The following is a 115,343-nucleotide window of genomic DNA, read 5'->3' as shown; positions in this document are numbered from 1 at the left end:
GGACTTCGTGCCGATGGACGAGGTCAAGGGCCGCATTGCGGCCACGCTCGCCCTGATCTATCCGCCGGGCATTGGCATCGTCATACCGGGCGAGCGCTACGACGACCGCGCCCAGCCGATGATCGACTACTTCCTGGCCTTCGAGGAAAGCTGCAACCGGTTCCCGGGCTTTTCCTATGAAGTGCAGGGTGTCTACCAGGTGCCCGAAGGTGGCAGGGTGAGGTTCTATACCTACGTGGTCAAGGAAGGCGAAACCTGAGGCAGGGTTCGGAGTTTGCGGCGTAGATAAATGGCCCAAGCGATGCCGGGGTAGAGATGGCAACCGGTTGCAAGGCAAACATTGGGCGCCGCAGCTATCGCTAATTCCGGGGTGCATTGAAATTCGCCAGCCCAGAGCCGCATGGACGGCTCTCAAAGGAGCTGGTAGCTTCTCGCGAGCGCAAGTAATTGCGGATCGGCTCGACCGGATTGCGTCGATCCGCATGGCGGCCAGACGCTGTGGGGACAGCTTCCTGGTGGCAAGGAAGGCAACAGGGGATTGCGAATGAAGCGTACGTTTGCCCTCGCCGTGATGAGACGAGTTCTTTTCGCCGTGCTCTTCGTCGGGTTCTCGGGATTTGTTGGCGCCGGCCAAGCACCACTCGTCCACGCTCGACTCTCGGTGTCGTGCTCAACGTGCAAACGGGGCGAGCCCATCGAACTGCTCGCCGGCATAGAGAACTCATCCAACGATGTCGTCCGTGTGTATGGCGATCTTGGTTGGGGAGAGCTTGCCGGTTTCGTTCTGCACATCGAAGACGCGAACGGCAGGAGCGTAGAAGCTGCTTCCTACGACGACGACATGATCGTGCCGTCCACTCTGGACGATCCCTCCTATTACGCATCTTTACGCGAGGGGCACAGCCTCTGGATGCGTCGGGTTGCGGTAGGGAAAGCGTTGTTCCCGGCTCGTGGGACCTACACGATCTGGGTGAGTTACAGGAGCCCCGTTCCGGTGGCGCTCGCCGCCGATCGAACGCATTTCGTCTCCAGGGAAATGGGCTATGCCGAGTCCAGGAAGGTAAAGATCGTCGTCGTGGATTGAGGAAGCCATGACGCAGGGGTTGTTCTCGCCGGGAAGAAATTCCTGCAGACCCGACGAGATTGCAATGGCGCACTCAGATGTGGTTTGCCAATTTCGCCGTGAAGCATCGACTTGACTCGAAACGTCTGGAGAAGAGGCTTTCCAAATGAGCGCGAAGGGTTTCCTGAAATGGTCGAGCGCCGTATTGGCTGGCGTGATCATTGGACATGTGGGCAGTATTTTGTGAGGAAGGCGATGTATTACGTGCCCTCGCCACCGGAGAGAGTGGCTGCCGTTCCACCCCACGCCCGTTGGGCGGGTGGCGCTGATGGCGGCGCGTGGATTGCATGCAAGCCCAACGGGCGGCGCCTTTGGTGCGAGGTTTACAACGAGGACGGTGTCGCCTTTGAAAAGGGCAACTTTCTCGCGAAGTTCGACTCGGCCACGCCATCGCGCTATTCCGGCGGATCTATCGTCTTTTCGGAATTACCCCTGGAACGTGAAGCAAGATGAAGCCCGCCTAGGATAGGCAAGCGATGCGCCGCCTGCGGGCAGGCTTGGTCGGAAAATGTGCCGGGGATCTGCCATGAAACACCTTTCCATCCTGCTTGCGATGACACTTGTTCTCTGCGTAGGCTGCGCGTCGACCGGCAATGCCGACTCACGCGCCACATCACCTTTATTGGGTGTTTTCGATAGTCAACGGCAATGCTATGACGCATGGGCAACCATTCTCGATGAATGGATCAAGCAGACCGGCGGATTGCGACCGGGTCTGGAAGCCTCGCGCCGGATGATTGCCGAAGACAACCGCACGGAACTGTCGCGCCTCATACGAGCCACCTGGAAAAAGTTGGGTAGCCCCAATAACGTCTCTGCCCGCGATATTTCCGTGGCATTTACGGAGATTCTCGGGGATGAAGTGCCGTATGACTGTCGAACGATCATCTGGCTCCGGCCGTTGCTCACCGAGACGCCTGAAACCTTTGCTGCCGGAGCGAAGCAGGCTCTGCTCAACGAGGCACCCGTCGCCGATCGCATCGACAACTATACGTTCTCCGGTTGGCGCATCATCGGATTGCTTGCCCCGCAGAATCAGCTGGGCAACGTCCGTTAGGCGTCAACGCAGAATGCCTCTGATGATGGTCACGTATACCGCGCCACGATTCGCAGCTATCGACGCGACCATCCGAAGCCTTGGAACGATACGTCGACACGCATGATCCCGCCATCTCTCCCGATAGATTCGAGCAGGCGCTCTCAACGCGGTGCGGAGCCAGGCATCTGCGTACTGAGAGCGCTCTGATCAAGCGCGGGCCCATTTGATCTACCCGGCCCCGCGTGGCACGCTCGCACTCCATACCCCCGGACGGCCAGCCGTCCGAAACCCATGGAGAGATCATGCGCCGCACGTTCCTCGCTTTCGCGCTAGCCGCGAGTCTGACCACCGTCGCTTCGGCAGCGGTTCCCGCCCCCGAGCAACCGGGCCTCGCGCAGATTCGCCAGGGCGACCTGCGCGCGGACATCACCTTCCTGGCCTCGGATGCACTGCAGGGGCGTCTGTCGTTGCAGCCGGGCGATGAGGCCTCGGTGCAATGGATCGCATCGGAGTTCGCCAAGGCGGGTCTGAAGCCGGCAGCGACCGATGCGCAGGGACAGCCCAGCTTCCTGCAGGCCGTGCCGCTGGTCGAGTACCGGCCCGATGCGAAGGCCACGCTGCTAACGCTCAAGCGCGGCGGCAAGAACACCGACTGGAAGGATCCGGAAGTGTCCGGTTCGTTCCCCACCGATCAGGATGTGTCGGCTCCCGTGGTCTTCGCCGGCTACGGCATCACGGCGCCGGAGCTTGGCTACGACGACTACGCCGGCCTCGACGTGAAGGGCAAGATCGTCGTGGTGTTCGATCACGAGCCGCAGGAGAAGGACCCCAAGTCCATCTTCAACGGTACCGGCAACACGCGTGACGCCACCGGCTACGTGAAGGTGTTGAACGCGCAGGAACACGGCGCGGTGGCGGTGCTGATGGCGCCGGAGCCGTCGCACAACCACCCCTCCGCGCAGGAGGTGCGCAAGCGCATCGGTCATCAGGCCGAGCATGCGGCCAACCCGATTCCCGCACAGGTATTGGCAGACAGCCCGCTGCACATCCCCAGCATGATCATTTCCGCTGATGTGTCGAACGCGCTGTTCAGTACCAGCGGCAGCACCCCGGCAGCGTTGCAGTCGGCGATCGATGGCGACCTCAAGTCACATTCGCAGGCACTGCCGGATACCTCGATCAGCCTGCATCTGAAGAACAGCTCGCGCCGTGAAGCTACCACCTGGAATGCGGTCGGCCTGGTCGAAGGGAGCGATCCGAAGCTGGCACCCGAGACCATCATCATCAGCGCGCATCACGATCACGACGGCCAGGCCGGCGACAAGATCTGGCACGGCGCCGACGACAACGCCTCGGGCACGGTGGGTGTGGTCACGCTGGCGCGCGCATTCGGCGCCAATCCCACCAAGCCGAAGCGCTCGATCCTGTTTGCCGTGTTTGCCGGTGAAGAGCGTGGCCTGCTGGGCGCGTACTATCTCGCCGCGCATCCGCTGCGTCCGCTCGACACCACGCGCGCCATGATCAACTTCGACATGATCGGCCGCGACGAGAAGCCGAGCCCGCAGACCGATGGCCTGATCGACATCCCGGCCGATACCAGCAACCGCCTCAACCTGATCGGTGCCGCGTACAGCCCGGACTATCAGAAGACCGTGGCCAAGGCGAACGGCGACGTGGGCCTGGTGCTCGACGACCGCTTCGACCACGAGTACGCCTTGAACGTGTTCTTCCGCTCCGACCAGTTCCCGTTCGTGTTGCACAACGTGCCGGCGTTCTGGTGGTTCACCGGCTTCCATCCGGATTACCACCACCCGAGCGATACGGCCGAGAAGATCGACTATCCGAAGATGGCCAAGATCCTCAAGCTGGCCTACCTCAGCACCTGGCAGTTCGCCAACGAGGCAACGCCGCCGCGCTTCGTCTCGCATCCGGGCAGCCAGTCGGCGCCCTAAGCGGTCGTTGCGGTGATCACGAAACGCCCCGGCATGCCGGGGCGTTTTCGTTCACGGGTTGAACGGCACGCGCTGAAGAGTGGACAAAACACCATGGTTTGTACCCTTTGCACAAACTATGGTGTTCTAGATCAAACGGAAGCCGTTACAGACTATGGCGCTTTTGCGCTAGACAAAAACAACACGCACAGACACTTGTTTACATAGGCCCGCCCTCTCGGAGCAGCACGAGTTCCGGAGCTTGAACTTTTCATCTGTTGGCCTTGAGTGGCCGGTTTGGGTCGGAAGAGGACCTTACTGGCATGCGAATGCGTGAGCTATCGCACAAGTAGCGCCCACGTCCAGTAGACCGCGATCGCAAGCTGCACGAAGAAAAAGAAGAAGCGAATGTTGACCGCGAAGACACTCAGGGAAACGAGATGAGTGATTGATTGGCTTATGCGAGCAAGCAGGAGCCACGGAGCCAACGAGTCAGTAAGCCCGGTACGTCCGGTCGCAATGGCTGTAAGCAAGAGGCCGCCAAAGACGGGAAGCCCTTCAATGCAATTGGCATGCGCGCGCGCGAGCCGTTGCAGGAACGGAGAGAGGTTGGCGTTGTCCGGCCTGAATTCATTGGATTTGGTGCGTCCGGAGAGAACAAGATAGGAGCGAACGACCTCCATGAGCACGAGTAGGACGAGTGTCCAAGCTATGAAGAGGGTCAGTACCAAAGCAGATGTACTCATCGACAAACTCTCCCATGTGGTTGAATGGATGGCGGTAGGTATAGGCCTGCTTCGGTCGAAAGAGGACATTCCGTATTCGTTGAACCATTGCACTGCGTGGGCCTAACGCCTGACGATTATGGGTTTTCTGGAACCCATTTGCGCTGTCCACTGCGGCGCTTGGATGCCCCGGCGTGGTTTGAAGCGTAGCGCCTCCCTTTCCACGAGGCGCCATGAAGCGGCCGCAAGTGCGAGTGTCACGGGAATCCGAGAGACGGGATACCTGCGTATCCCGTCATTGTCCCGTCAAAAGTGACGGGATTCTCGGCGATTGCGTCAATGTCGAGAGGGCAACGGCCACCTGGGTGGGAACCACCCATCCGTAGCGGCTACCGACGAGTGATGGTGTCCCGGCGGAAGCGACTGGTAATCGTCGCTGCAGCCCATTCCCTATCGCTGATAATGGCTCGCGCTTCCCTGCTTTTTTCGACAAGACGCCCCCGCGACCAGCCGTGACTCGGCGACCACAACTCATGACATATGGCATTGCTGCGGCCCGCGACTACGATCCTGGAAGGCCGTCGGTGTGCTTCGCCGCCAGCCATGCTCACTTCCCAATACCGAGTTCGCCATGCGTCGAGCCCTTGCCTTTGGCCTGTTATTGGCCCTTGCCTCCTCCCCGGTGGTGGCCGAGACGCAGTGGACGCCGTTCCAGCTGCGTGAGGTGTCTGGCATCCGTCCCTTTGTGGAGGTGCGCATCAACCAGGTGCCGTTTTCCTTCATGGTGCATGCCAATGCGGGGTTCTACGCCATGACCACCCATGCCAATGCGGAGCAGGCCGGGGTCGGGCCGCTGCAGTCCAGTGGGCATTACGGCATTACCGCGCCCGGCCAGGTCAGCGACCTGGGTGTGGCCACGACTACGGTAAAGACGCTGCAGGTGGGCGATGACGTGGTGAAGGACGCGCCGCTCAAGGTGTTTGAGGTGCCGCAGAAGCAGACCATGCAGGGCATGTTGGGCATGGGCTGGTTGCGTGCGCGGCGGGTGCTGGTGGATTTTGATCAGCACCGCATCGGCATTCCGCATTCGTCGGCAGACACCTCGCAGGAACGCCGGCGCTTGCTGGCTGCGGGCTATGCCGCGCACGCCATGCAGTGGAACGCCGCCACCAACGAATACGAGGTGCAGGTGGCGCTCAACGATGCGAGCGCCAATTTTGTGGTCTCCACGGTGGCCAAATTCTTGATCGATGACCACACGGCCAAGCGCGCCAACATCACCCTTGGCAAGGTAGTGGATACCTATGGCGGGCCCAGCGGCACCACCGGCAAGGCATACGCAGCGGCCAGTGCGCTATCGCTGAGCATCGAAGGTCAGGCGGTGAAAGTGCCCGACAACACCCGGGTGCTGGATCTGTATGGCTACGAAGCCACTACGCGACCAGCGTCGCCAGCGGAGCAGATCGGCGGTTTTCTGGGGGCCGATGTGATGCTGGCGAATCATGCGGTGATCGATTTTGGGGATGGGGTGTTGTATTTGAAGCCGTGATTGGGGTTGGTTTGGTTGGCAACGCCGCCGGGCTTATTCAACCCGGATGGGTTGCGAGCTTATCGGCAATCTTGCGGGGCTTGGTTTTGTCCGGTGACTGAGGCTGGAGCCGAAAGTCACTGGATCACTTGCTGCTCTCGCCCCTTCGGGGCCGCTCTTTGGGGCGTTCTGCGCGCTTCGCGCTTGCCCCGCCTTTGCCCCTTTTCGGCGAACCTGAAATCTACTGCGCCACCCTGTTTTTGTACTCATAGTCTGTGTCGGGGGTTCAGTAAACCCACAAACGATGAGGTTCTAAAAGGTGCGAACGATGATGTTCCGTTCAAGAGCGCGCTCGATCAGCGCCTTCTCGATGGCTGGCCAGCGGTCGTGTGGCGTGCCCTTCTCGCGGAGCTGCGCCGCGGTGAGGCCGGTGGGTGCGAGATCCTCGCCGTAGATCACCATCACTTCCTTGCGCTGCTCGGCATCGGGCAGATGGACCAGGCGCACGTACATGCCGTTGGCGGGCCGCTGGTAGCCCTTGGCGGCGAGCAAACGTCGCTGGTGGTCGCCATCGGAGTCCTTCTCGGTCGGCTCATCGGCGCTCTGTACCCAGGTGTCCAGATGAAACTCCAGGCCGTTGATGGTGATGCGACGCGATGCGGAGTAATCGTGATGCAGCTCGGGGCGTTCGGGGATGTATGCCTCGAACTGCACCCAGTAGAGACGCTGGATGCGTTTGTCAGCATCGGCATCGACGAACAGATGCATCTCGCAATCGTCGAAGCCCAGCAGCAGCCAGCGATCCGCGCCAACGTACTTCGCCGTGGACGGCAGGTCGATGCGCATGCGCGGATCGTGCGTGGAGGTGACGGAGGTGCCACTCACTGTCCGCTCCGGCTCCATGGCGAACGCGGGCAGTGCACAGGCCAGTGCCAGCGCCAGCATGGCGATTGTTTTCCACATGACGTACCTCATCGTTCTGTGTCGGGATGGGTGCAGCGCGGCGATATCCGCATTGCCGCAAGATCATGAGGCAACAGGCGTGCCACGTGCCTGGCGTCCGACAACGGCGCAGCATGGGCCTTGCGGCGCGTGGCCCGCGGGATTCACGTTGTCCGCGGACACCCGGCGGACGTCCGCTTCCGCACGAGATCAGTTCTTGCTGGCGCCCGCCTGCTTCGCCACCTGCGCGCAGTTGTTGCCATAGGTGCGCAGGTCCTTGCGCACCGCATCGAGCGACATCCAGAAGCCGTAACGCACAGCCCCGCCCCGATCGGCGAGCCATGCCGCCATCAGGTTCGCCGACAGCAGCTGGTTGAGCTGGGTCACGGGCAGCGGCTGGCTGAACACCACCGCCTGGTCCATCGCCGAGGCGTTGACGCGCTCGCTGCCGTTGATGGGCTGGTCGTTGATCTCGAAGTACGAACGCGTGGCGCGCGCCACCATCTGCCGGGCGCGCTCCGCGCCGATGGCGTAGTAGGCGGTGAGGGTGAGGCCATCGGGGCGGCACTGCAGGGTGATGCGATGCTCACCCTCGCGCGTCATCTGCGTGATCGAGATCGAAGCGACGTTGCTGATCGGCATGTTGACGGCGGTGGGCAGCAGGCGTCCGTTGTTGGAGAAGCCATTGGCCAGCATCTGATCCGCGTTGAGCCACGTCACCTCGCCGCTGGCCGCGCTGCCGAACACCTGCGGGTTCACGCCCATGTCTTTCAGATAGGCGGCGACATCGGTAGTGGGCGTCACCGTGGTGGACAGCGGTTGCGCGCCGAAACGATCGCTGCCGGTTGGCGCCCAGCGAAACATGCCGCCCGCATAAGCATAGGCACAGGCGTTCACGCACTGCGAGGACTTGGGCACGATGGGCTGGCGCGCGGTCTTGCGCGGCGAACCCAGGTGGGTGGTCATGTTGCCGGCGCGGAACAGGCGGCCGAGGGCGATGCCTGCGGCGACATCGCCGCCGGGCGAGTTGAGATAGATATCGCTGTTCGGCGGAATCCTGCGCGACTGGATCATCGACTGCACGCGCTGCGCGGCACCCGCATCGATGGTCCCATACAGATAGACCTGCGGTACCTTGGCTACCGAGATCGTCATGCGGTCGTCGTTGACCTGGATGGCGAGCTGGTCGCTTCCCGTATTCTGGGTACTGCGTGAGGGGCTTTCGCCATGCGCGTTCAGTGCTGCAAAGCCAGCGACCAGCATGCTGGCCAGCAGGAACGAACGGCGAAACCGGGACCGGAGATGACGCTGGACATGAACGACGGGCACGCGGCTGATCCTGCAACAGAAGGCGGCAAGTGTGCGTCAAGCAGGATGTCCCGTGAGTGAAGAGGTCGTAAGAGGGCGTTCCCGCGTGCGGACAATGCGGACGTCCGCCAGGTTGTCCGCGGACGCATCACGGGTGCCGCACTTGCCCGCAAGTGCCTGATATGACGTATCCGAGCTGCCCAGCGTGGGCTGGCATGCCGCTTGCTCTGGTGGAGGCAAGGGCCATGCACGAGGTGCTGGCCGTCCCTGTTGCTATCGTGGAAGCGAAGGCTCCGCGTATCGCCCAACCATCCGCCTGGAGAGCTGATTTGAATATCTTGCGTGCATCCCTGTTCGTCACGTTGTTGCTTGCGATCGGTGCCCCTGTCGATCGCGTTCGCGCCGATGAGGCACCGGCCAAGCCAGCCGCCGCCGCTACGCCGGACAAGTCGATGATCTCGCGCGACGAAGTGCGCCGCATCCTCGACAGCAATCGCATGATCGTGACCCCGCAGGGTGTCGACGAGAAGATCAAGTTGCACATCAACGGCATCGACCAGTGGATTTCGGTGCGCGGCAAGGATCGCCGCAACCCCATCCTGCTGTTCCTGCACGGCGGTCCGGCCTCGCCGGCGATGCCCGAGGGCTACACCTTCCAGACGCCGTGGGAGGATTACTTCACCGTGGTGCAGTGGGACCAGCGCGGTTCGGGCAAGACCTATCGCGCCAACACCGAAGCGGCGATGGCGCCGGGCATGACGGTGGACGGCATGACCGACGATGCCGCCCAGGTGACCCAGTACCTGCGCGAGCACTACAACAAGAAGAAGATCTTCCTGCTCGGCCATTCCTGGGGCACGGTGCTCGGCGTGCATCTGGCGCAGTTGCATCCGGACTGGTTCTACGCATACATCTCGGTGGGCCAGGTGGTGAACGGCCGCCGCAACGAAGCCATCGGCTACAACTACGCGCTAAGCCGCGCCAAGGCCGAAAACAACACCAAGGCGATCGCCGAACTGGAAGCCATCGGCCCGTATCCGGGCGACACCAAGCTCACCATCGAACGCATCGGCGTGCGCAGCACCTGGGAGATGTACTACGGCGGCCTGGCCTGGGGCCGCAAGGATTTCCAGTTCGATAGCGATGCCGAGGAACTCTCGCCTGACTACAACCACGACGATCTGGTGGCCATCGACAAGGGCAGCCTGTTCTCGCTGAACCACCTGCTCGATCCGCTGCTGGACGTGGACTTCGATCACGTCACGAACTTCAAGCTGCCGGTGATCGTGTTCGCTGGCGCCCACGACTACACCACGCCCCACGAAACCGCCGAGAAATGGTTCGGCGATCTGCAGGCGCCGTCCAAGCGCCTGGTGATCTTCGCCGATTCGGCCCACATGATGATGCAGGAACAGCCCGGCCGCTTCCTGCTGCACCTTGTGAACGATGCGTTGCCGCTGGCGCAGCAGGCGGGTGACGCGGCGCCGGCGGAAGTGACGCGCGACAAGTAAGCCGCCAGCGTGTGGCTTCGCTGCGGAACCTTCCTGGAGTTGGCGACAAGCGAGGCGGACTGAAACGATGGGCTTCATGCGGCGATAGCCGATTCCCGGGCGAAGCAAACGAATGTTGCAGAACAAAATCACACTGCACGCCGGCGGCGTGCGGTGTCTTAATGTTCGGCAAGCGCGTCACTTGGGCTCGCACCCAGCAAGCGACTCGCTACTCACCCCAGGTACGGCCGCTCCACCGAAAAGAGCGAGCGATAGGCGAAGTCTCGCCATTCGCGAGGCGCCTTCTCTCCCATCAGATAGATGCCTGCCACGTAGGCATGTCCGCGCAGCTCCAGCGGCACGCCATCGAGCTGTGCCTGGGCAGCGCGGGCATCGCCATGGCGCGCGAGCTCGATGAAGCTCTTCATTTTCGCCACGGCATCGGGTGAATCGTAATAGCGTTGAATCTTGCTCAGCTCTTCGGCGATCGCGGCGCTATCAGCGCTGGAGTTCGCTGCCAGGGCCAGCCACAGGGTGTCGCGGTCGATGCCGGCGCCAGGTGGAAGCGACGCAACGCGAAGGCGAAGATAGGGCGATGCGCCGATCGACGCGGCGGCCATGCGCAACACATGCCCGGCCATCGGCGTGCCGGCAGCCGCCCGGACGGCTTCGTCGATCTGACCGTTGGACAGCATCGCTATCGCGCGGTAGTTCCCCTGCCGCACCGTCGTGCCGCGTTCGAACGTCAGTATGTTGCCGAGTGCGGTCGACTCGCGAACGTATTCGGCGGCCTTTTTCTGCGCGTTGCCGGGGTCGATCAAGCGAGTCAGCCGCAAGGCTTCCACCGCGGTGCCCTGACGCAACGACAAACTGTGGGGCATCGCTTGCTCGTAGGTCTGCAATGCTTCCTCGTAGCGGCCGTGCTCGCTTGCCACCGATGCAGCGGCATTGGCGAACCACGGCGAATCGGGCCAGCGGCGATGCCCTTCCTCGAAGCCGGTATCGCGTTCCTTGCCCGCGGGCAGGCAGCGGACCGCCAGATACGCGGCATCGGCCTGCGTGGGCTCGGCCGCCGATTGCGCCCGGCTGCGTGCGCAGACCGCATCGGAACCTGCCTCGTGGGCGAGATCCTCTTCCAGGCGCCGCGAAATCATGTCGTGCGGAAAATGTTCCAGGCGTGCAGCAAAGGCCTGCTGGAAGCCAGCCGTATCCTTGGCCGCATACAACCAGTTGATCAGCTCCGGCGACTCGGGCGCATCGAAGCGCACATGCGCCAGCAACATGGCATTCGCTGCCGACTTGTCGCTGATCTGATCGGCCAGGATGTCCGGTGAAACGTGTTCCGGCGCATCGAGCACCGTCAACATGGCGCTGCCGGTCTTGCTTTGCACGCGGTCCGGCGGCTGGCTGAAAAGATATTGCGCACTGGCTGTTTGCCAACGCTGCGGTGTCGACAGCGTGGGTTCCGGCGCTCGCGCGTTGCCATAGACCGCGGTCCAATGGCGCAGCGGACTGGCGGCGGCGACGGTATAGATCAACTGCGTGGCGCCGCGATCCACCGTTGCCTTGAACGCTTCTACCGGTTCGCCGTCCAGTGTCTGGGTCACCACGGAAACGTCGCCGCCCTGCACCGTGACATCGGTATGTGCGCCCGGCTGTAGCTCGACGCGATGACCATCGATGGTGGTCACCACCGCGCGCGCCAGTCCGTTGTACACGATGACGTTGGCGCGACTGATGGTCCAGCCCAGCAGCAGGACCGAACCCACGATGGCGACGGCCACCAGGCCGCGGGCGAGGCCGGGAAAGAAGCCGCTGGCGGTGCGGAAGCGTTCCCAGAATCCGGGCTTCTCGGCGTGTTGGCCGCGCTCGGCTCCCACCAGGAGGGTCTGGTATTCGACCGGCACCGAGGGCATCTCCGCAGGTGCATCGGGAGGGGCCGTGCCCTGGGTCGCCGATGCAACGATGGCTTCGGCGTGGAGCAGCTCGTCGAGGGCGGCGCGCCGAAGCGCTGACAACCAGCCGGCCGTGTGGTCGACCCACTGGTCGACGATGCGCAGCCAGTCGTTGATGTTGGCGCGCACCGGCTGATTCAAGCCGAATTTGCCCAGGGCCTCCCTCCAGTCCTCGCAGTGCATTTGCGCCAACACCTTCGCGCCGGGGCGGACCTGCGAAGCACCGTCGTAGACAACGCCGAGCGAACGGTGGACGTCACTGGCAGCAGCGAGGATATGGCGCACTCCCTGCTCATTGATGGCGCCGGCAGCGGTGGCACGCTGCCACCAGCGTGCCAGGCTGGCGCGTGCATCGCGCACGTTCACCTCGTTGTGTTCGGCGTAGTGAACCAACGCAAGCAAGCCCCGTAGATAGGCATGCCACTCGGGCGATAGCTTCGCGGCGGCCGCCAGATGCAGGCTGCGCACCCGCTTGAGGCTACCCTCCAGGCTGGCGCGCATGGCCGAGCGTTCCTGGTGCACGGTGCCGATGGCCGTGGCCAGTTCGTTGCGCTTGATGATCTTCCCGCGATGGCGGATGACCCCGTCGGGTGCGTCGTAGACCCGGTCGCGCAGCGAGCAAAGCAAGGCGTGCTCGCGTTCCAAGGAACGAAGCTGCGAGAGTTCCTCGCTCAATCGCGCGGGATAGAGATCGTCGAGGTGCAGCGGCTGCGTGACTGGAGCGTGCCCGTGCAACTCGTCGATCCGCCGGGCGTGCCTGGTCGCCGGAAGCCCCAGGTAGATGCCGCGATAGGCCGAGCGAAGATGCTCCCTGCCGAATTGCTCGTCCAGGCGCTGCAAGGTGATGTCTTCGCCGACGGTCGCATGTTCGGTCGCGCCTTCGATGTCGCGCGTCATGCGTTCACGTACGCCGTCGGCATCGTCGAAGGCCAGCCATGCCGGCCGCTGATCGGCATCGGCGAACAGGTAGCGGCGCTTGGCGTTCTGTTCGCGCTCATGGTTCATCGGATGGGTGGACCACATCCGTGGCGGCTGCGCCAGCTCGCCGGAGAAGACCCGGAAGGACGCATCGCCGCCCGCGGGCACCTGGATGCGTTCGACGTAGCGCGCGTCGTTGTAGATCGTTCCCAGCCGCTCCGCGATGGCTTGCTGCACCTGGAACACATCGCGCGGCGGTTTGCCGGCGCCCACTTCCCCGCGCACGAAATTGATCGTGCGGTCCCATGCATCGTCGGCGAGCTGCAGGCGATGCAACGCATGGACAATCGCATCGCTGCCGGCGAGCGACACGGCGACCAGATCCGCCTGCATCTCCATCTCGCGCGACAGTGCCCGCTGCGCAATCACCACCAGCCGGAACACGGCGTCGACCACCGCCCGCAATGCCCAGATGATCACCGAGAGCAGCCAGCCGACCCACGCGATGCGGATGTCCACCCGCGACAGCTGGCGCAGGAATTGATCCAGTGCGTCCCGTCGGCCCACGATGTGCGCAGCGATCTGCTGGGTGGTGTAGACCCATCGTCCCACCGCCATGGAGCGCTGCCCGAAGTGGCCGAACTCGTGCGCAAGCACGGCCTTCAGCTCGCTCAGGTTGAGCATGTTCACCAGCCCGAGACCGATTTCCAGGTTCTTTCGCGAGGGGAACAGCAGGTTGAGCAACGAGAGATCGTAGTACACGGCGGCGTTCACGCGGGGCGTGACAAACACCTTGTGCGGGCGCGGCGCGCCGGCTTCATCGGCAATGCGATCGAGAAAGGCGAACAGGCGCGGTTGCTCGTTCCGCTTGAGTTGGATGCCACCGCCGCTGGCGCCCTTCTTGATGAAGAACAGCGCCTTGATCATGAAGACCGCCAGGAACAGGCTCGATATGCCGGCGATGAACTGGAGCAGGCCGTTGCCCGAGCCGATCTTCGCCAGCTCGCCGAGACCGGTGACGATGAACCACGCCGTCAGCGCGAAATAGATGGCGATGAACAGCAGCAGGCTGCCAACCGCGATCCAGGCCTGGCGTTTGTACGAGGCGCTCGGACGCGTGTAGTTGGCCGGTACATCGGCGGGGCCCGCCGGATAAAGGGTTTCCATGGCATTCGTTCCTGACCCGGCCATCCGGTGGGTCGCTTGGGTATCGATCAGCGCAACGGGAGGTTACCGACGTCGCGCGCGGTGAGTGATCACTTCGCGAGTGCGGCCGCGATGCGCGAAGGCTTGAGGATGCGACCGATCTTCAGGCGCCTCGCCTTCAGATCATTCAGCACGAAGGCGATCTCCGCCTCGCTCGGTCGCAGGGGCTGCAGCGTGCGGGCTATCCAGGGCGTGAGCTTGCGACGGCCATAGCGATGCGCGGCGGTGTTGAGGCCCCACAACAGCACGCCCATGCCAGCGATGCCCCCCGCGATAGCCAAAGCGGTGCCGTAGGGTTCCGGCAGGCGCTCCACCTGGGTGAATACAAGCATGGCCAATGCGGGGCCGGCGAACAGGCAGGCCAGGCCGACCAGATCCACATGTATATGGCGGAACCTGGCATCGACCACCGGCGACAGCACGAGGAACGGCTGCTGGATCAGCGCGCGGCGCACACTGATCGGTACCGTGTCCGGCGCCAGGCGCAGTGCATCCTCGATCTTCATGCGCTCGCCGTACACTTCGTCGAACGAGGGAAAACTGCGAGCGAGGATGTCGCGCACATGCGCGGGCTTTTTCGCCGTCGCCACATACTGCCTGGGTGCGCCGCCTTGCAACAGCTTGCAGCCCTGGCATACGCGCTCATAGCCCTCCAGCGTATTCGCACTGGTCGGGATGTAATAGATGTGCGAGTAGCTGCGCACCTCGCGCAGCAGGAACGTTTGGGCTTCGCGGCACATCGGGCAGAAGTCGGCCACGTAGCCCATCTTCTTGCGCGATACGCGCCTGCCCCAGAATATCAACATGGTCGTCTCCCTGATGGCTTACCGCAAAACCCGCGCGTGGCGCGAGCGATCCCTTTTCTTCGCCGCTAAGGGCGTGCGAGGCCTGGACGAGCCTGGTATGGCGATGCGAAATGGATTCCCTGGATCATTGTCTCCCCCAAGACAACGGGCGGCTGGATGTGTCATGTGGACGGCCGCCCGAGGCATCCACCGGCCATGGGCCGCGGGGTAGCTTGCACGCATGCCGGACGCTCGGCAACTGGCCCGAGGTTATAGCGAGGGGCTCGCCAAAGGCGTCAGCGCGCCGAGCCCGCAAACAAAAAAAGCGCCGTGCAGCGTGTGCACGGCGCCTTGCCGACCTGGCCGACTCAGGAGCCGGCGTGCTTGGCGGCTTGCTCGATCAACGCCGCCACTTCCTTCGGGTGCGATTCGTACACCGAGTGGCTGGCACCCTTGATCTCGATCGTGTGGCTGCCGGCGCGCTTGGCGTACATGCGTTCCAGGTCCGGGTTGATGATGCGGTCGGAGGTGGCCACCGCGTACCAGCTGGGCTTGTCCTTCCATGCCGGATGGCCGGCAGGCGCGGCGAAGACGGAGGCCGCGGTCAGCTCCTGCGAGTTCGCCTCGAACTGCGCCTGCGGCAGCGGCAGGTCGGCGGCGAAGTCGGCGGGGTAGTGGGCCGGGTCGAGATAGAGGAAGCCGTCGGCGGTTTTCTTGATGTCGGTGGTCTGGCTGGTGGCGCTGGGGAAACGCTTGCCGTTCGCCACTTCAGTTTCGCCCTGGTCGAGCGCGTGTGCCGCGATGTAGACCAGGCCGACCACCTTCGAATCGTTGCCAACATCCGTGACCAACGCACCGCCGTAACTGTGGCCCACGAGAATGGTAGGACCATCCTGCATGTCAACGATGCGTTTCACGGCTGTCACATCGTCGTTGAACGATGTCAGCGGATGCTCGGCGACGGAGACGTGGTAGCCGTCCTTGACCAGGATGTCGTACACGGGCTTCCAGCCGCTGCCGTTGACCCATGCGCCATGCACGAGGACGATGTTGTGCACGGGCTCGGCAGCCAGTGCCGGGGCGGAGGCAACGACGCCGAGCAGCAGGGCGGCGGCCAGCAGGTTGCGATGGAGAATGCGCTTGTTCACGGAGAGGTCCTCGCGACGGGGATGGGGAGGTGGCGCCGGGGCGTCATCGAATACGGGGGTTGCGGTGCGCCGGGGGAGACGATGTTTCCCGGATGGATAAAGCCTAGCGCAGGCGAAAGCGTTGATTTATGAAGTTTCCAGCGACGATTGAGAGGCTTTGCCGATGAGACCCTTGCCCACCGAATTGCTGCGCAGTTTCGTCGTGGTGGCGCAGACGGCCAGCTTCACCGCGGCGTCCGAACTTCTGTGCCTGTCACAATCGACCGTCAGCCAGCACGTTCGCCGATTGGAGGATCTGGTCGGCGTGCCGTTGTTCGAGCGCGACACGCGCAACGTGCGCCTGTCCCAGCAGGGCGACGCATTGCATCGCTACGCGGTGCGCATTCTCGAGCTGATGGATGAGGCGATGACCACGGTCTGCGGTCCGCCGTTGAACGGCACGGTGCGCCTGGGTCTTCCCGAGGACTTCGCCTCGTCGCGACTCGCCGCGGCGCTGGGCAGTTTCGTGCGGCGCAATCCGGAGGTGGACCTGGTGATCCGCACCGGCTTGAGCGGCGACCTGTTTCGCGAACTGGACGAGAACAAGCACGACCTGGTGTTTGCCAAGCGGCTCAGCGGCAGCCATCGCGGCTACGTGGTGAAGAGCGAGCCGTTGCACTGGTGCGGCAGTGCTTCAACGCCGTTGAGCGTCGATCAGACGATCCTGCCTTTGGCCGTCCATCCGGAACCGAGCATCACCCGCTCGCGCATTTTCGAGGCGTTGAAGTCGGTCAACCGTTCGTACCGTGTCGTGGTGGTCAGCAGCAGCGTGATGGTGATCCAGGCGGCCGTGATGGCCGGGCTGGGTGTGTCCGCATTCACCGGCTATGCCATGCCCGAGGGCATCGTGCCGCTCGATAGCGATCTTCCCGACCTGGGCGTGCTCGAATACGTGATCGATCGGCAGACCTCGATCTCGCAGGCCGCGCAGGCGCTGGAGCGTGTGTTGGCGGACGCGGCGAAGGACCTTTGATCGGGGCCTTCGCCGCGCGTGCCCATCAAGCGATGGCGCGCACCTTGAAGGATTTCGTCGCGCGCACCGCCAGCACGATGAACACGATCAGCACCACCAGTTGCGTGGCGCCGAACAGTTTCTGGCGCAGATCCGGAGCCAGGCCGCTAAGCACCGGCCACTTGGCGAAGATCTGCGCCACCAGCACGAATACCAGGAAGTATTCGCTGATCACGATGCCGATGGGGAACTGCGCCGTCCAGAAGCCGGAGCGGCCGATGGAACGGCGTGCCATCACCGTCCATGCCAGCACGAGCAACGCGATGACGCCCACGACGATGGCGGGCGTGACGCCATGAAACGGGAAGAAGAAACCGGTGACGCTGGTGATCACGGCCGTCCAGAGGAAGGTCGTGAGCGCGCCCGAGCGGTGACGGCCGATCATCAGGTCGCGAATGGCCCAAAAGCCGACGATGGTCGCGACGAGACTTATCAGGGTGTGAAAAGCGGTAAGCCAACCTAGCGGCGTATTCATCAATGCGCTCCGTGGTCATGTGACGGGAACAAACGTGGGTACGGCTCGCGGTGGGGCGATGCATCGCGATGCTGCCTGGGTTGTTGCATGGATGCTTTGCTGAAGTGGCCGGCGTCCCCTCGCCGGCGCTGCCTACTATGCGCCCGGAATCGTGGCGGTCTCAACCGGTCGTGGGGTCTAGCGGCCGGCTGACCGGCCGCACGGGGCGGCAGTTGGCTCCCTCGGCGCGGTGAGTTCTTGTAAAGCGCCGTGCGCAAAGGGCATATTGGCCGGGCAGCAGTTTGCCGTTGGGAGTAGTCATGCGGGTCCGCCTCGAAGATGTAGCGCGCGCGACGGGTGTCTCGCCAAAAACGGTTTCCCGCGTCCTCAACGAAGAATCCTCGGTGAAGGAATCCACCCGCCAGAAGGTGCTGGCGGCGATGGAATCGATGAATTACCGCCCCAGTCCCGCGGCGCGGGGCCTGGCCGGCAGCCGCTCGTTCCTGGTGGCGATGCTTTATGACAACAACGACAACCCGGCCTCGACCTACCTGGCCGAGGTGCAGGACGGCGTGCTCGACGCCTGCGATGCGCACCGCTACAGCATGATGGCCTGCCCGCTGCGCATGCGCGGCCAGGACTTCATCCGTCGTGTCGATGCGCTGGTGTTCGATCACCACATCGAAGGCGTGATCATGACGCCGCCGCTCACCGACTACGCGCCGCTGCTGCAGCGCCTGAAAGAGCACGGCGTACCGCATTCGAGCATCTCGCCGGTGCATCGCGAGGCTTCCATCGGCGTGTGCATGGACGAGCAGCAGGCGGCGAAGGCGCTGGTGATGCAGCTGGTGGAGCTGGGCCATCGCCGGATCGCGCACATCGTGGGCATCGCCAACCACGGCGCCAGCCGCTGGCGCATGGCGGGCTACAAGGATGCGCTGGCGGCCGCCGGGCTGCCGTTCGATCCGCACTACGTGGTGCAGGGTGAATTCTCGTTCGGTTCGGGCGTGCTGGCGGCGCGCGAATTGTTTGCGCTGCCCGAATTGCCCACCGCCATCTTCGCCGCCAACGACGACATGGCTGCCGGCGTGATGTGGGCCGCCAACGAGCGCGGCCTGAAAGTGCCGCGCGATCTCTCCGTCTGCGGTTTCGACGACACGCCGTTGGCCACGCAGCTGTGGCCGCCGCTGACCACGGTGCGTCAGCCCAGTCGCGAGATGGGCAAGCTGGCGGCGCTGCAGTTGATGGAAGTGCTGCGCGGCCGCGGGCCGGGCCTGCTGGTGCAGGTGCCGTATACGTTGCAGCTGCGCGAGTCGACGGCGCGGGTGCCGTAGGGCTTTGGTTTCGCATGGGGCCTGAGGCGGGCCCGAGTCGCGCACAGGGTGCGCTCCCACAGAGATAGCTGAGTGCCCGCCTAGTTCTGTGGGAGCGCACCCTGTGCGCGACGGCCCCCCTCAGGCTACGGCCGTACGAACCGGACTGGATCCCCTAATATCTTGTTTATACGAGGAAAAGCAGGCCGGCCACGCCTTTCTGCCCCCTCCACCCGCCTTGCTGCATCGCGAATTGACAGCGCTGTCATTTCTGTCAGTCTGCAGACCGACTGGCTCCAAGGGGGAGCCATCCCCTGTCTGTGGAGAGAGCCGTGCGGGCTTCCGTTCGTCGTTTGCGTTGTGTTCCGACCCTCCTTGCCGTGGCGCTGGCAGGCGCCATGGGCGTCGCTTCCGCCGAGGGCGCGTCGACCGTGCATGCCGAGAGTTGGCCCCGTGCCACCTGGCCGTTTCCGAAGGACGCGGCGCTGGAGCAACGCGTGGCAGCGTTGATGGCCAAGATGACGGTGGAGGAGAAAGTAGGCCAGCTGATCCAGGCCGATATCCTCAGCGTGACGCCGGATGACGTGCGCAAATACCGCCTCGGCGCGATCCTGGCGGGCGGCAATTCCAAACCGAACGGGCAGCTCACCGCCACCGTGACGCAGTGGCAGGCGTTATCGGATGCGTTCTACCGCGCGTCGATGGATACCAGCGGCGGTCATCAGGCGATCCCGCTGCTGTTCGGCATCGATGCCGTGCACGGCCACAACAACGCCGTGGGCGCGACCTTGTTCCCGCAGAATTCGGCGCTGGGCAATACGCGCGATCCGGAACTGATCCGCCAGATCGGTGAGGCCACGGCCGCCGAAACGCGTGCCACCGGCATCAACTGGAGTTTCGCGCCCACGCTCGCGGTGCCGCAGGACGTACGCTGGGGACGCGCCTACGAAGGCTATTCGCAGGACCCGGCCATCGTGGCGAAGTACGCCACGGCGATGGTGGAAGGCCTGCAAGGCAAGGCAGGCACCGCACAGTTTCTCGATGGCACCCACGTGCTCGCGTCGGCCAAGCATTTCGTCGGCGATGGCGGCACCAGGAACGGCAAGGACCAGGGCGACGCGCAGATCAGCGAAGCGGCGCTGCGCGACATTCACGCCGCCGGTTATGCGCCCGCCATCGATGCGGGCGTACAGACGGTGATGGCGTCGTTCTCCAGCTGGAACGGCAGCAAGATGTCCGCCGACAAGGCGCTGATCACCGATGTGCTCAAACAGCGCATGGATTTCCAGGGCCTGGTGGTGGGCGATTGGAATGCGCACGGCCAGGTGCCGGGCTGCTCCAACGACGATTGCCCCGCCTCGTACAACGCCGGCCTCGACATGCTGATGGCGCCCGACAGCTGGCGGGGCCTGTATGAGCACACGCTGGCGGAAGTGAAGTCCGGCGTGATTCCGCAGGCGCGGCTGGACGATGCGGTGGCTCGCATCCTGCGCGTCAAATTCCGCGCGGGGCTGTTCGACAACGGCGCGCCGTCGACGCAAGCGATCGTGCAGAAAGCCGCCGATGTCGTCGGCAGTCCTGCGCACCGCGCGATTGCGCGTCGCGCCGTGCGCGAATCGCTGGTGCTGCTGAAGAACGACCACGGCGTCCTGCCGCTGGACCCGCGCAAGCGTATCCTGATTGCCGGCGACGGTGCCGACAACATCTCGCGCCAGAGTGGCGGCTGGACGCTGAACTGGCAGGGCACCGGCTTGAAGAACGAGTACTTCCCCGGCGCGCAATCCATCGGTGCGGGTTTTGCGGAACAAGCGAAGGCCGCAGGCGGCACGGTCGAAATCGAAACGGACGGCCATTTCACCGCCAAGCCGGACGTAGCCGTGGTGGTGTTCGGCGAAGATCCGTACGCGGAATTCCAGGGCGATATCCCCAACCTGCTGTTCCATCCGGGCGACGACCACGAACTGGAGTTGATCCGCCGCTTGCGTGGCCAGGGCATTCCGGTGGTGGCCGTGTTCCTCAGCGGCCGTCCGTTGTGGATGAATCGCGAGATCAATGCAGCGGATGCGTTCGTCGCCGCATGGCTGCCGGGCAGCGAAGGCGGCGGTGTTGCGGACGTGCTGCTGCGCAAGCGCGACGGCAGCATCGCCAACGACTTCCACGGCAAGCTGGCCTATACGTGGCCGAGCAGCGCGGTGGTCGGGCAGGGCAAGCCGCAGTTCCCGCTGGGGTACGGATTGAGCTATGCGGATCACCGCGCCGTACCCAGGCTTTCCGAACAATCGGGTATCCGTGGCGAGCAGATTCCAGTCGGCAATTACCTCGATCGCGGCAAGGCCGTGCATGGCTACACGTTCACGCTGGTGGATGCGCAAGGCGCATCGATCACCGGCGACGTGTCGCCTGCCATCACGCCCGATGGCGCGCTGCAGATGGCTGCGCTCGACTACAAGGCGCAGGAGGATGCGCGCCGCTTCACCTGGAAGGCGGACAAGGCACGGCTTTCGATCCACGCACGCACACCGCTCGATCTCGATCGCGAAAGCAATGGCGACGTGTTGCTGGTGACCACGCTGCGCGTCGATGCGTTGCCGGCGAACGGTGCCTGGATCGGCATGGGATGCGGTGCGCATTGTCAGGGTCAGGTGTCGCTGGACAAGACGCTGGCGACGTTGCCCCGGGGACAGTGGACGCGCCTGGGTGTGCCGTTGAAGTGCCTGCGTGCCGCGGGTGCCGACATGCATCACATCGAGCAGCCGTTTGCCTGGGGCGCCGGGAAGGGCACGGATATCGCGATTGCCCGCGTGGCGCTGGGAACCGACGTCGATCAGGTGGTCGAGTGCACGAAATGAGGCAGCGTGGCCAGGGGCGGCCGGACACATCGCGCCAGGCCTGGGCCGCGTGCTGATGTCGTTCGCGGGAGCGGCTGGGTCAGCGGTAACCCGGTCCGGACGGCAGGATGATCATTTGCTTTTGCATCAAAAACGGTCGCATGGCCGACCGGGGAGTCGAGGAAAGTGAGGCGTAGCAGGGGTTGCGAAGGATTTATGGACTTGCTGCCGCGCGTCAAGCTTCTGTCGGGCAACCGTTCTATCATCCTCATGACAGCGCTGTCATCAAGCTAAATGACAGCGCTGTCATCGGGGAAGCCATCAAACCAGTCGCCGTCGAGGGCGGTGACGAACAACAATCCGAATGAACTGAGGGGAAGCCAAATGAAGTTGCGCTATTCGGCGTTGTACATCGCCATGTCCCTGGTACTCGCGCCCGGCGCGGTACTGGCGGCGGATCAGGATGCAGCGCCGCAGAGCGCGCCTTCGCAGAATGCCACGCCGCCGGCCGAGCATAAGGTGAAGCAGCTCGACGCGATTTCGGTCACCGCGACCAAGAGCGAGACGCTGCTGCAGAAGACGCCGGTCGCCGTGAGTGCGATTACGCCCGACACGCTCGACAAAGAGCGCGTGATGACCGTGCAGGATCTCACCAAGCTGGTGCCGGGCCTGCAGGGCACCAGCCAGGGCGACCACGGCGTGGTGACGCTGACCTTGCGCGGCATCGGCAACGACAGCGCGAAGACCGAATACGCGGATCCGGAAGTGGCGACCTTCGTCGATGGCGTCTATGCGCCGCGCGCCGAAGCCGCGTCCGGCCTGCTGCTGGACATGGATGGCGTCGAAGTGCTGCGCGGCCCGCAGGGCACGCTGTGGGGCCGCAACTCCACCGCGGGCGCGATCAGCTTCCAGACGGCCAAACCGGATATCGGTGCCGGCTTCTACGGCAATGCGCAGGTGGAAGCCGGCAACTACAACGAGCTGGGCGCGCGCGCCGCGTTCAACCTGCCGATCAGCAATACCTTCGCGATGCGCGTGGCGGTGGTGCACGAGCAGCACGATGGTTACGTCGACTACCAGAATCCGTCCACCGAGCTGCCCAGCGTGGCGCAGCAGCAGCAGGCGTATCTGGCCTCGCCCGCTTCCGGCGGCACGCTGGCCAACTTCAAGCCGATCGACCCCAGCCAGTACGTGCAGGGCGGCAAGAAGTACAACTCGCAGGACCAGTCCGCCGCGCGCGTCAGCGCGTTGTGGCAGCCCAGCGATACGTTCAAGTGGAACCTCTCCTACGAGTACTTCCTCGATCGCGGCACGCCGGACCTGAGCCTGATGCAGACGCCGCGCCAGGGCCAGGAGTTCTGGTCCGCGCTGATCGACACGGCGCCGTACCTGGACCGCACCTCCAAGACGGTGCGCAGCCGCATGGACTGGAACATCAACGAGGGCATGGAGCTGAGCTATATCGCCGGCTACAACCGCTACTCGGGCAAGAGCGATTTCGACCAGGACGTCGGTGTCAGCGTGCCCACCAGCTTCACCACCAACGGCGTGTACCAGGACGACCGCACCAACTACTCCAACTACGAAAGCTGGAGTCAGGAAGTGGACCTGAAGTCGACCGGCCCGCAGACCGTGGACTGGATCGTCGGCGCGTACTACGGCTACGAAGACAACAACATCCGTTTCGATATCCCCATCATGAACGGCACCAAGTACGGTTCCGTGAACTGGCAGGGCTCCTTCATCCAGCCGAAGGAAACGGTGGAGTCGTATGCGCTGTTCGGCCAGGCCACCTGGCACCTCAGCGACCATTGGCGTTTGACCGGCGGTGCGCGCTGGTCGCATGACGACAAGGAGAACAAGGGCGGCATCAACTGGGGCTGGAACTACGATCCCACCGTGCCGCAGCTGCCGATCTCGCCGGGCGTGTATCCGGATCCGTCGAACGGCTTCAGCATCTCGCAGCGGAACACGGCCAAGTACAGCAAGAGCAAGCCGACCTGGCTGGTGCGCGTGGACACCGACGTCGGCGCCAATGGTTTGCTGTATGCCAGCGTGTCCACCGGCTACAAGTCCGGCGGTACGCAGGACGCAGGCACGCTGTACGCGCCCGAGACGCTCACCAACTATGAAATCGGCAGCAAGTTCAGCTTCCTCGATGGCCGCATGACCTGGAACTCGGCCATCTACTACGAAGACTTCAAGAACTTCCAGCTGTCCGCGCCGATCGTCTATCCCGACGGCAACCATGGCCTGGGCTTCTCCAACGTGGGCGGCAGCACCAAGGTGTTCGGCATCGAATCGGAGCTGGCGTACCAGACCAAGGACGACCGTGCGAACCTGATCTTCTCGGCCATCCCGAAGAAGGAACTCGGCACGCTGGTCTATGCAGGCAGCAACGACTACCAGGGTCTGCCCGCCTGTCCGCCGGCGTCGAACCTGGCCAACTGCATGAACGTCACTGGCAACGACCTGCCGCATGCGCCAAACATCTCGCTCACCGCGATCTACGAGCACGACTTCCATCTCGGCAACGGCGGTCGACTAACGCCGCGCGTCAGCGCGCAGTACCAGAGTTCGCAGTGGCTGAGTTACTTCAACCTCGGCGAGGGCGACCAGCAGAAGGCGTATACGCGCGGCGACCTCTCGCTGCGCTACACCGAGCCGGGCGACAAGTGGTGGGTCAATGCGTACGTGCAGAACATCTCCGATGGAAAGATCCGCACCAGTGCCGGTCGCTTCCTGATGTCCGATGGTTCGCTGCAGTACGTATCGCAGTACCTGGCGCCGCGCACCTACGGTGTGCAGCTGGGCGTGTGGTTCTGATGAAGTTCGGGGCGGCCCCATGACAACAGCGCCGCCGATGGTTTGCCGTTCTCCAGGCGATGCTCCGGGGAGCATCGCCGCCTCTCCCCTTGAATGGCGTTTTTGCCGGGCCCGCGTGGGGCGGCCCGGCAGTTCTTTGACGCAATCGTTCGCGCATGCATTGCCGCGACGCGCTGGCCTGCCCGCCAGCCGGGAGACACCATGGCTCGTCTGAAGAAAGTGCTGATCGTGGGCGGCGGCACCGCCGGCTGGCTGGCTGCGTGCTATCTCGCCAAGGCGGTGAATGCGGTCGATCCGAACGGCGTGCAGGTGCATCTGGTGGAATCGCCGGACATCGGCCTGCTCGGCGTGGGCGAGGCGACGTTTCCTTCCATCCGCGGCACGCTCTCCGCCATCGGACTCGACGAGCGCCGTTTCCTGGTGGGTGCCACGGCGACGTACAAGCAAGGCATCCACTATCGCCACTGGGTGCGCCCGCCAGGCGCAGCGGGTGCCGATCACTTCTTCCATCCGTTCAATGCACCGAGCCAGCGGCCCGGTGGTCCGGAGCTGTTGCCGTACTGGCTGCTGGGTGCGGCGCCGGACGGCATACCGTTCGCCGACGCCGTGTCGATGCAGAGCACCCTGGTCGATCACTCGCGTGGACCGAAGCGCTTGAAGGATCCGGACTACCAGGGTCCGATGAATCACGCCTTCCATTTCGATGCCGCGTGCTTCGCGCGCGTGCTCGCCGAGCACGGCCAGGAAGCGCTGGGCGTGAAGCGCCACGTCGCCACGGTGGAGCGCGCGGAAATCGACGAGCACGGCGCGATTGCGCGCGTAGTGACGAAGGAACTCGGCGAACTCACCGCCGATCTCTACGTGGACTGCACCGGCCTCAAGGGCATGTTGATCGGCAACGTGATGCAGTCACCGTTTCGCAGTCGCGCGGATGTGTTGTTCGCCGACCGCGCCGTGGCCATCCAGGTGCCGTATGCGCAGCCGGATTCGCCGATTCCGTCCTATACGATTTCCACCGCGCAGGAAGCGGGCTGGATCTGGGATATCGGGCTGCAGAAACGCCGCGGCGCGGGCTACGTGTATTCCTCGCGACATACCGACGTGGAACGCGCGGAAGCGGTGTTCCGCAACTATCTCGGTCCAGTTGCCGAAGGACTCAAGGCCTTCCACATCAAGTTCGAAACTGGCTATCGCCCGGAGCACTGGCGCAAGAACTGCGTGGCGGTGGGCCTGGCTGGCGGCTTCGTCGAGCCGCTCGAATCCACCGGCATCGCGCTGATCGAGCTGGCCACCTATCTGCTCACGCATCTGTTGCCGAGCGATACCGGCACGATGGAACAGGCAGCGCGCCACTTCAACGAGATGATGGTAGCGCGCTACGACCGCATCATCGATTTCATCAAGATGCACTATTGCCTGAGCCAGCGGCGCGACTCGCCGTTCTGGATCGACAATACCGATCGGTCGAGCATCCCGCAGACGTTGCAGGACAAGCTGGCGCAATGGAAGCATCGGCCGCCGCATCGCCTGGACTTCGTCAGCGACCTGGAAATGTTCCTCGTTTCCAGCTGGCAGTACGTGCTCTATGGCATGGAATTCAAGACCGACCTGTCGGCGATGCGCAACGTCTATCCACGCGTCGAGGAAGCCCGGCAGGAATTCAGGAACATCCAGCTGGCCGCCTCGCAGGCGCTGCACGACCTGCCCGATCATCGAGCGCTGGTGGAGCAGATGTGCCGGGAGTATCGCGAGCGGACGGGCGCTGAGCGGGCGATGGCCTAGTCTCTTTCACACAGTGCCCATGCCCCTCACCGTCATTCCGGCGCAGGCCGGAATCCAGTAGCGAAGCGCTGAGTTGTCGCGAAAGTCGACTACGCTCTGGATATATTTCGCGATAACCCACCACTGGGGCCACTGGATTCCGGCCTGCGCCGGAATGACGGTGAGGGGTTCTTAGACGTACCGGTCCGCCAACGCATCCGTTGCACCAATCAGCACATCCACGATCGCCGGATCGGCCGCACTATGGCCTGCGAGCACGATGTGGAACGCGGCTTCCGGCCACGCCCTGGCCAGATCGTAGGCGCTCTTCACCGGGCAAATGATGTCGTAGCGGCCGTGCACGATGGTGGTGGGAATATGCCGGACGCGTTCGACATCGCGCAGTAGCTGGTCCGGTTCAAGGAAGACGTGATGGCGGAAGTAATGTGCTTCCGCGCGCGAAATGCTGACGGCGACATGCGGATCGTCCTGCGTGCCCGGCGAATCGGCATCGTGCAGCAGCGTGGTGCTTCCGCCTTCCCAATCGCCCCACGCTTTCGCGGCTGCTATGCGCACCGCTGCATCGTCGCTGTCCAGGCGCCGCCAATAGGCCTCCACCATGTTGTCGCGTTCGTCTTCGGGGATATGCGCGAGGTAGCGTTCCCAGCGTTCCGGAAAGATCCAGCGTGCGCCGCCGTCGAGTTCGTTGAACCAGCGCAGTTCGCCCGGACGTCCCAGGAAGATGCCGCGCAATACCAGTCCGAGCACGCGTTCCGGATGCTTCTGCGCATAGGCCAGGGCCAGCGTCGAGCCCCACGATCCGCCGAACACCACCCAGCGTTCGATACCGAGCTGCTCGCGGATCGCTTCGATGTCGCTGACCAGATGCCAGGTCGTGTTGTCGCGCAGCTCCGCATGCGGTATCGACTTGCCCGCGCCGCGCTGGTCGAACAGCACGATGCGGTAGCGGGCGGGATCGAAGAACTGCCGGTGATAAGGCGACACGCCCGCACCGGGCCCGCCATGCAGAAACAGCACGGGCAGGCCGCCCGGATTGCCGCATTCCTCGATATGCAACTCGTGGATGTCGTCCACGCGCAGCCGCTCAGTGCGATAGGGCTCGATCTCGGGATACAGCTCGCGCATGGTCATGGCTCCTGGAAACATGGCGAGCATAGCGTCCCGAGATCCGGGACGCTCTGCATGTTCTTCAGGATGCGGGACGGCAGCCTGTGACGCAGGCCAGATAGGCAGCCCCATGGGGATAGTCGATGGTCATGCGAAAGTGCCGATACACATTGGCTCCCAGCGCGCCGGTGATCGGCCCATCCATCGCGCTGAGCCAGTTGCCCGGTCGCGCCGTGAAATTGGCGTCGGGCCGCTCGGTGAACCAGACCGGGCCCAGTTCCCATCCGGCCACGACAAGATGCGGAACTTCGATGAGACGCGAACCCTTGCCGTGGACGGGCGAACCCAGGTCGTCGCCGTCGTTCACCACGCGCCACGCCGGGTGTTGGCGATGCCAACGGTCGAGCTGGCTTGTCGTGATGTACGACGTAACGCCGATGTCGCTGGCGGTTACCTCCGCACCCGCGACTTTACCGGCATCGGTGGGATGCGCCGTGGCTCCCGTGTCGAGCAACAGTTCGATGGGTTTGCCGTCGACGTGCGCCGTGATGCGCAGGAATCCGCTTTGCGGTGCGCCCTTGTCGTCGCGCAGAATGCCCAGCGGTGTGCGATGCGTGCCCGTGACCGGCTTCCAGTCGTTCGGCTCGAGCCAGAGCTTTCGCCCCGGATAGTCGAACGTCCAGATACTGCCAGGCAGATAGCCGGAGCCAAGCTGGCCGTCGGCGTGATCGCCCGGGTCTCCACTGATGACGAGGGCGGGCGCATCGCAAGGTGTGCCGGTGCGCACGGGTAAACCCTGGCCTTCGCGATAGTCGAGCGTCGTGACGACATTGAGCGACGCATCATCCAGCTTGCATTGCCGCGATGGCAGTCCAGCGCGAGCGGCCGCTGACCCGGATATCACAAACCAGCCGGCGCTACCTCCGCCACCCGTATCGACCACCAGCCGCAATACCTGCCCATTGGCCAGTGTCGGCGTCGCATAGAAATGCCCCGCCTCGTAGGTCGTGGGCACTTCCACGCGTTGCTGCGCGTTGGCCGTTGCGCTTGCAACGGCCAACATCATGCCGAAAAAAACCGTGTGCCTCGCCATGCCACGTCCTTGTGAAGTATCGGATGACGCGATCGTATCGGATCAAAGCTTGTAGTTGATACCGAACATCACCGTACGACCCCAGGTGTTGTAGTCGAGCGGGCGACCGATCGATACGCCGTTGGGCAGAGCAGAAATTTGCGCGGTCTTGTACGCCGAGTTGGTGAGGTTGTAGACCTGCAGCAGCACCGACAGACCGTTCCAGGAACCCTCGGTGAAGTTGTAACCGGCCTGGAAATCCGTCTGCTTGTCGGCCAGCACTTGCTGGTAGCCCAGCTGATCGAACAGGGCGATCGCTTCGCCGGTGAAGGACGAGCGATAGCGCTCGGAAATGCGCACCGACCAGCCGTACTTCTCGTAGTACAGCGCCAGGTTCGCCACTTTGCGCGAGAGGCCGGGCAGTGTGGCCGGCGCACCCGGAATCGAGCTCACTGAACTCACCGGCACGGTGCTGTTGGTCAGCGAGAAGTTGGCTTGCACGCCAAAGCCGTCCAGCGGACGGGCGATCAGCGCGCCTTCCAGTGCGCCGGACAGCTCGATGCCCTGCATCTTGCCGCCGGTGCCGTTCTCCGGCGTGGTGTACGCGCCGATGTTGCTGGTCGGCACCAGCGTGGGATCGTTGTTGGTGTACTTGGAGAAGTCGTAGTCGAGCACGGTCTTGTTGTAGATGTAGTTCAACAGGTTCTTGTTGAACACCGCGACGGCCACGTAACTGGACTTGCCGAAGTACTTCTCCCACGACAGGTCGGTGCCCACCGCCACATAGGGCTTGAGGGCGGGGTTGCCACCGCTGCCCGACCACAGCACCTGTCCGGCGGCGGGCCCCGTGGTGACCTGATACACGAAGGACGAAGAAGCGACCTTCTCGTCGTCGATGCGCCCACGCGTCATGGTCTTGGCGAAACCGAAGCGCAGGTATTGCTGCTCCGCGATCTCCGCCGCCAGGTTCAGGCTGGGCAGCACGTTGTTGTAGGTGGTGCCACCGGTCAGCGTGCCCACCAGCGTGTTGCCATTGGTCTGCAGCGCATCCGACGACTGATCGGTGTGCACGAACTGCACGCCCATGTTGCCACGCAGCGGCACGCTGCCCAGCATCGTATCGATGTTGAACTTCACGTAGGCGACCGGCACCTTCTCCTCGACGCTGTAGTTGCGCGCCCAGTCGCCCTGGCCGTTGCCCGAGGTGAGATAGAACTGGCTGTTCAACGCGGCCAGCACGTTGTAGTTGAGGATCGGGCCGATGCCGCCGTAGTTGATCGAGGTGGGGCCGTACAGGAAGGCCGGATTCACCGGCGTCGAGAAGCCCTTGACGTAGTCGCTGCCGGTCGAGCCGTTGCCGTTGAGCCAGGCAAACTCGACGTCCGCCGACTTGGTCTTCTTGCGGTCGGAGTAGTTCACGCCCACGTCCACCGTGCTGAAGATCCAGCCAACCGGGTGTGATACCTGCAGGCGGATCGCCTTGATGGTGTCGTCCTGGTGATCGAACTCCTGGCGACCGTCGTAGCCGTAGCCATCGGGGTCGGTGAACTGGATGGCCGACGGATCGGCGAGATTCACGCCGGTGCTGAAATTCGGAAAGCCGTAGTTGAGCGGCGTGGCGAACTGCACGTTGGTGGTGCCCTGGTCCGGGATGCCGGAGAACAGGTAAGCGTCATGCAGATCCTTCTTCGCGCTCGAATAGGACAGGTCGGCCACGCCCTGCCAGCCGCCGCCGAATTCGAACTGGTTGTTCCAGCCCACCGAGAAGAGCTTGTCGTGCTCCTTGGTGTAATCGTTCTGCAGGATCGGGCGAATGCCATCCATGTTGCCGGTGGTGACCACGGGATAGGGCTGCGACGGCACGATGCCCACATTGCTGTACACCGCGGGGCCGGCATCGTCGTAGGGACCGCTGGCCCATTGCACGCCGTTGGTGATCTTCTTCTCGTTGAAGGTCGAGTAATAGGTGTCCAGCGTGCCGTGGTACCAGTCGTTCGGCGCCCATTCGAGCACGGCCATCAGGCCGTTGCGCAACTGGTTCTCCGATTGCGCGCGCAACTGCATGCCTTCCTGCGAAAGCACGCCATCGGGCAAGCCGGGCGAGTGCGGTCCGCCCCACGCGCCTTCGATGCTGCCGGGACCGTTGTTGAGACTCCACCACCACGCCTGGTACTGCTTCTCCTGGATCGGCGAATCGAGCTGGGCGAAGCCGACGGCCAGACCCAGCGTGTGATCGAGGAACTGGTCGACGTAGGAGAAGCTGGCGCGATGGCCAAGATCGCCCACGCCCGAACCCGGGTTGTTCTTGCCATTGGTCGTGTACTCGCCGCGCAGGTTGGCGACGATGGTGCGGGTGGACAGATCCAGCGGCTTGAGCGTGTGCAGGTCCACCGTGCCGGAGAGACCCTGGCCGATCAGGCTCGCATCGGGCGTCTTGTACACCGCCGCGCCGCTGATCAGTTCGGCCGGATACTGGTCGTAATCCACACCGCGGTTCTCGCCGATGGTCGCCTGCTCGCGGCCGTTGAGCGTGGTGCCGGCAAAGTCGGGCGCCAGGCCGCGGATGGAAATCTGGTTGGCACGGCCGTCCACGCGCTGCGTGGCCAGGCCGGGCAGGCGCGCCAGGCTCTCGGCGATACTCGCGTCGGGCAGCTTGCCGATGTCTTCGGCGGAGATGGCCTCGATGATGTTGTCCGAATTCATCTTGGCCTTGATCGAGTTCTCGATGCTGCCCGCGATGCCGGTGACGGTGACCGCATCCAGCGTGGATGCGCGGTCTTCCGATTTGGGCAGCGCATTCTTGTCGGACTTCGCGGGCGTCTGCGCTGGCGTGGCCTGCGTGTTTTGCGGCGTGGGCGTGGCGTCCTGCGTCTGTTGTGCGAAGGCCGGCTGCGCGGTGGCCAGGGCGAACAAGGCAGCGGCACATGCGATGGCGAGCGGTCGTTTGGCTCCGGTGGAACGTGCGGCGAAAACCTGCAAGTTGCGACAGTTCATGCTCTTCCCCAGTCTTCATTGGAATGACTGTGCTCCCCAGCACAGCACGCGGAAGCGCACCTCACCGGATCGGCAAATTCTTGCGACCGGCGATTGGGCGGTAGGTTTCTGCGTGGGCTGGGAGCATGAGCGAGAGAAATTGCTGCGTCATCATGCGACGCAGCAAGCTCGGTCATATTGCTGAAGCGTGCGCGCTCTTGTTCAGCGTGGTGAGAAAAGCGTCATCACTTGCCTGGCGACGACGTGCAACCGGCAATGATGGGAGCGGCGTTCGGGCCCGCGGTGGTGTCGTAGAGATCGCCGTGGTTGCCCTTGGTCCACCACACATAGGGACCGGCGACATACCGCACGCCGGAGCCGGCCAGCGTATCCACGAACAACATGGGTTTGCCCTTCACCGACAGCAGCGCAAAGCTCTGTCCGCCCTGCTTGTTGTAGTACGTGACCTTGAGCGATTGGCCGCCCTGGCATTGGTAGTTGCGCAGCGGGGTGGCATCCACCGGAATTTCCGGCACGCTCAGTGCGCCGGCCAGGGCAGCCGTTGCGCCCAACGATGCCAGCGCTGCGATGGCCGCCTGCGCGGCATGACGATGCAATGTATTCATGGCTTGCCTCACCTCGTGGCAGACGTAAGGGCGCGACCGTTGCGCACGATCTGTGGCGAGTCTACACAGGTTGCGATGGCGTGGCGGTGGATCGCCGCCGCCGTGCTGAAGCACGCTCAGTTCAAGGCGACAGCGCGCATGCCATCGCCGCGAACACGGCCCGGGCACTTGCCGCTCACCCGTTTGAACAGGCGGCGGAAGGCCGCTTCGCTGCTGTAGCCCAATTGCTGCGCAATGCCCGCCACCGATTGCTGGCGGTCGCGCAGCAACTGCTCCGCCACGCTGACGCGCCATTGCGTGACGTACTGGATCGGCGGTTGCTTCATCAGCTGGGTGAAGCGCTCGGCAAACGCCGAGCGCGACATGCACGCCAGTGCCGCCATCGACTGCATGGTCCAGGCACGGCCTGGATGGTCGTGCACCGATTGCAGCACACGGGCAATGCGCGGATCGGCCAGCGACGCGAACAGCCCCTGGCGTTCGCCCGTGCCGCGGGCGTAGTCGCAGATCGCCAGCGTGAACAGCGCGTCGGCAAGCTTGTTGAGCAGCACGTGGCGGCCGGCACAGTCGGCGTGCACCACGTCCGCCATGGTCGCGGCCAGTTGGCGGAACGGAGCGCTGGCGTTGGCGGCATGAATGACCATCCGCGCGGGCAAGGCCAGCTTGAGCGGATGCTGGCTGGTGCCGGTGAAGCGGAATTCGCCGCAGATCAGGCTGGTCTGTTGAAGGCCGTCCTCCGCCGTGCCGCTCAGCCGGTGCGGTGCACCGTGCGGGAAGATCACCAGGTCGCCGGTCTCCAGCGTCACGGCCTCGCCGAACTCATCGCTTTCCACCTTGCAACGGCCGCTGCCCACCAGGTGAAACAGGCCGCACTCGTAACGCGGCGCATCGGCAAACCACGACCCGCAGCGATGCAGCTCAGCCACCACCTGGACCTGCAGCATCGACCGGTTGAGCAGCGATTCCAGCGCCGGATCCACCAGCTGCGGGCGCGGCCCGGGCGGTAGCGACGGGTTCGGTTCGATGATCATGGGCTTCCTTCCGGCGGCTGTCTCATGAAGAACTTCGCCGCCGGCAGGATGCCGGTTACATCGCCGCCTCCCCTGGCAGGGTCAGCCGGCCGATCAGCCCCTCATCCAGCCATTGGGCCAGCAGCGCGGCCATGCGGGGCAGGGCCGCCGTGCCGTGCCGTTCCGCCAGGCGTTCGCACAGGTGGGCGAAGGTCTCGCCGTTCAAGGCACCCCGTAGAGCGGGCAGCTCGCCCGGCGCCACCGGTCGGTAGTGCACGTCCAGCATCGGCCGCCAGACCAGCAGGTGGCGTGCCTGCCGCCCACGCCGCAGTCGCGGTCGCGGCCCGCTGCGATCGGCGGCTCGCCGGAACGCATCGATGTTGCAGGTGCAGCGGAGCAGACGGGCGTGCGGCAACGGATGAAGCCGCAAGCCTGCCCACGCCTCCGTGGCGATGCCGGCGAGATCGCCGGCGTTCACCGTGTCATGGTCGGCTGCGTCGAACGCCGTTGAGATGGCCCAGTCCAGCTGCGCCATCTCGGCCAGTTCGGGCTGCTCGCTCCAGGGCGAGGCGTGGGCGAGAAAGCGAGCGAGTCCCTCGCCATGCCAGCGAATGGTGAAGTGCGTGGACGGCTGCGCCGCCACATAGTCGTCCAGCAACGGCAGGAAGCGGCGCCCCACCAACAGGGCGAGCCCAGGGAATTCCGCCGCCAGCGCCTCGCGCAGGCGAATGCGATAGCCCTGCTGATAGACGGCGAGGCGGCTCGCCTCGTTGGCCTTGTCGTCGCCGCGCAGCGAACCCGGCGTGGGCAGGCTGCCTGCCAGCATGGCCTCGGCCAGTTGCAGTTGCATGGTGCGCAGATCGCTCATGCGGCTTGCTGCATCAGCGCGTCGGCGAGCGCGCGGGCATGCTCGAGCTCCGCCAGCAGTTCGGCCAGCGGGGGAATGTGGTCGTCGCGCTCGATCATGGTGGACACGCGACCGAAGCGGCGCACGGCTTCCACGTAGAGATGCCACACGGCGTCCACCACGGGGGCATCGTGCGTGTCGATCAGCAGTTCGCCGCCGTGTTCATGACCGGCCAGATGGAATTGCTGCACGCGTGCCGCCGGCAGGCCATCGAGATAGTCGAGCGCGGAGAAGCCATGGTTGTGCGCACTGACATGCACGTTGTTGATGTCGAGCAGGAGGAAACAATCCGCGCGCGCGGCGACGGCGGCGAGGAACTCCCACTCGGTCAGCTGCGACTGCGCGAAGCTGATATAGCTCGACACGTTCTCCAGCAGGATGCGCCGTCCGAGCGTGTCCTGCACGCGACGCACGCGATCCACCACGTGCCGCAGCGCTTCTTCGGTATACGGCAGCGGCATCAGGTCGTGCAGGTTGACGCCCTGCACGCCGGTCCAGCACAGGTGATCGGAAATCCACGCGGGTTCCACCCGTTTCGCCAGGGCGGCGAGCTGGCCGAGATAGCCCATGTCGAGCGGATCGGTACCGCCGATGGACATCGACACGCCGTGCATCACCAGCGGAAAGCGTTCGCGAAAACGTTCCAGCCAGCGCAGCGGACGCCCGCCGGGCACCAGATAGTTTTCCGAAACGATCTCCAGCCACTCCACCTTGCCCGGTTCATCGATCAGCGATTCGTAGTGATCGACACGCAGGCCGAGACCGAAGCCGAGATAGGGCAACTGGCGGGAAGAAGGCATGGCGTTTCTCGCGGCAGAAAGTGCGGGGCTTCCGGGCTGCGCCGAAAGCCCCGCGATCAAGCTCAGGAGGCCTTGGCGGCTGCCTGGGCGGCGTCGCAGTCCTGCTGGCTCTTCTGCATGGTGAAGCCCTGGCCCTTGCAGGCGTTCTGGCCCTTGCAGGCATTGCTGGCCTGCTTGCAGGCGCCGTGGCCCTTGCAGGACGACGAGTTCACGCACTTCACGCTGGCGGTATCGGCCGTCTTGCCGCTGGCGGCCTTCTCGGTGGCGGAAGCGGACATGGTGGTGACGGCGAACAGGCCGGCAACTGCCATCGCCATGGCGGCACCGTTGAGCTTGTGGGTCTTCATGGAAACACTCCTGTCTGGTGGACGGCCGCCCGATGGCGGCATGGATAGACAACGTCGGGCCCGGACACCATGGCCAAGCACTGCCGACCTGAGCATTCTCGATAGACGGCCAGCCGCCGGCTGTCCCCGCGCGTCTGCCATTTGTGCCCGATCGTCCGGCGATGGGGAGGCGGCGCAGGACCGGACGGCGGGCAAGAAAGCATGGACGACCAGCCATGGCGGCCGGTGAGGGCGGTTCGCATGATGCCCGCACCTCGTATCCATGGAACACGCCGTCATGCGCCAGCTCATCGCCGACAAGGCCACCCAACTGCTCGAATGGCTGCACCGCATCGAGTGGGTCGGGCCACTCGTGGTGCGCGTGGTGTTCGGCTACTTCTGGCTGGAGACCGGCATCGCCAAGGTGCACAACCTGGATGGTTTCACCCAGCGCTTCGTCGGCTGGGGCATTCCCTTCCCGGCCTTCAGCGCCGGGTTGTCCGCGTGGACGGAGTTGCTCGGCGGCCTGCTGATCATGCTCGGCCTGTTCACCCGCCTGGTGTGCATTCCCATGCTCATCAACATGGCGGTGGCCGTGGTGCTGGTCGTATCGGCCAACCTCACCGGCCTGGACGACTACGTGGAAGCGGACGAGATCGTCTACAGCCTGATCTTCTTCTGGTTGCTGATCAGCGGCCCGGGCAAGGCGAGCCTCGATACGCTGGTGGCACGGGCGCTGGGCATCCGCACGGCAGCCGTCGCGACATCGCCGTCGCGGATGGCCATCCCGGTGATCGTCGACTGATCGCTTCGCACGGAATGCCCATGAACATGAAAACAAACACACCTATCCGGATCATTGGCGCGCTGCTGCTGGCGCTGGCGGGAACCGCCGCCGCCGATGAAGTGCCGTTCGACCAGGCGAGCTACGCGCAAGCGGTCGCCGCGGGCAAGCCCGTGGTGGTGTACCTGCATGCTGACTGGTGCCCCACGTGTCGGGCGCAGCAACCGATCGTCGATCGCCTGTCGAAAGAACCGGGGTTCAAACAGATGACGATCTTCGTGGCGGATTTCGACAAGGAAACCGCGCTGGAGAAATCCCTCAAGGTGACGCAGCAATCCACCTTTGTCGTCTTCAGCAAAGGGCACGAGGTGACGCGCTCCACCGGCCAGACCGCCGAACCGGCCATCCGCGCGGTGCTGCAGCAGGCGCTCTGATGGATTTCAGTCTGGGCACCTATGCGCTGGGTTTCATCGCCGGCATGGCGACGCTGTTGTCGCCTTGCGTGCTGCCGATCCTGCCCATCCTGATCGCGTCGGCGTTGTCCAGGCATCGTTGGGGTGCCGCGGCATTGGCGCTGGGATTGAGTCTTTCGTTCGCCTTGACCGGCACCCTGCTCGCCACCCTGGGTGCAGCCATCGGTCTGGACGCGGGCACCTTGCGCGTCGCGGCTGCCGTGCTGATGGTGGTGTTTGGCCTGGTGATGCTGCTGCCTCCCTTGCAACGTTCGTTCTCGCGCCTCGCTGCCCAACTGGGCAATCAGGGTCAGCGGGCATTGGGTTCGGTGCACGGCGAAGGCGGCTTCAGCCAGTTCCTGATCGGTTTGCTGCTGGGACTGGTCTGGAGTCCCTGCGTAGGACCGACCCTGGGTGCGGCGAGCACGCTGGCGGCGCAGGGCACGCATCTGCCGCAGATTGCGCTGCTCATGCTGGTGTTTGGCCTCGGTGCGGGACTGCCCTTGCTGGCGCTGAGCAGCGTATCCGGCGCCGCCATGGTGCGCGTGCGCGGCTCGCTGATGTCGGCGGGCAGCATAGCCAAGACCGTGCTGGGCGCGTGCTTCGTGGTGATCGGCGTGCTGGTGGTCAGCGGCCTGGATCGCCGGTTCGAGGCGCTGGTGCTTTCCGTCAGCCCCGATTGGCTGACCCGCCTGACCACGTCGCTCTAACGCGCTAGCGCCACTTCACCGATCCCAGCAGATCGGACAGCCCCACCCACAGCAGCTGCATGCCGATGCAGAAGGTGACCAGGGCAAACAGGCGCATCACGATCTTGGTGCCGCCTGCGCCCAGCCACCGTTCGAGCGTGTCGGCAAAGCGCATGCAGATGTAGATACTGGCGCACAGCACCACCAGCGCGGCGGCGACGCCCAGGAAATGCATCGCCGACAAACCCTCTTGCGGCGAGCTGGTGCCCAGCGCGATCGCCACCGAGATCGAACCGGGACCGACCATCAGCGGCAGGGTCAGCGGATAGAAGGTCTTGGCGGCGAGCGAGCCGCCGGCCGCGCTGGAATTGACCTCCTGCGCCTTCTCGTTGGCGGAATCGTCATCGTCGGGCTTCTGCAGCAGGTTCCAACCCGCCACCGCGATGATCATGCCGCCGGCGACGCGCAACACCGGAATGGAAATGCCGAAGAAGGTCAGCACATACGCGCCCATCAGCAGCGACACCAGCAGGATGGCAAAGCTGTTGGTGGTGATGCGCCAGGCCAGTTCGGTGCGTTCGGCGGGCGTCGTGCGCGGCACCATGCTCAACACGATGAAGGCCGAGCCGATCGGGTTGATGATGGGGAACAGGCCCGTGATGAGCAGCAGGGCGGTCTGGGTGAAATCCTTCAGCATGCGCGCAGCTCCCCGTTGCAGGTTTGCGATGGGACCAGGGCATGCAGCATTCCCCTTCATCGCAACAGTGTCGGGCTGTCCGGCCCGCCGGGAAAACGTAGCACGTCGCCCTGGGCGATCGCGCCCTTCACGCCTGCGTGTTTGCCTCGTCCGGTGTCGCGAAGCGGTGAAGAATGCCGCCCAGGCTGCGCAGATCCTGGCTGTTGTGCCGCGCCACCCGGTGCAGCGGCTGCGCCGAGCCGCCGCGCAAGTAGCCCAGCCAGGCGGCGGGCGCTTCGGAGCCGGGCAGGTCGTCCTCGCGCACCACCTGCAGCAGCTGGCGCTCGGCGGTGGCCAGGCGGCAGTTATCCCAGGCGCCACGCCAGCGGCGTCGCACCGGATGCAGCAGGTCGATATGCGCCAGGCCTTCGAGCGGGCATGAACGTTGGTGCAGTCGAAAGCGTGTCTTGAGCAGGGGCGAGTCGTACGACTTGCCGTTGTAGCTGACCAGCACCGAATCCGGACGCAACCACGCTGCGAAACAATCGAGCATGGCCGCCTCGCCCGCCAGCGTGGTGATCAGCAACTGGCGTTCGCGGAAACGTCCTTCGTGCCAGTCGCCCACGCCGATCATGAAGGCGCGCGTACCGGTGCCGCCGGCCAGTCCGGTGGTCTCCGTGTCGAACAGCAGCAGTCGTTCTGGCGCGATCATTTCGTCGACGCGCGCGAACGCGGCGTGGAAGGCAGGCGGTTCGGGCGGCCACGCACTGCTCGTTTCGCCCAGCTGCAAGCCGGGTGCGATGGTCTGCCCGGGCAGCGACGTGGGCTCGACACTTGCCTTGCGTCGAGGCGTGGCTGGAACGCCTTGCGCACGCTGACGGATGCCGAGCAGCTGCGCGATGTTGTCCGGCAGCGCGGGACGCGGCTTCGCCGGTGCGGCCACCGGTGCGGGCGCGGCGGGCACGACGCCGGCCTGGCGACGCAGGCCGCGCAGCTTGTCGGCCAGTGCGCTCACAGCGCCACGATCAGGTCGAGCACGCGGGTGGCCAGCGATTTCAGCGAGCGTTCGTTCTGCTCGTCGGCGGCGAGCACGGGACCCACGCAGGCCGGGCAACCGCCGCGGCAGTCGCAGCGATGCACCAGCTCGCGGGCAAGGCGTACCAGGTCCTCGCGCCGCTCGAACAGCGGCGCGCTGAGTCCCACGCCGCCGGGAAACGCATCGTAGAGATACAAGGTGGGTACGAACGGCCCGCTCATCGGCGGTTCGCCTTCGCCAAAGCCCGAGCGCAGTTGCGCGCGGCCGTTGGCATCGGGCGTGGCGAACCACGCGCCATCGCCGCTGCCCACGGCCTTCTGCAGGTCGCGCGCTTCGGCCATCACGGCCACGGTGGCGACGATATGCAAGGCATGCGCCGCTGCCAGAAAACCATCCAGCGCTTCCTGGCGATGGTCGAATGCCTGCTCCAGCGCGCGTTGCGGCAATTGCCACCACACGGCGGTGGTGTGCAATTCGAGATCGGGCAGGTTCACCGGCCCGTAGCCGATGTTTTCGTGGGTGTAATAACGGATCTTCTTGTAACCGGCCACGCGCCGTGCCACATGCACTTCGCCGTGGTGTGCGCTGCCGTTGCCGGCCGGCGAACCGTCGAACGCCTCCAACACCTTGAGCTTGGTGTAGTCGATGGCGTCGGTGTAGTAGTCGACGTTGGTGCGCGTGACGAACGCCTTGCGGCCGTTCCAGTCCAGCTTTTCCACTTGATAGGGCACCGACTGGATCATGTGGATCGCCCCCTCGTACAAGGTGAGCGAGGCTGCGCTGAAATCCACTTCCGCCACGATGGTCTGGCGGCCGTCGGTGCGATCCACCACCACGAAGTTGCCGTCGGCCACGGAGCGTAGCGATACCGCATTGGCGGGGTAGCTATCGGCGATCCATTCAAATCGCTCGCCTTCCTGATGCAGTACGCCTTCTTCCGCAAGCACTTGCAGCCACGGCGTGGCGTCCTGCGGGCCGAACAGTTCGCCCTCCTTGAACGGAAGTTCGAAGGCCGCGCAACGGATATGGTCGAGCAGGATCAACGGCTGGTCGGCGGCGATGCGCGCGTGTTCCGGCGTGGCGTCCTGAAAGAACTCCGGATGGCGCACCAGGTATTGGTCGAGCGGATCGCTGCTGGCGACCAGCACGCCGAGCGAAGCCTGCTGGCGCCGACCCGCGCGGCCGAAGCGCTGCCAGGTAGCGGCAACACTGCCGGGATAGCCGTTGAGCACCACCACGTCGAGCGCGCCGATATCCACGCCCAGTTCCAGCGCCGAGGTGCTGACGATGCCGTCCACCTGTCCCGCGCGCATTTCGCGTTCCGCCGCGCGCCGTTCGGTGGGCAGATAGCCGCCACGATAGGCGCGGATGCGCGGCGCCTTGCGCGGATCGCTGTCGAACACGTCTTTCAGATACTTGGTGAGCACTTCCACCATCAGCCGCGATTGCGCGAACACCAGCGTCTTCAATCCGGCCCGGATCGCGGTGCGCGCTATGCGGTTGGATTGCGAGCGTGCCGAGGCACGCAAGCCCAGGTCCGCATTCACCACCGGCGGATTCCACAGCAGTACGTGCTTCTCACCCACTGGCGCGCCACTCACGGTGATCGCGGTGACGGGCTGTTCGATCAACGCGCTGGCGTGCTCGGCCGGATTGCCGATGGTCGCCGAGCACAGGATGAATTGCGGCGACACGCCGTAGAACGCGCAGACACGCTGCAGCCGCCGCAGCACATTGGCCACGTGCGAACCGAACACGCCACGATAGGTATGCACCTCGTCAATCACGATGTAGCGCAGGTTCTCGAAGAACTGCGCCCACTTGGTGTGATGCGGCAGGATCGCCTGGTGCAGCATGTCCGGATTGCTCACCACGATGTCGCCATGCAGGCGGATCGCCTGCCGTGCATCGCCCGGCGTGTCGCCGTCGAAGGTGAAGGCTTTGACGCCGAGGTCGCCGGCCTGGTTGAGTTCCAGCAGCTCGGCTACCTGGTCCTGCGCCAGCGCCTTGGTCGGAAACAGGAACAACGCCTTGGCGCGCTGGCGGATCGCTGCGCTGATCACCGGCAAGGTGTAGCACAGCGATTTGCCCGAGGCGGTGGGCGTGGCAATCACTACGTGCTCGCCCGCGGCGGTGGCGTTCCAGGCCTGGGCTTGATGCGCATAGAGCTGATGGATGCCGCGCGCCCGCAGCGCTTGGGCAAGTGCGGACGGCATATCGCCGGGCAGTGGGGCGAACTGACCCTCGCGCCCGGGCACGACGAACGAACCGGTGATGCGGTCGCCATAGCGTTTGGCGAGCCGCCGGGCGAGCTGGTCGCCGCCGGAGACCGGCGCGGCCAACGCACCGTCGCCGCGCACCGCGCGTTGGGCCATGGGGTTGGGCAAGGCGTTCATCGGTGCGCTCCATCCGGGAGCGGCATTGCACCCGCAGGCCGTCTCAATCCCTGAGACGGCCCGGTCTGGCGCGGCTTAGAACATCCAGGTCAGGCTCATGCGGGCCGCCTGATCGTTGGCATGGCTGGCGAACTGGCCGTTGTAGCTGGCATCCACCGTGACGTTGCGCGACAGGGCGAAACTCAGGCCGCCGTTGAAGGCCGCGGCGTTGCGCGCCACCGGCACGCCATCGACGGTGTAGGCGAGGTTGCCGTTGGCAAAGCGCATCGCGGCGCTGGTGGCCGTGTCGCCCCAGGCGTGCTGCCAGCCCAGGCTCAGGTGGGCGCGCAGGCCGCCGCTGGCGTCGAGCGCAAACACGCTACGCAGGCCGAGCGTGGCGTAGGTGGACGAGTCGGTCTGCGCATTCGCGTCCAGCGCCGCGGCGCCGTCACCTTCGCTGGCGGCATCGGTGTGCAGGCGTACATAGGCCACATTGAGGAAGGGCGAGAACGTAGCGGCTGGCGTGCCGAACGCGTAGCTCGCGTCGATATAGGCCTGCCCGGTGTTGCCGTCGTACTCGGTGTTGTAGCGTTCGTTGAAGGTGTCGAACGCCACCGAGCGATGGCTTTCCACCGACTGCCAGCTATACGCCACCGCGCCTTGCAACTGGAAGGCGTCGGCATGCAGGCCGCCGTACACACCCAGGTGCGTGCCGGTGGTGTGCGACGACGAACCCAAGGCATCGACATTCGCGCTGTTCTGGCCAAAGCCCGCCACCGCACCTATGCGCGCCTGCGAACCCAGCAACATGTCCGCGCCCACCAGCAGGCCGCTGCCGTTCGCCTGCAGGCGCGAGGCATTGCCGTCTCCATCGTGATTGCCCCAATGGCCCCAGCCGGCGGTCCAGGCGGATACGCCGTTGTTGTTGGTGGCACTGGTTCCGGTGGCGCTGTTGTTGAGGCCGAGCAGGTGATCGTTGATCGCATCGCGCACGTAACGGCTGTCGTCCATCAATGCGGTACGCGTGCTGGCGTAGATCTCGCCGGAGAGCTGGTCGTACGCGTGGCGCGCCGTCGCTGCGTCGGCCATCACCACGGCGTTGTACAGCGCGCTGTTCCAGCCCAGGGCTTCCACCGCGGTGGCCGTGGCACGTTCGTTCGGCGTCTGCGCCACGCCGGCGAAGCTCACGTCGTTGCGTTCCAGCGACAGCGTCACGCTGTTGGCGGCATAGGCCAGCGTGGGCGTGAGGAAGGCGAGATTGCTGCTGGCCGAAGCGAACTGGCCTGTGACGCCCTGCGTGGCGGTGAGGATGGTGTAGTCGGTGCGCGGCGCCCAGTTGCCCGCCGTACCCAGCACCACCGTGCTGCCGGCGATGCTGGCCTTGCCGTTGACGGTGAGCAGGTCGGCCTGGCCGGTGGGTGCCGCGTCGATCACCAGCGCACCATTGGCAGCCTGCGTGTAATTGCCGTTGATGGTGAGCGTGCCGATCGAGCCGCCCGGCTGCAGCATGCCGTTGCTGATGACATTGCCTACGATGGTGCCGTGGCCGCGAAGCGTGCCACCCGCGGCCACCTGCACATTGCCGCCCAACGTGGCGGAGGCATTGTTTACATCGCCCACTTCCAGCGTGCCGGCCTGCACCGTGGTGGTGCCGGCAAAACTGTTCTTGCCGTCCAGCACCAGCATGCCGGTGCCGCTCTTGGTCAGCGAACCCGTGCCGCTGAGCACGCCGCTGTAGATGCCGTCGCTGGTCTGGTCGAACACCAGCGCCGCGTTGTTGGTGATATTGCCCTGCAGGCTGGCGGTGCTACCCAGCAGGGTTCCTCCACTGATGGTGGTGCCGCCGCTGTAGCTGTTCGCACTCGTGAGCGTGAGCGTGAGCGTGCCGCTGCCGGTCTTGTTGATGCCGAAGCTGCCGCCGATGACGCCGGACTGCGTGGCCGCATCGCTGCCATCCACGTCGAACGTCGTTGCTCCTTGCAGGCTGATCGTATTGGCGAGGTTGACACCGTTGCGATAGGTCAGCGTCGGCGCCGCGGCGATCAAGGTGCCGGTGCCGATGGCATTGCTGTTGCCCAGCACCAGGGTGCCGCCGGTGACGGTGGTGTTGCCGCTATAGGTGCTGGCGCCGTTGAGTGTGGTGGTGCCGGCGCCGATCATCACGCTGGCAAAGTTCGCGATGGAGCCGGCGTAGCTGAAGCTGTTGCCGGCGCCGGGTGCGATGGTCAGCGTGCTGCTGCCGGTGCCGCCATTGAGGTTGCCGTTGATCGCCGCCGAACCTCCCAGGATCTGCAGGCTGCTGTTGCCGCTGCCCAGATCCACCGCGAGGTTGCTGCTGTCGGCCGTGATCGTGCCGTAGTTGATCACCGTGGCGTTGTTGCCGCCGGTGTACACCGCCGCGGCCGAGCCGCCGCCTTCGAGCGTGCCGCCGGCAAGGTTCGTGATGGTGACGGTGAACGCGTTGGCGGCGCCGGTGACGGCGATGGCCGAATCGCTCTGGCCGCGGATCAGTCCGCTATTGGTGACGGTGGTATTGCCGTAGATGCCCTGGACGGGAATCGGCGCGTCGGTGGTCGGGTCCTTGTCCAGGCCGGCCAGCGTGATGCCGCGGCCGGTGCCGGTGTTGACGGTGCCGTCGCCATTGGTCGCCGAGTTGTCACCTTCGATGGTGCCGGAGTTGACGATGGTGCCGCCGCCGACGGTCACGCCTTCGCTGGTGTCGTTGTACGCGTGCAGCGACTTGATCGTGCCGGTGTTGGTGATGTTCACCAGGCCATCCACGTCGACGCCGTCGCCATCGCCGTTCACGCCGTTGCCGGTGATGGTGCCGTGGTTGACCACGGTCACCACTTCGTTGGCGTTGAAGCCGTCGATATTGATGCCCGAGCCGTTGTCGCCCTGGATGGTGCCGCCAAGGTTGTTGGTCACCGACAAGGTATAAGCGCCGCTGGTGGTCACGTCCGTGTTGCCGCCGGTGATGCCGTGACGCGCACCCTCGATGGTGCCGGTACCGGCCACGCTGGCCGAACCGGTGGTGGCGTTGACGATGGTGATGCCGCTGTTGCTCTGCGCATCGATGCCATCGCTGCCGTCGGTGCTGCCCGCCGCGTTGGTCGACTTGATCAGGCCGTCGTTGTAGACGAAGCCGTTGACGCCGGGACGCACGGCGTCCGCTTCGTACGCGTCGATTTCGCCGCTGGCGTAGTTGTACAACTTGTTGCTGCCGGTGGTGATCGCATTGAAGTCGATCGCCTGGGCGCCACCGAGTGACGCATTGGACGAAACCAACTTGCCATAGTTGTAGAACACGACATTGCTGCTCGCCTTGTTCATCTGGATGACGTCGTTGTCCGCCGTCTGCATCAACGCGCCCACACCGTTGGTGACGGTGAGCGTGAGATTGCCGGTGTTGTCGCGGATGGCGCGGCCGGTGGTCGTATCGATCAGGCTGCCGTTGTTGGTGATCGTGCTGCTGCCGGTGACGGTGACCGCCACACCCGTGCTGCCGCCGATCGACAGCGTGCCGGTGGCGTCGATAGTGCCGGTCTGGCCCGCGGCGAGGGTCTGTGCGGTGTTGGAGGTTTGTCCGGCGGTGATCTCGAACGTGGCGGCGTGGGCGGTATCGACCAGCGCGAGCAGGATTCCGGCGACGAGCAGCTTCTTCTTCATGGGGCCCCCTGTGGCGTAAGCCCGCAAGTGTTGCGATGGCATTGCGTAGGACTCATGACAGCTTCGCTACGCAGCCCGGCCCGTTCCTTAGCGTTGTCTTAGGATGTCTTCGCGGCTCCTTGCCGTCGTTCGAAAAAGCCAGCCAGGACAGTCGTTTAAGTGTTTCCTAAGGCGCATGCCCGATAATCCCGGTGTACATCGCCCGCAGGGTGAGGGAGCGGCAAGTCGTGCACATTCTTCTGGTCGAAGACGACGCGCAGCTGGGATCGGCGATCCAGCGCGCGCTCGAACGCTTGAGCTACACGGTGTCGTGGCTGCGCGACGGCCGTTCGGCGCTCGTTGCCATGCGCGACCGCACCGCCGACCTGGTGCTGCTCGACCTGGGCCTGCCCGGGCGCGACGGTATCGACGTGCTGGTGGAGGCACGCCGGGCGCACGTGGACACGCCGGTGCTGGTGATGACGGCACGCGATGGGCTCACCGCGCGCGTCGATGGCCTCGACGCTGGCGCCGACGACTACCTCACCAAGCCCTTCCATGTGGAGGAACTGGCCGCGCGCATCCGCTCGCTCACCCGCCGCATGCGGGGGCTGTCGGTGAATCGCATCGAGGTGGGTGCATTGACGCTGGATGTGGGTACGTCCGAGGTGACCTTCCGTGGCGAAGCGGTGGACCTAACCCGCCGCGAGTTCGCCCTGCTGCAGGCACTGATGGAACACGCGGGTCGGCTGGTGCGCCGTGAAACCCTGGAGAACTCGCTGTACGGCCTGGACCATGTGGTAGGCAACAATGCGCTCGAAGTGCTGGTGCATGCGCTGCGTCGCAAGCTGAGCTTCGAGACCGTGCGCAATGTGCGCGGTTTCGGTTACATGATCCCGCAGGATCCCCAGTGAGCCGCAGTAGCCTGCGCTCGCGCTTACGCTGGCTGATCCTTGGCGTCATCGCGTTGGTGTTGTTGCCGTTGGGCGTGTACAGCTTCAGGCGCACCATCAACGAAGTGAACGAGCTGTCCGACGGACGCCTGGCGCAGTCGGCCCGCACGCTGCAGACACTGATCAACAACATCGGCCTGCCGGCGCTGCAACGTCATACCGCCGAAGCCGGCGTGGTGGTGCCGATTGCCGCCAAATCCTCGCAGGAGTTGCTGCTGCACGGCCACACCTATGAGTCGGAGGTGGGCTTCCAGGTGTTCGATCGCGAGGGGCGGCCGCTGCTGGTGACCGGCAATCTCACGGCGATGTCGCCACCCGATCCCACCCATGCCGGCTTCAAGAACCTCTATTTCGGCAAATACCGATGGCGCTTTTTCACGCTGCCGCCGACTGCCGATGGCGTGGTGGTACGCGCCGCCGAACGTTACGACAGCCGGCGCGACATCAGCACGGCGCTGTGGATCGAACATGGCCTGCCGCCGCTGATCGCGCTGCCGGTGCTGGCGCTGCTGCTGGGCTGGGCGGTGCGCCGCGGCCTGCGGCCACTGGAAGCGCTGGCGGAGAAGCTGGCCACGCGCGAGCCGGGAAGCCGCGACACGCTCGATGTGGCGGCGGCGCCGCACGAACTGGCGCCGGTGCTGGACGCACTGAACAGCCAGTTCACCCTGCTGGAGGAAGCGCTGGAGCGCGAACGCCGGTTCAGCGCCGACGTGGCGCACGAACTGCGCACGCCGCTGGCTTCCACCATGATCAACCTGGAAAACGCACAGGCCAGCCGCGATACGCGCGAGGCCGACGTGGCGCTTTCCGGTGCGCGCGAAAGCCTGGCCTCGCTGGCGCGCCGCGTCGAGCAGCTGCTGTCGCTGGCGCGCCTGGAAGCAAGCTCGCGCAGCGACAAACATGCGGACATCGACCTGCTTGCCGTCGCGCGCGGCGTCATCGAGGAGTTGTCGCCGCTGATCGGCGACTCGGATGTGGAACTGGAAGTGACGCTCGCCGACGGTACGCTGATGGTGCACGGTCACGAAGCGGCGCTTGCCGCCCTGCTGCGCAACCTGCTGGAGAACGCGTTGCGCCATGTGCCGGACGGTGGCCACGTGCGGCTGCTCATCCAGCGCGAGTCCAACCGCGCGGCCATCGAGGTGATCGACGACGGCGAAGGTATTCCGCCGGAGCGCCGCGCGGCCGTGTTCACGCGCTTCCATCGCGAAACCGGCAGCCGTGGCGAGGGCTACGGGCTGGGGCTTTCCATCGTGCAGCGGGCGGCGCAATTGCACGATGCCTCGATCGAGCTGCTCGACTCCCCGTACGGGCGCGGCCTGCGTGTTCTGGTGCGGATGCCGTTGAGCGACGGGCACGCCTGACGCTTTACAAAGTGAACGCTAAGCCATGGTCGGTAGGGTATGAGGTCCTTCCTCATGCATGGATCGTGCATGCGTTTCGCTGGACCACCCTCGCGGATGCGTATCGCCGCAGCACTTGTGCTGTCGGCATGCGTGACCGGCTGCGCGACCTATCGGGCCAAGCCCCTGCCGGAACAGGCGTCGTCGGCGGCGTCGCTGTCGCAACTGCAAGGCTATGACCCGGCCGCGCTGTCGCTGGACCTGGCGGCGATCGAACGGCTGGTGCTGCTGAACAACCCGGACCTCAAGACCCAGCACGCCCGGCACCAGGCCGCGCAGGCGCAACGCCGGCAGGATGGCGTGCTGCCCAATCCCAGCATGGGCGGCAGCGTGGGCTATCTCATCTCGGGGCCGGGCGACGCCACGGCGTGGACGGCATCGATCAGCCAGGACATCGCCTCGCTCATCACCCTGCGTCCGCGGCGCGAAGCGGCCAAGGCGAACGCCGACGGACTCGATGCCAGCCTGCTCTGGGAGCAATGGCAGACGCTGGGCAAGGCGCGGCTGCTGGTGATCGATCTGGTGGAAGGCGAGCGGCAGATCGCCTTGCAACGTCAGGCGATGGAGGCACAGGCGCGACGCGAGTCGCACATCGTCAATGCCGTGCAGGCGGGCAACATGGAACGCGTGGCCGTGGCGTCGGACCTCGCCGCCGCCGCCGATGCGCGCGCCGCTCTCAACGACTTGCAACGGCGGCAGCTCGATCAGCGGCAACAGCTCAACGCGCTGCTGGGCCTGAAGCCGGACGTCGCGGTGCCGCTGGCATCAAGCCTGCCGGCGGCCGACCTTGACGCTGCCGCCATTCGCGCGCAGTTCGACAGCGTCAGTCGCCGCCGCCCCGACCTGGTGGCGCTGCAGCTGGGCTATCGCGCGCAGGAGGCCCAGCTTCGCGCGGCGGTGCTGGCGCAGTTTCCGCCGCTCGCCCTGGGCTACGACGCGTCGCAGGACAACAGCCGCGTGCGCAATGGCGGTCCCGCGGTGAACTTCACTTTGCCGATCTTCGATCACAACCAGCACAACGTAGTCATCGCACGCGCCACACGCGAGCAGTTGCACCAGGAATACACAGTGCGCCTTGCCACCGCTCAGGACGAGGTCGATGCGCTGCTGGCGCAGTACGCCCAGCTCGATGCACAGCGGCAGGCGCTCGCCGCTGCCACGGACGATGCCGTGCGTGCCGCGTCGCAAGCGGATCAGGCCGCGCGGGCTGGCCTGATCGATCTGCGCAACGCCACCGATCTGCGCGTTGCCGCCATCAACCGGCAGCTGGCCGCGCTCGTCGTCGAGCAGGGCATGCTCGAACAACAGGCCGCGCTGGAACTACTGGTGGGCCGTGGCATGCCGACCTCTCTCGAACAGGATGTGATGGCGCCATGAGTGTCCGACATGCATTGATTCCAGTGGCACTGGCCGCCTTCGCGTTGGCGGCGTGCTCCGGCGGCGAAACAGCCGATGAGGCGGCGGTGAGTGCGGCCGTGACGACGGTGCCTCTGACGCAGGGCAGTCTCCCCGAAACGGTGACCGCGTACGGCAGCGCCGGTCCGGCCGCCGACGCGGCGCAAGTGATCAGCGTGCAGGCGCCCGGTCACATCACGCGCTGGAGCGTCACCGCCGGTACGCCGGTGAAGCGTGGTCAGAGCCTGCTCACCTTTGCACTGGCACCTTCGTCGGTGGCCGCGTACCGGCAAGCCGTGACGTCGCAGACACTTGCCCACACGCAACGCGATCACATCGCGCAATTGCTCTCGCAGCAACTCGCCACGCGCGATCAGCTCGATCAGGCAGAGAAGGCACTGCAGGATGCGCAGTCCAGTCTCGATGCCGTGGTCCAGCAACAGGGACGAAGTGCAACGACGGACGTCACCGCGCCGTTCGATGGCACCGTGGTCACCGTCGACGCGCAACAGGGGGACAACCTGCAACCGGGGGCGGCACTGCTCACGCTGCAACGTGCCGATGGCCTGGTGGTGACCGCGGGTGTGGAGCGCGATGCGATGACGCGCGTGCAAGTTGGGGCGAGCGCCGAGGTGGTTTCCATCGACGGCGGCACGTCCATGCACGGCACCGTGCGTCGTGTGGCGCATGCACTCGATCCGCATACGCATCAGCTCGCGGTGGAGATCGTGCCCGATGGTGCGCTGATCAACGGCGAGGGCCTTCGTGCCGATATCGTCGTGGGCCAATGGCAGGGCTGGTTGCTGCCGCGCGACGCCGTGCAGGGCGATGAGACGGATCGCCATGTCTTCCAGGTCGCCAACGGCAAGGCCGTGAGCGTGCCGGTAAAAGTGCTGGGTGAGTCCGATCGCGTGACGGTGGCCAGCGGCGCGCTCGATGCGCATCTTCCGCTGGTGACCGAGGGCGCCACGCAGCTCGACGATGGCATGGCCGTGCGTGTGTCGACCGGGCACGCCGAGCCATGAGCCTGCCGACGCTGCTGGCACGGCACGCACGTGCCATCGTCATCGTGGCTTTCGCGCTGGCGCTGGCGGGATTGGCGAGCGCATTCACCTTGCCGGTGGGCCTGTTTCCGCAGGTGTCGTTTCCCCGGGTAGTCATCGATCTGGATGCCGGCGACCGTCCGGCCGACCAGACGGCGCTGCTGCTGACGCGGCCGGTGGAAGAAGCCATCCGCACGGTGCCCGGCGTGGTCGGCCTGCGCTCGGAAACCACCCGTGGCTCCGCGCAGATCTCGGTCGACTTCGGCTGGGGCCGCGACATGATCGCGTCCACCCTGCAGGTGGATTCGGCCATCGCCCGCGTGTTGCCCAGCCTGCCGGCCGGTGCCAGCTACAACGTGCGCCGGATGGACCCGACCGTCTTCCCGATCATCTCGTACGCGCTGCAGTCCGACACGCTGTCGCCGGTGGCGCTGCGGGATCTGGCGCAGTATCAGATCGTGCCGCTGCTCGCCTCGGTGGAAGGACTGGCGCGAGTCGACGTGCAAGGCGGCGAGACTGCCGAAGTGCAGGTGGAAGCCGATCCACGCAAACTCGCCCAATACGGTTTGAGCCTGGACGATCTGGTCAACGCGGTGAATGACGCGAACCAGCTGGAGGCCGTGGGCCGCCTGCAGGATCGCAACCAGCTGTATCTGGTGGTTGCCAATCACTCGCTGCAACGTCTGGACGCCATCCGCAACATCGTGCTGAAGAGCGATCCGCACGGCTGGGTGCGCCTGGCCGATGTGGCCAGCGTGCGCGATGGCTATCTGCCGCAATGGATCAAGGTGAGCGAGGACGGCAAGCCGGCGGTGTTGTTCAACGTCTACGAGCAGCCGGACGGCAACGCCGTGCAGATTGCCAGCGACGTGCGTGCCCGGCTCGCATCCTATCGACTGCCCAAGGGCGTGAAGCTCATCTCGTGGTACGACCAGAGCGAACTGGTGATGGCCTCCGCGCATAGCGTGCGCGATGCCGTGCTGATCGGCCTGCTGCTCGCCGCCGCCGTGTTGCTGGTCTTCCTGCGCAACCTGCGGGTGATGTTGATTGCCATGCTGGTGGTGCCGGTCACGCTGGCCGTCACGGTGTTGCTGCTGCAGGTGTTCGGCATGAGCTTCAACATAATGACGCTCGGCGGCATTGCGGCGGCCGTGGGTCTGGTGATCGACGATGTGATCGTGATGGTGGAGCACGTGGCCCGGCGCGCCGGCACCCAGCCGGGCGGCGGCGAGGCAGCCGTGTTGCCGGCGGCACGCGAGTTCCTGGCGCCGCTCACCGGCTCCAGCCTGGCGACGCTGATCGTGTTCATTCCGCTTGGCCTGCTGAGCGGCGTCACCGGTGCGTTTTCCAAGGCGCTGTCGATCACCATGGCCAGTGCGCTGGCCGTCTCGTGGCTGGTCTGCGCGTTCGTGCTGCCGCCGCTGTTGCGGCGCTGGATCGACTTCAGCCGCTGGCAAGACCCCGGGCTCGATCACGACAGCTGGCTGTCCCGCACGCACGCACGGTTTTACGATGCTTTCGCGCGCCGGCCCGCGTGGTTGCTGGCGCTGGCGGTCCCGCTGCTGGCGCTGGGCGCGGTCGCCTATACGCACGTTGCCACCGGCTTCATGCCGGCCGTCGACGAAAGCGGCTTCGTGATGGACTACTTCACCCGGCCGGGCACCTCGCTGCCTGAAACGGCGCGCCAGGTGCAGCAGGTAGAAGCGATCCTTCGTTCGATGCCCGAGGTGGAGACGTTCTCGCGCCGTCTCGGCACGGGCCTGGGTGGCGACCTCGGGCAGTCCTATCACGGCGATTTCTTCGTTCGCCTCAAACAGGGTCATGCGCGCTCCACCGAGGAGGTGATGAGCGACGTGCGCGAGCATGTCGAGCACGAGGTGCCCGGCGTCGAGGTGGAACTGGCGCAGCTGATGGAGGATCTGATCGGCGATCTCACCGCGGTGCCGCAACCGATCGAGATCAAGTTGCATTCGGCCGATCCCGCCACCCTGGTCGCACAGGCGCAACGCGTGGCCAAGGCCATCGCCGATGTTCCGGGCGTGGTGGAAATCAAGGATGGCGTGCAGCTGGCCGGCGATGCGCTGAATGTGCAGATCGACCCCGACAAGGCCACGCTCGAAGGCATGACGGTGGCCACGGTGACGCAGGCGATCGGCCATGCGCTCACCGGCGTAGTCGCGACACAGTTGCCGCAGGCGAGCAAGAGCGTGGGCGTGCGCATCCGCATGCCCGACGCGATGCAATGGCGGCTGCCACAACTGCTGGCCTTGCCGGTGCGCGCGCCCGATGGCCACCTGTTTCCGCTGAGCCGGGTGGCGACGATCGTCAGCGAGAATGGCCAGCCGCAGATTTCGCGCGAAAACCTGCAACAGATGGTGGCCGTCACCGCCCGCATCGAGGGCCGCGGCATGGGTGCCGCCGTAGCTGACGTGAAGAAGCTGCTCGCGCAGCCGGGCATGCTCGACGCGGATACGCGCTACGAACTGGGTGGCCTTTACCAGCAACAGCAGATCGCCTTCCTCGGCCTGGGCAAGGTGTTCCTGCTGGCGCTGGTGGCGGAGTTCGTGCTGCTGTTGTTCCTGTACGGCCGTGCCGGACTCGCGCTCGTGGTGATGGGCTGCTCGCTGTTCTCGGCCACGGCGGTGTTCATTGCGTTGTGGCTGTGCGGCGTGGACCTGAACATCACGGCGATGATGGGCATGACGATGATCATCGGCATGGGCACCGAGATGGCGATCTTCTACGTGTCCGAGTACGTCGCGCTGTCAGGCCAACTGCCGCCTTTGCAGGCATTGCGCGCGGCGAGCCGCGACCGCCTGCGTCCCATCAGCATGACCACGCTTGCCGCCATGCTCACCTTGCTGCCGTTGGCGCTGGCCTGGGGGCAGGGCGCGGGCGTCCAGCAACCGCTGGCCATTGCGATCATCGCCGGACTCGCGCTGCAGTATCCGTTGGTGCTGCTGGTGATGCCGACGCTGATCGGCATGCTTCCCGGTCATGCGCGGCGGGGCGGCTAGCCGGAGCGAGCGCAGGACGCGCGTCGGCGTCCTGCACACATGAATGACTAATTCGGCAGGCCCATCGCGTGTTCGATCGGCGTGTCCTGGGCGAGGGGGGCGACCGGCGCCGGTGCCGGAACAGCGGCAACGAGATCGCTGTGTTCGCTGTAGACGACGCGATTGCGGCCCTCGCGCTTGGCCTGGTACAGCGCGTTATCGGCGTCGATCATCAACTGGCGCAGGTCGTAACCGCTGCGGTCGCTGGACGCCACGCCGAAGCTGGCGGTGATGATTACCTGCCGCGTTTCGCCCCATAGCGGCGTGGCGGCGATGGCCTGGCGGATGCGTTCGGCCCGTTCGCGGGCACTCGATGCGCTGCAGTCGGGCAGGTAGATCGCGAACTCTTCGCCGCCCAGGCGCCCGAACACATCGCGGCGGTGCAGGTGATGCTGGCAGGCGGCGACGGCGCGCTTGAGCACCATGTCGCCGATGATGTGGCCGTGCGTGTCGTTGACGTCCTTGAAGTGATCCAGGTCCACCAGCACCAGGCATGCCGCGCGCGTGGCCTTGGCGGCGGCGCGCAAGGCCAGCTCGGTTTCGTCGACGAAATGCTGGCGGCTGTGGATGCCGGTGAGGCTGTCGCGCGTGGCCAGTCGCTTGAAACGCAACTGCGAGCGCTTGATGCGCAGCAGCCAGAAAGCGATGGACGCCACCACGGTGATGAGCAGCGCGATGTATAGCCGGCTCGTCTCCATGTCCTTGTGGTCGAGCTTGCGTTGCAGCAGCAGGATCTCGTTCTGCTTGTTGAGCGAATCGACCTGCATCTTGTTGGCCAGCACCTGTTGCCTGACCGTCTGGAAGGCGACGGCCCGGGCGCTGACGTCGTTGAGGTAGCCCTTGTCCGCTTCCATGTACTTCTTGTGCAGATCCAGCGCGGCGGTGGTGTTGCCGAGCTTCTCCTCGATCTGGTACAGCACCAGGTACGCGCGTACCTGCGATTCGGAATACTCGTCGGTGATGGCCTCGGCGACCACGCGGCCCGCGTACTTGCGTGCCTGCTCGAGATCGCCCAGATCCCAATAGGCCCGTGCGAGCAGCGAGTCGACGCCGTTCATCAGCACACGGTAGTGATACGAGGCGAACTCGTCGTAATGCGCCTGAAGCAGGCTGACGGCGTCCTTGGGGCGCCCCTGTTCGATGGCGTACTTGGCCTGGTCGCTGCGCAGCGAATTGGCCCACAACGCCTGCTTCGCCTGCAGGCAGGTGTCGATGCCGCGATCGTATTCGGGGTCGGTGCCGCGCACCTTGCCGGCGAGAAACAGCACGCGCAGCTTGTATGCCATGCCCTGGCAGGCATGGTCGCGCAGCTGCGGATCGTCGAGGATGCGCTGGGCGTAGCCGGACGCCAACTCGTACTGCCCGGCCGTGGCCAGGAATACCGCGCCTTCGCCCAGTGCCTGGAAACGGGCTTCCGGGTTCTTCGCCGTCGGCAGCAGATCGAACAGCGTGCTCAGCTGCGTGAACGCTTCTTCGTAGTGCCGGCCGAGGCTGAGGATGTTGATCAAGGTGGCCAGTGAGCGAACCCGCAGCGTGGGATCGCCCGAGCGCGCGGCGATTTCGCTGAAGGCCGGCCTGGCCCGGTCGTAGCGCCCTTCGAAGGCCAACTGCCACGCATCGAGATAGCGCAGCCGCCACTGCTGATCGGAGGAAAACTCGTTCTTGCGACGGTCCAGCTCGCTGAGCAGGCGCAGGAATTCCGAGTGGTCGGACGTCTTGAGCTTGTCTGCCCGTTCCAGCATCTGCACCGGATCTTCTGCCGCTGCGGGTACGGCCGCGAAGGCCGTACCCACATGCCATCCCGTCAGCAGTGCTGCCAGGATGATCGCCCGCCTGAGGTGGCCGGCGCGGAACATGGTCATGCCAGCGTGTCGGTGCGTGCGACCACGACGGACTGGCTGGCGCTCTTGCTGGGCTTCTTCGGCTGCTTCTCGCCTTCCTCGCCTTCTTCTTCCTGCTCCTCTTCCTCTTCCTCGCCTTCGCGTTTCGGCGCGGACTGGAAGCAGTGCAAGGGCACGACCTTCAGCAGCGCCTGCAGCTCTTCCACGTTGCGAGCAAGGATGGCCTCACCGGCGGCAGCTTCCACCTGGGCGTCGGCCAGGGCCAGGGCAACCGTTTCCCTGGCGGCCTGAAACAAACGCGCGTCGCTGCCAAGCTTTTCCAGAAACTCGATGACGTCGGACATGTGGTATTCCCCCTAACAGTGATAGTACGGCGACAACTTGTGGGTGTCTTGCGTGTGAATAGCGAAGCCGCGCCTTTCCGCGGACGGAAGCAGCGCAAAAGCGTCTCGCAGGCGATCTGCTTTGGTTCCCCGATATCCCCATGCGGCCGGCCGGTGCAGGTTCGCCCCCTGGCTTGCCGCAATGTCGGATCATAGCCCCGTTTTTTTCCGAAAATGTGCATGCGCGAAACGATCCCGGGGCGATGCCGGTTTCGCTGATCCCTAGGTTGCGTCGGCGATATGACAAGCGTATCCGCCAGGCTGAGATCGCCCTGGCGCTTGGATCGATTCGACCCCCGTTCGAACGGGACCGTGCCGCAGCGTGGGGCCGCTTCCAAGGCGTAAGGGCTGGCGCCGAGGTGTTACTCCGCGTAGACGGGCGGGGTTACGAAAGGAATCACTTCCGCCAGGAATGCGGCGGTGTGTTCGCCGTGCAGCCGGTGTCCGCTGCCGAAGCGGCGGGTGACGGCATGGGGAATCTGCGCCGCCAACAACGGCAGCCGGCTGCTGACGAACCCGTCGTCGTGGCTGGCCAGCAGCAGGCACGGCGCACGCAGGGTGGACAGGCGCGACCACCAGGCCGGCATCGGGGCGCGCAGTTCCGGCAATACGGTGCGGGCTGCCCGCAGGTCGAACTGCCGCAACAGCATCAGCCGCAACAGGCGGCCCAGGCCCAGCAGGCGCAACGAACGCTGCCAGGCGGGACCGGCCTGCGCCGCCGCCAGGGCCGTGGCGTCCGCGACATCGCGCGGCGGCACGGGCGCGGCCTCGATGACCAGCCGGCGGATGCGTTCGGGCTGGTGGGTGGCGAGCTTCAGCGCCAGATGCCCGCCCAGCGAATGGCCGATCAGGTTGATGGCGCCCAGGCCAAGCGCATCGAGCAGGTCGCTCAGGTCGTCCTCGAAGTCGGCCAGCGAATAGGTAGGCGTCCAATCACTGCGGCCGTGCCCGCGCAGGTCCGGTGCGATGACCCGGAAGCCCTGCTGCGCAAGCGCTTCGGCGGTGTGGCTCCAGCTTCCGGACTGGCTGGCAAAGGCATGCAGCAGCACCACGGGCTCGCCGTTCGGGTCGCCATAGGCGCGATAGGCAACGCGATGGCCACGCAGGCGAAGGAAGCGGTACATCGACGGGCTGCTATCCAAGGCCGGGCTCCAGGGCGTGACCACGGCACTCTCGCATGCGCGTCTCCGCACACGGAAGAGGGAGCGACTGCCACTGGTTCGCTTCAGCCAGGGATGGCTATGATCCCGACGTCGACGCAGCACGGTCGGAGCAAGGCCGGCGGTGCTCATGGAAGACTCACGGATAAGGAGTGGCGAGCGATGAAGCAGCAAGCGGTTACCGTGGCGGCCTGCCTGTTGGCGGCCATGCTTGCAGCACCGGCCTGGGCCCAGCAGGGCGCCGTGGCGAATCAGGATGCGTCCTACCGCGAACCGTTGCATGCCGTGGCCATGAGCCAGGCCGCGACTCCGCAAGAATCCGCGCCCCATGCGTCGTTGCCGGTCTTTGCAGCGGAGCCGTCCACCGGCCAACGCATGGCGCAGAACGCGCTGGTCTTCGCGGCCCGCTCGGCGGTGGCCGTGGCGGCGGAAAAGAAAGGCACGTTCGCGGCGGTGCCGTCGCCGTCCTATCAGCCCTATCGTCCCGCCACTTCGGTGCCCGAACCGGCGACGGCAGAACGCCTCTGCCCGCCGCTGGGCACGCCCAATCTTCCCGCTGCCTGCATCGATCGCGACGCCGTCGTCACGATGAATCGCAACGGCATCGTTTCGTCGACGAGCACGCCGGACTAGTTCAAAAGGAGTCGCGTGCCGGAGCATCGACATGCGACTTGAGCAGGGAACGCGCGCAAGATTTCCATCGAACGCATGGGCACCTGGCGCGGCGCCGTGGCGGACGACGCCAGGTCGCCCGCCAGCCGGACGGCAGGAAGCGCTAAAATAGGCGAAATGTCCCGCCCGAGACTTCACCCATGAGCTATCCCGCCGTCCGCATGCGCCGCATGCGCCGCGATGCCTTCTCGCGTGCGCTGATGCGCGAGCACACCCTGCTGCCCACCGACCTGATCATGGTCGCCTTCCTCATCGAAGGTGAAGGGCAGCGCGAAGCGGTGCCGTCCATGCCGGGCGTGGAACGTTTGTCCATCGACGAACTGCTCAAGCTCGCGGGTGAATGCGTGCGTCTTGGCATTCCCGCGCTGGCCTTGTTCCCCTCGCCGGGTGAAGCGGTGAAGACGGAAGACGCCCGCGAAGCATGGAATCCCCAGAGCCTCATGCAGCGCGCCACGCGTGCGCTCAAGTCGAAGTATCCGGAGCTGGGTTTGATCGGCGACGTGGCACTCGATCCGTACACCACGCACGGCCAGGACGGTTTGATCGACGAGCACGGCTACGTGATGAACGAGCCGACCATCGAGGCGCTGATCAAGATGTCGCTGGCGCAGGCTGAGGCCGGCATGGATTTCGTGGCGCCCTCGGACATGATGGACGGCCGTATCGGCGCGATCCGCGATGCACTGGAAGAGGCCGGGCATATCCACACGCGCATCCTGGCGTACTCGGCCAAATACGCCTCGGCGTTCTACGGACCGTTCCGCGACGCGGTGGGCTCGGCGGCGAATCTGGGCAAGGGCAACAAGCACACGTACCAGATGGACGTGGGCAACAGCGACGAAGCGCTGCGCGAGATCGAGCTGGACATCCATGAAGGCGCGGATGCGGTGATGGTGAAACCGGGCATGCCTTACCTGGACGTGCTGCGCCGGGTGAAGGATGCGTTTGGCATGCCGACGTTCGTGTACCAGGTGAGCGGCGAATACGCGATGCTGAAGGCGGCCGCGCAGAATGGCTGGCTGGACGAGAAGGCCGTGGTGCTGGAATCGCTGACGGCGTTCAAGCGGGCGGGTGCGGATGCGATCCTGACCTATTTCGCGGTGGATGCGGCCAGATGGTTGAAGGGGGAGTGAGGCCCTGGCTTCTTTAGCTCGCCAATCGCTGAGAGCTTAGAGCCGGACTTCGCATCAGCCTTGGCGTTGTGCAGGCGCCCGCGCCTGCCTGTGGGAGCGCACCCTGTGCGCGACCGTCACGCCGGGATGTAACGCTCCGTCGGCTTGTCGCGCACAGGGTGCGCTCCCACAGTAGTTCGCCAATTCCGATACACCCCACTTCTCCCTCTCCCCGCCGGGGTGAGGGTGGGTGCTCGCGGGAACATGTCTACTTGGTCGCGAGTGGCATCACACCGTTCGATACGTTCCCATATCCGCCATCACCCCCAACTCCCGCATAAAAGCCCCCGGATCAAACCCCTCCTGCGCATAGCGTGCCTGCATCACCGCCTTCGCCGCGGCCATATGCGCTTCGCTGCTCCACTCCACCACCGTCATCAGGTTGAATTCGCCGGCCAGGTCCGGTTGTGTCAGCACCAGGTTCTGGCGGCAGCCGGGCAGTTGGTCCAGTAGATGTTGGGTCAGGCGCAGGCGTTCCATGAAGGTGGACAGCGCATGGGCGGCAACGTTGAAGCGGTCGATCCGGTACACGGGTGAGTGCTTGAGTGGCTTGTTCATGGGTAGCTCTTGCAGGGAAGTGCGTGCCACTCTAGGACCTCAACCAAACTTGAGGTCAAGAGGTGGCGCATGAGCAAGCTCCCCGGTCACGGTCTGCCGATGACACTAGCCGTGGGCGAGGTCGCCCGTCGTAGCGGCGTGGCCGTCTCCACGTTGCACTTCTACGAGAGCAAGGGACTGATTCGCAGCGAGCGCACGGTGGGCAATCAGCGGCGGTACGCGCGTGCCGTGTTGCGGCGCGTGGCGTTCATTCGCGTCGCCCAGCGCGTGGGCATTTCGTTGGCGGATATCGCAGCGGCGCTCGAGGTATTGCCGCCCAGGGAAGCGCCCAGCCGGCAGGACTGGACGCGCCTGTCCGCCGCCTGGCGCGCGGAACTGGATGAACGCATGGCGCAGCTGAAGAAGCTGCGCGATACGTTGGACGACTGCATCGGTTGCGGCTGCCTGTCGATCGACCGCTGCCGCCTGCGCAATCCGCAGGACCGATCGGCCCGCGAAGGCGCCGGCCCGCGACGCCTGCTGGTGAAGACGCAGCGTCAGGCGTAAGGCGCCTGCCCATTGCCGAACGACCAGTTCTCCTTGCCGGTTTCCAGCAGGTTGATCAACACGTCCTGCGGGCGCAGGCCCGGCTCCTTGCTCAGGAGTTCGGCGGTGCGCTGATAGAACGCCTTCTTCTGCTCGACGGTGCGCGTGTTGTTGCAGGCGATCTGGATCATCACCAGGTCGTCGGTGCGTGCGATGTCGAGATAATTCGGGTCGTAATCGAATTCTTCCGCGTCGTGCTGGTGCACCACGATGAAGCGGTCGTTCTGCGGCACGTTGAACGATTCGATCATCGCGCGATAGATGCTGTTGCGGATGGCGGCAATGTGCTGGGCGGACTTGCCGCGACGGAGCGAAACACGGACGAGAGGCATGGGATTCTCCTGCGCAGATCAGGGTTGGGAAACATGGCCGACCTGATAGCGCTGGCCGGCGGGATGGGCGGGAAGCGTGTCGTCCCACAAGCGGAAGCTCACACGTGTCCAGGTGGTGGGCTCGAAGGCGCTGACGGCGGCCACGGCGCCGCGTTCGATGTCGCGTTGCAATAGCGTGCGTTGTTCGTCGCGCAGCACATCGAGCGCGGTATACGGCGCGATCCCCTGGATCTCACGCGTGGCGAAGCGTGCGTGGCGCGCCTCGGGCGTGAGGTAGGCATCCCACACCGGCCAGACGCGAATGGACGGCCATCCGAACGCCTTCACCAGGTTGGCGAAGCCCGTGCTGCCCAGGAAGCGCTGCATGGCGGCGCTGTCGCGCCAGACGTAGAACGGCGCGTAGAGATTCTCTTCCGACGCCTCCCCGCGCTCCGCGTGCAGGTAGGTTTTCAGCAGCAGTCCGTCGAAGTGGTCGAGCAGATGGCCCTTGTCCGCGATGCGCTGGCGCACGATCGCCATGTCGTAGTCGGCGGGCAGGGTGAAGCTGTATTGCATGGCGATCACGAGCGCGCCTCCTCGTCTTTCAATTCGCGCAGACGCGTTACCGCCGACGCGGCGGCGGGCCAACCGGCATAGAAGGCCAGATGGGTCGTGAGCGCGGCGAGTTCGTCGTGGCTCAGGCCGTTGTCGCGGGCGCGCCGCAAGTGGAACGGCAGCTGCTCGGCGCGGCCCAGCGCGATCAGGCTGGCCACGGTGGCCAGGCTGCGGTCGCGGGGCGACAGCACGGGGTCCTGCCAGACCTGATCGAACAGCACGCGATCGGTCAGTTCGGCGAGCGTCGGCGCGATGTCGCCGAAACTCCTCTGGCCCTGTTCGGAACGATGGCTCATCGATAGCTCCCGCGAGTGCTTGACGTGAGAAAGCGTAGGGCGGAGAGTATCGTCCTGAAAATCAGAAAATATAGAACGAATAGTCCATCAAAACGGGATGATTCCATGAGGCGAGTGAATTTCGACCTCGACGTGCTGCGCACCTTCGTCACCGGCATGGAGCTGGGCAGCTTCGCCCGCGCCGCGGACCGGCTGGGGCGCTCGACCTCGGCAGTCAGCGCGCAGCTGAAGAAGCTGGAAGAGCAGGCCGGCACGCCGGTGCTGCGCAAATCCGGCCGCGGCATGGTGCTGACCGAAGCGGGCGAGACCATGCTCGCCTACGCACGCCGTCTGCTGGAACTCAACGACGAGGCCGCCAGCGCACTGCACGGGGCGGAACTCGAAGGCTGGGTGCGGCTGGGCCTGCAGGAAGATTTTGGCGAGAGCCTGCTCACCGACGTCCTGGGCCGCTTCGCCCGCGCCCATCCGCGCGTGAAGGTGGAAGTGCGCATCGCGCGCAACACCGAGCTGCTGGAACGGATGACCTCCGGGCGGCTCGATCTGGCGTTGGCCTGGGATGCCGGTGCGGTCACGCCGCATACGCAGCGCGTGGGCACGGTGCCGTTGCGCTGGATCGCCGGCGCCGAGGCCATGGCCGCATGGCCTCGCGACGATGGCGAACCGTTGCCGCTGGTCATGCTCGAAGCGCCGTGCATCATGCGTACCGCCGCCACCACCGCGCTCGACCGCGCGAATATCCCGTGGCGCATCGCGTTCACCAGCGCCAGTCTGGCGGGGACGTGGGCGGCGGTAGCGGCAGGTCTTGGCGTATCGCTGCGCACGCCTTGCGGGCTGCCGGCCAGCGTGCGTGCCCTGTTGCCGCACGAGACGGTGTTGCCGTCGCTGGGCGAACTGGGCCTGTGCCTGCATCGCGCCGACGCCGAATCGTCACCGGCAGTGGAGCGTCTTGCCAGCATCATCACCCAGCAATGGCAGGGCATTCCGCTCGCCGCTTGATCGGTTCGTGCGGCGGAGTCGGTTCCGCTCGGCATCAGCGTGGAATAATGCGAATCCCCCGAATGGAGTGTGCGCGTGGATAGCCACCATTTCCTGCAGACGGCGCTGGTTTTCCTGTTGGCGACCGTCATCGCAGTGCCGCTGACCAAGCGCTTCCGGCTGGGTTCCGTGCTGGGCTATCTGCTGGCGGGCATCGTCATCGGTCCGCAGGAACTGCGCCTGATCGCCGATCCCTCGGGCGTGTCGACCATCTCCGAATTCGGCGTGGTGCTGATGCTGTTCGTGATCGGCCTGGAACTCTCGCCGCAACGCCTGTGGGTGATGCGCCGCCAGGTGTTCGGCACCGGCTTGCTGCAGGTGATGGCCACCAGCCTGGTGATCGGTGCGGCGGCCTACTATCTGTTCGGACTCACGGTGAACGCGGCCACCATCGTGGGCGGCAGCCTGGCGTTGTCCTCCACCGCGTTCGGCTTGCAGATCCTGGCCGAGCGCAAGGAAGCGGGCAGCTTGTACGGACGCCAGGCGTTCGCCGTGCTGCTGTTCCAGGACCTGGCCGCCATCCCGCTGATCGCCGCGGTGCCGTTGCTGGCCAGCGCATCGAGCAAGCACGGTTTCGACGCTTTTGCGGTGCTGCGCACGGTGGCCGCCATCGTCGCGGTGATGGTGGGCGGCCGCTATCTGTTGCGTCCGATCTTCCGCTTCGTGGCCAAGGCCGACAGTGTGGAAGTGTCCACCGCCACGGCACTGCTGGTGGTGATGGGCACGGCCTGGTTGATGGAGGTGGTAGGTGTGTCCGCCACGCTGGGCGCCTTTCTTGCCGGCGTGCTGCTGGCCGATTCCGAATACCGGCACGAGCTGGAATCGCATCTCGAACCGTTCAAGGGCCTGCTGCTCGGTTTGTTCTTCATCAGCGTCGGCATGACCATGGATCTGTCGCTGCTGATCCAGCAGCCGATGCGCGTGGCGATGCTGGTGTTGTTCCTGCTGCTGATCAAGGGCGCCTTGTTGTGGCCGCTGGGGCGCATCGTGGGCGGCCTGAATAGCCGCGATTCGCTGCGTCTGGCGGTGTTGCTGGCGTGCGGCGGCGAATTTGCCTTCGTGGTGCTCAAGCTGGCCGGCGAACAGAACCTGATCACCACCGAGCAGCACAGCCTGCAGGTGCTGGCGATCACGCTGTCGATGGCGCTGACGCCGTTGATGGTGGCGCTGCTGGGCCGCGTGCTGCACCAATCGCAGACCAAGAAAGAGCGCGAGTTCGACACCATCGTGGCGGACAAGCCGCGCGTGATCATCGCCGGCTACGGACGCATGGGCCAGATCGTGGCGCGCATGCTGCGCGCCCAGGGCATTCCGTTCGTGGCGCTAGATCATTCGGTGGAACAGATCGACCTGGTGCAGCGCTTCGGCAACTGGACCGACATCTTCTACGGCGATCCGGCACGCCCCGAGCTGCTGCGTGCGGCGCAGGCGGACCAGGCCAGCGTGTTCGTGCTGGCCGTGGACGATCCCGAGGCGAGCCTGCGCACCGCGCGCGTGGTGCGCCGCATGTATCCGTCGCTGAAGATCATCGCGCGTGCGCGCAACCGCCAGCACGCGTGGCGCCTGATGGACCTGGGCGTGGAATTGCCGGTGCGCGAAACGCTTTATTCCAGCCTGAAGATGACCCGTCAGACACTGGAAGCGCTCGGCATGTCGCCCGAGACGGCGGCCGATCACGTCGAACGTTTTCGCCGGCAGGATCAGGAACTGCTCAAGCGCCAGTACCTGGTGTACGACGACGATGCGCGCATCGTGCAGACCACGCGCGAGGCACTTATCGACCTGGAGCAATTGTTCCAGGCGGACTCATCGCCCGAGGTCAAGCGCGCGTTGGAGAAGCCGAGCGACGCCTCGGCAGATGACGAAGATGTGACACGTTGACGTTGGTCTCACGGGATTTCCTGCGTACCGTCGTTGAATAGGACGGCATGCGATCTTGCGTCCAATCCGCAACTCATTTCGCCGCGCATCGGGAAAGATAGGCGCGCCTGAAGGCCGTGCCGTCGCGGGGCGGGTCGCCTGAGGGATCGGGCCTGCCCGACGTCTATCTGAATCCCCATGGGCCAGCGCGCGCCACTTCATCCTGTCGTCATTCGATTCGGACGGTTGGGCGACACCATTCTGCTGCAGCCGCTGCTGCATAAGCTGCATCACCGTTACGGTGGTGCGTGCCGGCTCGTCTCGCTGGGCGACTGCTCGCGCGTGTTGTACGAAGGCCACGAAGACGTGGCCGAAGTGCGGCAGGTCGACAGCCAGTACGGTACGCTCTGGCTCAATCCACAGCGCTTGCGCACGGCGTTCGCATTGCGCGAATTGCGTGCAGCACCCTTCTACATCTGCGAGCCGGATGTACGCACGCGCACCAAGATAAGACCCATGCTGGCGCTGGCGGGCATTGCGCCCGAGCACTGCGTCTTCATCGAAGACACGCCGTTCCACCAGGGTGAGCACTGGATCGACTGGCTGATGCGTTTTGCGGATGAAACGCCATCGGCCTTTCGCGATGCCTTGAGTTCATCGCACGCCTTGCCTTGCGCGCCGCGGCTGGAGCCGACCGCTGTGGAGTTGGGCGAAGCGCAGTTGTGGCTGGCGCGGCGCAACCTGCATGGACATCCGCTGGTGCTGCTGCAGCCGGCGAACAAGCGCACCATGCGCTGGAACGGCATACGCAAGCGCGAGGATGACGACAAGTCGTGGCCGGTGGAACGATGGGCGGCGTTGTGCCGCGCCATCGTCGCGGCGATGCCGCAGGCGCGCGTGCTTCTGTGTGGTTCGGCGAGCGAGGCGGCCTATCTCGCTACGATCGGCGACGCGGCGGCGCATGCGCAGGTAATCGTGCCGCACGACGGGCTGCCGCTGGGTCATTTGCGCGCGCTGTTGCATATCGCGCACAGCATGGTGTCGGTGGATACGGGTCCCGCTCATCTGGCGGCCGCCGTGGGTTGTCCGCTGGTGGTGCTGTTCGGCAACCGCTGGCCATCCATGTGGACGCCGCGCAGCGCCAGTGGCAGCGCCGTGCACGCCATCGGCGGATTGCCGGACGTGCCCAGTGTGGATCGCATCGGACTGGATGAAGTAGTGAACGCGTGGCGGCAGTTGCCGCCACGCCCCGAGGCGATGGCTCGTCGCCTGGTCGAACAGGCGCTTCAGTCGGCTGGCTGGGCCGGCTGCCTCAACATCTGCCGCACGCTGGGAATGGCCGAGCCGCTGCGCGCCGCCAGTTCGTGAGCGATGTCGATATAGCCGATGGCGCGCGCCACGTCGGCTGGCGTGCGGCCGAACGCATCGGCGGCCTGGCGATCCGCGCCGCGGGCCAGCAGTACGCGCGCCGGTGCGAGCAGTGCGTGCATCGCGCAGGAGTGCAGCGCGGTGACGCCGCGTTGGTCGGCATGTTCGAGCACGGCGCCGGCTTCGAGCAGCACGGGCACCAGTGCACCGATATGGGTGGGATCGCATTCGCTGCCTGGACGCATATGCGCACCCAGCAACAGCAGCAGCGGCGTCTTGCCTTCCTTGTCGGCCATGCCGACGTCGGCGCCGCGCTTGAGCAAGGTGTCGAACAGGCGGCGTGCGCGCAGGCTGTCGTTGTGCTCGAAACCGTATTGCGCGGCGGCATGCAGCGCGCCGTGGCCGCGAGCGTCCACCGCGTTCACGTCAGCGCCGCCATCGAGCAACTGCTCGGCAATCTCGGGATAGCCCATCGCCGCCGCGATCATCAACGCGGTCGCTTCGCCGGGCAGGCGCTGATCGACGGCGATGCCATTCTGCAGCAGCAGCGCCACCAGCGTTTCGCGGCGTGCGCTCACCGCTGCGGCAAGCGGCGTCATGCCGTTGGTGGCGGCGAGCGTGGCGTCGGCGCCCTTGTCGAGCAGCAACGCGGCCACGTCGCGCTGGCCGGCGCCGCAGGCGTGCAGCAACGCGGTGGCGCCCTGGTGATCGCGCGTGTCGACGGCGAAACCCAGGTCCAGCAGGCGATCGACGGCCGTGAGTGCGCCGGCCTTGGCGGCGGCGGGCAGGTCGTCGGCGCGCAGCGGGCGCGCGGGACGCGTCCACTCGCCCCAGTTCATCCAGCGCTCGATCGCTTCGTGTTCCAGCGAGAGGCCGAGCGGTGTTTCGCCGTTCGCATCGATCGCTTCGGGATCGGCACCGTGGGCCACCAGCGAGCGCACCAGCGGCAACGCGCGTTCGCCATGTTCCAGCGCGGCGAACAGCGGCGTGCGGCCGCTGAGGTCGCGCGTGTTGGGATCGCAACCCCGCTGCAGCAGCGTCTGCAGCAAGGCATGGTGACCGTAGGTGGCAGCCAGATGCACCGGCGTGCGTTCGCGCGCATCGGCACCGAACGGATCGGCGCCGCGCTCGAGCATCGCCAGCGGCAACGCCGCGCCTTGCACGCCGTCTTCCAGGCGTAGCAGCGCTTGCGCCAGCAAACCGGCACCGGCTGGCGTGGCGCCGGCATCGAGCAGGTCTTCCACCGCTTCGGTGGCCGCGGGCAACAGCGGCAGCAACGCATCGAACAGGCGGCGGCCCAGCGGCGGCAGCGAGGATTCGATGCCTTCCACGGTTTCCGCATCGTCGACCAGTTGCGGTTGCAGGCGCGCTTCGGGATCGAGTGCGTGATCGAGCAGCCAGCGACGCGCGGCACCCTGGCCGGGGCCGGCCAGGTCCAGATACAGCTGTGCGAGTTGCGACGACGGCCACTCGCGCACGCGCTGGGTGAACGTGGATACCACGGCCCAGTGGCCGAAGCGCAGCGCATCGAGCAGATGCGCGGGCGTGTCCGCGCCATCGGGCAGGGCGTCGATGCTGAGGTTGGCGGGCAGCGGCGTTTCCGGATCGAGCAGGGCGACCAGGTCCCAGCGACCCGCCGCTGCGGCGTAGTCGAGCGCGCTGCGGCCATTGCTGCCGGCGGTCTTCGGTTCGGCGCCGAGGGCGAGCAAGGCACGCACCACTTCGGCGTGCGCCTGCGGCGACTGGCAGGCCAGCGTGAGTGCGTCGCGGCCATGACTGTCGCGCAGGCGTGCATCCGGCTGTGCTTCGGTCAGCAGCTTCACGATGCCCACGGCGCCGGCTCGCGCCGCTTCCATCAGCGCCGTGCTGCCGTGGCGATCGGTGAGGTTCACATCCGCACCCGCTGCACGCAGGGCGCGGGCGATCTGTTCGTGGCCTTCGGCGGAGGCAGCCATCAATGCGCTGCGATGGCGCGCATCCACCGCATTGATGGCAGCGCGATGCTTGAGCAGCAGCTTCACGCCTTCCACGTCGTCGTCGGGGATGCCAGCGGCCGTCACCAGCGCGGGCTCGCCATCGGCGGGCGTGGGCTTGGCGCCGTGTTCGAGCAGGAACTTCGCCACCGGCCAGTTGGCCGCGCGGCAGGCCACGGCGAGCGGGCTGAGTCCGGCCTTGTTGAGTGCGTTGATGGCGGCGCCGGCATCGAGCAGCATCGCCGCCACGATGGCCTCGCCGCTGAGCACGGCGCCGTGCAGCGGCGTGTTGCCTTCCGCATCGGTGGCGAGTGCGCTGGCGCCGTTGGCGAGCAGGGTCATCACCGCTTCGGCGCGGCCATGCCAGCTGTCGCGCGTGGCCGCGAGCAGCGGCGTGAGGCCGCCGCTGGCGCGATTGACGTCGGCACCCTTGGCGATCAATGCGCGCAGCAGGCGCATGTCCGGCAGCAGGGCGGCGAGCATCAGCACGGGGCGCTGGTCACGATCACCCGGTTCGGGCGCGGTATTCGGATCGGCACCGGCTTCCACCAGCGCCAGTGCGCGGTCGATGTCGCCATCGCGCGTGGCCACCAGCAAACCGTGCGCCTGCTCCGGCGTCCCCGCCGTGCGCTCCTGCTCGGTGAGCTTGGGCGCAGGCTTGGGAATCGGTGCGGCAACGGGGGCGTCCATCACGCCGGATGCGGGCTGGCGCAGCGGGCGACGGCCTTCGCACAGCAGGGCGCGCAACGTGCGGTTGGCGATGATCAGGCAGCCCAAAGGCATCAGCACGACGCCATAGAGCACCAACGCCGCCGTGCGCAGTTCCGACGGAAGCACGCCGTAGAGGCCGGTGAGCGCAATGGCGATGAAGGCCAGCGCCAGCAGCGACAGCGCCGACGGCAGGAAGTGAGTGAAGAAGCGTTCTTCGCGCGACAAATGGCGGCCGAAGGCGAGGCTGCGCGCGGTGGCGGTGAAAATCCACGAGCCATCACTCTGCGCCGGATAGGCGTCGTCCCACACATAGACGAGGCCGAATGCCGGCCACATGCGCCACAACGCCGCCAACGCAACCACCAGCGCGCCGGCCAGCATCAACGCCGCGCCCAGGCTGGGCGACTGGTTGAGCTTGAGCATCGGCCACGCCACCAGCAGGAACACCAGCACCACATAGCCGGTGAACATCACCAGGTAGGCCGCGCCACGGCGCAGCACGGTGCGGCCGAAACGCGGCTCCGGATCGAAACCGATCGCGTGGCATACCGCCGCCATGGTCAACGCATTGGCGACCAGCAGCGGGATCAATGCGAGTGGATGAGCGCCGAAGGCGGCTATCGCGGCGGCAACCAAACCCGGAACGAACCAGGCGAGGGCTTGCAGAAACGGAGGCGGGCGACGCGTTTTTGAGTAGGCCATAAGCGCGGAGTATAGGAATCGTTACAAAGCCAGAAGGTAATCCCGTGTTAACAGGCTTCGGCTTGGTCGGCGTCAGCGATCGCGATGCGGATCGAGCGGCGCGCTGTTGTAAGCGGGGTGATTGGCCGCAGCCAGGGTTTCCTTCGGCGGCAATTGCAGGTGCCAGCCCTGCTCATCCAGATGCGCGAGCACCTGGGTGGCATCTTCGTAGGGCAGTTTGCGCTCGCCGGTCAGGTCAACCTCGAGCACGAACTGCAGGTCGCCCAGCATCTGGGTAAGCGGCTCGGGAATACACGCGAAATCGTCGCGGCGACGAAGCCACAGATAGGTATCGGGCTTGCGCTGGCTGGCGTAGACAAAACAGTGCATGGCGGCACCCGTCGGCTATCTGGGAAGGGCGCACCCGCAGGCGCGGTCTAAGAGATTAGCACCGCTTGAGAGCTGACCGCGATTTTCCGCGTAGTCCCCTGTGCCAGACGCGTTACACCCCCTATCTTCGCCTATCGGCGACGAACGGAGCGGATGAACGGGCAATCCTCGGGGAACTTTGCTGCAACCGCACTTGTAAAGCTTGCGTTGTGTGGGCACAGTGCCGGCCAGGGGTGTCAAACGCGCGTATGAAAAGCAAGCGCGGACGTCAAGCCCCCGCTACTACCCGAGCCGGATCAACGATAAGCAGGAGCATTGCTGATGCAGATGTCATACCGTCAATTTTCACGCGCGGGTCGTCCGCTCACGCTTGCGGCGCTGAGCCTGGCGATCCTTGGGACGCTTGCTGCACCGCAGCGCGCCCATGCGAGTGCGTTCCAGCTGCATGAAGACAGCGCCGCCGCGATGGGCCGCGCCTATGCCGGTTCCGCCACTGCCGGTGGCGACGTCTCGGTGGTGGCCAACAACCCGGCCGCCATGAGCGACCTGAAGGGCACCTACTTCCAGGCCGACGTCACCGCCATCAATTTCGGCACCACCTTCAGTGGTTCCGCGCACGACTTTGCCGGTCGCCCGATCAGTGGCGGCAACGGCGGCGATGCCGGCACCACCATGCCGGTTCCGGCGTTCTTCTTCGCCACCCAGCTGGGTGAGAAGTGGCACGTGGGCGCGGGCTTCACCGTGCCGTTCGGCTTCCAGACCGAATACAACAACAACTGGATGGGCCGTTACAACGCCATCAAGTCCAAGTTCACCTCGCTCGATGGCACGCTGTCGCTGTCCTACGACGTCACCGATACCTTCGCGCTGGGCGTGAGCGGTATCGCGCAGAAGACCTCGGCCGAGCTGACCTCCGCCATCAACTACAACGCCGTTGGCCTGGGCCTGGTGAATCAGGCTGTGCAGGCCGGCGCCATTCCGGTGCCGGTTGGCCAGGCGCTGGCTCAGCAGGTGGGCACCATCGTGCCGCCGGGTTCGGACGGCGTCGCTCGCATCAAGGGTGACGACTGGGCCTACGGTTGGCAGGTCGGCATGCTGTGGAAGATCACGCCGAACGACAAGTTCGCGCTGAACTACCGCTCCAAGATCGCGCATACGCTGGAAGGCACGGCCAACTTCACCGTTCCCTCCAACGTGCAGGCTGTGCTGAGCAACCCGACCGTGGCCGCGCTGCTGGCCGGTGCGGGCGGCGTGCCGTTCACCCACACCGACGGCACCGCGCCGTTCACCACGCCCGCCGTGGCCACCGCCAGCTACTGGCACCAGGAAGAGAAGTTCGGCCTGGGCGCCGACGTGGCCTGGACCAAGTGGGACGTGTTCAAGAACTTGAACGTGTACTACTCCAACCCGGCGCAGCCGACCACCACCGAGCCGTTCAACTGGCGCAACAGTTGGTACGTCTCCATCGGCGGCGAGTACTACCTCAACGACAAGTTCACCCTGCGCGGCGGTCTCGCCCTCGACACCACGCCGACCATCACCGCTACCCGCGACCCGCGCGTGCCCGATGGCACCCGCCAGCTGGTGTCCTTCGGTGTCGGCTACAAGGCCAGCGAGCATTTCGTGATCAACGCCTCGTACGCGCACATCTTCGTCAACAGCGCCCGCATCAACGCGACCAGCTCCACCGGCGACGTGATCACCGGCGAGTCGGACGACTACGGCAACCTGCTGAGCCTGTCGGCACAGTACAAGTTCTGATCGCGGTTTATCGCGAAAGAGACTTGAACGAAAACTCCCCGCGAAAGCGGGGAGTTTTTTTATGTCGGTGCGTAAAACCATCACCGCAGACTGTGGGAGCGCACCCTGTGCGCGACAGGCCACGTTGCGGCGTTGACGCACAGTGCGGCCGTCGCGCACAGGGTGCGCTCCCACAGGGGTTTTCTCTTAAATCGAAGGTTTCAGCTCGCCCGCATCAACCGATGTGATCACCGGGGAGTCGGGCGACTGCGGAAACCTGCTGTGTCGGCGCGGTGCGAGTTCTGATCGCGGTTCATCGCGAAAGAGGCTTGAACGCAAACTCACTGCGAACGCGGGGAGTTTTTTTATGTCGGCGCGTAAAACCACCACCGCAGACTGTGGGAGCGCACCCTGTGCGCGACAGGCCACGTTGCGGCGCAGACGCACGGTGCGGCCGTCGCGCACAGGGTGCGCTCCTACAAGTTCTTCGCTTGTTCAACCCACCCGCATCAACAGCTTCAACATGCGCTTGAACTGCGCCCCGTACGGCGGATTGAGCATGCCGGTGCCGTTGAATCGCGCCTGACGGAAGATCGGCTTCATATGCGAGAACGTGCGGAAGCCTGCTTCGCCGTGATAGCCGCCGATACCCGACGGCCCCACGCCGCCGAACGGAAGGCCGTGCTGGGCGATGTGGTACAGCGTGTCGTTCACCGTGACGCCGCCGGCATGCGTGCGCTTGAGCACCTCGTCGATGGTCGAGCCATTCTGCTCGAACAGATACAGCGCGAGCGGTTGCGGATGGCTGGCGACATAGCCGATCGCCTCGTCCAGCGAGTCGTACGGCAGCACAGGCAAGAGGGGCCCGAAGATCTCGTCCTGCATTACCGCCATGCGGTCGTTGACGTTGGTGAGCATCACCGGTGCCAGCAGGCGCTTGGCGGGAATATCGTGCGCGTCGCTCATCGGCTCGAGCGTGGCGCCCGCGGCCACGGCCTCGTCGCGCAGCCTGGCCAGCCGCTCGTACTGGCGATCGGAAACGATCGACGAATACTGCTCCTGCAGCCGCAGGTTCGGATACAGCTTGCCCACCATGTCGCGCGCCGCACCGACAAACTGCGCCATCTGCGCACGCGGCACCAGCACATAGTCCGGTGCAATGCAGGTCTGTCCCGCATTCACCAGTTTGCCGAACACGATGCGCTCGACCGCGTGCTCCAGACGCGCTCCCGGTCCCACGATGGCGGGCGACTTGCCGCCCAGTTCCAGCGTCACCGGGGTGAGATTGGCCGCCGCCGCACGCATCACGTGGTGACCTACCGCAGTGGAACCGGTAAACAGCAGGTGATCGAACGGCAGCGCCGAGAACGCCTGCGCCACCTCGGCATCGCCGGTGACCACGACGATCTCGTCGGAAGAGAAATAGCGCGCGACCTGTTCGGCGAACAACGCCGAGAAGCGTGGCGTGAACTCGCTCATCTTCAGCATCACGCGGTTGCCCGCGGTAAGCGCATCGATCAACGGACCCACTGCCAGGAACAACGGATAATTCCACGGCACGATGATGCCCACCACGCCACGCGGTTGCGGCAGCAGCGCCGTGCGGGCGGGCAGGAACACCAGGTTGGCCAGCTTGCCGCGCGGACGCATCCAACGTCGACCGCGTCGCAGCGAGTGCTTGAGGTTGGAGAGGCTGGGATACAGCTCCAGCAGCTCCGTCTCTTCCTGCGGGCGATGACCGAAATCCGCGTCGATGGCCTCGGCGAACGGCACCCGCTGTTCGTTGAGCATCTTCTCCAGCGTGCGCAGGCGGGTGGCCCGCACGTCCCACGGCGGCAGCGGATCGCGTGCCTGCGCCTCGCGCATGCGAAGCAGGGTGGAATGCAACGACGGGCTGGGTTCTTTCATGGTCATGCCTTCACGGTCAGAACTTCGCACGCAGTTCCAGGCCCCACATGCGGGGCGGCGAGATGCTGGCGAACGGCGTGCCGAACACCGAGGTACTGATGTTGTTCACGCCGGTCACGTAGCGCTTGTTGAAGACATTGTTGCCATACAACCCCACGCCCCAACGGTCACCCGGCGCGTGCCAGTCGATGCGAGCGTCGGTGCGCTGCTGGCCGGTGCCGATCTTGAAGTTGGGACTCACGTAGCAAGCGCCCTGGAACTGCGAATCGGCGTTGCAACGCGTGGCTCCACGATAAGCCTGCGACAGGTCGAATTCCAGCTCGCCGTTGGCCACATCGTGCACAGTGTAGGACAGCGACAGCGCACCGGAGAAGTACGGTGCGCCGGTGGGCTGGCCGCTCAGGTCCACGCCGTCGGGCGCGGTGGCGTTGCGATACTTCGAATCGATGTAAGCGCCCATGAAATTCGCGCGGAATCCATCGATCGGCTGCCATTGCGCTTCCAGCTCCAGGCCCTTCGCTTCCTGGTTGCTGCTGTTGACCACGTAGATTGGCAGGCCGGTGGCGGGGCTGTTCGGATCGAGCGCCAGCGACTGCATGTTGTCGTAGCGGTAGTAATACACCGAGCCATTGAGCAGCAGGTTCTGGTCCGGGAACAGGCTCTTGATGCCGCCTTCGTAATTGGTCACTTTTTCCGGCTGGAAGGTGGAGCCGGGCTGCACGCTGTTGTAGCCGCCCGCCTTGTAGCCCCGGGTGACCGAGACGTAGCCCATCACGTCCGGCGTGAACTTGTAACTGGCGACCACGCGCGGGCTCCAGTTGTTCCACGTATTGCTGGCGTAGACCGGCGTGCCCACCGCGCTGGTGAAGATCACGTTGTTGCCGAACGCCGCCAGCGCGGCTTGCGCTTCGGGCGGCAGCATCTGCACGATGCCGAGGCCTTCGAGGCCGGCAATGGTGGCGTCGAAGGCCGGCGCGCTGCGCGGCATGTTGTACCAGCTGAAGTCCTTCTCATCGCGCGTGTAACGCAGGCCGGTGGTGACGTCGAAACGGTCGCTGACGTGCCAGATCACGTCGCCGAACGCAGCATAGGCTTTGAAGTTGCCGTCATTGCTGATGGCTTCGTGCCACGGATCGCCCAGCAGCGAGAACGGCAAACCGAACGAGGCCAGCGCGTTGCTGATATCGGTGAGCGGCGTACCCACGCCCAGCACGTTGTTCGCCAGCGTGTCGATGCTGTCGGTGTTGACGTTGGTCTCGCTGGTCTGGCGCGCCTGCTCCTGGTAGTAGCTGACGCCCGCCACCCAATCCATCAGGTCGTTGTTGCCCGAGAGCTTGAACTCCTGGTACCAGCTGTTGTTGTGCTCGATATTGGCCGTGTCCAGATAGGTGACGACGTGATTGGTGCCGTCGTAGTCGCCCAGGTTGAAGGTGTCGAAGCCGCGCCATGCGGTGGTGGAGACGAGATCGCCCCAGCCGAAGGAGTGATCGATCTGCAGCGTGCCGCCGTCGAAGCGCCGCGACTCGCGTGCGCCGATGGCGTCGTTGTACAGCGGCGCATGCAGCGGATTGAGATACGTCGCCGGATCGGCCGGGTACGGCGCGCGCTCGTTGGTGTCGTTGGACAGCGGAATGAGGCCGATCGCGGGCGAGGGCGCCTGGTTGAGCTTCTCGTGATCCCACGACAGCAGCACACGCGTATTGTCGGTCACGTTCCAGCGGAACACGGCGCGCGAGCCCCATTCGTTGTCGCCGCCGTAGCGCTTGCCGGTGGCAGCGTCCTTGATCCAGCCGTCGCTCTGGTTGTCCAGCACGCTCAGGCGCAGTGCCATGTCCTTGTTGATGGGAATGTTGACCAGCGCGTCGGCGTACTTGCGCCCGTCGTTGCCCACGCGCACGCGCGCCTTGCCCTCGAACTTGTCGGTCGGTTCGTTGGTGACGATGGAGATCGCACCCGCCGCCGCGTTGCGGCCAAACAACGTGCCCTGCGGACCCTTCAAGACTTCGATGCGAGCAATATCGTTGAATGCCAGCAGCGAACCACCCGAACGCGCGGCGTAGACACCGTTGACGTACACACCCACCGCCGACTCGGTGCCGATGCCGAAGTTGCTGGTGGCGATGCCGCGCAGTTCATAGGTGGGCTGCGTGGGCTGGGTAGCGTCGATCACCAGGCCGGGCACGAAGATATCCATCTTGCTGAGATCGGTCGCGGCCAGCGTGTCGATCTCCTTGGCCGTCACGATCTGCACCGGAATCGGCACCGACTGCACTTCCTGCGTGCGGCTCTGCGCCGTCACCGTGATGTTGCCGAGCAGCTTGGCCTTTTCCGGATCGGCGCTGGTGCTGCCGCTCTTCGGGGTGCTGCCGGTGTCCTGCGGTGACGCGGCGTCATCGCTGGCCCAGGCATCGGCAGGCAAGGCCGCCAGCATCAGGCTGCCGCCGATCAACAGGCGATGCAGGCAAACGGACAACGGACGCAGACGCATATTCATCAGCACACTCTCCCCTCGAGATGAAATGGCCGCCGCCCGAAGGCCGCGGCGTTGCTACTTGTTCAATGGATCGCGACGCAGCCCCCCGACTGCGCTGCGATCCATGCCTTGATCAGTGCCACGCCTTCGCGATGCACCGTGCTGCGGCCCAGTTCCGGCATCATCACGCCGGGTTCGGCCGAGTCCATCCGGTAGGGCAGGATGGATTCGTCGGGTGAACCGGGCACGACGTCGAACAGATGGTCGCCCGTGCCGCGCCCCGCGGCGACGGGGGGCTTGCAGATGCCGAGATGACGGTCTTCGGGCGCACTCACGTCCAGCGTCAACGCAGTCGTGTTGGCTGCACCCTTGGGGTTGTGGCAATGCCCGCAGTTGATATCGAGATAGGCGCGAGCCCGCGCATCGAGCGACGCGTGTTCGTCCATCCAGTTCGCATTGCGCGGCGCTTCGGCGGGTGCCGGCGCGCCGGTGAGGTAGCCCACCTTCATCAGATGCGCCAACTCGTTCTCGTCGCCCGCCGCGTAGTGGTAATCGCGATTGAGGTGACGTGCCTTCGGGCCGATGGGATGGATCTTGCGCGTCACCCAGTCCTGCGCGTGACAGCTGGCGCACTGGCTTTCGTCGGGCACTACGTAGTTGAAGTCTTCGCGTGCATCGCTGTCGGCGACCAGCGTCAACGGAATCACCGCGCCGGTGCGCGCCAGAAACGCATCGCTCTGGTCGTCCTTCCACACATAAGGCATGGCCGCCCAACCCGATTCGCGTCGCACCAGGATGCGCGTCTCGATCAGATGCACACGCGACAGATCCAGCCCTTCGCCGGCAAAGTCACGCGAGCTGTCGTACGTGCGCGCCACATCGGTGAACTTCCCATCGGCGGCGCGCGGGTAATAGAAGGTCTTGCTGATGATCGTGCCGACCGGGAAGTCGAAGGTATCGGTCGGGTCGTACTTGGCCGATACGCCCTTGGGCATCCAGATGGTGCGCAGCTTGTGCGCGTAATCGGTGAACAAGGGCGTGTTGAGATCGTACGGAACCACGCCCTCGTTGAGCACCAGCTTGCCGTCGCGCACTTCGACCACATGCCAGTCGCTCAACCTGGGCGGACGTCCGTCGGAGTGGAACGCCACCGGGTCGAGACCACGGTGGCAGGCACTCACCAGCAATAGTGCCAACAGCACGCCGGCACACGTAAACCACTTCGTCATCTGCAGCAACCTCAGGCCTTCGGTTCCGGATCGAGCACAACCGGCGGCAGCTTGGGCAGCGTGCACTGGTAAGCCTTGGTGTCGGTGCTGGGATTCTTGTAGTCGTGCGGTCCATCGGCGTTGATCACGCCCACGTCGCCGTTCTGGATGCAGAAGCGATCTCCCGCCGGCGGCAGGCCATCGACCAGTTTCTTCTCATCCACGTAGCCATCCCACAGGATGTCCGGGAATTTTCCGTTGAGCCCGAACACCGCCGTCTTCAACGTCTTGAGCTTCAGCCCGTCCGGCGAATCGCCGCCGCCCTTGAAGCGGTTGTCGTAGATGAAGATGCCCTTCGGGTAGGGGTTGTAATCGGCCGCGACACCCTTGGTGTTGTAGTAGTTGGTGGAGAAGTAACTGGAGATGATGACGTTCGCCGTCTTGTTGTCGGCGATGTCGTTGTCGAAGATCTCCACCTTGTCGTTGGAGTTGACCACGATGCCCGAGCCGCGTGGCACGCTGGCCACCGCCGCGCCCTTGGCGGCGAAATTGTCGGTGTTGTTGCCGATCGTCTTGTTCTTGAAGATGCGCGTGCTATGGCCCGCCTGCGACAGATTGGGCATGTTGAATACAAGAATGCCGCCCGTGTTGTTGGTGGCGGTGTTCTCGTACACGTCCGCATTCACCGAGTTCTCGATCTCGATGCCAGCCACGTTGTATTCGGCGCGATTGCGACGCACCACGATGTTGTTGGACTGGCCCACGTAGATACCGGCATCGGACGCGCCGATCACCACCGAATCTTCCACCAGCACGTTCTGCGTCTTCACCGGATACAGGCCATAGGCGCCGTTGGTGGTCTTGGGGCCGCCAGTCCATTCCACGCGCACGCCGCGAATGGTGATGTTCTTGCCCTGGTTGATCTTGAGCGCATCGCCCTTGGTGTCTTCGAGCGCGAGGTTCTCAATGGTGAAGTCGTTCGCGTTCACCAGCAGGCCTTCCGGCCCCACCACCTGGCCCTTGAACGACAGCACGGTCTTGTCCATGCCGTCGCCCTTGATGGTGACGCCATCCGTGCGCAGGCTCAGGCCGCGCTGCAGATGGTAATGACCGGCCGGGATATCGATGACCGTGCCTGGCTTGGCATCCAGCAACTGCTGCTGCAGCTTGGCTTCGAACGAGGCGTCGCCGGTGCTCTGCGCCGCCTGTTCGTCGTGATGGCAGGCCGCCAGGGCCAAGGGCAGAGCGAGTAGCAAAAAGGTAGTGCGCATCATTGACGTCCCTCCCCAGGAGCGCTGGCTGCGAGCACCCACTGTCCCGGAACTACCGCGAGCTAGGGAGGGCAGAAGGGACGCCTAAGGGGGGCAAATCGGCCAGTGTGACGATCGTTTGAATGTTGTCGCGGTTTGAATCAACGCGGATGCGATGAAGGGGTTGGTCGGAACACCATAGTTTGTATGTACACCGCCAACTAGGGCGAATGGGCCACTTACACACTATGGCGAATTTTCTCGGGTGGGTTTGCTAGGACGGCAATGGTCAATTTCTGAGGTCTGCTTCGGGTCGGAAGCGGACCTCCTTACTCCACGTGTGAGACTTTCGCGAGGAAGGCCTCTGCGTACGGCGCGTAGTCCTCGAGACCGTTGTTTGAGACCAGGAGCCACCCACCAGTTTTCTTATACCAAGCGATCCTCGCCCGGACGTGTTCTTTCAGCTCCTCAGGCAAGCTCGAAAAATCCGAGCCACTGCCCGTCAAAGCAATGGACTTGACCACATGGGCAACTATTTCATCCATGGGCATCTCGCCCCGACCGTTCATCTCCAACAGCGAAGAAATGTTTGGAATCACGGTCCCATCGCTCCTTTATCGGTCAAATGGCATGTCCGCTTTGGGTCGGAAGCGGACCTTAGATTCAATCAAGCTCCTCAGCTTCCCAGTCACCCAATGCGCACAACAGTGCGTCTGTCTGGGCAACTGCGTAGGCATGATCTTTATGCCGAATGTCGACGTCAGATAAGTAATGCCAGACTATTTCCGGCATGAGCTTAGCCACCGATGCAGGCGCAGAGTCCTTGAGGTACATGCTCAACAGCAGGCAGGTGCGCTGAATATGCACGTAGTCGCTACCATCGGCCAGTCGCCGCTGGGCAAGCTCCTTTAGAGTGTTTCTAAGCTCGGCCGCCGTCGTTGGTCGAATGTTCATTGACGCCCCCTTTGCCATAGAGCATGTCCGCTACGGGTCGGAAGCAGACTGTTCTGGAAGTCCGCTCAGCCTTTGTACTTCGGATTCTTCAGGAAGCTGCCGTCGATGATCGTTCCTGCACCATCGACCTTCCACGCCCCCATGATTGCCTCCGGCGGCACGCCATCGTTAGGCCCGTAGGAGCCGGTGATCACGTACACCCAACCATTTGGGTTGAGCTTCGCTTCCTCTCGCATGGCGTCACTAACCTGTGCCGCCGGGTCAAACGTATCCATCGGTCCCCCCTTGTAGTTGTCGACCCCAACTCGATTTCTGTTAGGTCCTCTACGGGTCGAAAGCAGTCGCTCTCTTGCTTCTCTAGCGGCGGCGCAGCCTGTCACTAAACGCCGCCACCCCCATGAGAAGAGGAATGATCGGCGCCAAAACAACGGAGAGTGAAGTCCTGAGCACTCTCTCAATCAAAGGAAGTTTGGGGCGCGAATGGGAGAAAGAGCGCCAGAAACGCAAGAATAGCCAAATGTAGAAGCAACTCAGAAAAAACAGAAAACCTATCAGGATCTCGAATCTCACTGAATATTCCGCCTATGGTCTCTAAGTGCTGGCCAAGGTCTGCTATGGGTTGCGACTTCAGCCGGTCGACGCAACACATTGACGATGTCAACCTTTGTTGCTGGCTTGGTCGCGACCAACCCGCGATGCCATGAAGGCGCCACAGCAGGCGAGAGCCACCACCAAGAGGGCGAGCCAACAGCCCCATGTGAATTGTCCCCACAGCACGATGGCGGCGGGCACGTAAAGAGCTGCAAACGCGCAACATGCCAATAGGCCCAGCACGGGATGCCTAGTCAAATAGTAGATCGCGACCATGGCAATCGCACCGCTGGCCACCCAAAGGATCTTTGGTTCCGGGCCAAGCCCATGCATCCGATGAATGACGGGATATCTGTCAGGGAAGATGTGAAATAGCCAGTCGACCGTGAAGAAAATAGGGGCAAGGGCTGCAAATGCGAGTGTCCACACGGCGGCGCTGAGGGGCCAGATGTTTCGAAAGTCAGCCGCGTTGTCGATCGAAGAATTCATATGGGTTCCATCCTGGTAAACATTCCGGACGTCCGGAAGCGACTTCCGTCACTTCAGGTTGCCTGTAATAGCCGCTGCCAAGAGCGGAATGCCAACACAACCGATAAACACGCCAATGGCGATGAAGCATTTCCGACGGTAGGCCAACCCTTCGGGCGTCAGCAACTGGGGATTGAGAAGGGCGTTTGCCGGGTTCCACAGCGTTTCTCGCCCCCAAAGCCGAACTCCCGCTTGTGTCCGGCGCACTGCTTTCACCGCAAAGACGATGGCGGAAAACCAAGCGACGACCCCCGTGCACCAGGCGGCAACAAACCCAAAGAGCGCGATAGCGGCAAGGACCTTGGTCATGGGCGTGATTATGTCCAGCAAACGGGGCGGAGGTGGTTAATTCGAGCAGTGTCGGTGGGACTTGACTACCTCCGTTCCGTTTGCCGCGTTTGTCCTCAATCAACGAGCGGACGATAGGAACGGATCGCAGGCTTCGCCCTTTCCAGATCGTAGCGCGCCTGAAGTGCCAGCCAGTAAAAGGCGGTGGTGTCGAAGATGAGGGAAAGGCGCAGGGCGGTCTTGGGGGTGATGGGGTGGGTGTCGGCGATGAAGGCTTTGATGTGGTCGGAGGGGATGCCGGAGCGGCGGGCGAGTTGGGCGGGGTTGAGTGCGCTGGGGATCAGGTAGGCGTGCAGCAGGATGTCGCCGGGGGCTCGCAGGGGTTGCGAGGGGTCCACTTCCGAGTGCGGGGTGAGCTGGATCAGTTCCATGGTGGTTCTCCCTGTCGGACACGGCCGCGCAGCGGATAGGCGCCTACAGCGCTCCGTGTCAGTGAATGCTTGGCAGCTTCGTCGGTGATTGCCCGAAAGAGGCGCATCGCCATGCCGGCCGATGCGCCGTAACGGCGATCATCGGAGGCGTGTGGTGTTCACTCGAGGCTCGTCACCGAGCAAGCGGGCGTACTGCTGCAGGCAGTGGCTGGTCGTGCCAAGGCTGGCTGTGACGGCCACGGGAAGCGGCCATGGCAACGGTCTGCCGGGGAATCCGCGCGCCTGTGAGTGGAGGCACTGCTCGCTGTCGATACGCAAGCGCGTGAGGGTGAGCACCGCTAGGGCGATGTCACCGCGAGTTCCATGACGCAGGGTTTCGGGCCATGCCGCCGCCGTGGATAACGGGTCGCCAGGCGGCGGAGTGAGGGTGTCGTCAGGGGGAACGGACGAGCGAATGCGTCCCGTATGATCGCGGATAGCCATGATCAACTCTCGAATAGTTGGTGATGGTTAGCGGGTCGTGGGTGTTGGTGCACTCACGGCCCGCGTCTCATGACCTGGTAGTCATGGTCACTCGCGAGGTCGCGCAATGCGACAGCGCGAATGACTGGCTGACCCTAACAAGCAGGGTTGGCATCGTCTGTCAGGGTTGGGTGAGATGGATGTCCGCGTGACTGCAGGCGAGCGTGAGGGCTCGGGCTGACCATTAGATCCACTTGCTATAAGCGCGACGCGCCTACGTATAGAAAAAAGGTTCTGACCTTTTTGATTTTGTCGTGGCTGGCGGTCGGTGTTTGGCAACGCCGATCTCCGCCGCCACCCAAACGCGCTGGTTACTTCTCGAAACGGCAATCCAGCTGAAGCGCGCCGCCATCGAAGCCCGTGACCTTGCCGATGACCGTGGCGTAGTCCTCGTTGCGAAGACTCGCGAAACGCTCAAACTGAGCGGGCGCGCTATTGCAGTTGATGGAGTAGCGCGACTGCATTTTTTCGCCGATGCCCAGCACGCCCGCGCGTACCGTCGTGATGAAAGGCATGCTGATGGATTTTGAAGGATCCATGATTTCAAACGCCCGGCCGAGCCCTCCCGTTTGACCGTCAGGGCGTGACACCTGGCCATCGATACGATAAGTGCGATTCACGTAGAGAGCTTCCACAAGCTCTGCATTATTCGCATTCGCGATCATCGCTTTTTTTCTTTTCGGCCAGGTCTCCCGCCTTGATGTCGGCAATGACATCGGAATGGCTCTGCGCGCGGGCCTTCTGAGCGATAGCCAGCCCTTCCGCGTCCATGCGGATCGCGCCAAGCATGCTGCACATCTTTTCGCGCAAGTCATCGGTGGCCGCCTGGCCACGCATCAGCTGAATACCCATGGCGACCCGGTCCATGGACTTGCTCGCCTGGAACATTGCGGCGACGACATTCGCCGCTGCGCCAATCTTCTGTCCGCTGCGGGAAATGTACCAGCCGCGACCGGGTTGTTTCTTTATCAGTAGATGACTATTGCTGTTCATGATGGTTCGCTACCTTCACTTTCTGCGGCAGAAAGGAATTTCCGCGGCAGAATGAAAGATAGTGGCGGCCGTGACGGCAGTGAATCAGATATCTCCGACGCGAGCCGCTCAATGATCAGCTGAGGCAGCCGCACTCGTATTTCGGCATGTGAAGCGCTTCACGGCATCGTCAAATTGCGGCTTGTATCCGTCGAAGTTCTCGACATTTGCGGTATATACCAGTCCGCACATTGCATGGTCTGGACCGTCGACAAGAATCATCAGCTCTCTCGCCTTTTCATGGCCTTTAACTATGGTTCCATCTCGTTCGATCGCGGGGAGGTTGCCGACGTTATCTTCCCGAGAAGGGGACCAGGCTACGGTTCCGCCGGCCTTCTCGATCGTTTCAGTGGCCGATTCCGTTGCAACGTTTGCTTCCTCCGACAGCGTTCGAGTTGGTCCGTCGCGTCCAAGCGATACGAGCATTGCTGCCACAGGCCTCCTGTTCTGGAACAGCACGGCCCTTTGTGCGACGCCACCATCCACTCGCTCAGCGGGCTCCAAGCGCCAACCCTCCGGCCACTCGAAATCAATGCGCGCGGGCAGCGGAACAGCACTCTCCTCCGTCGCACTTGATGACGGCGACGCTGCTGTCACATTCCCATTGTTTATCGATGACACCGCATTCAGCAGCGGCAGTATTTCCATAACGAGGAAGGTCACCATGAAGGTCAACCGGAATCGTGCCTTGGCGAACCTTCCGAGCAATCCAGCGACCACGGCACCCCATATCACCGGCCCCATGGTGTAACCGAACATTTTGGCGGGATCCCCCCCGATCTTGCGATACGCGATCAGGCAGCCGAGTACCAGGAAGGGAAGGCAGACCAGGGTTACCGTGACCCAGGAGATGTCCCTTCTCGCTTTGGTCGATACCACGGCACTGGCTGCTGTGTTCGATGGTGAAGGCGTTGCCAAGGAAAATTTCGGCATTCTTGCCAATTGGGAAGCCCGATAGGTGCAACCCGGGCACAGCACTGCCGGTGGATTGATGGTTACACCGCACTCGCTACAGCGCATATTTTCCCCTTATGCATGGCAGTCCATTTGCTGCGTGACAACCGGCGGCGACATGGCAATGGCCGCTCATCACCCGGCAAGTGCCTTGGCCAGAATGGCGTGCACCGGATTCCCTTCCGCTCGGTCAGACAAGCGGCCCCATTACGAATGCTGTCATGGCCTGCTTGCGGCCGGCAATTAGGCCGATCGGCGTACGCACATCACAGTCCGGCGCTACCCGCGATCGATACCGACCAGAAGAAAGGCGACCCCAGCGATGATGACGGTGGCCGCCACATTGGCAGCGGAGGCGATCAAGGCCGCCCGTAGCAGGGAGATCTTCAGAATCCTTGCGTAGATGGCGGATTGCGCGCCGCCGTACCAGGCGCAACTAAGCAACGCGATCGCGAGGCCGAGCAGGGGCCCGAAGCCGTGGCTGTTGAGAAGAATGGTGCTGGCGATGGACAGGCCCAGCGCGAACGGAGCCAACAGGTAGCAATGAATATAGAAGGGCTGGCGAAGCGTCTCTCGCGTGATGGGCGATTTCTTCTGATGCAACATGCCAAGCGCGCCAAAAAAGCGCGAAGAAACAGTAGATGATGCTGCGAGTTGCAATAACGCCCTGCTCGGTGCCGAGCAGCTCTTTGCCCAGCACGGTGTTGACCCTGGCCATGCCCGAGGGCGAACTGAGTTCGATCACGTGCGCGACCAGCACGGTAAGAATGAGCATCAAGGGCGGCCCGATCATTTCGGTGAACTGCTGGTCGCAGCCCTGACGCAATTGCCGTTGCGTATAGATCGCCACGGCCACGGGGTGACGAAGGGTCCGCCAGAGCGCCCGCGGATAGAACACCAGCCAGCTCATCACTTCGTACAGGAATTCTTCGAGCGACTGCAGGATGCGCATGAAGTCCATCGGTTTTCTCCGGCGAACGGCGGGCAGCGAGGATCAGGCCCGCGGGATTGAACGTTGCGCGCCCGAGAGGCCTCTCGCCCATCGATAGGCGATGAATGCCGGTGAATTTCGTGTGATCGCGAGCCGATCGCGGTAAGCGCACTTGGCACATGGCTCCTGGGAAAGCGCGCCAAACGAAGCTCGATCCGCCGCCGCCACCGGTCAGGCTGAGTGGTAACCTTTGCTTGTTCCATCCGGCTCGATGCGGCTATTGGAACTACGCCAGGCGCTGCCCAGGACATCTCCATGCCGGTTGAGAAAGCCGATTCAACGATAGACCGCGCTGAGACGATGCCTGGACAGGGAGACGGTGCAGCGTCGCTCGCTATGTTGTTCGAGCAATCGCCCAGTTTCATGGCGATTCTGGAAGGGCCTGACCACCGCTTTGTCCATGCCAATGCCAGCTATCTGCGTCTGGTGGAGCAGAGGCCGGTTCTTGGCCGCACCGTGGCCGACGCACTTCCCGAAGCTCTTGTCCAGGGATACGTCGCGCTGCTTGATCGGGTTTTCGGAACGGGCGAGGCCTATTCCGCATCCGGCGCCCGATATGTAACGCAGGCACGAATGGGTGGCGCCGCTGTCGAGCGGTTCCTGGACTTCGACTATCAACCCCTGCGCCAGGCCGATGGCAGCGTGACGGGGATCCTTGTCGAGGGGCACGATGTTACCGAGCGGGTGTTGGCGCAGGCGCTGCATATGGCGTTGCTCCGCCTTAGCGACGAGTTCCAGGCGCTGGGCCAGTCCGAGGATTTCAGTTTTACGGCGTGCCGGATCCTGGGAGAAACCTTGAAGGTAAGTCGCGTGGGCTACGGGACGATCGATCCGGTGGCCGAGACGCTGCATGTCGACAGGGATTGGACCGCTCCTGGCGTGGAGACCTTGGCGGGCGTGACGCCGCTGCGTGAGTATGGCTCGTTCATCGATAGCCTCAAGCAGAACGAGTTCATCAACATCAATGATGTTCGCGAGGATCATCGAACGAGTGCGGTCGCCGCCGCGCTCGAAGGAAGGGATGCTCGCTCGTTTCTCAATGTACCCGTGGTCGAGAAGGGCGTTCTGGTTGCCGTGCTATACGTCAATCATGCAGAGCGTCGCGAGTGGACGGACGCCGAGACGGCATTCATGCGTGAGGTCGCGCGCCGCACACGTACCGCCGTGGAGCGTGCGCGTGCGGCATCGAACCTCCAGGAAAGCGAGCTGCGTCTGCGCGCAGCCAACGAGACGCTGGAGCGGCGCGTCAACGAGCGTACTGCTGCCTTGATGGAGATCGAGGAGCGCTTGCGCCAATCGCAGAAGATGGAAGCCATCGGTCAGCTCACCGGCGGCATCGCTCACGACTTCAACAATCTCCTGACCGCCATCAATGGGAGCCTGGAAGTGGTCGAGATGAACCTGGCGCGCGATAGACTGGACAATGTGGACCTGTTCATCGGCATGGCCAAGGACTCGGTTCAGCGCGCCACCTCGCTGACGCAAAGACTGCTGGCGTTCTCGCGTCGGCAAACGCTCGATCCCAGGCTGACCGACGTCAATCGACTGATCGGCAGCCTCGAGGACTTGATCAAGCGAACGGTCGGCCCGGCCGTCAACGTTGAAATGGTTCGTGCGGAATGCCTCTGGTTGACCCGGGTCGATGTCTCCCAGTTGGAGAACGTCCTGCTGAATCTCTGCATCAATGCACGTGACGCCATGGCTCCCGCAGGCGGCTCGCTGACCATCGAAACGGCCAACGAAACACTGGACGACAGCTCGTCGGCCCGCTGGGAGTTGCAGCCCGGCGAATACATCCTGATCGGCGTGACGGATTCGGGCTGCGGCATGTCGCCGGAGACGATCGCGCGGATCTTCGATCCTTTCTTCACGACCAAGCCTATCGGTCAGGGTACGGGTCTTGGGCTGTCGATGGTCTACGGTTTCCTGCGCCAGTCGGGAGGGCAGGTTCGAGTGCATTCCGAAGTCGGTCGCGGAACCACTTTCTCGATGTATCTCCCACGGCACCTCGGAACCTCGGCGACGGAGCCTGCGGCGGCACGCCTGAATCCCCGCGAGTCATGCAAGCTGGGCGAGTGCATCCTGGTGGTGGAAGACGAAGAGGTGGTGCGTCAGATCGTTGTCGAGCTGCTCACGGAGCAGGGCTTCGCGGTGCTGGCGGCGGCCAATGGCGCTGAAGGATTGAGGATGGTCGAATCGGGACGAAAGATCGATCTCCTCCTTACCGACGTGGGACTTCCAGGGGGCATGAATGGCCGCCAGTTGGCCGATGCCGTCCGGGTCGTGCATCCCCGGCTGAGCGTGCTCTTCATGACGGGCTACGCCGAGAATGCCGTGGTGGGAAGCGAGTTCCTCGCGCCGGGCATGGAAGTGATTACCAAGCCCTTCAACCTGGGAGCACTTGCCTTGAAGGTTCGGAAGATCATCGACCAGGCCGAAGGCGAGTCTTGAGCACGTAACTCGCTACGCTATGATCATCGACCCGATGGCTCGACCGGGGCCGCCAGCAACGTAAGAGATGATCCCCATGCAGCTTCGATATCTGCGGACCTTCGTTGCCGTCGCGTCCACACTGAACTTCACGCGCGCTGCCGAGCAGGTCCACCTGGCCCAATCCAGCGTCACGGAGCAGATCCAGTCACTCGAAGCGGACCTCGGTGCGATCCTGTTTGATCGATCGGGCCGCAAACTGCGGTTGACGGAAGCGGGACATCGCCTGTTGCAGTACGCCGAGCGTTTGCTGGCCTTGGGACGCGAGGCGCGCGTTGCCGTTGCCGATGCGGCGACAGCAGGCAGTCCGCTTGCGCTGGGCGCATTGGAGACATTGAGCGCCCGCTGGTTGTCGGGACCGCTTGAGCGCCTGATGAAGGAGCGACCGGGCCTGCCGTTGCGGGTCGAGGTCGGCGGCACCGGCGACTTGCTTGCCCGCGTGCGGCGCGGCGAACTCGATGCGTGCCTGGTATGGGATGCTGAGCCTGAGGTCGCTTTGTCCAGTGCAATCGCGGACACGGCCGATCTCGTTGTCATTGCGCCTGCGCAACATCGATGGAAGCAGCAGAAGGTGGTCGCGCCGAACGATCTGGCGGGCGAACCGTTCTTCGTAACACCGAAGGGATGCGTTTACCGTCGTATCTTCGATCAGGCGATGGCGGACCTCGGCGAAGCGCCGAACATCATCGGCGAGTTCGAGAGCGTGGCCACCCTAGGTGCCATGGTGGCGCGGGGCGGCGGCTGCGCGCTGATGCCCCGACTGGCCGCGCCGCTGCGAAACCGGCATATCGTCATGCGCCCCTGGCATGGCAAGAAACGCAGCGCCGCGATTCATCTGGTGTGGCGCCAACAAGCGGTTCAACCGCCGGCGCTGCGGATCTTGCTGGCTGTGTTGACGGACAGTCAGCTCTCACACGAACCGGTGGCCGCCGTCGACGTGTAGCACCGAGCCGGTGGTGAACCCGTTGCGCATGAGAAAACCGATGGCGTGCGCGATATCGGCCGGCTGGCCGACACGCCCCACCGGGAGCCGCTCCGCCATCGCCTCCAGCATGGTTTCCTTCTGGTCGCCCGCCACCGTGGCCCAGATGGGTGAATCGACCCAGCCTGGCGACACCACATTGACGCGAATGGGCGCCAGTTCGATGGCCAGCGCGTAAGCCAGTGATGCCAGCGCTCCGTTGACGGCTGCCACCACGGAACCGCGTGCAGCGGGGCGATACGCAGCGATGCCGGAAGTGAACGTGATGGAGCCCTTTTCCGATAGCGATGGCGCACCATGTTTCGCCAGCAGCAAGGGGCCGATCAGTTTGGAATCCACCGCGCGACGAACCGCTGGCAATGCCAACTCGGGCAACAGGCGATACACGCCCTCCAAACTGGCCGCCGTGCTGACGATGTGATCCACCGGTCCCAGCCGATCGAACAAGCGGATGACGTCGTCTTCCCTGGTGATGTCGGCCATCTCGGTGCTGAGCAACGAGGCCTCAGGCAGGCTCGCGCGAGCGTCTTGCAGTCGCGCGGCATCGCGTCCTGCAATGGTGACCCTGGCGCCTTCGGCCAGCAGGGATGCCGCCAGCGACAGGCCCATGCCTGAACTTCCACCCACGATAAGTACATGCTCGTTGCGTTCGATCTCTGGCATCACCGGTCTCCTTGAAAGGGATCCCCGTTGTAGACCAGTGACGCCTGCCGGAGGAAACGGGAATTTCCGATCGGCACCATCGGTATCGCCGATGCCGACACTTTGATGGACTGCCGTGCGTGTGACTTTCGCCCCGTGCCAACGGGGAACACGAGTGCGAAAGTCCCCGCATGCTTTCTCCATGCCCCGGAGCTTTCGATGAAGTTGCCAGCGTTGCCGTTCACCATCACCGACTGGAATCAGGTTCCCGTTACCCGCCATCCCGGTGAATCCGGTGAGGCGCTTTGGCGAACCTTCGGCACGGGCGAGTTGCGCGTGCGAATCGTCGAGTACAGCCCCGGCTACACGGCCGATCACTGGTGCGACCGCGGCCATGTGCTCTACGTGTTGGAAGGCGAGCTTCACACGGAGTTGAAAGACGGGCGCAGCTTCGTGCTCACGCCTGGGATGAGCTACCAGGTCTCCGATTTCGGCGACGCGGCCCATCGCTCTTCGACCCCGGTGGGGGCGAAGCTGTTCGTGGTCGACTGAGCCTGTTCTCGACCGGGCCGTATATCAAATCGACGGTATCGACTCGCCGACCCAGCTCGTCAGGGCATCGGCCAGCCCCTGTTGCGCGTGATCCCCGACCCAGGCCACGTAGCCATCGGGCCTGACCAATACGGCGGCCGGTGCATCAACCGTCCCTAGTGCAGGAACTTCGATCGTATCCGCACATTGGGCCTCCACCACGCGGACACGATTTTTCCATCCGTCCAGGCAGCCGGCTTCATCGAGGTTGAGCAGTACGGGCCGTGCGCGATGCAGCAAGGTGAACAAGCGCTGCGGACCGTTGGCGGTTATCAGGTCGATGTCGGGCATGCGGCGTCCCAGCAAGGGATGTCCCTCACCGAGATCGTAATGGACGTCCAGTCCACTCATCATCGCGGCCAAATATCTGCGCGGCTCATCCATGCGAAGCAGTTCGGCGGTGATGTTGCCCAGTGCCTTCGAGCGATCGTCCGGGCGGCGTAGCGCCATCTGCGCCAGGGTGTTCTGCAACACGCGCGCAGCGACGGGGTGGCGCTCGGCGTGATAGGTGTCCAGCAGGCCGTCGGGTGAGATGCATTTGATCACCTGCGCCAACTTCCAGCCCAGGTTCACGGCGTCCTGTACGCCGATGTTGAGTCCCTGTCCGCCCATCGGTGGATGGATGTGGGCGGCATCGCCAGCCAACAGGACGCGCCGAACGCGATATGTTTCGGCCTGTCGCGTCATGTCGTTGAATCGGGAGAGCCAGGTAGCGTCGTGGATGCCGTAGTCCGTGCCGTAGATCGACATCAGCGCCTCGCTTACCTCACGCAAGGTTGGCTGGGCGGCGGTTTCCAGGTGTCGCTCCGTCAACACGACACGTGCCCGCTTTCCGTCATCCAGTTGGCCAATCCCATGGGTGCCCGCCGCGTCATGACGGATTCCCCATGCGGGTTCCTCGGTCATCGCCGCTTCGGCGATCAGCCAGCTGGTGGTCGGCTCCCATCCTGGAAATGCGATGCCTGCCGCCTTGCGCGTACAACTGCGACCTCCATCGCAGCCGACGAGATACTCCGACCGCAGCGTGCGGCCATCGGACAAGGTGACCTCGACGCCATCGTCGTGTTGCGAAAGATCGCGTGCTTCGATGCCGCGATAGATCGGCACCGCGAGTTCGGCCACTCTTTCCGCGAGAATGCGCTCGAACTCGTTTTGCCACAGCGCGAGCACGTAGTTGTGCCGGGAGGGCAGGTCGCTGATGTCCAGAGGAACATGGAAGTGCACGGCGGGGTGCCGCTGTCCGCGTGCCAGGAATCGATCGGCGATGCCGCGCTGATCGAGTACTTCGATCGTGCGCGCGTGCAGTCCGCCGGCACGCGACCCTTGCAGGTCCTGGCTGGCGCGCCGCTCGATGATCGCAACGTCGATATCCAGCAGCGCAAGCTCGCTCGCCAGCATCAGCCCCACGGGGCCGGCTCCCACGATGATCACCGCATGCGTCGTCATGGCGAAGCCACCTTCGCGCGCGTCGCTGCCTGGCGGCTCGGCGCCTTCGCTGCGTGATTCGTGCTCAGCGTGGTGCGTCTAGGGATATCGCACACCGACAACAGCTTCTGCATCTCGCTCTCCCGCCCGCACCGATGGTGCATCGGCGGGCGATGCTGCGACACGCCCCCGGGCTTACGGCAAGCCCCCCGTGCCGCTATACTCTGGAAGTGGCAAGAAGCACGTGATTGATGGCGGCCTTGCCCTCCGCGCCCCTGCTGCGCGAATCCCTTCTTTTCAGCGGCGATGTTCGATCTCGCACGCTTCATCCACCTAGCCACATCGACAGCTGCGCGCTGGTTTCGCGCGTGCATCCGGCCGTCTAGGCCATAAGCGATAGACGACAATTTCACGCAAGCGAAACCGCGCCAGGGCGCATTTAGCGATGTGTAGAGACGCCTAGAAGTCCACAAGCATCCCGCATGCGCAGATACATGCGGCGTTCGCATGGTTTTGCGTTCAAGCCTTTTCCAACGCTGCCGAACAGTTGGGCCGAAACGTTGTGCCTGTCACGGCGTTGTCACTTCCACTCACGTTCGGAGTAGTCACCATGAAGAAAAAGAATAGGGATCTAAGTATTCGACTCAAACTCATGCTCGGTCTTGGACTGAGCGCGTTGATCATGCTTGGCGTGGGCTATCTCGGTGTGCACGGCGAGAGCCAGAGCAACGCCAACACCTCGGATATCTACTTGACGGACGTGCAACCGATCCTCGACATCGCCAAGGTGCGCCAGTCGGTGGATGCCAACCAGATCGCGCTCGCCCGTGTCCTGATCGAGAAGAACGCGGATCGTCTGTCGATTGCGGCGAAGGAAATGCACGAGCGAACGACAGCCGAGCAGAAGGCATGGCAGCACTATTACCCGATGATCTCCAGTGAGCGCGAACGCCAGGCGGCCGATGCGTTCGTGGCGGACCTGAAGGAAGTAAGCGCCGCGAACGAACGTGCATTGACGTTGGCCGGCACAAAGGATTTCGACGGCATGGCACAGGTACTTGGCGAGGCCTATCAACGTACGGCCGCGCGCATGGATCAGGCCATCGATGTCCTGTATGACGAGAACGAGCAGCAGGCGAAAGAGTCGTACCAGAGTTCGGAAAAGTCGTTCGAGTTCACCCGCTGGGGAACGCTCGCTGCGCTCGCCGTGGGCCTGACGCTCATGCTGGCCCTGCTGATCGTCTTGTTGCGGGCGATTGCCACACCAATCCAGCGGGCGGCACTCGTTGCAGACGCGATCGCTTCTGGCCGGCTCGGAAATGATATCGATACCAGTCGCGGTGACGAAGTCGGCAGGCTCTTGTTGGCGCTGAGTCGCATGGATGGACAATTGAGTGCCATCGTCGGGCGCGTTCGCGCCAGCGCGGCTTCGATCGTCTCCGCCTCGCGGCAGATTGCTGCCGGCAACGACGATCTGTCGCAGCGCACCCAGGAACAGGCCTCGAGCCTGGAAGAAACCGCCAGCTCCATGCAGGGCCTCACGGGCAACGTCCGCGCCAATGCCGATAACACCGGTCACGTTTCAGGCCTCGTAGTGCAGGCGTTGGAACAAGCGGACGGCGGGCAGAAGGTGGTAGCGCAAACGGCCTCCGCGATGGACGACATCCACGCATCGAGCCGGCGCATCGAAGAGATCGTCAGCCTGGTGGATGAAGTGGCGTTCCAGACCAACCTGCTGGCGCTCAATGCCGCGGTGGAGGCGGCACGAGCCGGCGAACAGGGCAGGGGCTTCGCGGTGGTCGCCTCCGAAGTGCGTGCCTTGGCCATGCGTTCGGCATCGGCGGCGCGCGACATTCGTCAACTGATACGCGAGAGTTCGGAGCGGGTCAGCAATGGCTTGACGCTGGTGGTTTCATCCAACGATGCGCTTCAGCAGATTCACCACGGCATGCGCGAAATCGTGCACACCATGAACGCACTCGCGTTGGCCGGCAATGAGCAGGTGCGCGGTATCGATCAGGTCAACATGGCCGTATCGCAACTCGACCTGATGACGCAGCAGAACGCTGCCATGGTGGAAGAGATGGCAGCGGCCAGCCAGAACCTGCACGGTCTGGCTGGCGAGCTGATGGAGCATGTGGGCTTCTTCCAGGTTCCCCAGCGCGAAATGGTAGCGATGTAGTGATCTGAGTTGCTGGCGTGATGCGCAGCCATCGCCTGGCTGCGCATCACGCCATGCCAGGCATCAGAGACCTTCGGAAGCGGTCCCCCGATGCGCCTGAAGGACTTCATCGAGCACCACCAAGGCGTTCCTGACTGCCGGCCCGCCTGCATAGAAAACCAGTTGCAGCACGGTCTCGACCAGCTGTTCCTTGCTGGCGCCGACGTTGAGTGCGGCTTCGGCGTGCGCGCGCAGTTGCGGCATCGCGTGTCCCATCGTCACGCAGGAAGCGACCAGGATCAGTTCGCGCGTAAGCAGGTCGAGGCCCGGCCGATCCATGACCGAGCCAAGCGCCCAGTCGATGGTCATGTCGGCGAAGGCAGGGCAGACATGCTGCATTTCCGCGACCATGGCTGCACCGGCGTGGCCGCCGTGCAGTTGCTCCAGCAGTTCGAGACCACGGCGGCGGGAGGGGGCATGTGCAGACATCGGCTTGTTCCTCGATCGGGTTGAAACGCTGCGTCTTTGTGCTCGGGAGCGCTGACTTGCGAACAGTATCCGCCGGCGAGGAAGCACCTTAAACCGCGCGAGCGTTGTGACACTCGAAAGCCAGCGTTGGGAATCGCGCCATCCGTCCACGCGTTCGGCGAAGTGGAGGCAGCGTCCGGGACTTCAGGCACATGGCTCGCGCCATCGCCGGCTGTATATCAACGCAGCATGTGTCGATGACATCGATGCATCCACGGTCGTATCCGCACGAGTGCAGCTATCAACGTCGTATCAACGGAGGACGAGTATCCATGCAGTGCAACCATCGAACGGTCGCCAAGAAGCGATCGTCTTCCAGATACCTGGGCCAATCCATCGCGTTCGGGTTGGCCTTGCTGGCCACGCAGTGGGCGAGTGCGGCGACGCCTTGCACGGACGCGCAGATCTGCGGCCTGGGAAATTCCGAAGACGCCGTTCGCCTGGGAACCACGCAGTGGGCCATCGCCACGCGGCTTGAGCGCGATCCCGCGATGACCAGCGGTTTCTACCTGATCGACCTGCAGGCACGTCGCGCCAGCGAACTGGTCACGGACGATTCGCGACCCGCCGATACGCGCTTCAAGGCCTGTCCCGGCCCGATGGATCCGAAAAAGCTAGTCACCCATGGTCTGGACGTGCACTGGCTTTCTCCCGCGCATGGCGAGCTTTACGCGGTGAACCATGGCGGTCGCGAATCGATCGAGGTCTACGATCTGCGTTTGGGCGGTGACGGTGCGCACCTGCAGTGGATCGGCTGCGTCGTCATTCCCGCCGACACGCTGACCAATGCGGTGGCGTTCGTGCCTGGCGGCATGGCGGTCACCAGCTTCGGCCAGCGCGACGACAAGGATCTGGCGAAGCTCCGCAAGGGTGAACCGAGCGGGTTCGTCGCGATGTGGTCACCGGAAAAGGGATGGCATCATCTGCCCAACACCCAGTTTGCCGGCAACAACGGCATCGCCTGGAATGCCGGCGACAATTCGCTTTACGTCAATGGATGGGGCGATGGCACTTTGCACATCGTGCCGCTTCGCCCCGGCGCTGCGGCGAGCACGATCAAGCTGGCCGACATCCACCCCGACAACGCGCACTTCCTGCCCGATGGAAAGCTGTTGATCGCGGGGCAGATGGGCAAACCGGGCGTCATCATGGGGTGCGGCCTGGGCCCGGTCTGTCCGATGGATTCGAACGTGGTGTTGTTCGACGTCCATGCCAGAAAAGTGATCGAGCAGATCTCCGCCAAAGCCACGCCCACCTTTGGCGCGGCATCCACGGCAATACTCTTCGACCACCAATATTGGGGAACCAGTTTCGGTGGTGATCGCGCGGAGCGACTGGGAGCCAGTCACCAACCCTGAGCGATCGTGGCATCCGCCGAACGCGGATGCCACAGTCATGACTGCGACGGGTTAGGGAGCGTCGCCTGCCGCAGTCGCTTACTGGCTTTTCGCAGCGGCGTGCTGCGAGTAGACCGCATGCCAGCCGCCGTCCTCGTAGACCAGGATGTCGGAGGAGCGCACGCCCTTGTCCGGCCCCAGCGCAGGGTTGTAGAACGAGACGATGGCGATGTCACCGTGCTGCAGCACGGCGATCTCGGTCGGGTCTTCCTTCCGCCATGCGGCCACCTTCTCCTTCATGGCATCGGAGTCCTTGTTCTTGACCGCACCGGCGATGATCTGTTCGCGCGAATGCGACACGCCGGTGGCGCCGATCGAGCGATACCCCGGCAGCAGCATCCGCTCGAGGAAGGCCGTATCGCCGTCCACTTCGGCGCGCAGCCAATGATCATCGGCGGCCAGAGCACCGGCTTCCGTCCTTTCGCCCTCATGCGGTCCAGGCGGCGTCGGTCCCTTGGAGGCATAGGTTGCGCCGATCATGCAAAGCGTCGCCAGCGCGACCAGAGAACGTGTATGACGAAGCATGCGGATTCCTTGGGATGGAGAGGCTCCCGCAGCTTGAAAGCCCCTCGACGCAAGCGCATTCCCTTTGGGACGAACGGCGCACCATGCGCCACGAACGGTATCTCGGCGACGCAGGCGGCGCGGTGATCAACCCGTCGACTTGCCTGCAACCGTTGACATCATGGCCTGCTCGACCAGATGGCGTACCTGCTCCCACGGCGTCGGACCCTCATGCATCGCGTACACCGTGTCGACCTGCAGATGTTCGCGCGCCACCGCCTGTGTCACCTCGTACATAAGGTCGGGATCGTAAAGCGTGTGATCGGCGTTCAACACCAGCGTGTCGCTGGCGTACAAGAGTTTCTGCTGCGGGAAGTACACCATGTACTGTCGCTCGGTCGAGGCACCACGCAGCGGATACAACACCACCCGATTGGTACCCTTGCCGAGTTCCAGATGATCGCCGACGACCGTCCAGCGCGGCGCCCTTGGATGGGCTTGCAACTCATCCGGCTGCAGGCGATGCGGCGCGCTGACCAGCTTGTCCAGCAGCGGCTTGTTGAGGTCGAGCACATAGACCGGCAAACCCTCGGCCACCGCCTGTCTCACGCCGGCCATATGCGGCCAGGAATCGGATGTCGTGAGTACCGCCTTGATCGGTACGCCGGGATATTCGCCATGCACCTTGGCCAGTACGCCTTGCACGTAGCTGCTGGAGATCGGCGCTTCCAATAGCACGATGCCATCGTCCTGCCGGATCAGCGTCGTATTCCATGAGCCCTGGTACAGCTCGATGCCCGGCGCCAGCTCCACGCGCTTCTTGTCGCTGAACTGGCGGTTCCAGCCTGGCGATTGCATGCTCTTGGCCGCCATCGCGGCATCCATCGCGAACGTCTTCGCGTCCATCGGCAGATTGAAAGCCGGGTCGAGCAGCTGGGTCGAGGCAAACCACACGCCGTTGCGCCGATCGACGCGATTGGTGGGAAACACCACGCCCTGCACGACATGCCAGTTGTCGAAATAGATGCGCTGATCGACGTCGCCCCAGGCATACCAGAAGTCCTTGAAGGTGCGCGTGCGCTCCAGTGCATCCGGCAGATGGTTGTAGGCATTCAGCAGCACCGTCACCGGCACGCCGTTCCAGCTGAATTCCACCGCGCTGTGCGGTGTGGCGCGCAGCCATTGCGAAGGCGCGTAGTGCAGATCCGCGGCCGCCATGGCGTGAAGCAGAAGGCGCTCGGGACCCAGCTCCAAGGTGTCCTTGGCATCGTCGATGTCGGCGAGCTGGGCAGGCGAATCGCCCTGTTTGCCGCGGTAGACGCCGCCCCGAGGCGTGGCAACCAGGGTGACGTCGACATCGGCGCCGTGCGGATCGGATTCGGGCCAGGTCAAATGCACATCGCGCGCGATGCGTTGCTGGTCCAGATCCACCGTGACTTTGTCGCGCTCGTACGAGGTGATGAACGGCTGCTGCCGATAGGACTGCTCCGCCAACACGGTGTGGCCGATCGCTTCGTAGCGCTCGCTGTGAATACCTGCCAGCCGCTCGGAACCGCCCATGGCGTCGATGGCCAACTGCACGCAGGCCTTCGCATCGAGATGGTCGCAACCCGGGTGCACTGCCTGCTTGACGGCATCGCCGTCCTGCGGCACGTCGGCCGCCAACGCCGGTGTAGACAGCGCCAGCGCGATCAGGGCCGGAAGAACGAGGCGAGGTGTACGGCGATCAAACGAACGGTCCATGGCATGGGGTCGGCAGCGCCCCTCCGGGGCAATGCAGCGCACGCTACGCGCGTCGCTTGGCTTATCCGCATGCAGAAAGTCACGTTCTTCGGGGTGTCTTTCGGCAGGGAGCGAGGATGGCGTGGCGCGTGAATTCAAGCTTGAGCGGAATCGTGCGAAGTGCCTCGCTGCGCTGAAACGCTGCATATCGTCCGCGCGATCTCAGCGAACAGATGGCGCATCCGCAAGAACTTATGCTTCTTGTCCTGCAGCCGGTGTTCGTGTGGGTGCGAAGCTATTCTTAGCCGAAGCATGGCTACGCGTGCGGACTTCGCCCCGGAACGGACACGCCCAGGCCAGCTTTGCGATGCACACTTCGACACCGGGTTCAGACAACCCCCGGAAGCCATGGAGCAGCGATGAAGCGATCACGTAGAACCTGGTTCCGCCTTGTCCTGCACTATGCGTGACCGTTGCAAGCCTGACTGAGGCGAGTTCCGCGCTGCCCAAGGTCTTGATCATTGGCGACTCGATTTCTCAAGGCTATACGCCTCACCTGACCGCGCTGCTGGACGGCAAGGCGGAGGTGACGCGCATTCCCGAGAATGGAGAAAGCTCGTCCAATGGCGTCGAACAACTGGATGCGTGGCTGGGTTCCACACGGTGGGATGTGATCAGTTTCAATTTCGGGCTGTGGGACGTTTGCTATCGGAACGCCGCGCTGCCCGATGGCAACGATCTGGACAAGGCGCATGGCGTCATCTCGGTGAGTCCCGAGCAGTATCGAAGGAATCTCGAGGCCATCGTTCGACGGCTGGAGCGGACGCATGCTCATCTGATCTGGGAGAACACCACGGTTATTCCGGAAGGCGACCCGGGCCGTAAACCGCAGGACGCCATCACGTACAACCGGATCGCCAAGGAAGTGATGCAAGCCCACGGCATTGCCGTGGTCGATCTGTACGGCTTGACCGCTGGCTTTGGGCCCGAACTATTCAAGCGCCCGCACAATGTCCACTACTCCGATGCCGGATATCGGGATATCGCCGCGGACGTGGCACGGGCCGTGGAAGCTGCTCTGCCGAGAACAAGCGAACACCGTTGACCCTATTGGGAGCGCGACACGCCGTCGCCGATGCCCAAGCATAGACGTGTGGACCTTGCCACCTGTTTCGCGATGGAAAGAAGTTTGCTCTCACTGCCAGGCTCGCGCGGCGCGGGCGTGGCCGGTCGCGTGGCCAGCCTTTGCAGCAGTTTGATATCGGTGAGGTAGCCGTGCAGGCTCAGCAGATCAATCCACGGCGACGGCATGCGGCACTCCCTCACGCGCTGACTGGGGACGGTCGATGGTGTCGCCGGACAGCGGCGTGGCCCTCATCGATGGGCGTGCGCAGAAGGCTCGATACCAGGCGGACAAGCGGGGCCGGCCATACTGGAAGTCGTGGATCTGGCGGAACTCGATCCAGCTGAGCGCGGTGGCAACGGCGATGTCGCCGACATCCACGGCTTGATCATCGACCATCCGGTCTTCCAGATAGTCACAGGCCGCGATCACTTTCTGCAGCTGGCCTTCGAGCAACGGTGGCCATCTCAAGGCTTCCGGACGGCGCTTGGATTCCCAGCGAACGGCAATACCGGCGTCGGCCAGTCCCAAGGCGACCGCCTGGTGGAGCAGGGCGCGAAAACGCGCCGCCGGCGCGGAAGGGAAAAGCCTTCTCCCCTCATGCTGACTGTCCAGGTACTCGCAGATGACGGCGGATTCGAACAACACCGTGCCATCGTCGCAGACAAGGACGGGAACCTTGCCGAGTGGGTTCAGGGCGAACACGTCGGGATTGCGTTCGACAGGGCTGGTCTCCTGGTGAATCACCTCGATGCGATCGGCCAGGCCGGCCTCGTGGGCGAACACGAGCACCTTGCGTGCATACGGCGAATGGGATTGGTAAAGCAGCTGCATGGAACGGATGCCCCGGGGCGGTTACCGAAGTGCTCCATGCTAAAGTTCGGCCGCGCGGCCAGTCCGCGACTTCTGACGGATCGACGCTTTCATTCCCCGTCTTTCAAGGATTTCGCGCGTGCCCGAGAACGAGTTGGACAAGATCGACCGGCGCATTCTCAACCTGCTTCAGAAGGATGCGCGCCGCCCCGCCGAATTGATCGGTGCGGACGTCGGCCTCTCGGCCTCCGCCGTGCAGCGACGGATCGTGCGCATGCGCGAGGAAGGCATCATTCTCGCCGAGGTGGCCGTGCTGGACCCCAAGCGCGTGGGGCGCGCGTTGACGATGATCGTCGACGTCGAAGTGGAGCGCGAGCGGCCGGAGCTGGTGGCGAGCCTCAAGCAATGGATCGTGACCGAGCCCTGCATTCAGGAGGCGTGGTACGTCACTGGCGAGGGCGATTACGTGCTGATCGTGTTGGCGCGCGATGTCGAGGACTTCGAAGCACTCATGCAGCGGCTGGTGGCGGAAAATGCGAATGTGCGGCGATTCCAGACCCGGGTCGCACTGAGCACGCTCAAGCGCGGCATGTCAGTGCCGCTGGATCCAGCGCCTTGAGCATTGAGTGACGACGCTCTCGATCGAAAGCGTCGACGCTTGCGCGCGTGCTACCGGCTTGCCGTGGTGCACGGCGAGCCGCCCGGCTGCATCGCGTGGAATTCGATGGACAGGCCGAGGTCGTCCTGAGTCGGGGCGAGGATGGATTCGCCGGACAACCCGCGGTAGCTGACCAGCTTGCGCTCGTAGCCGCGCTCGACCCAGCGCTGCGCGCGCTCCAGATCGGCCACGGCATAGCTCACGCCAAGGATGCGTGGGCCGCCGTTGGCGATGGTTTGCTTGGCGAGTCCGGCACCATCGGGCTCGAGCGCCAACAATGCCGTCGGACCGACCGGCACGCAAAATCCCTTGGCGCCGACGGCCGCCAGCTTCACCGGTACCGCGTGGCCGAAGCCCATTTTCTCGAGCTGCCGACGATCGGCATCGGCATCGCCGGACACCAGCCATATCGACGAGAGTGCACGCGCGCTGTTGGGATGCTCACGGGTGACGCGATAGTCGTCGACATTGGTTGGGTCGAACTGGTCGGGCGCGTAACCGGCGGCGTAGTCGATGAAGAAGGTATTGCTGGACAGCGGCGCGCGGTCGAAGGCAAACAGGCGCCAACCCGGCTTGGCACTGTCCGGGCCGGAGAAGAACGGCGTGACGGCGTAATGCAGTGCCTGCAGCGATTGATGGATCGCATCGAGCGACGAGGAGCGAAAACCGAACGTGCGCGAACCGGCACCGCCCTTCAGCGCCTGCTGGTCCTCCTTCATCCCCGGATCGAATTTGGGATCGGCTCGGGTGATGCCCAGCAGTTCGATGAAGCTGCTGTCCGAGAAGCGGATATAGCGATTGGCCACGCCATCCGGATCCCGCCCGGGCCGAACCTGGAAACCCAGTTTGACCGCCATGACCGAGGTGACCTGATCGATCCCGTGCCCCCAGAGCAGGATATGGTCGAGTCGCGTCGTGGGGGCCGCCGGTGTCGGCGCCGGGGTGGCGGCCGAGGCCTGTGCGGCGCCCAGACACAGGAGACAGGCAGAAACGAACGGGGTCAGGCGCATGCGAATCCTCACATGAAAGACGATGGTGGTTTTGCCGATGCCAGCCGAACTGCGGCAAGGCGCCCTTTTATGAGTGCTCCACGCGGTACCGGCAAGGACAATTTCCGGACAAAAACGGCCAACGAACGAAGTACGCCGAACCCTGCGGTACCCGCGCTACGGCCGTGACACGCCCGCGCTTCGACGCAGCGATTGCGGCGACATGCCAAAGGCGCGCACGAAGGCGCGACGCATGCGGCTCGAATCGCCGAAACCGGTCGACGCGGCAATGTGGTCGAGATTCAGATGCCCGGTTTCGACCGCAATGCGCGCGGCTTCCAGTCGCAATCCTTCGACCACTTTGGCCGGCGTCGCGCCAATCTCTGCCGTGAACGCGCGGGCAAAGTTTCGCGGACTCATCGCGGCGCGTTCGGCCAGCCGCTCCACCGACATCGGTTCGGCGATGCGTGCACGTACCCAGCCAATCAGTTCACCGAAGCGTCCGGTCTTGCCGCCCTGTTCCACCAGAACGGAGTACTGCGATTGCCCGCCGTGCCGCCGCTGATGCACCACCAGCTGTTGGGCCGCACGCCGCGCGATACCGGGGCCAAGGTCGTCCTCGACCAGTGCCAGCGCCAGGTCGATGCCGGCGGAAATGCCTGCCGACGTCCACACCTTGCCATCCCTCACGAACATCCGGTCGGCATCGAGCTGGACCTGCGGATAAAGCGAACGGAAGCGCTCCGCCACGGCCCAATGCGTGGTCGCGCGCCGGCCATCGAGCAAGCCGGCGTGCGCGAGGACGAACGCGCCGGAGCACACACCCGCCGCGCGACGCCAGGCATCGTCGCCGAGCCAGGCGACCACCGCGCCCTGGTTCTCCTCAACCTGCGCCAGGTTGCCGCCCGAGACGATCACCGTATCGAAGTGCCTGGCTTCAATCGGCGCGGCCGCCAGGCACACGCCCGACGAACTGCGCACCACGCCGCCTCCCGGGGCCAACACGTGGATCGCATAACTGTCCGGCCGGAACCGCTCCGCCATCTCGAACACGGCGACCGGGCCGGCCGCATCCAGCAGTTGAAACCCCGGAAAAACAACGATGGCGATATCGCGTCGCATGAGGGCAGCCGCAAGACTCGATCTGATAGCGGGAAAGTGGCGTAACTAGGAGGTGGGCGTCAAGTTGAGCGATGGGCAGCGGGCCTGGCTGGCCTCGCGCAGATACGAAAAAGGCCGCGCGGGGCGGCCTTTCGATGCGGAATCGTTTACGCGCAACTACACGATGGTGACTTGGTTGATGTTGTTCTTCGGATCCATCCAGAACGCCTCGTTGGCGAAGCGCCCGAAGATCTCGCGGGGCAGGATGGGTTGGCGTTCGACCGCCTCCACCTTTGCCCGCACGGAATGCAGGCCGGGCATGCCCACGCGCGCATCGAATTCGTCCGCGTTGTATTCGATGTGGTCGAAATCGTGTTCGAACCAGGGTTCGCCGAGGAATTGATAGACGGCACGCACGGCAGCGGCAGGGTCGCGGACCAGGCTTTCGTAGGTGAGCATCAGCAGATGGTCTTGCGCGTACTCGCCATAAAAGGCCTCCTTGGTGGCCTGGTAGGCAAAGCCCACCATGCCTCGCGGATCGGTCAGCGCCTCGATGCGTGAGTACACCGTGGTGTTGGTGTCAAAGCGGAACACCTTGCTGACGCTCACGGGTTGCCTACGGACCAACCGCTCCATGCTGTCCAGCACCCAGGCCAGCTGGCGTACGCACGCGATGACCTTCACGCCAGGGAACAGCGTGTTGAGCAACTGCATGCGGCTGCACCACAACCGGCTGGTGTCGAACACCACCTCGGTGCCGCCTTCCACCGAGTAGAAGTTCTCGATCAGTCCGCGCAAGAGGGCGACACGCTGATCGTCGGAGACATCGAACGAGAAATCGTTCTTGCTGCTCGCTTCGGCAATCACCACGCCCATGATGTCGGCCAGCGGGCTGGTCATGCCGGCGCGAAAGCGCGGATTCTGGTTGAGGATCGCGGCCAGCAAGGTGGTGCCGGCGCGCGGCAGACCGGAAATGAAATGGAACTTTCGCGGTGGCTTGCTGGCGTCGGGCGTAGCGGGCATGCGGAGGCTCCAGATAGTCGAATTAAGGTTGCACTATGCCAGCTCAGGGCGCCGCTGCCGTCGAGGCGCGCATGCGCATCTCATAGCCGACTTCAACCATGCGGGCCTCACCCTTGCCCAGCACGCGAAGCAGCAGCTCCTCCGTGGCCCGCTTGCCCATCTCGCGAACGGGCTGGTGGACGGTGGTCAGCAGCGGCCATACCTGGGTGGCGATGGTGGTGTCGTCGAAGCCGCAAATGGACATCTCGCTGGGAACCGACACGCCGGCCTCCGCCGCGGCCCATATCGCGCCCACGGCCATATCGTCGTCGGCCGCGAAGATAGCGGTGGGCCGCTGCTTCAATTTCAGCAATCGGCGGGCGGCAGCCACACCGGATTCGAACGAGAACTGGCCCTGCACCATGTGCGCCGGGTTTTCCTTCAAGCCCGCGCGCTTCAGGCCATCGCGGTAGCCGGCGAGGCGCCAGATGCCTGCACCGTGCTTGGGATCGCCCAGGATATGCGCGATGCGCCGATGTCCCAATGCCACGAGATGCTCCACCATCGCCGCGGCGGCTTCGCGCTCGCGCAACATCACGCCGATGCAGCCCTTGGGTTGGCGTGGCGCAATCGAGGCGAACGGAAGTCCGATCTTGCGCAGGTGTTCGAGCAGTTTCGGATGATCGGTGATCGGTGGCGTGAGAATCAGGCCGTCGGGCTGGTGCCGCGAGAGGATGCTCTCCACACGCTCGACGAAATCCGGTGCCGTCGAGACCAGTGGCTGCACCATCATGCTGTACTGCCTGGCCTCGCACGCCTCCAGCACGCCCGCCTGCACTTCCATGATGTAGCTCGGCGACAAGTTGTCGTAGAGCAGGCCGACCATGAAGGAACGGTTCGTCGCCAGGCTGCGCGCCGAGGTGAGCGGCCGGTAGTTGAGTTCCGCCACGGCCGCCAGCACGCGATCGCGCACTTCGTCGCGCACGTTCGGCTCGTTGTTCAGCACGCGCGATACAGTCTTCTTCGAGGTGTTCGAGGCACGAGCGACATCGTTAATGGTCACGCGCGACATGGGACCCTCTTCAATGATCTGTACTGTGCGTGGCGCCAGCCGCAACGCTCTGGACCGGAACGTTCCAACCGCTTACTTCGACCACCGGATCGGCCGTTCCCTGCGCGGCATATCGCGCGGTCAGAACGATCGATTCACCCGGCCAAAGCGTCACGTCATTGTCAGTCCAGCGTATCGGCAGCGCAAGCGCGCCCTGTGCGCCACGCTTGATCGATATATGCTGGAACAGCGCAACGGCCTTGGACGATGCGGGCACCGACAGCGTGACCGTGGTGACGTCGTCGTTGCCGTCGCGCTGCGTGGTGGCGTGGACTTCGCTGGTGGCGGCCGGCAAGGTTTTCAGCGCGGTCAGGTCGCCGTATTGCGTCAACGGCGTGAGGTACCAGTTCGACTTCGCCCAGTCGAGCACGTCCGCTCGCGTGGACAGCCAGTAGACGTTGCGACTCACCGGCTTGCCATCGGCCGCCGTCAGTTCAAGCTCGATGAAATAGGTGGGTGAGAGGCCACTGATGGCAGGCAGCGTCGCCACTGCTTTGGTGTGATTGCCGGTGAGATCGATGTTCTGCAGATGCTTCTCGAAACGCACACTGCCATCCACGTTGCGCACGCGCAGGCTTGCCTGCAGTCCGTGCGCATCGTCCAGTGTGTGATTGACAAGCACGATCTCGTGCGAATCGTACGAATACTGGATATGCAGCAACTCGTTGGCCTTCTTGGCGCCGAAATACGCGCCGGCCGGGTTCATGTAGTAGTCGTACAGATGCCAGTGTAGCGACGGCCACGCATTGTTGAGCATCCAATAGATCACGCCGGTCGACGGATTGGCCGCATCCATACGCGCGTTGAACGCTTCGAATTGCGCGCGTACGTTGTCGTAATTGTCCAGCTGGGCCTTGGCCACATAGTCGGCCAGATCGGTGGGAGCGCCATAGCGCTGCGCCAAGGCCTTGTCGAAAGGAGTGAGCACGGCGAAGGTCGACCAGTCGGCGGAGGCGTGGTACTGGCGTACCTCCGGGTACTTCCACAGTGCTTCCTGTTCCTGCGCAGAAAGCATGCGTTGCACGTCTTCCAGACGCGGAATATCGGCGCCCGCGCTGACTTCCGAGTCGAAACCGAAGGCACCACCCAGCTTGTTCGCATACCAGTAGGACGGCGGAATCCAGTCGTACGGACCGGCCATTTTCAAGCCGGACGGGCCGGCCTCAGGCGTTCCTTTGGGCACCGCCGCCGAGATGATCGGCAAGGTCCAATCGGCCGCCCGCAGCGTATCGACATAGAGCTTGGAAATCGCCGGCGGCGGTGGATTGTCGCTGCCGATCAGAAAGCCGATCACCGACGGATGATTGCGCAGCAGTCGTGCCTCGGTGGCCATCGAGTCCGCGGCCACTCGCATATCGCCATCGTCCCAGGGCGAGCCGCCGGTCTTGGCGGCCGACTCCCATTTGTCGCAGCACTCCCAGCCCGGCAGGATCATGATGCCGTAGCGGTCGGCCAGGTCATAGAAACGCTGGTTCTCCAGCTTGCCTTCGCTGCGGATAGTGTTCAGGCCAAGATTGAGCACGTAGCTGAATTCCGCTTCCATGCGCGCCGGGTCGTCGCGCAGGAACATGTCCGGCGCCCAGCCGCCGCCACGGATCAACAAGGGCTTGCCGTTGATGAAGAACTGGCGATAGCCCTGCTTGGTCAGGTTGGAACTGACGCTGCGTACACCGAAGCTGGCCGTGGCACGGTCGGAGTTCGCGCCGTCGACGGCTGCGCTCAGCTCGAGCAGATACAGCGGGTGGTCACCCATGCCGACGGGCCACCAGATCTTCGGATGATCGAGCGCGAGCGAGGCGTTTGACTTCTGTGTAAAGGAAACGACCTGCGTTTGGCCTGGCGCGAGGTGCACGGTCTGTTGCAGAGGAATGCCGGCGACGGTGCCCGTGACGGTCGAATCGTGTGCCACCGTGTCGAGATTCTTCGCCTCTACCGTTACATCGAGTGTGGCGCGCGACAGATCCGGCGATAGCGTCGGCACGACGTGCGGATAGCTCAGCGCGACCGGTCCGGTCTGCACGACGTCTACGCCGCGCCACAGGCCCATATTGTTGTCCGGCGGCGTGGGGTTCCAGTCGACCCAGCCCATCGAAAGACTGACCCGTGGATCGCCCGGCTGAACACTCAGGGCAAGCACATTGCTACCTGCGTGCAGCCACTGCGTCACCTCGAAGTCGTGCACGGGGTAGGCCCCGGCGAGCTTGCCGTGATCGACCACTAGACGCCCGTTGACCCACAGATCGGCACTGGCAATCACGCCGTTGGTGCGCAGCACGGTATGGCGACCCGCCGCTTGCTTGGGTAGAACAAGCTCAGCGCGATACCACCACGGCGTCACGAACAGGTTGCCGCTGCAGTCTGGCACCTGCACGGCGCGCAAGTTGTCGCTATGGAAGACGTCGTTCTTGTACACGCCGTTTTCCAGCAGCCCGGCCATCACGGTGGCGCGTCCGCTGACGGGGTACCACTCCTTGGTGGCATAGCTGGGCGAGGAAATCTTCTCGCCAGCTTCCTGCGCCTTTGCGCTGTCCTGGATCAGCCAGTGATCGATCGATGTAATGGAGCCCGCATCGGCAGGCACTTTCGTCGACACATAAGGCGTTTGGGCGTGTGCCTGCGATGCGGCCCATGCCGCCATCGCCATCATGATCCAAAGAGCGTGCCTGGCTGGAATGTGCATGGGGTTACGGTTTCCCAAGATAGGTTTCGTGTACTTCAACCGGCGCGAATGGCCAGGACTGGTTGAGCCTCGCCCAGATCGCAAACACCACCAGTCCGGCGACGATCCACAGGCTGGAGAGGATCAGCGACAAGGGAGTGGCGGACACGTACACATAGATCCATCCCAGCAGCGCGATGATGCAGGGCACGGGATAGAGCCATTGCTTATAGGGTCGCGCGAGATCCGGCTGGCGCTTGCGCAGCACGATCAGCGCGGCGATCTGCGCGATGGACTGCACGATGATGGTGGCGGCCAGCAGCATGTTGATGACTTCGCTCAGGTCGAAGAACGTGCCGATCGCCGTCACCACGCCCATCGTCAGCAGGGCCACGTGCGGGAAACTGTGCTTGGCATGCAGCCGCGCGAACATGGACAGGAACACCTTGTCCCGCGCTGCTTCGAACGGCACGCGCGAACCGCCCAGCAAGCCGGTGAACACGGAGGCGAAGGCGGTCACGATGATCAGCACCGTCATCACGGCGGCCGCCAGATGGCCCCAGCTGCGCTCCACTACCAGCGATGCCACCGATTTGGACTGGGCGATCTCCTGCCACGGCGCCACACCAAGCACGCTGATGTTGAGCAGCAGGTAGACCACCATCATCGCGATTACCGAGATGATGATGGAGCGCGGCATGGTGCGGCCGGGATCGCGCAACTCGTCGCCGATATAGGCGGTGGTGTTGTAACCGAGATAGTCGTAGATGCCGATGATCAGGCCCGCGCCCAGCCCCACGAAGAAATGCCCGCCAAACGTGTCGGCCGGGAAGGCAAACGCAAACGCTGGGTTGAAGTGGGAGAAGCCCGCCGCCGCCACGCCGATGATCGATACCAGCATGACGACCCACAAGGCAACGGTGATCGCGCGCACCGATTCGATGCGCCGATACAGCAGCCAGGTGACCACGGCAGTCGCCGCCACGCCGATCAGATGCTGCGGCCACCAGCCCAGGCCGGGAAAGAAGAACTGCAGATACTCCACCATGCCGATGATGCCGGTGGACATCAGCAAGGGAATCGCCAGCAGCATGGTCCAGATGAACAGGAATGGCATCAGCTTGCCGGTGCGGTACTGGAACGCTTCGCGCAGGTAGACGTAGGTGCCGCCGGAACCGGGCATCGCCGCACCGAGTTCGGCCCAGACCAGTCCATCCGCCATCGCCAGGATGGCGCCGGCGATCCAGCCGATGATCGCCTGCGGGCCACCCATCGCGGCCACCATGATGGGAATGGTGATGAACGGCCCGATGCCGCACATCTGGGTCATGTTGATCGCGGTGCCCGAGAACACGCCGATGGAGCGATGGAAGGCGTTGTCGCGAACCGGCTGGTGCGTGCTGGAGTCCTGCATGGTTGCCTTGTCGTGTTGAGCTGCGAGCGGACGATCGATCGAGCTGCCCCGACGAACGATGGTGTTGCGCCAGCCCGTTCCCGCGAACACGGGAACGGGCCGTCGAGCCGTCAAACAGATGCTTCCATCACCACTGGCCACGCACGCCGAACATGAACATGCGCTCGGAGAACGTGGAGTGTCCCGGCTGGTCCGGCCACACCAGGTAGTACTTCTGGTACTCGTTGGTGAGGTTGGTGCCGTCCAGGAACACTTCGGCGTACTTGCTGAACTTGTACGAGATCGACGCATCGAGGTACTTCTGCGGCGCCTCGTACATTTCCAGACCGGTGATGCCGCCCACGCTGTCCATCACCGCGCGACGCGAGCGGTAGTTGTAGGCCAGGCGCGCCTGGAAATGATCGTCCTGGTACCACAGGATGAAGTTGCCCGACTTGGTGGAGTTGTCCTGGAACGGGATCTTCTTGCCGGCCAGATCCGTTTCACCCGAATTGCTGGGCGCATACGTGGCGTTGATTTCCATGCCCGTCTTCGACAGAAAGCTCGGCAGGAAGGTGAAGCCCTGACGGTAGTCGAACTCGGCGCCGTGGATGGAGTTGCCGGTACCCTGCACGGGCTGGGTGATCACGATGCAGTGATCGCGCACCACGCCGTCTTCATCCGGCAACGTACAGTTGGTCACGCTGCCGTTCTTGATGAAGCTGTCCACGTTGATGCGGAACAGCGCCAGGCTGAGCATGCTGGTTTCGTTGATGTAGTACTCCGCCGAAGCGCCGAAGTTGGTGGAGCGCCACGGGTTGAGGTCGGGATTGCCGGTGGACGTACCGTTGGATACGCGGAAGATCGGCCCTTGCGGCGTTTCCGCCAGCGAGTAGTTGAGCTGAAGACCGCCGCCCCAGGTGCTCAAGTCCAGCGGCATCATGTTCTTGGAGTAGGCCAGTCGAACCTTGAAGCTGTCGGTGACGTCCAGCGCGAAGTTGGCCGATGGCAGCACGTCTTGGTAACTGCGCTTGGTCGTTGCCGTGCCCACGTCTGCCGGTTCGTCGCCATAGGCACCCGGGTCGCCGCTGAGGTGCTGGGTCACATCGAGGTTGGTGCGGATCAGGCGCACGCCGACGTTGCCGCTGAATGGCATGTCCCACATCGTGCCGTTGAAATCACCCTGCAGGTAGCCCGACAGCTCCTTCAGGCGCACGGCCCAGGTGGTGCCGGGCTCAGCCACTTGCTGCGTGCCCGGATAGAGCGAGTTCCAGTAAGCGATGGGGTTGACCATCGCATTGGGGTCGATCGCCCAGAAGTTGATGCCCGAGCCGAGCAGATTGTTGTACTGCTTGAAGTTGTTGGCGAGCGGCGCGGCGGTGTTGGGCATCGAGATGGCCGACAGCGGTCCGGCGCGGAAATAGCCCTGCTCATTGCCGGCGGTACACGAGCCGCTGTTCAACACCACGTCGGCGCCGACATAGCGCACCAGACAGCCTGCCGGATCGCTGGCCCCCATGCCGGCGTACACCGGTGCTTCCAGCGTCCAGCCTTGGTTGTCGGCGCTGCGGATGCTGTTGCGTACGCCGAATTCCAGCTTGAATCCGTCCTGGAAATCGTACTTGCCGTCGAAGCGCAAGGCGTTGAGCGCGACCTGCCGGTTGTAGTCGCCCGACGATTCCAGCGTTTTCAGCGTCCAGTCGGCAGGGTTGGCAAAGTTGTTGGCCAGCGACGGCGGCACATCGACCTTGATATAGCGGCCGTTGAAGTTGGCGATGATCGGTATGGTGTTCTGTGGAATACCGTTGGCGTTGAATACTCGGTTGCCGCCCAGCTGCGCGGGATAGACCATGGTGCCCGGCGGCACCGAATTGGGGTCCACGCCGTCCATCAGCACGTTAGGCCACAGCGCGCCGTCCGAGTCGGAAATATTGACGTCCGATTCCTGGAACGACTGCGATGCCGTGTCGCGGATGCCGCGCAGGCTTGCCGTAAACGGGCCGCCGTTGTCGTAGTCCAGCTGCAGGTTGAGGTTTCTTGCCACCGAACTCTTCTGGATGATTTGCGAATACGACTCCACGTCGCCAGGCCACTTTTCATACTGCTGCGTGGTGTAGTACTGCGAACCTTCCCAGCCCGGTTCCGGCGTGCCGTACGAACCCAGCGCGGGTGCCCCGGTATTGCGCGACTGCAGCGGCACGTAGGTGGCGCCCTGCCAGTTGGTGGAGTTGAACTGGATGCCGACATTGCGGTCGTACTCGCGCTGCGAGGAATAGAAGTAGTCGGCGGTACCGGTCAGGCCACTACCGAAGTCGAACTGGAACGATGCGTTGCCCGACTTGCGCTTGCGCTGGGTGATGATGTCGTTGAGGCCGATGTCCTGGCTGCCCATGAACACGCCGTTGGATTTGCCGTCGCCGTTCACATCCACGCTGCCGTCGGCGTTCTGCACGATCTTGGACGGAATCGGCGCGCCGTTCCACGGCGTCAGGAAGCCGTTGTAACCGCCGGCACTGGCGGCGTTCTCGCCGTTGAGCACCACGCCGTACTGGTCCAGGCCTTCGGTCGCATTCATGCGGCGCGTATTGGAAAAGTCGCCGGAGATCAGCAGGCCCCAGTGCCCGTTGTCGTTGTACGAAATGAGGCCGTTGCCTTCCGGTCCCGTGTGCTGCGTGGTGCTGCCGCGCTCGCCATTGGCCGAATAACTGTAGGTAAAGCCGCTGGGCAGATCCCACGGCCGGTACGTATGCAGGTCGATGGCGCCGCTGATGCCGCCGTCGGTGGTGCTGGCCGTCGGCGACTTGATCACATCCACGCCATGGAACAGCGTCGACGGCAGCATGCTGAAATCGGGCTGCTGCGAATCGATCTGGTCCGCCGTGATGAACACTTCGCCGTTCAACATGGTGCCGACCTGCGGCAGGCCGCGCACGTCCACCGAGGTACCCACGCCCGCGTCGCGATTGATCTGCACGCCGGTCACGCGCTGCAGCGAGTCGGTGATGGTGGTGTCGGGCAGGGCGCCGATGTTTTCGGCGGTGATGCTGTCCTGGATGTTGGCGGCGTCGCGTTTCACGTCGATGGCGCGCATCTGCGAAGCGCGCACGCCGGTGACATTGACCGCCGAGAGATTGGTGGCGTTCTTGGACGCATCGCCGGTGGCCGCCTGGCCGTCCGTCTTCTTGGCGTCCGGCGCCGGGGGCGCGGTGGTCGTGGTGGTGCTCTGCGCGGACTGGCCATCCTGCTGCGCATCGAAGAAGGTCGATGCTGCCGCTGACGTCGACACGACGGCGAACAGCGACACGGTGATGGCAAATGACAATGGATGCTTGCGAAGTACGGTGGACATGGGCGTGGGCCTCGTTGGTGTTGCCTGTCGAACCTCAGGTGCTCCGTGGAATTGCAAAAACGCGTGTAACCCGGCGGTGCCTGCGAGTTCGCACGCCGTCGTGATGCTGCTTCTCGTTCTCCCCAGCCCTGGCTCCGAAAGCCAACGCCGCTTGCTCAGTACTGCTGCACGGGACGTCCGTCCCGCGTACCGCCTATTTCGAAAACGCCATGCGTGCCAACGCCCACTGGCCATCGCGCGGATCGCCGGTAGCGAAGACACACAGATTGCGCATGCCGGTCCCCACCAGCATGGCAACGTTTGCATCGACTCGAATCTGTCCCTTCGCCTGCGCCGCGTTGTCCAGCGGCAAACGGGCCAACAGCGGACCCGTGCAGGTTTCGGCGTGGATCTCAAAGGCGCCGGCCGCGCCGGTCTTGCCGTGCACCACAGCGTCCTTGGCTTCGTCGCCAAAGCGCCATGGAATTCGCTCGGCCGTCACCTCGACGTGCGTGACGCCGTGCAGCGGCGCATTCGGCCACAGCCAGCACGCATTGCCGATATCGACCGAGTACACGGGCCGGGTTCCCTGTGCCGGCTTGGCACCCTGCAGGCGCGAAGGCGGTTGCTTGGAACAGGTGGCCAGTGCGCTGCCGTCGCGGCTCAGCAAGGTGGATGCATCCAGCACCTGTGAACGCGGCGCGGCAAGTGGGAAGCCGTCCGCGGCAAACGTAGTGGCGCGCACCGTTGCATTGGACGGCAGCGTGAATGGCGCGTCGTACGCCGTGGACTTAGGGTTCGGTTCGGAGCCGTCCGTGGTGTAACGGATCGTGCCGAATCGCACCTGATTGGACAGCGTGATCCGGAATCCGCCGTTGGCCGCTGCAGTCACCTGATAGGCGGGTGCGAACGCGCTGTCCGCGTAGCCGATGCCCAGCGCCTGGTAGCGCGCCAACTCCGCCGGCAGGCGTTGCAGAAAGCCGTTCCAGTCGCGTGCGCCCGCGGGCGACCAGCCGAGTTCAGCCAGCGCCGCCACACGCGGGAATACGGCGTGCTGATCATGCGCAAAGGTGGACATCTGCTCGGTCCACAGGCCCGCCTGCACGCCGATGACGTGCTGCGCTTCGTTCGTGCTCGCGCCCTTCGGGATGACGATGGTGTCATAGGCCTCGCGCAACGTCCCCGCGGGCGGCGGCCCCGGCCATTCGTCGGGCAGGTCGGATTGAACGTGATCGAAGTACAGCGATTCCTGCGGCGTCATGACCACATCGTGGCCTTGCTTGAGGGCAGCCAACGCGATGCGCTCGTTGTGGTCGCCATGCCAGGACATCACCACCTGCGAGGTCGGCAACGCGATGCCGGCAGCCAGCTCGTCATCCCAGCCCACCGGCGTGCGGCCATGCTTGACCAGATGCGTGGCGATCTGCTGCATGAACCAGCCCTGCAGCTGATCCATGTTCGCCAGGCCGAGCTTGTGCATCTGCGCACGCACCTCCGGCGAGGCGTTCCACTGCTGCTTGTCCGCCTCGTCGCCCCCGATGGAGATGTAGTGCGACGGGAACAGCTGCATCACTTCATCGAGCACGTCATCGACGAACTGCAAGGTCTTCTGATCGGGCTTTAGCAGCCACGGACTGACGCCCCAATCGGTCCACACGGCCGGACGCTTGCCGGTGACGCCGAGCCACGGATAGGCGGCGATGGCGGCCTGCGAATGACCGGGAAGGTCGATCTCCGGCACCACATCCACAAAGCGCTCGGCGGCATAGCGCACGATTTCGCGCGCCTCGGCCTGCGTGTAGAAACCGCAGTAAGGCTTGTCCGCAGAACCGGTCAGATCGCTGTCGAAGCCGGCGGCCTCGCGGCACGAACCGGTTTTCGTGAGCTCGGGATACTTGTTGATCTCCAGGCGCCAGCCCTGGTCCTCGGTGAGGTGCCAGAGCAACACGTTGAGCTTGTTGAGCGACATCCAGTCGATCAGCTGCTTGATCTCGGCCACGCTCTGGAAGTGCCGGCCGGAGTCGAGCAACAGTGCGCGCCATGCAAAACGCGGATGATCGTCGATGACGCCATAGGCCACCTTGACCGGCGCGCCTCGCGTCCATCCGGCAGGCGTCAGCAGCTGCCACAGGGTGACGCTGCCGTAGAACGCACCGCGCGGCGTGCGTGCCGCGACCCGGATGCCATCGTCATTGATCGTGATGCGATAGCCGGCATCGTCCGTCACGTCGACGGCCGGGTTCACTTCGAAAGTGATCGCAGGATGCGCCGAATCCGACGCCGCCATGCGCAAATGCAATGCATGGGTGTCGGCGATGCGCTGTGCGAAGCGTTCCGCGATGGACTGCACTTGTTCGCGATCCGCGCCGCGCACCGAGACGGCGGCACCATCGGCGATATCCACCGAACCCGAACCGGCCGGGCTGACCTTCGCCGGTTGCGGCAGCAATGACCATGGGGTGGCGGCAGGCGCGGCAATAACCGTGCCCGTAGCGGCGAGCCAAGCCATGGCGGCGCAGCAAAGCAAAGCCGATGTCGCGATGCGCTTCATGGCACACCGCCTGCCGCGGCCGGTTGCAGCGCTCCCGGTGCGGCCATGCCATGCCTGAGATACCACTGCGCCGCGCCTTGCACGCCGTGGTGGCCGTGCTCCGTCACCCACACGGGCACTTGCGACAGCAGCGCTCGCGCACTGCGCCCATGCAGGAAGCGTTCTTCGAACACGCTGCGCTTCAGCAGCTCGACGATGGATGAGAGAAAGCCGCCGGCCAGATACACGCCGCCCGTCGCCATGAAAGACATTGCGAGGTTGCCGGTAAAACTTCCCAGCGCACCACAGAAGATCTCCACGGCTTCCACTGCCTTTGCGTCGCTGCGCGCTACGGCTGCCGTGGTGATCGCTTCGGGAACCGCCAGCGTTGGTGTCGTTCCATCCAGCGCGCACAACGTCACGTAGACCGACAGCAGGCCGGGGCCCGACACGATGTGCTCGAACGGCACGTAGCCGCCTTCCGGTGCCAGCTTCGCGAGCAGTTCGCGCTCGCGGACCGAGTTCGGCGCGAAATCCATCTGGCCGGCTTCCGTCGCCAGCACGAAGCCGCCGCCGGTGCCGGGAATGTGCACCGCCGCGCCAAGGCCCGTGCCCGGTCCGATCACCAGGGTCGGTCCACGGGTATGCGCATTCGGTCCGCACAGATGGCGGCCGTCGTTGGCGAGCGAGCCATCGAGCGCATAGGCCAGCGCTTCGAAGTCGTTGAGCACGGCAATCTCGTCCAGGCCCAGCGCGTGACGCAGGGGCATCAGCTGGATGGGCCAGGCGAGGTTGTCGTTCACGACCTCCTCGCCCATGGCCTGTCCCGCGCATGCCAGCACGCAGTGCTTCACCGGGGTCCGCACCTCGGCGTCCACGAACGCCTGCAGCAGTTCCGCCAGCGAGGGAAATTCCGCGCACATGAACACGCGATAGGCGAGCGTCTCCACCCCGCCGGCCCCGCCTGGCGAGCCGCGCATAAGCGCGACACGCCCGTGCGTGCCGCCAATATCGGCCGCCAGAAACGGTATCGCGGTTATCCCCGCCACTCGAGTCGAATGGTTATGTGCCACGTCCAGCGCGCCCCCGCATTGGATTCGTCATCAGCGTGTAACGACATTGACACCGGTGTCAAGCGGTGGCGCAGCATGGGCGGAAAATGGCCCGGGGGAGGGATGCGGCGGGGTTTGCGGATGCCCAGGGCATCCCGGCCCACGCCGATTGGCCCGGGCTCGAAGGCTTGGCATACGCTACCGTGGCCGCTTTCGACCCATGGCAGAGACCGGCACTGGGCCGGGTCGCTTCGCTGTGCGAGCGTTATCGGGTCTGCAGAGGGAAAGGGATATCGGAATGGACATCGCGTCATCAGCCATCCAACCAAGAAAGTCCGTTCGCTGGCCGTTTCGAATTCTTGCGGCACTCATCGTGCTGGCGAGTGTCGTTGCTCTGGCCGGTACCGGCATCGCTATCTGGACACGCGAACAACCTTCGCTCCAGTGGCAGTTGTTCGCCAGCCTGCCTGGCATGCTCTGCTTCGCCCGATTCGGCTGGCATGCAGCAGTCCACGGGAGATCGCCCGCCAGTGACTATTGGCCTTTTGCGTCGTCGCGCGTCTTCACCTGTTACACGATCGTCTGGATGCTTATGCTTTTTCATCCATTTGGCGGTTGAGTGCGGATGGTGGCGCCACCAAGCATCGGCATACGATCCAAAGCGCACCTTTCGAACGGAGTGCACATGTTGAAGCTACTTGTTTCGCTCTTGGCACTCTTGCCGGCAGCCTGCCTGGCCATGGATTGCGACAAGGCCATGACGACTCCAGACATCAACGAGTGCGCTTACAAGGACTATCAGAAGGCGGATTTGGCGCTCAATGAAATGTACAAGCGAGTCCTGGATGCCTTCAAAAGCAGCCAGGATGAGGCGAACGGCTACTCGACCCGAGCCGACCTGGTAGAGGCGCAGCGGGCATGGGTGAAGTTTCGGGACGCGAACTGCAATGCCGTCTACGACCGCTGGCAGCAAGGAACCATCCGCGGCTTGATGCGAAATGCCTGTTTGAAAGAGCTGACGGAGCAAAGGACCAAGCAACTCGATCAGCAATTTCTGCGCTCTCCCGATGCTCCGGACAATGGACCCTGATGATGCGCGACGGTCCAGGCAAAGTAGGCCTTAGTGGGGCAAAGGTTTGGCGTTTATGAGGTCATCTGATGAGAAGCGCAGCCCTTGGATGGCTAAAAGCGCAGCAATCGTTGCGATTGTCTGGGTCGCGGGCTACTTCCTAACGGGAACCGTTGGAGGCGCAACGGCCATAGCGGGCATGTTCGTTTTAATCGGATTGGCTGGGCTTTTTTACACATGAAGACGTTTGTTCGCACTTAGTTCGCATGTCCGCTCGATCCGAAGCAGACGTTGCCGGCCGACGCTTTGCCCTTCATATTGTTGGGTACGGCTGATTCCATAAGGGATCGGCAGCATCGCTCTAATCCACGGGCGCAAAGGGGGCGCTGTGGCACTCAATAGCAAGGTGTTGCTTTTGGCCCTGGCCATACTGTCGCTGGTAGTCGGAGCCTACGAGGCTGTGCTGTTCAGCGTTGGTCGCCTCGTTGGATTGCCATTTCAGGCGACCTGGTCACTGGTCTTTCTCATCCTTCTCGTACTTTGGGTGGATCTAGACTGCCGCGAGCGAAAGAACATCTACCGTCCCTTCGAGTTCGGATTTCTAGTGTTCTTGTTCTGGCTGCCATATCTGCCGTACTACCTGCTGCGAACCCGGCGCGCATGGGGACTGCTCTGGCTTATAGGCTTCGCCCTTCTGTTTTACTGCGGGTATTGGCTCCAGTGGATCGTCTATTTGACACGTTAGGAAGGTCCGCTTTCGACTGCGGCTTCAGCCGGTCAACGCAACACATTGCTGGAATCGTTCGGCCGGTGTTTCAAAGTTCAACGTTTGGCGCGGTCGCTCATTCAACTCCCGGGCCACGGCGTCGAGTTTAGCCTGCGAGTAGCCCGATAGGTCGGTGCCTTTGG

At 64.2% G+C, this 115,343-nt stretch carries 96 protein-coding genes and 1 pseudogene (1 of these 97 running past the window's edge); 38 read left to right on the top strand and 59 right to left on the bottom strand.

The genetic code is table 11. The features are described from left to right. The 5 genes from speC to ISP20_RS18465 form a co-directional block, all read left to right on the top strand. Window positions 1-259, top strand: partial view of an ornithine decarboxylase gene (speC, locus tag ISP20_RS18485; protein WP_204637609.1) — the 3' end only. The gene continues 2,000 nt to the left of window position 1, outside the view; the window shows 259 of its 2,259 coding nt (coding positions 2,001-2,259); its start codon lies off the left edge, out of view; its stop codon occupies window positions 257-259. Window positions 260-544: 285 nt separating this feature from the next. Further along, entirely contained in the window at window positions 545-1,084 is a 540-nt protein-coding gene (locus ISP20_RS18480) for a hypothetical protein (RefSeq protein WP_204637608.1), read from the top strand. 111 nt (window positions 1,085-1,195) lie between these two features. After that, window positions 1,196-1,576, top strand: a complete 381-nt coding sequence (locus ISP20_RS18475; protein ID WP_204637607.1) for a hypothetical protein — start codon at window positions 1,196-1,198, stop codon at window positions 1,574-1,576. A gap of 73 nt (window positions 1,577-1,649) precedes the next feature. Next, a complete protein-coding gene (locus ISP20_RS18470; RefSeq protein WP_204637606.1) occupies window positions 1,650-2,180 on the top strand; it encodes a hypothetical protein in 531 nt (176 codons plus the stop codon). A gap of 284 nt (window positions 2,181-2,464) precedes the next feature. Then, window positions 2,465-4,114, top strand: a complete 1,650-nt coding sequence (locus tag ISP20_RS18465) for a M28 family peptidase (protein ID WP_204637605.1) — start codon at window positions 2,465-2,467, stop codon at window positions 4,112-4,114. Between the two features lie 317 nt (window positions 4,115-4,431). Here ISP20_RS18465 and ISP20_RS18460 read toward each other — a convergent pair whose 3' ends face one another. Beyond that, window positions 4,432-4,839: an MAPEG family protein gene (locus tag ISP20_RS18460; RefSeq protein WP_204637604.1), complete on the bottom strand. Its 408-nt coding sequence runs from the start codon at window positions 4,837-4,839 to the stop codon at window positions 4,432-4,434. 610 nt (window positions 4,840-5,449) lie between these two features. On the opposite strand from ISP20_RS18460, the gene ISP20_RS18455 reads away from it, so the two are divergent. Next, the gene (locus ISP20_RS18455) at window positions 5,450-6,367 is read left to right on the top strand and encodes a retroviral-like aspartic protease family protein (RefSeq protein ID WP_204637603.1); all 918 of its coding nucleotides are present in this window, start codon (window positions 5,450-5,452) and stop codon (window positions 6,365-6,367) included. A gap of 291 nt (window positions 6,368-6,658) precedes the next feature. Here the strand turns inward: ISP20_RS18455 and ISP20_RS18450 are convergent, their stop codons facing one another. Continuing rightward, a complete protein-coding gene (locus ISP20_RS18450) occupies window positions 6,659-7,309 on the bottom strand; it encodes a hypothetical protein (protein ID WP_204637602.1) in 651 nt (216 codons plus the stop codon). A gap of 189 nt (window positions 7,310-7,498) precedes the next feature. After that, window positions 7,499-8,617, bottom strand: a complete 1,119-nt coding sequence (locus ISP20_RS18445) for a hypothetical protein (RefSeq protein ID WP_204637601.1) — start codon at window positions 8,615-8,617, stop codon at window positions 7,499-7,501. Window positions 8,618-8,925: 308 nt separating this feature from the next. Here ISP20_RS18445 and ISP20_RS18440 point away from each other — a divergent pair, with 308 nt between their 5' ends. Next, the gene (locus tag ISP20_RS18440; RefSeq protein WP_239536126.1) at window positions 8,926-10,107 is read left to right on the top strand and encodes an alpha/beta fold hydrolase; all 1,182 of its coding nucleotides are present in this window, start codon (window positions 8,926-8,928) and stop codon (window positions 10,105-10,107) included. 212 nt (window positions 10,108-10,319) lie between these two features. Here ISP20_RS18440 and ISP20_RS18435 read toward each other — a convergent pair whose 3' ends face one another. The 3 genes from ISP20_RS18435 to ISP20_RS18425 form a co-directional block, all read right to left on the bottom strand. Then, window positions 10,320-14,126 (bottom strand): M48 family metallopeptidase, encoded by a 3,807-nt coding sequence (locus ISP20_RS18435; protein WP_204637600.1) that lies wholly within the window; start codon window positions 14,124-14,126, stop codon window positions 10,320-10,322. Window positions 14,127-14,215: 89 nt separating this feature from the next. Continuing rightward, window positions 14,216-14,971 (bottom strand): hypothetical protein, encoded by a 756-nt coding sequence (locus ISP20_RS18430; RefSeq protein ID WP_204637599.1) that lies wholly within the window; start codon window positions 14,969-14,971, stop codon window positions 14,216-14,218. Between the two features lie 347 nt (window positions 14,972-15,318). After that, window positions 15,319-16,098 carry an alpha/beta fold hydrolase gene (locus ISP20_RS18425; protein ID WP_204637598.1) on the bottom strand — a complete coding sequence of 260 codons (780 nt, stop codon included), beginning with the start codon at window positions 16,096-16,098 and terminating at the stop codon, window positions 15,319-15,321. Between the two features lie 163 nt (window positions 16,099-16,261). Here ISP20_RS18425 and ISP20_RS18420 point away from each other — a divergent pair, with 163 nt between their 5' ends. Then, the gene (locus ISP20_RS18420) at window positions 16,262-17,110 is read left to right on the top strand and encodes a LysR family transcriptional regulator (protein WP_204637597.1); all 849 of its coding nucleotides are present in this window, start codon (window positions 16,262-16,264) and stop codon (window positions 17,108-17,110) included. Window positions 17,111-17,135: 25 nt separating this feature from the next. On the opposite strand, the gene ISP20_RS18415 is transcribed toward ISP20_RS18420, so the two are convergent. Beyond that, entirely contained in the window at window positions 17,136-17,624 is a 489-nt protein-coding gene (locus ISP20_RS18415; protein ID WP_204637596.1) for a hypothetical protein, read from the bottom strand. 299 nt (window positions 17,625-17,923) lie between these two features. On the opposite strand from ISP20_RS18415, the gene ISP20_RS18410 reads away from it, so the two are divergent. The 4 genes from ISP20_RS18410 (at window position 17,924) to ISP20_RS18395 (ending at window position 26,352) form a co-directional block, all read left to right on the top strand. Continuing rightward, complete coding sequence (locus tag ISP20_RS18410; protein ID WP_204637595.1) at window positions 17,924-18,937, top strand: LacI family DNA-binding transcriptional regulator; 1,014 nt, start codon at window positions 17,924-17,926, stop codon at window positions 18,935-18,937. Between the two features lie 377 nt (window positions 18,938-19,314). Next, window positions 19,315-21,765 carry a glycoside hydrolase family 3 protein gene (locus ISP20_RS18405; protein ID WP_204637594.1) on the top strand — a complete coding sequence of 817 codons (2,451 nt, stop codon included), beginning with the start codon at window positions 19,315-19,317 and terminating at the stop codon, window positions 21,763-21,765. A gap of 363 nt (window positions 21,766-22,128) precedes the next feature. Further along, window positions 22,129-24,570, top strand: coding sequence for a TonB-dependent receptor (locus ISP20_RS18400; RefSeq protein ID WP_204637593.1), 2,442 nt, complete (start codon window positions 22,129-22,131; stop codon window positions 24,568-24,570). A 201-nt stretch (window positions 24,571-24,771) separates the two neighbouring features. Beyond that, complete coding sequence (locus ISP20_RS18395; RefSeq protein ID WP_204637592.1) at window positions 24,772-26,352, top strand: tryptophan halogenase family protein; 1,581 nt, start codon at window positions 24,772-24,774, stop codon at window positions 26,350-26,352. Window positions 26,353-26,523: 171 nt separating this feature from the next. Here ISP20_RS18395 and pip read toward each other — a convergent pair whose 3' ends face one another. From pip to bufA2, 8 genes are all read right to left on the bottom strand, one after another. Next, window positions 26,524-27,477: a prolyl aminopeptidase gene (pip, locus tag ISP20_RS18390; protein ID WP_204637591.1), complete on the bottom strand. Its 954-nt coding sequence runs from the start codon at window positions 27,475-27,477 to the stop codon at window positions 26,524-26,526. A 64-nt stretch (window positions 27,478-27,541) separates the two neighbouring features. Next, window positions 27,542-28,525: a pepsin/retropepsin-like aspartic protease family protein gene (locus tag ISP20_RS18385; protein WP_239536124.1), complete on the bottom strand. Its 984-nt coding sequence runs from the start codon at window positions 28,523-28,525 to the stop codon at window positions 27,542-27,544. A 69-nt stretch (window positions 28,526-28,594) separates the two neighbouring features. Beyond that, window positions 28,595-31,525 (bottom strand): TonB-dependent receptor, encoded by a 2,931-nt coding sequence (locus ISP20_RS18380; protein ID WP_204637589.1) that lies wholly within the window; start codon window positions 31,523-31,525, stop codon window positions 28,595-28,597. Between the two features lie 224 nt (window positions 31,526-31,749). Next, window positions 31,750-32,130 carry an MliC family protein gene (locus tag ISP20_RS18375; protein ID WP_204637588.1) on the bottom strand — a complete coding sequence of 127 codons (381 nt, stop codon included), beginning with the start codon at window positions 32,128-32,130 and terminating at the stop codon, window positions 31,750-31,752. Between the two features lie 116 nt (window positions 32,131-32,246). Further along, window positions 32,247-33,161, bottom strand: a complete 915-nt coding sequence (locus ISP20_RS18370; protein WP_204637587.1) for an AraC family transcriptional regulator — start codon at window positions 33,159-33,161, stop codon at window positions 32,247-32,249. A gap of 55 nt (window positions 33,162-33,216) precedes the next feature. Then, complete coding sequence (locus ISP20_RS18365) at window positions 33,217-34,008, bottom strand: HvfC/BufC N-terminal domain-containing protein (protein WP_204637586.1); 792 nt, start codon at window positions 34,006-34,008, stop codon at window positions 33,217-33,219. Then, window positions 34,005-34,847 (bottom strand): MNIO family bufferin maturase, encoded by an 843-nt coding sequence (bufB, locus tag ISP20_RS18360; protein ID WP_204637585.1) that lies wholly within the window; start codon window positions 34,845-34,847, stop codon window positions 34,005-34,007. The genes ISP20_RS18365 and bufB overlap by 4 nt, the downstream gene beginning before the upstream one ends. Before the next feature lie 62 nt (window positions 34,848-34,909). After that, entirely contained in the window at window positions 34,910-35,194 is a 285-nt protein-coding gene (gene bufA2, locus ISP20_RS18355) for a BufA2 family periplasmic bufferin-type metallophore (protein ID WP_204637584.1), read from the bottom strand. A 277-nt stretch (window positions 35,195-35,471) separates the two neighbouring features. On the opposite strand from bufA2, the gene ISP20_RS18350 reads away from it, so the two are divergent. From ISP20_RS18350 to ISP20_RS18340, 3 genes are read left to right on the top strand one after another with little or no spacing between them, the layout of a single operon-like run. Further along, window positions 35,472-35,978, top strand: a complete 507-nt coding sequence (locus tag ISP20_RS18350) for a DoxX family protein (protein ID WP_204637583.1) — start codon at window positions 35,472-35,474, stop codon at window positions 35,976-35,978. Window positions 35,979-35,998: 20 nt separating this feature from the next. Then, complete coding sequence (locus tag ISP20_RS18345) at window positions 35,999-36,391, top strand: thioredoxin family protein (RefSeq protein ID WP_239536122.1); 393 nt, start codon at window positions 35,999-36,001, stop codon at window positions 36,389-36,391. Further along, on the top strand, window positions 36,391-37,119 hold the full coding sequence (locus ISP20_RS18340) for a cytochrome c biogenesis CcdA family protein (RefSeq protein ID WP_204637582.1): 729 nt from the start codon (window positions 36,391-36,393) through the stop codon (window positions 37,117-37,119). The genes ISP20_RS18345 and ISP20_RS18340 overlap by 1 nt, the downstream gene beginning before the upstream one ends. A gap of 4 nt (window positions 37,120-37,123) precedes the next feature. Here the strand turns inward: ISP20_RS18340 and ISP20_RS18335 are convergent, their stop codons facing one another. The 4 genes from ISP20_RS18335 to ISP20_RS18320 form a co-directional block, all read right to left on the bottom strand. Next, window positions 37,124-37,795: a MarC family protein gene (locus ISP20_RS18335; RefSeq protein ID WP_204637581.1), complete on the bottom strand. Its 672-nt coding sequence runs from the start codon at window positions 37,793-37,795 to the stop codon at window positions 37,124-37,126. A 127-nt stretch (window positions 37,796-37,922) separates the two neighbouring features. Beyond that, window positions 37,923-38,789 (bottom strand): ribonuclease H-like domain-containing protein, encoded by an 867-nt coding sequence (locus ISP20_RS18330; RefSeq protein ID WP_204637580.1) that lies wholly within the window; start codon window positions 38,787-38,789, stop codon window positions 37,923-37,925. After that, window positions 38,786-41,206: a DEAD/DEAH box helicase gene (locus ISP20_RS18325; protein WP_204637579.1), complete on the bottom strand. Its 2,421-nt coding sequence runs from the start codon at window positions 41,204-41,206 to the stop codon at window positions 38,786-38,788. The genes ISP20_RS18330 and ISP20_RS18325 overlap by 4 nt, the downstream gene beginning before the upstream one ends. A 75-nt stretch (window positions 41,207-41,281) precedes the next feature. Continuing rightward, the gene (locus tag ISP20_RS18320) at window positions 41,282-44,854 is read right to left on the bottom strand and encodes an autotransporter domain-containing protein (protein ID WP_204637578.1); all 3,573 of its coding nucleotides are present in this window, start codon (window positions 44,852-44,854) and stop codon (window positions 41,282-41,284) included. Between the two features lie 227 nt (window positions 44,855-45,081). Between ISP20_RS18320 and ISP20_RS18315 the strand changes: the two genes are divergently transcribed. The 5 genes from ISP20_RS18315 to ISP20_RS18295 all read left to right on the top strand — a co-directional run bounded on the left by ISP20_RS18315 (window position 45,082) and on the right by ISP20_RS18295 (window position 52,644). Next, window positions 45,082-45,747, top strand: coding sequence for a response regulator (locus ISP20_RS18315; protein WP_204637577.1), 666 nt, complete (start codon window positions 45,082-45,084; stop codon window positions 45,745-45,747). Continuing rightward, window positions 45,744-47,150, top strand: a complete 1,407-nt coding sequence (locus ISP20_RS18310) for an ATP-binding protein (protein WP_204637576.1) — start codon at window positions 45,744-45,746, stop codon at window positions 47,148-47,150. Before ISP20_RS18315 ends, ISP20_RS18310 begins: the two co-directional genes overlap by 4 nt. Window positions 47,151-47,246: 96 nt before the next feature. Then, a complete protein-coding gene (locus ISP20_RS18305; protein WP_204637575.1) occupies window positions 47,247-48,566 on the top strand; it encodes a TolC family protein in 1,320 nt (439 codons plus the stop codon). Further along, window positions 48,563-49,609 carry an efflux RND transporter periplasmic adaptor subunit gene (locus ISP20_RS18300; RefSeq protein WP_204637574.1) on the top strand — a complete coding sequence of 349 codons (1,047 nt, stop codon included), beginning with the start codon at window positions 48,563-48,565 and terminating at the stop codon, window positions 49,607-49,609. The genes ISP20_RS18305 and ISP20_RS18300 overlap by 4 nt, the downstream gene beginning before the upstream one ends. Beyond that, complete coding sequence (locus ISP20_RS18295; protein ID WP_204637573.1) at window positions 49,606-52,644, top strand: efflux RND transporter permease subunit; 3,039 nt, start codon at window positions 49,606-49,608, stop codon at window positions 52,642-52,644. The genes ISP20_RS18300 and ISP20_RS18295 overlap by 4 nt, the downstream gene beginning before the upstream one ends. Window positions 52,645-52,691: 47 nt before the next feature. Here the strand turns inward: ISP20_RS18295 and ISP20_RS18290 are convergent, their stop codons facing one another. The 3 genes from ISP20_RS18290 to ISP20_RS18280 all read right to left on the bottom strand — a co-directional run bounded on the left by ISP20_RS18290 (window position 52,692) and on the right by ISP20_RS18280 (window position 56,049). Beyond that, window positions 52,692-54,545, bottom strand: coding sequence for a tetratricopeptide repeat-containing diguanylate cyclase (locus ISP20_RS18290; RefSeq protein WP_204637572.1), 1,854 nt, complete (start codon window positions 54,543-54,545; stop codon window positions 52,692-52,694). After that, window positions 54,542-54,868 (bottom strand): hypothetical protein, encoded by a 327-nt coding sequence (locus ISP20_RS18285; protein WP_204637571.1) that lies wholly within the window; start codon window positions 54,866-54,868, stop codon window positions 54,542-54,544. Before ISP20_RS18285 ends, ISP20_RS18290 begins: the two co-directional genes overlap by 4 nt. A 401-nt stretch (window positions 54,869-55,269) precedes the next feature. Continuing rightward, entirely contained in the window at window positions 55,270-56,049 is a 780-nt protein-coding gene (locus ISP20_RS18280; protein WP_204637570.1) for an alpha/beta fold hydrolase, read from the bottom strand. Window positions 56,050-56,229: 180 nt separating this feature from the next. On the opposite strand from ISP20_RS18280, the gene ISP20_RS18275 reads away from it, so the two are divergent. Beyond that, on the top strand, window positions 56,230-56,700 hold the full coding sequence (locus ISP20_RS18275) for a hypothetical protein (protein WP_204637569.1): 471 nt from the start codon (window positions 56,230-56,232) through the stop codon (window positions 56,698-56,700). A gap of 179 nt (window positions 56,701-56,879) precedes the next feature. Then, window positions 56,880-57,872, top strand: coding sequence for a porphobilinogen synthase (gene hemB, locus ISP20_RS18270; RefSeq protein ID WP_204637568.1), 993 nt, complete (start codon window positions 56,880-56,882; stop codon window positions 57,870-57,872). A gap of 267 nt (window positions 57,873-58,139) precedes the next feature. Here the strand turns inward: hemB and ISP20_RS18265 are convergent, their stop codons facing one another. Next, on the bottom strand, window positions 58,140-58,469 hold the full coding sequence (locus ISP20_RS18265; RefSeq protein WP_204637567.1) for a hypothetical protein: 330 nt from the start codon (window positions 58,467-58,469) through the stop codon (window positions 58,140-58,142). A gap of 69 nt (window positions 58,470-58,538) precedes the next feature. Between ISP20_RS18265 and soxR the strand changes: the two genes are divergently transcribed. After that, complete coding sequence (gene soxR, locus ISP20_RS18260) at window positions 58,539-59,015, top strand: redox-sensitive transcriptional activator SoxR (protein WP_239536120.1); 477 nt, start codon at window positions 58,539-58,541, stop codon at window positions 59,013-59,015. Here soxR and ISP20_RS18255 read toward each other — a convergent pair. From ISP20_RS18255 to ISP20_RS18245, 3 genes are read right to left on the bottom strand one after another with little or no spacing between them, the layout of a single operon-like run. Beyond that, entirely contained in the window at window positions 59,006-59,386 is a 381-nt protein-coding gene (locus ISP20_RS18255; RefSeq protein ID WP_204637566.1) for a tautomerase family protein, read from the bottom strand. The two genes, soxR and ISP20_RS18255, sit on opposite strands and share 10 nt — an antisense overlap. A gap of 18 nt (window positions 59,387-59,404) precedes the next feature. Beyond that, on the bottom strand, window positions 59,405-59,941 hold the full coding sequence (locus ISP20_RS18250; RefSeq protein ID WP_239536139.1) for a DUF4865 family protein: 537 nt from the start codon (window positions 59,939-59,941) through the stop codon (window positions 59,405-59,407). A gap of 5 nt (window positions 59,942-59,946) precedes the next feature. Continuing rightward, window positions 59,947-60,276 (bottom strand): carboxymuconolactone decarboxylase family protein, encoded by a 330-nt coding sequence (locus ISP20_RS18245; RefSeq protein WP_204637564.1) that lies wholly within the window; start codon window positions 60,274-60,276, stop codon window positions 59,947-59,949. Window positions 60,277-60,381: 105 nt separating this feature from the next. Between ISP20_RS18245 and ISP20_RS18240 the strand changes: the two genes are divergently transcribed. The 3 genes from ISP20_RS18240 (at window position 60,382) to ISP20_RS18230 (ending at window position 64,539) form a co-directional block, all read left to right on the top strand. Next, window positions 60,382-61,272 carry a LysR substrate-binding domain-containing protein gene (locus tag ISP20_RS18240; RefSeq protein ID WP_204637563.1) on the top strand — a complete coding sequence of 297 codons (891 nt, stop codon included), beginning with the start codon at window positions 60,382-60,384 and terminating at the stop codon, window positions 61,270-61,272. 75 nt (window positions 61,273-61,347) lie between these two features. Then, window positions 61,348-63,192: a monovalent cation:proton antiporter-2 (CPA2) family protein gene (locus tag ISP20_RS18235; RefSeq protein ID WP_204637562.1), complete on the top strand. Its 1,845-nt coding sequence runs from the start codon at window positions 61,348-61,350 to the stop codon at window positions 63,190-63,192. 225 nt (window positions 63,193-63,417) lie between these two features. Further along, window positions 63,418-64,539 carry a glycosyltransferase family 9 protein gene (locus tag ISP20_RS18230; RefSeq protein WP_239536118.1) on the top strand — a complete coding sequence of 374 codons (1,122 nt, stop codon included), beginning with the start codon at window positions 63,418-63,420 and terminating at the stop codon, window positions 64,537-64,539. Here the strand turns inward: ISP20_RS18230 and ISP20_RS18225 are convergent. Both ISP20_RS18225 and ISP20_RS18220 read right to left on the bottom strand, forming a co-directional pair. Further along, window positions 64,458-67,925, bottom strand: a complete 3,468-nt coding sequence (locus ISP20_RS18225; RefSeq protein WP_204637560.1) for an ankyrin repeat domain-containing protein — start codon at window positions 67,923-67,925, stop codon at window positions 64,458-64,460. The genes ISP20_RS18230 and ISP20_RS18225 overlap by 82 nt on opposite strands. A 72-nt stretch (window positions 67,926-67,997) precedes the next feature. Beyond that, a complete protein-coding gene (locus ISP20_RS18220; RefSeq protein ID WP_204637559.1) occupies window positions 67,998-68,294 on the bottom strand; it encodes a YcgL domain-containing protein in 297 nt (98 codons plus the stop codon). 321 nt (window positions 68,295-68,615) lie between these two features. Here ISP20_RS18220 and ISP20_RS18215 point away from each other — a divergent pair, with 321 nt between their 5' ends. Continuing rightward, window positions 68,616-70,055, top strand: a complete 1,440-nt coding sequence (locus ISP20_RS18215) for an OmpP1/FadL family transporter (RefSeq protein WP_204637558.1) — start codon at window positions 68,616-68,618, stop codon at window positions 70,053-70,055. Window positions 70,056-70,529: 474 nt separating this feature from the next. Here the strand turns inward: ISP20_RS18215 and ISP20_RS18210 are convergent, their stop codons facing one another. The 14 genes from ISP20_RS18210 to ISP20_RS18145 form a co-directional block, all read right to left on the bottom strand. After that, the gene (locus ISP20_RS18210) at window positions 70,530-71,942 is read right to left on the bottom strand and encodes a coniferyl aldehyde dehydrogenase (protein ID WP_204637557.1); all 1,413 of its coding nucleotides are present in this window, start codon (window positions 71,940-71,942) and stop codon (window positions 70,530-70,532) included. Between the two features lie 16 nt (window positions 71,943-71,958). Next, on the bottom strand, window positions 71,959-74,436 hold the full coding sequence (locus ISP20_RS18205) for a TonB-dependent receptor (RefSeq protein WP_204637556.1): 2,478 nt from the start codon (window positions 74,434-74,436) through the stop codon (window positions 71,959-71,961). Window positions 74,437-74,498: 62 nt separating this feature from the next. Beyond that, window positions 74,499-75,644, bottom strand: coding sequence for an SO2930 family diheme c-type cytochrome (locus ISP20_RS18200; RefSeq protein ID WP_204637555.1), 1,146 nt, complete (start codon window positions 75,642-75,644; stop codon window positions 74,499-74,501). A gap of 11 nt (window positions 75,645-75,655) precedes the next feature. Next, on the bottom strand, window positions 75,656-76,897 hold the full coding sequence (locus tag ISP20_RS18195; protein ID WP_239536116.1) for a parallel beta-helix domain-containing protein: 1,242 nt from the start codon (window positions 76,895-76,897) through the stop codon (window positions 75,656-75,658). Window positions 76,898-77,202: 305 nt separating this feature from the next. Beyond that, the gene (locus tag ISP20_RS18190; protein WP_204637554.1) at window positions 77,203-77,472 is read right to left on the bottom strand and encodes a hypothetical protein; all 270 of its coding nucleotides are present in this window, start codon (window positions 77,470-77,472) and stop codon (window positions 77,203-77,205) included. A 64-nt stretch (window positions 77,473-77,536) separates the two neighbouring features. Continuing rightward, window positions 77,537-77,827, bottom strand: a complete 291-nt coding sequence (locus ISP20_RS18185) for a hypothetical protein (RefSeq protein WP_204637553.1) — start codon at window positions 77,825-77,827, stop codon at window positions 77,537-77,539. A 65-nt stretch (window positions 77,828-77,892) separates the two neighbouring features. Next, window positions 77,893-78,102, bottom strand: coding sequence for a hypothetical protein (locus ISP20_RS18180; protein WP_204637552.1), 210 nt, complete (start codon window positions 78,100-78,102; stop codon window positions 77,893-77,895). A gap of 382 nt (window positions 78,103-78,484) precedes the next feature. Further along, window positions 78,485-78,907 (bottom strand): hypothetical protein, encoded by a 423-nt coding sequence (locus ISP20_RS18175; RefSeq protein ID WP_204637551.1) that lies wholly within the window; start codon window positions 78,905-78,907, stop codon window positions 78,485-78,487. Between the two features lie 48 nt (window positions 78,908-78,955). Continuing rightward, entirely contained in the window at window positions 78,956-79,255 is a 300-nt protein-coding gene (locus ISP20_RS18170; RefSeq protein WP_204637550.1) for a hypothetical protein, read from the bottom strand. A gap of 95 nt (window positions 79,256-79,350) precedes the next feature. Further along, a complete protein-coding gene (locus ISP20_RS18165; RefSeq protein ID WP_204637549.1) occupies window positions 79,351-79,665 on the bottom strand; it encodes a HigA family addiction module antitoxin in 315 nt (104 codons plus the stop codon). Window positions 79,666-80,498: 833 nt separating this feature from the next. Then, window positions 80,499-80,852, bottom strand: a complete 354-nt coding sequence (locus tag ISP20_RS18160) for a hypothetical protein (RefSeq protein WP_204637548.1) — start codon at window positions 80,850-80,852, stop codon at window positions 80,499-80,501. Beyond that, window positions 80,833-81,180, bottom strand: coding sequence for a hypothetical protein (locus ISP20_RS18155; protein ID WP_204637547.1), 348 nt, complete (start codon window positions 81,178-81,180; stop codon window positions 80,833-80,835). Before ISP20_RS18155 ends, ISP20_RS18160 begins: the two co-directional genes overlap by 20 nt. A 108-nt stretch (window positions 81,181-81,288) precedes the next feature. Further along, the gene (locus ISP20_RS18150) at window positions 81,289-82,098 is read right to left on the bottom strand and encodes a hypothetical protein (protein WP_204637546.1); all 810 of its coding nucleotides are present in this window, start codon (window positions 82,096-82,098) and stop codon (window positions 81,289-81,291) included. 354 nt (window positions 82,099-82,452) lie between these two features. Then, window positions 82,453-82,779, bottom strand: coding sequence for a hypothetical protein (locus ISP20_RS18145; RefSeq protein ID WP_204637545.1), 327 nt, complete (start codon window positions 82,777-82,779; stop codon window positions 82,453-82,455). Here ISP20_RS18145 and ISP20_RS18140 point away from each other — a divergent pair. The 3 genes from ISP20_RS18140 (at window position 82,778) to ISP20_RS18130 (ending at window position 86,597) form a co-directional block, all read left to right on the top strand. Further along, on the top strand, window positions 82,778-83,185 hold the full coding sequence (locus ISP20_RS18140) for a hypothetical protein (protein ID WP_204637544.1): 408 nt from the start codon (window positions 82,778-82,780) through the stop codon (window positions 83,183-83,185). The two genes, ISP20_RS18145 and ISP20_RS18140, sit on opposite strands and share 2 nt — an antisense overlap. Window positions 83,186-83,419: 234 nt before the next feature. Then, window positions 83,420-85,615: an ATP-binding protein gene (locus tag ISP20_RS18135; protein WP_204637543.1), complete on the top strand. Its 2,196-nt coding sequence runs from the start codon at window positions 83,420-83,422 to the stop codon at window positions 85,613-85,615. Between the two features lie 67 nt (window positions 85,616-85,682). Continuing rightward, window positions 85,683-86,597 carry a LysR family transcriptional regulator gene (locus ISP20_RS18130; RefSeq protein ID WP_204637542.1) on the top strand — a complete coding sequence of 305 codons (915 nt, stop codon included), beginning with the start codon at window positions 85,683-85,685 and terminating at the stop codon, window positions 86,595-86,597. Here ISP20_RS18130 and ISP20_RS18125 read toward each other — a convergent pair. Then, on the bottom strand, window positions 86,565-87,299 hold the full coding sequence (locus tag ISP20_RS18125) for an SDR family oxidoreductase (protein ID WP_204637541.1): 735 nt from the start codon (window positions 87,297-87,299) through the stop codon (window positions 86,565-86,567). The two genes, ISP20_RS18130 and ISP20_RS18125, sit on opposite strands and share 33 nt — an antisense overlap. A 198-nt stretch (window positions 87,300-87,497) precedes the next feature. Between ISP20_RS18125 and ISP20_RS18120 the strand changes: the two genes are divergently transcribed. Continuing rightward, window positions 87,498-87,830 (top strand): DHCW motif cupin fold protein, encoded by a 333-nt coding sequence (locus tag ISP20_RS18120; RefSeq protein ID WP_204637540.1) that lies wholly within the window; start codon window positions 87,498-87,500, stop codon window positions 87,828-87,830. Window positions 87,831-87,854: 24 nt separating this feature from the next. On the opposite strand, the gene ISP20_RS18115 is transcribed toward ISP20_RS18120, so the two are convergent. Next, window positions 87,855-89,315: an FAD-dependent monooxygenase gene (locus ISP20_RS18115; RefSeq protein ID WP_204637539.1), complete on the bottom strand. Its 1,461-nt coding sequence runs from the start codon at window positions 89,313-89,315 to the stop codon at window positions 87,855-87,857. 589 nt (window positions 89,316-89,904) lie between these two features. On the opposite strand from ISP20_RS18115, the gene ISP20_RS18110 reads away from it, so the two are divergent. Further along, window positions 89,905-91,476, top strand: coding sequence for a methyl-accepting chemotaxis protein (locus tag ISP20_RS18110; RefSeq protein WP_204637538.1), 1,572 nt, complete (start codon window positions 89,905-89,907; stop codon window positions 91,474-91,476). Between the two features lie 63 nt (window positions 91,477-91,539). Here ISP20_RS18110 and ISP20_RS18105 read toward each other — a convergent pair whose 3' ends face one another. Further along, entirely contained in the window at window positions 91,540-91,944 is a 405-nt protein-coding gene (locus tag ISP20_RS18105) for a carboxymuconolactone decarboxylase family protein (RefSeq protein WP_204637537.1), read from the bottom strand. Between the two features lie 311 nt (window positions 91,945-92,255). On the opposite strand from ISP20_RS18105, the gene ISP20_RS18100 reads away from it, so the two are divergent. Continuing rightward, window positions 92,256-93,341 carry a YncE family protein gene (locus ISP20_RS18100; RefSeq protein ID WP_204637536.1) on the top strand — a complete coding sequence of 362 codons (1,086 nt, stop codon included), beginning with the start codon at window positions 92,256-92,258 and terminating at the stop codon, window positions 93,339-93,341. Window positions 93,342-93,419: 78 nt separating this feature from the next. Here ISP20_RS18100 and ISP20_RS18095 read toward each other — a convergent pair whose 3' ends face one another. Continuing rightward, window positions 93,420-93,905, bottom strand: coding sequence for a nuclear transport factor 2 family protein (locus ISP20_RS18095; RefSeq protein WP_204637535.1), 486 nt, complete (start codon window positions 93,903-93,905; stop codon window positions 93,420-93,422). Between the two features lie 126 nt (window positions 93,906-94,031). After that, entirely contained in the window at window positions 94,032-95,627 is a 1,596-nt protein-coding gene (locus ISP20_RS18090) for an MBL fold metallo-hydrolase (protein WP_204637534.1), read from the bottom strand. A 445-nt stretch (window positions 95,628-96,072) separates the two neighbouring features. On the opposite strand from ISP20_RS18090, the gene ISP20_RS18085 reads away from it, so the two are divergent. Then, a complete protein-coding gene (locus ISP20_RS18085) occupies window positions 96,073-96,711 on the top strand; it encodes a GDSL-type esterase/lipase family protein (protein WP_204637533.1) in 639 nt (212 codons plus the stop codon). Window positions 96,712-96,713: 2 nt separating this feature from the next. Here ISP20_RS18085 and ISP20_RS18080 read toward each other — a convergent pair whose 3' ends face one another. Together ISP20_RS18080 and ISP20_RS18075 are read right to left on the bottom strand one after the other, a co-directional pair. After that, entirely contained in the window at window positions 96,714-96,917 is a 204-nt protein-coding gene (locus tag ISP20_RS18080) for a hypothetical protein (protein WP_204637532.1), read from the bottom strand. After that, a complete protein-coding gene (locus tag ISP20_RS18075; protein WP_204637531.1) occupies window positions 96,898-97,563 on the bottom strand; it encodes a glutathione S-transferase family protein in 666 nt (221 codons plus the stop codon). The genes ISP20_RS18080 and ISP20_RS18075 overlap by 20 nt, the downstream gene beginning before the upstream one ends. 118 nt (window positions 97,564-97,681) lie before the next feature. On the opposite strand from ISP20_RS18075, the gene ISP20_RS18070 reads away from it, so the two are divergent. Next, window positions 97,682-98,161: an AsnC family transcriptional regulator gene (locus ISP20_RS18070; RefSeq protein ID WP_204637530.1), complete on the top strand. Its 480-nt coding sequence runs from the start codon at window positions 97,682-97,684 to the stop codon at window positions 98,159-98,161. Window positions 98,162-98,211: 50 nt separating this feature from the next. On the opposite strand, the gene ISP20_RS18065 is transcribed toward ISP20_RS18070, so the two are convergent. The 9 genes from ISP20_RS18065 to ISP20_RS18025 all read right to left on the bottom strand — a co-directional run bounded on the left by ISP20_RS18065 (window position 98,212) and on the right by ISP20_RS18025 (window position 113,362). Beyond that, window positions 98,212-99,210 (bottom strand): VOC family protein, encoded by a 999-nt coding sequence (locus ISP20_RS18065; protein ID WP_204637529.1) that lies wholly within the window; start codon window positions 99,208-99,210, stop codon window positions 98,212-98,214. Between the two features lie 156 nt (window positions 99,211-99,366). Beyond that, the gene (locus ISP20_RS18060) at window positions 99,367-100,311 is read right to left on the bottom strand and encodes a GlxA family transcriptional regulator (protein WP_204637528.1); all 945 of its coding nucleotides are present in this window, start codon (window positions 100,309-100,311) and stop codon (window positions 99,367-99,369) included. 156 nt (window positions 100,312-100,467) lie between these two features. Further along, a complete protein-coding gene (locus ISP20_RS18055; protein ID WP_204637527.1) occupies window positions 100,468-101,313 on the bottom strand; it encodes a sulfotransferase family protein in 846 nt (281 codons plus the stop codon). A gap of 43 nt (window positions 101,314-101,356) precedes the next feature. Then, window positions 101,357-102,364: a LacI family DNA-binding transcriptional regulator gene (locus ISP20_RS18050; protein WP_204637526.1), complete on the bottom strand. Its 1,008-nt coding sequence runs from the start codon at window positions 102,362-102,364 to the stop codon at window positions 101,357-101,359. A gap of 10 nt (window positions 102,365-102,374) precedes the next feature. Then, a complete protein-coding gene (locus tag ISP20_RS18045) occupies window positions 102,375-105,083 on the bottom strand; it encodes a glycosyl hydrolase 2 galactose-binding domain-containing protein (protein WP_204637525.1) in 2,709 nt (902 codons plus the stop codon). Between the two features lie 4 nt (window positions 105,084-105,087). Then, window positions 105,088-106,590 (bottom strand): APC family permease, encoded by a 1,503-nt coding sequence (locus ISP20_RS18040; RefSeq protein ID WP_239536114.1) that lies wholly within the window; start codon window positions 106,588-106,590, stop codon window positions 105,088-105,090. Between the two features lie 13 nt (window positions 106,591-106,603). After that, window positions 106,604-109,804 (bottom strand): TonB-dependent receptor, encoded by a 3,201-nt coding sequence (locus ISP20_RS18035; RefSeq protein ID WP_204637524.1) that lies wholly within the window; start codon window positions 109,802-109,804, stop codon window positions 106,604-106,606. Window positions 109,805-109,997: 193 nt separating this feature from the next. Beyond that, on the bottom strand, window positions 109,998-112,334 hold the full coding sequence (locus tag ISP20_RS18030) for a beta-N-acetylhexosaminidase (protein ID WP_204637523.1): 2,337 nt from the start codon (window positions 112,332-112,334) through the stop codon (window positions 109,998-110,000). Then, window positions 112,331-113,362 carry a glucokinase gene (locus tag ISP20_RS18025; RefSeq protein WP_338031032.1) on the bottom strand — a complete coding sequence of 344 codons (1,032 nt, stop codon included), beginning with the start codon at window positions 113,360-113,362 and terminating at the stop codon, window positions 112,331-112,333. The genes ISP20_RS18030 and ISP20_RS18025 overlap by 4 nt, the downstream gene beginning before the upstream one ends. A 301-nt stretch (window positions 113,363-113,663) precedes the next feature. Between ISP20_RS18025 and ISP20_RS18020 the strand changes: the two genes are divergently transcribed. The 3 genes from ISP20_RS18020 to ISP20_RS18010 all read left to right on the top strand — a co-directional run bounded on the left by ISP20_RS18020 (window position 113,664) and on the right by ISP20_RS18010 (window position 115,179). Beyond that, entirely contained in the window at window positions 113,664-113,984 is a 321-nt protein-coding gene (locus ISP20_RS18020; RefSeq protein WP_204637522.1) for a hypothetical protein, read from the top strand. 66 nt (window positions 113,985-114,050) lie between these two features. Beyond that, window positions 114,051-114,455, top strand: a complete 405-nt coding sequence (locus tag ISP20_RS18015) for a lysozyme inhibitor LprI family protein (RefSeq protein ID WP_204637521.1) — start codon at window positions 114,051-114,053, stop codon at window positions 114,453-114,455. A 367-nt stretch (window positions 114,456-114,822) separates the two neighbouring features. Further along, on the top strand, window positions 114,823-115,179 hold the full coding sequence (locus tag ISP20_RS18010) for a hypothetical protein (protein ID WP_204637520.1): 357 nt from the start codon (window positions 114,823-114,825) through the stop codon (window positions 115,177-115,179). Window positions 115,180-115,203: 24 nt separating this feature from the next. Here the strand turns inward: ISP20_RS18010 and ISP20_RS18005 are convergent. Continuing rightward, window positions 115,204-115,343: pseudogene (locus ISP20_RS18005) on the bottom strand (IS30 family transposase); the annotation flags it as partial.

The sequence above is a fragment of the Dyella kyungheensis genome, assembly GCF_016905005.1.
GTDB classification, from domain to species: Bacteria; Pseudomonadota; Gammaproteobacteria; order Xanthomonadales; family Rhodanobacteraceae; genus Dyella; species Dyella kyungheensis.
This window is presented reverse-complemented; position numbering and strand designations above follow the sequence as displayed.

What these genes read in the sequence shown, in the direction of transcription:
- ISP20_RS18015 (WP_204637521.1), top strand. Translation starts at nt 114,051, where the DNA reads ATGTTGAAGCTACTTGTTTCGCTCTTGGCACTCTTGCCGGCAGCCTGC.
- ISP20_RS18160 (WP_204637548.1), bottom strand. Translation starts at nt 80,852, where the DNA reads ATGATCGCGAATGCGAATAATGCAGAGCTTGTGGAAGCTCTCTACGTG.
- ISP20_RS18165 (WP_204637549.1), bottom strand. Translation starts at nt 79,665, where the DNA reads ATGGAACTGATCCAGCTCACCCCGCACTCGGAAGTGGACCCCTCGCAA.
- ISP20_RS18130 (WP_204637542.1), top strand. Translation starts at nt 85,683, where the DNA reads ATGATCCCCATGCAGCTTCGATATCTGCGGACCTTCGTTGCCGTCGCG.
- ISP20_RS18125 (WP_204637541.1), bottom strand. Translation starts at nt 87,299, where the DNA reads ATGCCAGAGATCGAACGCAACGAGCATGTACTTATCGTGGGTGGAAGT.
- ISP20_RS18460 (WP_204637604.1), bottom strand. Translation starts at nt 4,839, where the DNA reads ATGAGTACATCTGCTTTGGTACTGACCCTCTTCATAGCTTGGACACTC.
- ISP20_RS18030 (WP_204637523.1), bottom strand. Translation starts at nt 112,334, where the DNA reads ATGAAGCGCATCGCGACATCGGCTTTGCTTTGCTGCGCCGCCATGGCT.
- ISP20_RS18375 (WP_204637588.1), bottom strand. Translation starts at nt 32,130, where the DNA reads ATGAATACATTGCATCGTCATGCCGCGCAGGCGGCCATCGCAGCGCTG.
- ISP20_RS18435 (WP_204637600.1), bottom strand. Translation starts at nt 14,126, where the DNA reads ATGGAAACCCTTTATCCGGCGGGCCCCGCCGATGTACCGGCCAACTAC.
- ISP20_RS18395 (WP_204637592.1), top strand. Translation starts at nt 24,772, where the DNA reads ATGGCTCGTCTGAAGAAAGTGCTGATCGTGGGCGGCGGCACCGCCGGC.
- ISP20_RS18180 (WP_204637552.1), bottom strand. Translation starts at nt 78,102, where the DNA reads ATGGATACGTTTGACCCGGCGGCACAGGTTAGTGACGCCATGCGAGAG.
- ISP20_RS18115 (WP_204637539.1), bottom strand. Translation starts at nt 89,315, where the DNA reads ATGACGACGCATGCGGTGATCATCGTGGGAGCCGGCCCCGTGGGGCTG.
- ISP20_RS18020 (WP_204637522.1), top strand. Translation starts at nt 113,664, where the DNA reads ATGGACATCGCGTCATCAGCCATCCAACCAAGAAAGTCCGTTCGCTGG.
- ISP20_RS18455 (WP_204637603.1), top strand. Translation starts at nt 5,450, where the DNA reads ATGCGTCGAGCCCTTGCCTTTGGCCTGTTATTGGCCCTTGCCTCCTCC.
- ISP20_RS18145 (WP_204637545.1), bottom strand. Translation starts at nt 82,779, where the DNA reads ATGTTGCATCAGAAGAAATCGCCCATCACGCGAGAGACGCTTCGCCAG.
- ISP20_RS18405 (WP_204637594.1), top strand. Translation starts at nt 19,315, where the DNA reads ATGGGCGTCGCTTCCGCCGAGGGCGCGTCGACCGTGCATGCCGAGAGT.
- ISP20_RS18105 (WP_204637537.1), bottom strand. Translation starts at nt 91,944, where the DNA reads ATGTCTGCACATGCCCCCTCCCGCCGCCGTGGTCTCGAACTGCTGGAG.
- ISP20_RS18140 (WP_204637544.1), top strand. Translation starts at nt 82,778, where the DNA reads ATGCCAAGCGCGCCAAAAAAGCGCGAAGAAACAGTAGATGATGCTGCG.
- ISP20_RS18090 (WP_204637534.1), bottom strand. Translation starts at nt 95,627, where the DNA reads ATGGACCGTTCGTTTGATCGCCGTACACCTCGCCTCGTTCTTCCGGCC.
- ISP20_RS18370 (WP_204637587.1), bottom strand. Translation starts at nt 33,161, where the DNA reads ATGATCATCGAACCGAACCCGTCGCTACCGCCCGGGCCGCGCCCGCAG.
- bufA2 (WP_204637584.1), bottom strand. Translation starts at nt 35,194, where the DNA reads ATGAAGACCCACAAGCTCAACGGTGCCGCCATGGCGATGGCAGTTGCC.
- ISP20_RS18050 (WP_204637526.1), bottom strand. Translation starts at nt 102,364, where the DNA reads ATGTCGCGCGTGACCATTAACGATGTCGCTCGTGCCTCGAACACCTCG.
- ISP20_RS18250 (WP_239536139.1), bottom strand. Translation starts at nt 59,941, where the DNA reads ATGCAATACAGCTTCACCCTGCCCGCCGACTACGACATGGCGATCGTG.
- ISP20_RS18290 (WP_204637572.1), bottom strand. Translation starts at nt 54,545, where the DNA reads ATGACCATGTTCCGCGCCGGCCACCTCAGGCGGGCGATCATCCTGGCA.
- ISP20_RS18110 (WP_204637538.1), top strand. Translation starts at nt 89,905, where the DNA reads ATGAAGAAAAAGAATAGGGATCTAAGTATTCGACTCAAACTCATGCTC.
- ISP20_RS18255 (WP_204637566.1), bottom strand. Translation starts at nt 59,386, where the DNA reads ATGCCTCTCGTCCGTGTTTCGCTCCGTCGCGGCAAGTCCGCCCAGCAC.
- ISP20_RS18410 (WP_204637595.1), top strand. Translation starts at nt 17,924, where the DNA reads ATGCGGGTCCGCCTCGAAGATGTAGCGCGCGCGACGGGTGTCTCGCCA.
- ISP20_RS18060 (WP_204637528.1), bottom strand. Translation starts at nt 100,311, where the DNA reads ATGCGACGCGATATCGCCATCGTTGTTTTTCCGGGGTTTCAACTGCTG.
- ISP20_RS18430 (WP_204637599.1), bottom strand. Translation starts at nt 14,971, where the DNA reads ATGTTGATATTCTGGGGCAGGCGCGTATCGCGCAAGAAGATGGGCTAC.
- ISP20_RS18420 (WP_204637597.1), top strand. Translation starts at nt 16,262, where the DNA reads ATGAGACCCTTGCCCACCGAATTGCTGCGCAGTTTCGTCGTGGTGGCG.
- ISP20_RS18275 (WP_204637569.1), top strand. Translation starts at nt 56,230, where the DNA reads ATGAAGCAGCAAGCGGTTACCGTGGCGGCCTGCCTGTTGGCGGCCATG.
- ISP20_RS18220 (WP_204637559.1), bottom strand. Translation starts at nt 68,294, where the DNA reads ATGCACTGTTTTGTCTACGCCAGCCAGCGCAAGCCCGATACCTATCTG.
- ISP20_RS18305 (WP_204637575.1), top strand. Translation starts at nt 47,247, where the DNA reads ATGCGTATCGCCGCAGCACTTGTGCTGTCGGCATGCGTGACCGGCTGC.
- ISP20_RS18120 (WP_204637540.1), top strand. Translation starts at nt 87,498, where the DNA reads ATGAAGTTGCCAGCGTTGCCGTTCACCATCACCGACTGGAATCAGGTT.
- ISP20_RS18065 (WP_204637529.1), bottom strand. Translation starts at nt 99,210, where the DNA reads ATGCGCCTGACCCCGTTCGTTTCTGCCTGTCTCCTGTGTCTGGGCGCC.
- ISP20_RS18035 (WP_204637524.1), bottom strand. Translation starts at nt 109,804, where the DNA reads ATGTCCACCGTACTTCGCAAGCATCCATTGTCATTTGCCATCACCGTG.
- ISP20_RS18380 (WP_204637589.1), bottom strand. Translation starts at nt 31,525, where the DNA reads ATGAACTGTCGCAACTTGCAGGTTTTCGCCGCACGTTCCACCGGAGCC.
- ISP20_RS18295 (WP_204637573.1), top strand. Translation starts at nt 49,606, where the DNA reads ATGAGCCTGCCGACGCTGCTGGCACGGCACGCACGTGCCATCGTCATC.
- ISP20_RS18415 (WP_204637596.1), bottom strand. Translation starts at nt 17,624, where the DNA reads ATGAATACGCCGCTAGGTTGGCTTACCGCTTTTCACACCCTGATAAGT.
- ISP20_RS18225 (WP_204637560.1), bottom strand. Translation starts at nt 67,925, where the DNA reads ATGGCCTACTCAAAAACGCGTCGCCCGCCTCCGTTTCTGCAAGCCCTC.
- ISP20_RS18470 (WP_204637606.1), top strand. Translation starts at nt 1,650, where the DNA reads ATGAAACACCTTTCCATCCTGCTTGCGATGACACTTGTTCTCTGCGTA.
- ISP20_RS18215 (WP_204637558.1), top strand. Translation starts at nt 68,616, where the DNA reads ATGCAGATGTCATACCGTCAATTTTCACGCGCGGGTCGTCCGCTCACG.
- ISP20_RS18185 (WP_204637553.1), bottom strand. Translation starts at nt 77,827, where the DNA reads ATGAACATTCGACCAACGACGGCGGCCGAGCTTAGAAACACTCTAAAG.
- ISP20_RS18350 (WP_204637583.1), top strand. Translation starts at nt 35,472, where the DNA reads ATGCGCCAGCTCATCGCCGACAAGGCCACCCAACTGCTCGAATGGCTG.
- ISP20_RS18135 (WP_204637543.1), top strand. Translation starts at nt 83,420, where the DNA reads ATGCCGGTTGAGAAAGCCGATTCAACGATAGACCGCGCTGAGACGATG.
- bufB (WP_204637585.1), bottom strand. Translation starts at nt 34,847, where the DNA reads ATGCCTTCTTCCCGCCAGTTGCCCTATCTCGGCTTCGGTCTCGGCCTG.
- ISP20_RS18480 (WP_204637608.1), top strand. Translation starts at nt 545, where the DNA reads ATGAAGCGTACGTTTGCCCTCGCCGTGATGAGACGAGTTCTTTTCGCC.
- ISP20_RS18075 (WP_204637531.1), bottom strand. Translation starts at nt 97,563, where the DNA reads ATGCAGCTGCTTTACCAATCCCATTCGCCGTATGCACGCAAGGTGCTC.
- ISP20_RS18245 (WP_204637564.1), bottom strand. Translation starts at nt 60,276, where the DNA reads ATGAGCCATCGTTCCGAACAGGGCCAGAGGAGTTTCGGCGACATCGCG.
- ISP20_RS18340 (WP_204637582.1), top strand. Translation starts at nt 36,391, where the DNA reads ATGGATTTCAGTCTGGGCACCTATGCGCTGGGTTTCATCGCCGGCATG.
- ISP20_RS18100 (WP_204637536.1), top strand. Translation starts at nt 92,256, where the DNA reads ATGCAGTGCAACCATCGAACGGTCGCCAAGAAGCGATCGTCTTCCAGA.
- ISP20_RS18200 (WP_204637555.1), bottom strand. Translation starts at nt 75,644, where the DNA reads ATGACGAAGTGGTTTACGTGTGCCGGCGTGCTGTTGGCACTATTGCTG.
- ISP20_RS18300 (WP_204637574.1), top strand. Translation starts at nt 48,563, where the DNA reads ATGAGTGTCCGACATGCATTGATTCCAGTGGCACTGGCCGCCTTCGCG.
- ISP20_RS18045 (WP_204637525.1), bottom strand. Translation starts at nt 105,083, where the DNA reads ATGCACATTCCAGCCAGGCACGCTCTTTGGATCATGATGGCGATGGCG.
- ISP20_RS18170 (WP_204637550.1), bottom strand. Translation starts at nt 79,255, where the DNA reads ATGACCAAGGTCCTTGCCGCTATCGCGCTCTTTGGGTTTGTTGCCGCC.
- ISP20_RS18450 (WP_204637602.1), bottom strand. Translation starts at nt 7,309, where the DNA reads ATGTGGAAAACAATCGCCATGCTGGCGCTGGCACTGGCCTGTGCACTG.
- ISP20_RS18285 (WP_204637571.1), bottom strand. Translation starts at nt 54,868, where the DNA reads ATGTCCGACGTCATCGAGTTTCTGGAAAAGCTTGGCAGCGACGCGCGT.
- ISP20_RS18465 (WP_204637605.1), top strand. Translation starts at nt 2,465, where the DNA reads ATGCGCCGCACGTTCCTCGCTTTCGCGCTAGCCGCGAGTCTGACCACC.
- ISP20_RS18080 (WP_204637532.1), bottom strand. Translation starts at nt 96,917, where the DNA reads ATGCCGTCGCCGTGGATTGATCTGCTGAGCCTGCACGGCTACCTCACC.
- ISP20_RS18155 (WP_204637547.1), bottom strand. Translation starts at nt 81,180, where the DNA reads ATGAACAGCAATAGTCATCTACTGATAAAGAAACAACCCGGTCGCGGC.
- ISP20_RS18205 (WP_204637556.1), bottom strand. Translation starts at nt 74,436, where the DNA reads ATGAATATGCGTCTGCGTCCGTTGTCCGTTTGCCTGCATCGCCTGTTG.
- hemB (WP_204637568.1), top strand. Translation starts at nt 56,880, where the DNA reads ATGAGCTATCCCGCCGTCCGCATGCGCCGCATGCGCCGCGATGCCTTC.
- ISP20_RS18335 (WP_204637581.1), bottom strand. Translation starts at nt 37,795, where the DNA reads ATGCTGAAGGATTTCACCCAGACCGCCCTGCTGCTCATCACGGGCCTG.
- ISP20_RS18385 (WP_239536124.1), bottom strand. Translation starts at nt 28,525, where the DNA reads ATGATGTTGGCCGTTGCAAGCGCAACGGCCAACGCGCAGCAACGCGTG.
- ISP20_RS18365 (WP_204637586.1), bottom strand. Translation starts at nt 34,008, where the DNA reads ATGAGCGATCTGCGCACCATGCAACTGCAACTGGCCGAGGCCATGCTG.
- ISP20_RS18055 (WP_204637527.1), bottom strand. Translation starts at nt 101,313, where the DNA reads ATGCCCGCTACGCCCGACGCCAGCAAGCCACCGCGAAAGTTCCATTTC.
- ISP20_RS18320 (WP_204637578.1), bottom strand. Translation starts at nt 44,854, where the DNA reads ATGAAGAAGAAGCTGCTCGTCGCCGGAATCCTGCTCGCGCTGGTCGAT.
- ISP20_RS18195 (WP_239536116.1), bottom strand. Translation starts at nt 76,897, where the DNA reads ATGATGCGCACTACCTTTTTGCTACTCGCTCTGCCCTTGGCCCTGGCG.
- ISP20_RS18345 (WP_239536122.1), top strand. Translation starts at nt 35,999, where the DNA reads ATGAACATGAAAACAAACACACCTATCCGGATCATTGGCGCGCTGCTG.
- ISP20_RS18325 (WP_204637579.1), bottom strand. Translation starts at nt 41,206, where the DNA reads ATGAACGCCTTGCCCAACCCCATGGCCCAACGCGCGGTGCGCGGCGAC.
- ISP20_RS18265 (WP_204637567.1), bottom strand. Translation starts at nt 58,469, where the DNA reads ATGAACAAGCCACTCAAGCACTCACCCGTGTACCGGATCGACCGCTTC.
- soxR (WP_239536120.1), top strand. Translation starts at nt 58,539, where the DNA reads ATGAGCAAGCTCCCCGGTCACGGTCTGCCGATGACACTAGCCGTGGGC.
- ISP20_RS18210 (WP_204637557.1), bottom strand. Translation starts at nt 71,942, where the DNA reads ATGAAAGAACCCAGCCCGTCGTTGCATTCCACCCTGCTTCGCATGCGC.
- pip (WP_204637591.1), bottom strand. Translation starts at nt 27,477, where the DNA reads ATGCGCGAGCTGTATCCCGAGATCGAGCCCTATCGCACTGAGCGGCTG.
- ISP20_RS18400 (WP_204637593.1), top strand. Translation starts at nt 22,129, where the DNA reads ATGAAGTTGCGCTATTCGGCGTTGTACATCGCCATGTCCCTGGTACTC.
- ISP20_RS18095 (WP_204637535.1), bottom strand. Translation starts at nt 93,905, where the DNA reads ATGCTTCGTCATACACGTTCTCTGGTCGCGCTGGCGACGCTTTGCATG.
- ISP20_RS18175 (WP_204637551.1), bottom strand. Translation starts at nt 78,907, where the DNA reads ATGAATTCTTCGATCGACAACGCGGCTGACTTTCGAAACATCTGGCCC.
- ISP20_RS18240 (WP_204637563.1), top strand. Translation starts at nt 60,382, where the DNA reads ATGAGGCGAGTGAATTTCGACCTCGACGTGCTGCGCACCTTCGTCACC.